The sequence below is a fragment of the Ruegeria conchae genome (genome assembly GCF_000192475.1).
Taxonomy (GTDB): domain Bacteria; phylum Pseudomonadota; class Alphaproteobacteria; order Rhodobacterales; family Rhodobacteraceae; genus Ruegeria; species Ruegeria conchae.
This window is the reverse complement of sequence record NZ_AEYW01000001.1, coordinates 226,597-336,226: the sequence shown is the minus strand read 5'-3', so window position 1 is coordinate 336,226 and position 109,630 is coordinate 226,597. Positions and strand designations below refer to the sequence as shown.

At 58.3% G+C, this 109,630-nt stretch carries 127 protein-coding genes, 1 tRNA gene and 1 riboswitch (2 of these 129 running past the window's edge); of the genes, 74 read left to right on the top strand and 54 right to left on the bottom strand.

What is annotated here, in order from left to right:
* The 3 genes from G7G_RS0101840 to G7G_RS0101830 form a co-directional block, all read left to right on the top strand.
* Positions 1–1,690 carry the 3' portion of an acyl-CoA dehydrogenase family protein gene (locus G7G_RS0101840; protein ID WP_010437708.1) on the top strand. It extends 2 nt beyond the left edge of the window, so only the last 1,690 of its 1,692 coding nucleotides appear in the window; the start codon is cut by the window's left edge — 1 of its three bases falls inside, at position 1; its stop codon occupies positions 1,688–1,690.
* 216 nt (positions 1,691–1,906) lie between these two features.
* Positions 1,907–2,452, top strand: coding sequence for a hypothetical protein (locus tag G7G_RS0101835; RefSeq protein WP_010437707.1), 546 nt, complete (start codon positions 1,907–1,909; stop codon positions 2,450–2,452).
* Between the two features lie 12 nt (positions 2,453–2,464).
* Positions 2,465–2,854 (top strand): META domain-containing protein, encoded by a 390-nt coding sequence (locus tag G7G_RS0101830; RefSeq protein WP_010437706.1) that lies wholly within the window; start codon positions 2,465–2,467, stop codon positions 2,852–2,854.
* Here the strand turns inward: G7G_RS0101830 and recO are convergent.
* Positions 2,838–3,563 (bottom strand): DNA repair protein RecO, encoded by a 726-nt coding sequence (gene recO / locus G7G_RS0101825; RefSeq protein WP_010437705.1) that lies wholly within the window; start codon positions 3,561–3,563, stop codon positions 2,838–2,840. The two genes, G7G_RS0101830 and recO, sit on opposite strands and share 17 nt — an antisense overlap.
* 163 nt (positions 3,564–3,726) lie before the next feature.
* Here recO and G7G_RS0101820 point away from each other — a divergent pair, with 163 nt between their 5' ends.
* On the top strand, positions 3,727–4,116 hold the full coding sequence (locus G7G_RS0101820) for a VOC family protein (protein WP_010437704.1): 390 nt from the start codon (positions 3,727–3,729) through the stop codon (positions 4,114–4,116).
* A gap of 31 nt (positions 4,117–4,147) precedes the next feature.
* On the opposite strand, the gene G7G_RS0101815 is transcribed toward G7G_RS0101820, so the two are convergent.
* The 3 genes from G7G_RS0101815 to era all read right to left on the bottom strand — a co-directional run bounded on the left by G7G_RS0101815 (position 4,148) and on the right by era (position 5,817).
* Positions 4,148–4,471 carry a SemiSWEET transporter gene (locus tag G7G_RS0101815; protein WP_010437703.1) on the bottom strand — a complete coding sequence of 108 codons (324 nt, stop codon included), beginning with the start codon at positions 4,469–4,471 and terminating at the stop codon, positions 4,148–4,150.
* A 111-nt stretch (positions 4,472–4,582) separates the two neighbouring features.
* On the bottom strand, positions 4,583–4,912 hold the full coding sequence (locus G7G_RS0101810; protein ID WP_010437702.1) for a DUF1491 family protein: 330 nt from the start codon (positions 4,910–4,912) through the stop codon (positions 4,583–4,585).
* The gene (era, locus tag G7G_RS0101805) at positions 4,909–5,817 is read right to left on the bottom strand and encodes a GTPase Era (protein ID WP_010437701.1); all 909 of its coding nucleotides are present in this window, start codon (positions 5,815–5,817) and stop codon (positions 4,909–4,911) included. Before era ends, G7G_RS0101810 begins: the two co-directional genes overlap by 4 nt.
* A 158-nt stretch (positions 5,818–5,975) precedes the next feature.
* On the opposite strand from era, the gene G7G_RS0101800 reads away from it, so the two are divergent.
* Positions 5,976–7,352, top strand: coding sequence for a multicopper oxidase family protein (locus G7G_RS0101800; RefSeq protein WP_010437700.1), 1,377 nt, complete (start codon positions 5,976–5,978; stop codon positions 7,350–7,352).
* A gap of 2 nt (positions 7,353–7,354) precedes the next feature.
* Here G7G_RS0101800 and G7G_RS0101795 read toward each other — a convergent pair whose 3' ends face one another.
* The 12 genes from G7G_RS0101795 to folK form a co-directional block, all read right to left on the bottom strand.
* A complete protein-coding gene (locus G7G_RS0101795; protein WP_010437699.1) occupies positions 7,355–7,867 on the bottom strand; it encodes a GNAT family N-acetyltransferase in 513 nt (170 codons plus the stop codon).
* Positions 7,868–7,886: 19 nt separating this feature from the next.
* A complete protein-coding gene (gene rnc / locus G7G_RS0101790; protein ID WP_010437698.1) occupies positions 7,887–8,564 on the bottom strand; it encodes a ribonuclease III in 678 nt (225 codons plus the stop codon).
* Positions 8,561–9,400, bottom strand: coding sequence for a signal peptidase I (lepB, locus tag G7G_RS0101785; RefSeq protein WP_010437695.1), 840 nt, complete (start codon positions 9,398–9,400; stop codon positions 8,561–8,563). Before lepB ends, rnc begins: the two co-directional genes overlap by 4 nt.
* Before the next feature lie 59 nt (positions 9,401–9,459).
* Positions 9,460–9,879, bottom strand: a complete 420-nt coding sequence (acpS, locus tag G7G_RS0101780) for a holo-ACP synthase (protein ID WP_010437693.1) — start codon at positions 9,877–9,879, stop codon at positions 9,460–9,462.
* A 1-nt stretch (position 9,880) separates the two neighbouring features.
* Positions 9,881–10,858 carry an NADPH:quinone reductase gene (locus G7G_RS0101775; RefSeq protein WP_010437692.1) on the bottom strand — a complete coding sequence of 326 codons (978 nt, stop codon included), beginning with the start codon at positions 10,856–10,858 and terminating at the stop codon, positions 9,881–9,883.
* A gap of 16 nt (positions 10,859–10,874) precedes the next feature.
* Positions 10,875–11,201 carry a Dabb family protein gene (locus G7G_RS0101770; protein WP_029621611.1) on the bottom strand — a complete coding sequence of 109 codons (327 nt, stop codon included), beginning with the start codon at positions 11,199–11,201 and terminating at the stop codon, positions 10,875–10,877.
* Positions 11,202–11,217: 16 nt separating this feature from the next.
* Positions 11,218–11,841: a LysE family translocator gene (locus G7G_RS0101765; RefSeq protein WP_010437687.1), complete on the bottom strand. Its 624-nt coding sequence runs from the start codon at positions 11,839–11,841 to the stop codon at positions 11,218–11,220.
* A complete protein-coding gene (locus G7G_RS0101760) occupies positions 11,838–12,584 on the bottom strand; it encodes a pyridoxine 5'-phosphate synthase (protein WP_010437686.1) in 747 nt (248 codons plus the stop codon). Before G7G_RS0101760 ends, G7G_RS0101765 begins: the two co-directional genes overlap by 4 nt.
* Entirely contained in the window at positions 12,577–13,275 is a 699-nt protein-coding gene (locus G7G_RS0101755; protein ID WP_010437684.1) for a DUF2062 domain-containing protein, read from the bottom strand. The genes G7G_RS0101760 and G7G_RS0101755 overlap by 8 nt, the downstream gene beginning before the upstream one ends.
* A gap of 16 nt (positions 13,276–13,291) precedes the next feature.
* A complete protein-coding gene (locus G7G_RS0101750; RefSeq protein ID WP_010437682.1) occupies positions 13,292–15,424 on the bottom strand; it encodes a RelA/SpoT family protein in 2,133 nt (710 codons plus the stop codon).
* A 26-nt stretch (positions 15,425–15,450) separates the two neighbouring features.
* On the bottom strand, positions 15,451–15,804 hold the full coding sequence (rpoZ, locus tag G7G_RS0101745; protein ID WP_010437681.1) for a DNA-directed RNA polymerase subunit omega: 354 nt from the start codon (positions 15,802–15,804) through the stop codon (positions 15,451–15,453).
* A gap of 94 nt (positions 15,805–15,898) precedes the next feature.
* Complete coding sequence (folK, locus tag G7G_RS0101740) at positions 15,899–16,480, bottom strand: 2-amino-4-hydroxy-6-hydroxymethyldihydropteridine diphosphokinase (RefSeq protein ID WP_010437679.1); 582 nt, start codon at positions 16,478–16,480, stop codon at positions 15,899–15,901.
* Positions 16,481–16,605: 125 nt separating this feature from the next.
* Between folK and G7G_RS0101735 the strand changes: the two genes are divergently transcribed.
* The 6 genes from G7G_RS0101735 (at position 16,606) to G7G_RS0101710 (ending at position 20,623) form a co-directional block, all read left to right on the top strand.
* The gene (locus tag G7G_RS0101735) at positions 16,606–17,181 is read left to right on the top strand and encodes a LabA-like NYN domain-containing protein (RefSeq protein ID WP_010437678.1); all 576 of its coding nucleotides are present in this window, start codon (positions 16,606–16,608) and stop codon (positions 17,179–17,181) included.
* A 200-nt stretch (positions 17,182–17,381) separates the two neighbouring features.
* On the top strand, positions 17,382–18,332 hold the full coding sequence (ispH, locus tag G7G_RS0101730; RefSeq protein WP_010437676.1) for a 4-hydroxy-3-methylbut-2-enyl diphosphate reductase: 951 nt from the start codon (positions 17,382–17,384) through the stop codon (positions 18,330–18,332).
* A complete protein-coding gene (locus G7G_RS0101725) occupies positions 18,329–18,919 on the top strand; it encodes a class I SAM-dependent methyltransferase (RefSeq protein ID WP_010437674.1) in 591 nt (196 codons plus the stop codon). The genes ispH and G7G_RS0101725 overlap by 4 nt, the downstream gene beginning before the upstream one ends.
* Positions 18,912–19,379, top strand: coding sequence for a ribonuclease HI (rnhA, locus tag G7G_RS0101720; protein WP_010437672.1), 468 nt, complete (start codon positions 18,912–18,914; stop codon positions 19,377–19,379). The genes G7G_RS0101725 and rnhA overlap by 8 nt, the downstream gene beginning before the upstream one ends.
* A complete protein-coding gene (locus G7G_RS0101715; protein WP_010437671.1) occupies positions 19,376–19,999 on the top strand; it encodes a trimeric intracellular cation channel family protein in 624 nt (207 codons plus the stop codon). The genes rnhA and G7G_RS0101715 overlap by 4 nt, the downstream gene beginning before the upstream one ends.
* Positions 20,000–20,023: 24 nt before the next feature.
* A complete protein-coding gene (locus G7G_RS0101710; RefSeq protein ID WP_010437670.1) occupies positions 20,024–20,623 on the top strand; it encodes a COG3904 family protein in 600 nt (199 codons plus the stop codon).
* Here the strand turns inward: G7G_RS0101710 and speB are convergent.
* The 6 genes from speB to def (G7G_RS0101680) all read right to left on the bottom strand — a co-directional run bounded on the left by speB (position 20,620) and on the right by def (G7G_RS0101680) (position 23,951).
* Complete coding sequence (speB, locus tag G7G_RS0101705; RefSeq protein ID WP_010437669.1) at positions 20,620–21,441, bottom strand: agmatinase; 822 nt, start codon at positions 21,439–21,441, stop codon at positions 20,620–20,622. The genes G7G_RS0101710 and speB overlap by 4 nt on opposite strands.
* A gap of 62 nt (positions 21,442–21,503) precedes the next feature.
* On the bottom strand, positions 21,504–21,740 hold the full coding sequence (locus tag G7G_RS0101700) for a GlsB/YeaQ/YmgE family stress response membrane protein (RefSeq protein WP_010437667.1): 237 nt from the start codon (positions 21,738–21,740) through the stop codon (positions 21,504–21,506).
* Between the two features lies 1 nt (position 21,741).
* Positions 21,742–21,978: a hypothetical protein gene (locus G7G_RS0101695; RefSeq protein ID WP_010437665.1), complete on the bottom strand. Its 237-nt coding sequence runs from the start codon at positions 21,976–21,978 to the stop codon at positions 21,742–21,744.
* Positions 21,979–21,984: 6 nt separating this feature from the next.
* Positions 21,985–22,899: a methionyl-tRNA formyltransferase gene (gene fmt, locus G7G_RS0101690; protein WP_010437663.1), complete on the bottom strand. Its 915-nt coding sequence runs from the start codon at positions 22,897–22,899 to the stop codon at positions 21,985–21,987.
* Positions 22,900–22,941: 42 nt separating this feature from the next.
* The gene (gene def / locus G7G_RS0101685; protein WP_010437661.1) at positions 22,942–23,436 is read right to left on the bottom strand and encodes a peptide deformylase; all 495 of its coding nucleotides are present in this window, start codon (positions 23,434–23,436) and stop codon (positions 22,942–22,944) included.
* Positions 23,433–23,951 (bottom strand): peptide deformylase, encoded by a 519-nt coding sequence (def, locus tag G7G_RS0101680; RefSeq protein WP_010437659.1) that lies wholly within the window; start codon positions 23,949–23,951, stop codon positions 23,433–23,435. The genes def (G7G_RS0101685) and def (G7G_RS0101680) overlap by 4 nt, the downstream gene beginning before the upstream one ends.
* A 94-nt stretch (positions 23,952–24,045) precedes the next feature.
* On the opposite strand from def (G7G_RS0101680), the gene G7G_RS0101675 reads away from it, so the two are divergent.
* Complete coding sequence (locus G7G_RS0101675; RefSeq protein ID WP_010437656.1) at positions 24,046–25,218, top strand: MalY/PatB family protein; 1,173 nt, start codon at positions 24,046–24,048, stop codon at positions 25,216–25,218.
* A gap of 30 nt (positions 25,219–25,248) precedes the next feature.
* Positions 25,249–25,947, top strand: coding sequence for a fumarylacetoacetate hydrolase family protein (locus G7G_RS0101670; protein ID WP_010437654.1), 699 nt, complete (start codon positions 25,249–25,251; stop codon positions 25,945–25,947).
* Between the two features lie 90 nt (positions 25,948–26,037).
* On the opposite strand, the gene G7G_RS0101665 is transcribed toward G7G_RS0101670, so the two are convergent.
* Positions 26,038–26,391, bottom strand: a complete 354-nt coding sequence (locus tag G7G_RS0101665) for a hypothetical protein (RefSeq protein WP_010437652.1) — start codon at positions 26,389–26,391, stop codon at positions 26,038–26,040.
* A gap of 209 nt (positions 26,392–26,600) precedes the next feature.
* Between G7G_RS0101665 and G7G_RS0101660 the strand changes: the two genes are divergently transcribed.
* A complete protein-coding gene (locus G7G_RS0101660; RefSeq protein ID WP_010437650.1) occupies positions 26,601–27,590 on the top strand; it encodes a glutathione S-transferase family protein in 990 nt (329 codons plus the stop codon).
* On the opposite strand, the gene G7G_RS0101655 is transcribed toward G7G_RS0101660, so the two are convergent.
* Positions 27,572–27,934: a response regulator transcription factor gene (locus G7G_RS0101655; protein ID WP_008756687.1), complete on the bottom strand. Its 363-nt coding sequence runs from the start codon at positions 27,932–27,934 to the stop codon at positions 27,572–27,574. The two genes, G7G_RS0101660 and G7G_RS0101655, sit on opposite strands and share 19 nt — an antisense overlap.
* Before the next feature lie 181 nt (positions 27,935–28,115).
* Between G7G_RS0101655 and G7G_RS0101650 the strand changes: the two genes are divergently transcribed.
* The 3 genes from G7G_RS0101650 to G7G_RS0101640 are packed head-to-tail and all read left to right on the top strand — an operon-like array spanning position 28,116 to position 31,174.
* Positions 28,116–29,081 (top strand): threonine-phosphate decarboxylase, encoded by a 966-nt coding sequence (locus G7G_RS0101650; RefSeq protein ID WP_010437647.1) that lies wholly within the window; start codon positions 28,116–28,118, stop codon positions 29,079–29,081.
* Positions 29,078–29,998, top strand: coding sequence for an adenosylcobinamide-phosphate synthase CbiB (gene cbiB / locus G7G_RS0101645; RefSeq protein ID WP_010437646.1), 921 nt, complete (start codon positions 29,078–29,080; stop codon positions 29,996–29,998). Before G7G_RS0101650 ends, cbiB begins: the two co-directional genes overlap by 4 nt.
* Before the next feature lie 12 nt (positions 29,999–30,010).
* On the top strand, positions 30,011–31,174 hold the full coding sequence (locus tag G7G_RS0101640) for a lytic murein transglycosylase (protein ID WP_010437643.1): 1,164 nt from the start codon (positions 30,011–30,013) through the stop codon (positions 31,172–31,174).
* A 10-nt stretch (positions 31,175–31,184) separates the two neighbouring features.
* On the opposite strand, the gene G7G_RS0101635 is transcribed toward G7G_RS0101640, so the two are convergent.
* From G7G_RS0101635 to G7G_RS0101615, 5 genes are all read right to left on the bottom strand, one after another.
* Positions 31,185–31,982, bottom strand: a complete 798-nt coding sequence (locus G7G_RS0101635; RefSeq protein WP_029621607.1) for a class II glutamine amidotransferase — start codon at positions 31,980–31,982, stop codon at positions 31,185–31,187.
* A 131-nt stretch (positions 31,983–32,113) separates the two neighbouring features.
* A complete protein-coding gene (locus G7G_RS0101630) occupies positions 32,114–32,464 on the bottom strand; it encodes a hypothetical protein (RefSeq protein ID WP_010437640.1) in 351 nt (116 codons plus the stop codon).
* A 54-nt stretch (positions 32,465–32,518) separates the two neighbouring features.
* Complete coding sequence (locus G7G_RS0101625) at positions 32,519–35,974, bottom strand: chromosome segregation SMC family protein (protein ID WP_010437638.1); 3,456 nt, start codon at positions 35,972–35,974, stop codon at positions 32,519–32,521.
* Positions 35,975–36,115: 141 nt separating this feature from the next.
* Positions 36,116–36,511 carry a hypothetical protein gene (locus G7G_RS0101620; RefSeq protein ID WP_010437637.1) on the bottom strand — a complete coding sequence of 132 codons (396 nt, stop codon included), beginning with the start codon at positions 36,509–36,511 and terminating at the stop codon, positions 36,116–36,118.
* Positions 36,512–36,555: 44 nt separating this feature from the next.
* Positions 36,556–37,749: an aminotransferase-like domain-containing protein gene (locus G7G_RS0101615; RefSeq protein ID WP_010437635.1), complete on the bottom strand. Its 1,194-nt coding sequence runs from the start codon at positions 37,747–37,749 to the stop codon at positions 36,556–36,558.
* 151 nt (positions 37,750–37,900) lie between these two features.
* On the opposite strand from G7G_RS0101615, the gene G7G_RS0101610 reads away from it, so the two are divergent.
* Positions 37,901–38,671, top strand: a complete 771-nt coding sequence (locus G7G_RS0101610; RefSeq protein WP_010437633.1) for a FadR/GntR family transcriptional regulator — start codon at positions 37,901–37,903, stop codon at positions 38,669–38,671.
* Complete coding sequence (locus G7G_RS0101605) at positions 38,671–39,159, top strand: metal-dependent hydrolase (protein ID WP_010437631.1); 489 nt, start codon at positions 38,671–38,673, stop codon at positions 39,157–39,159. The genes G7G_RS0101610 and G7G_RS0101605 overlap by 1 nt, the downstream gene beginning before the upstream one ends.
* Positions 39,160–39,226: 67 nt before the next feature.
* Here the strand turns inward: G7G_RS0101605 and G7G_RS0101600 are convergent, their stop codons facing one another.
* From G7G_RS0101600 to G7G_RS0101575, 6 genes are all read right to left on the bottom strand, one after another.
* Positions 39,227–39,787 carry a F0F1 ATP synthase subunit B gene (locus G7G_RS0101600; RefSeq protein ID WP_010437629.1) on the bottom strand — a complete coding sequence of 187 codons (561 nt, stop codon included), beginning with the start codon at positions 39,785–39,787 and terminating at the stop codon, positions 39,227–39,229.
* A 5-nt stretch (positions 39,788–39,792) separates the two neighbouring features.
* A complete protein-coding gene (locus G7G_RS0101595; protein ID WP_010437627.1) occupies positions 39,793–40,344 on the bottom strand; it encodes a F0F1 ATP synthase subunit B' in 552 nt (183 codons plus the stop codon).
* An 86-nt stretch (positions 40,345–40,430) separates the two neighbouring features.
* Entirely contained in the window at positions 40,431–40,655 is a 225-nt protein-coding gene (locus G7G_RS0101590; RefSeq protein WP_005981269.1) for a F0F1 ATP synthase subunit C, read from the bottom strand.
* Positions 40,656–40,703: 48 nt separating this feature from the next.
* On the bottom strand, positions 40,704–41,462 hold the full coding sequence (locus tag G7G_RS0101585; protein WP_010437618.1) for a F0F1 ATP synthase subunit A: 759 nt from the start codon (positions 41,460–41,462) through the stop codon (positions 40,704–40,706).
* A 2-nt stretch (positions 41,463–41,464) separates the two neighbouring features.
* Positions 41,465–41,797, bottom strand: a complete 333-nt coding sequence (locus G7G_RS0101580; protein ID WP_010437616.1) for an AtpZ/AtpI family protein — start codon at positions 41,795–41,797, stop codon at positions 41,465–41,467.
* A gap of 184 nt (positions 41,798–41,981) precedes the next feature.
* Positions 41,982–42,893 (bottom strand): DMT family transporter, encoded by a 912-nt coding sequence (locus G7G_RS0101575; protein ID WP_029621605.1) that lies wholly within the window; start codon positions 42,891–42,893, stop codon positions 41,982–41,984.
* Between the two features lie 81 nt (positions 42,894–42,974).
* Here G7G_RS0101575 and G7G_RS0101570 point away from each other — a divergent pair, with 81 nt between their 5' ends.
* The gene (locus G7G_RS0101570) at positions 42,975–43,307 is read left to right on the top strand and encodes an ArsR/SmtB family transcription factor (RefSeq protein WP_010437612.1); all 333 of its coding nucleotides are present in this window, start codon (positions 42,975–42,977) and stop codon (positions 43,305–43,307) included.
* Positions 43,308–43,310: 3 nt separating this feature from the next.
* Here G7G_RS0101570 and G7G_RS0101565 read toward each other — a convergent pair whose 3' ends face one another.
* From G7G_RS0101565 to G7G_RS0101550, 4 genes are all read right to left on the bottom strand, one after another.
* Complete coding sequence (locus G7G_RS0101565; protein WP_029621604.1) at positions 43,311–43,724, bottom strand: universal stress protein; 414 nt, start codon at positions 43,722–43,724, stop codon at positions 43,311–43,313.
* Between the two features lie 84 nt (positions 43,725–43,808).
* The gene (locus tag G7G_RS0101560; protein ID WP_010437608.1) at positions 43,809–44,087 is read right to left on the bottom strand and encodes a hypothetical protein; all 279 of its coding nucleotides are present in this window, start codon (positions 44,085–44,087) and stop codon (positions 43,809–43,811) included.
* A 69-nt stretch (positions 44,088–44,156) separates the two neighbouring features.
* Positions 44,157–45,068, bottom strand: coding sequence for a DMT family transporter (locus tag G7G_RS0101555; RefSeq protein WP_010437606.1), 912 nt, complete (start codon positions 45,066–45,068; stop codon positions 44,157–44,159).
* On the bottom strand, positions 45,065–45,943 hold the full coding sequence (locus tag G7G_RS0101550) for a LysR family transcriptional regulator (protein WP_010437605.1): 879 nt from the start codon (positions 45,941–45,943) through the stop codon (positions 45,065–45,067). The genes G7G_RS0101555 and G7G_RS0101550 overlap by 4 nt, the downstream gene beginning before the upstream one ends.
* Positions 45,944–46,062: 119 nt before the next feature.
* Between G7G_RS0101550 and G7G_RS0101545 the strand changes: the two genes are divergently transcribed.
* Complete coding sequence (locus G7G_RS0101545) at positions 46,063–46,644, top strand: FMN-dependent NADH-azoreductase (RefSeq protein ID WP_010437604.1); 582 nt, start codon at positions 46,063–46,065, stop codon at positions 46,642–46,644.
* A 64-nt stretch (positions 46,645–46,708) separates the two neighbouring features.
* The gene (locus G7G_RS0101540) at positions 46,709–47,449 is read left to right on the top strand and encodes an aspartate/glutamate racemase family protein (RefSeq protein ID WP_010437602.1); all 741 of its coding nucleotides are present in this window, start codon (positions 46,709–46,711) and stop codon (positions 47,447–47,449) included.
* Here the strand turns inward: G7G_RS0101540 and G7G_RS0101535 are convergent, their stop codons facing one another.
* Positions 47,450–47,980: a prolyl-tRNA synthetase associated domain-containing protein gene (locus G7G_RS0101535; protein ID WP_010437600.1), complete on the bottom strand. Its 531-nt coding sequence runs from the start codon at positions 47,978–47,980 to the stop codon at positions 47,450–47,452. It lies immediately after the preceding gene.
* An 89-nt stretch (positions 47,981–48,069) separates the two neighbouring features.
* Between G7G_RS0101535 and G7G_RS0101530 the strand changes: the two genes are divergently transcribed.
* From G7G_RS0101530 to trmD, 12 genes are all read left to right on the top strand, one after another.
* Positions 48,070–48,588: a hypothetical protein gene (locus G7G_RS0101530; protein ID WP_010437597.1), complete on the top strand. Its 519-nt coding sequence runs from the start codon at positions 48,070–48,072 to the stop codon at positions 48,586–48,588.
* A 160-nt stretch (positions 48,589–48,748) separates the two neighbouring features.
* Positions 48,749–50,257 carry a signal recognition particle protein gene (gene ffh, locus G7G_RS0101525; RefSeq protein WP_010437596.1) on the top strand — a complete coding sequence of 503 codons (1,509 nt, stop codon included), beginning with the start codon at positions 48,749–48,751 and terminating at the stop codon, positions 50,255–50,257.
* Between the two features lie 41 nt (positions 50,258–50,298).
* Positions 50,299–50,811 carry a GNAT family N-acetyltransferase gene (locus G7G_RS0101520; protein WP_010437594.1) on the top strand — a complete coding sequence of 171 codons (513 nt, stop codon included), beginning with the start codon at positions 50,299–50,301 and terminating at the stop codon, positions 50,809–50,811.
* Positions 50,808–51,359 carry a GNAT family N-acetyltransferase gene (locus G7G_RS0101515; RefSeq protein WP_010437593.1) on the top strand — a complete coding sequence of 184 codons (552 nt, stop codon included), beginning with the start codon at positions 50,808–50,810 and terminating at the stop codon, positions 51,357–51,359. The genes G7G_RS0101520 and G7G_RS0101515 overlap by 4 nt, the downstream gene beginning before the upstream one ends.
* Complete coding sequence (locus tag G7G_RS0101510) at positions 51,356–51,895, top strand: GNAT family N-acetyltransferase (RefSeq protein ID WP_010437592.1); 540 nt, start codon at positions 51,356–51,358, stop codon at positions 51,893–51,895. Before G7G_RS0101515 ends, G7G_RS0101510 begins: the two co-directional genes overlap by 4 nt.
* Complete coding sequence (locus G7G_RS0101505; RefSeq protein WP_010437591.1) at positions 51,892–52,188, top strand: chorismate mutase; 297 nt, start codon at positions 51,892–51,894, stop codon at positions 52,186–52,188. The genes G7G_RS0101510 and G7G_RS0101505 overlap by 4 nt, the downstream gene beginning before the upstream one ends.
* A gap of 42 nt (positions 52,189–52,230) precedes the next feature.
* Complete coding sequence (rpsP, locus tag G7G_RS0101500; protein ID WP_010437590.1) at positions 52,231–52,620, top strand: 30S ribosomal protein S16; 390 nt, start codon at positions 52,231–52,233, stop codon at positions 52,618–52,620.
* Between the two features lie 12 nt (positions 52,621–52,632).
* Entirely contained in the window at positions 52,633–53,268 is a 636-nt protein-coding gene (gene bluB / locus G7G_RS0101495; RefSeq protein ID WP_010437589.1) for a 5,6-dimethylbenzimidazole synthase, read from the top strand.
* A 2-nt stretch (positions 53,269–53,270) separates the two neighbouring features.
* Positions 53,271–53,417, top strand: coding sequence for a hypothetical protein (locus G7G_RS24495; RefSeq protein ID WP_010437588.1), 147 nt, complete (start codon positions 53,271–53,273; stop codon positions 53,415–53,417).
* Positions 53,410–53,913, top strand: a complete 504-nt coding sequence (rimM, locus tag G7G_RS0101485) for a ribosome maturation factor RimM (protein WP_010437587.1) — start codon at positions 53,410–53,412, stop codon at positions 53,911–53,913. Before G7G_RS24495 ends, rimM begins: the two co-directional genes overlap by 8 nt.
* Entirely contained in the window at positions 53,913–54,728 is an 816-nt protein-coding gene (locus G7G_RS0101480) for a hypothetical protein (RefSeq protein ID WP_010437585.1), read from the top strand. The genes rimM and G7G_RS0101480 overlap by 1 nt, the downstream gene beginning before the upstream one ends.
* Positions 54,725–55,528, top strand: a complete 804-nt coding sequence (trmD, locus tag G7G_RS0101475) for a tRNA (guanosine(37)-N1)-methyltransferase TrmD (RefSeq protein WP_010437583.1) — start codon at positions 54,725–54,727, stop codon at positions 55,526–55,528. Before G7G_RS0101480 ends, trmD begins: the two co-directional genes overlap by 4 nt.
* Positions 55,529–55,530: 2 nt before the next feature.
* On the opposite strand, the gene G7G_RS0101470 is transcribed toward trmD, so the two are convergent.
* Positions 55,531–56,331: a glycoside hydrolase family 25 protein gene (locus tag G7G_RS0101470; protein ID WP_010437581.1), complete on the bottom strand. Its 801-nt coding sequence runs from the start codon at positions 56,329–56,331 to the stop codon at positions 55,531–55,533.
* A 45-nt stretch (positions 56,332–56,376) separates the two neighbouring features.
* Here G7G_RS0101470 and G7G_RS24340 point away from each other — a divergent pair, with 45 nt between their 5' ends.
* The 3 genes from G7G_RS24340 (at position 56,377) to rpmE (ending at position 57,329) form a co-directional block, all read left to right on the top strand.
* The gene (locus G7G_RS24340) at positions 56,377–56,550 is read left to right on the top strand and encodes a hypothetical protein (RefSeq protein ID WP_010437579.1); all 174 of its coding nucleotides are present in this window, start codon (positions 56,377–56,379) and stop codon (positions 56,548–56,550) included.
* Positions 56,551–56,712: 162 nt separating this feature from the next.
* Complete coding sequence (gene rplS, locus G7G_RS0101460) at positions 56,713–57,096, top strand: 50S ribosomal protein L19 (protein ID WP_010437578.1); 384 nt, start codon at positions 56,713–56,715, stop codon at positions 57,094–57,096.
* Positions 57,097–57,107: 11 nt separating this feature from the next.
* Positions 57,108–57,329, top strand: coding sequence for a 50S ribosomal protein L31 (rpmE, locus tag G7G_RS0101455; RefSeq protein ID WP_010437577.1), 222 nt, complete (start codon positions 57,108–57,110; stop codon positions 57,327–57,329).
* Between the two features lie 47 nt (positions 57,330–57,376).
* Here rpmE and G7G_RS0101450 read toward each other — a convergent pair whose 3' ends face one another.
* From G7G_RS0101450 to G7G_RS0101440, 3 genes are all read right to left on the bottom strand, one after another.
* Positions 57,377–59,284: a cellulase family glycosylhydrolase gene (locus tag G7G_RS0101450; protein WP_037320585.1), complete on the bottom strand. Its 1,908-nt coding sequence runs from the start codon at positions 59,282–59,284 to the stop codon at positions 57,377–57,379.
* Positions 59,285–59,559: 275 nt separating this feature from the next.
* Positions 59,560–61,146 (bottom strand): MFS transporter, encoded by a 1,587-nt coding sequence (locus G7G_RS0101445; protein ID WP_010437575.1) that lies wholly within the window; start codon positions 61,144–61,146, stop codon positions 59,560–59,562.
* Between the two features lie 129 nt (positions 61,147–61,275).
* A complete protein-coding gene (locus G7G_RS0101440; RefSeq protein WP_010437572.1) occupies positions 61,276–62,163 on the bottom strand; it encodes an AEC family transporter in 888 nt (295 codons plus the stop codon).
* A 217-nt stretch (positions 62,164–62,380) separates the two neighbouring features.
* Here G7G_RS0101440 and G7G_RS0101435 point away from each other — a divergent pair, with 217 nt between their 5' ends.
* Positions 62,381–63,190 carry a division plane positioning ATPase MipZ gene (locus G7G_RS0101435; RefSeq protein WP_010437571.1) on the top strand — a complete coding sequence of 270 codons (810 nt, stop codon included), beginning with the start codon at positions 62,381–62,383 and terminating at the stop codon, positions 63,188–63,190.
* Here G7G_RS0101435 and G7G_RS0101430 read toward each other — a convergent pair.
* The 3 genes from G7G_RS0101430 to G7G_RS0101420 all read right to left on the bottom strand — a co-directional run bounded on the left by G7G_RS0101430 (position 63,187) and on the right by G7G_RS0101420 (position 65,845).
* A complete protein-coding gene (locus G7G_RS0101430; protein WP_139056584.1) occupies positions 63,187–63,972 on the bottom strand; it encodes a DNA/RNA non-specific endonuclease in 786 nt (261 codons plus the stop codon). The two genes, G7G_RS0101435 and G7G_RS0101430, sit on opposite strands and share 4 nt — an antisense overlap.
* 122 nt (positions 63,973–64,094) lie before the next feature.
* Complete coding sequence (locus G7G_RS0101425) at positions 64,095–65,330, bottom strand: adenylate/guanylate cyclase domain-containing protein (RefSeq protein ID WP_010437566.1); 1,236 nt, start codon at positions 65,328–65,330, stop codon at positions 64,095–64,097.
* A 62-nt stretch (positions 65,331–65,392) separates the two neighbouring features.
* Positions 65,393–65,845: a MarR family winged helix-turn-helix transcriptional regulator gene (locus G7G_RS0101420; RefSeq protein ID WP_010437564.1), complete on the bottom strand. Its 453-nt coding sequence runs from the start codon at positions 65,843–65,845 to the stop codon at positions 65,393–65,395.
* A 58-nt stretch (positions 65,846–65,903) separates the two neighbouring features.
* Between G7G_RS0101420 and hmgA the strand changes: the two genes are divergently transcribed.
* From hmgA to G7G_RS0101375, 9 genes are all read left to right on the top strand, one after another.
* A complete protein-coding gene (hmgA, locus tag G7G_RS0101415; RefSeq protein ID WP_010437563.1) occupies positions 65,904–67,259 on the top strand; it encodes a homogentisate 1,2-dioxygenase in 1,356 nt (451 codons plus the stop codon).
* A gap of 66 nt (positions 67,260–67,325) precedes the next feature.
* Complete coding sequence (gene fahA, locus G7G_RS0101410) at positions 67,326–68,582, top strand: fumarylacetoacetase (protein WP_010437562.1); 1,257 nt, start codon at positions 67,326–67,328, stop codon at positions 68,580–68,582.
* 3 nt (positions 68,583–68,585) lie between these two features.
* Entirely contained in the window at positions 68,586–68,942 is a 357-nt protein-coding gene (locus tag G7G_RS0101405) for a VOC family protein (RefSeq protein WP_010437561.1), read from the top strand.
* 3 nt (positions 68,943–68,945) lie between these two features.
* Positions 68,946–69,896 (top strand): MBL fold metallo-hydrolase, encoded by a 951-nt coding sequence (locus tag G7G_RS0101400; protein WP_010437560.1) that lies wholly within the window; start codon positions 68,946–68,948, stop codon positions 69,894–69,896.
* Positions 69,897–70,030: 134 nt separating this feature from the next.
* Positions 70,031–71,641: an FAD-dependent oxidoreductase gene (locus G7G_RS0101395; RefSeq protein ID WP_010437559.1), complete on the top strand. Its 1,611-nt coding sequence runs from the start codon at positions 70,031–70,033 to the stop codon at positions 71,639–71,641.
* A gap of 5 nt (positions 71,642–71,646) precedes the next feature.
* On the top strand, positions 71,647–71,844 hold the full coding sequence (locus tag G7G_RS0101390) for a DUF2783 domain-containing protein (protein WP_010437558.1): 198 nt from the start codon (positions 71,647–71,649) through the stop codon (positions 71,842–71,844).
* Positions 71,845–71,849: 5 nt separating this feature from the next.
* The gene (locus tag G7G_RS0101385) at positions 71,850–72,392 is read left to right on the top strand and encodes a VOC family protein (protein ID WP_010437557.1); all 543 of its coding nucleotides are present in this window, start codon (positions 71,850–71,852) and stop codon (positions 72,390–72,392) included.
* Between the two features lie 7 nt (positions 72,393–72,399).
* Positions 72,400–73,038 (top strand): maleylacetoacetate isomerase, encoded by a 639-nt coding sequence (maiA, locus tag G7G_RS0101380; protein WP_010437555.1) that lies wholly within the window; start codon positions 72,400–72,402, stop codon positions 73,036–73,038.
* 87 nt (positions 73,039–73,125) lie between these two features.
* Positions 73,126–73,458 (top strand): DOPA 4,5-dioxygenase family protein, encoded by a 333-nt coding sequence (locus G7G_RS0101375; RefSeq protein ID WP_010437553.1) that lies wholly within the window; start codon positions 73,126–73,128, stop codon positions 73,456–73,458.
* On the opposite strand, the gene G7G_RS0101370 is transcribed toward G7G_RS0101375, so the two are convergent.
* Positions 73,455–75,083, bottom strand: coding sequence for an acyl-CoA synthetase (locus G7G_RS0101370; RefSeq protein ID WP_010437551.1), 1,629 nt, complete (start codon positions 75,081–75,083; stop codon positions 73,455–73,457). The two genes, G7G_RS0101375 and G7G_RS0101370, sit on opposite strands and share 4 nt — an antisense overlap.
* A 221-nt stretch (positions 75,084–75,304) precedes the next feature.
* On the opposite strand from G7G_RS0101370, the gene G7G_RS0101365 reads away from it, so the two are divergent.
* From G7G_RS0101365 to cobT, 16 genes are all read left to right on the top strand, one after another.
* Entirely contained in the window at positions 75,305–76,696 is a 1,392-nt protein-coding gene (locus G7G_RS0101365) for an aminotransferase family protein (RefSeq protein ID WP_010437550.1), read from the top strand.
* A 294-nt stretch (positions 76,697–76,990) separates the two neighbouring features.
* A riboswitch (TPP riboswitch) is annotated at positions 76,991–77,111 on the top strand.
* 101 nt (positions 77,112–77,212) lie between these two features.
* Positions 77,213–79,012: a phosphomethylpyrimidine synthase ThiC gene (thiC, locus tag G7G_RS0101360; RefSeq protein WP_010437549.1), complete on the top strand. Its 1,800-nt coding sequence runs from the start codon at positions 77,213–77,215 to the stop codon at positions 79,010–79,012.
* Complete coding sequence (locus tag G7G_RS0101355) at positions 79,009–79,977, top strand: FAD-dependent oxidoreductase (RefSeq protein ID WP_010437547.1); 969 nt, start codon at positions 79,009–79,011, stop codon at positions 79,975–79,977. Before thiC ends, G7G_RS0101355 begins: the two co-directional genes overlap by 4 nt.
* The gene (gene thiS / locus G7G_RS0101350) at positions 79,946–80,143 is read left to right on the top strand and encodes a sulfur carrier protein ThiS (protein ID WP_010437546.1); all 198 of its coding nucleotides are present in this window, start codon (positions 79,946–79,948) and stop codon (positions 80,141–80,143) included. Before G7G_RS0101355 ends, thiS begins: the two co-directional genes overlap by 32 nt.
* Position 80,144: 1 nt before the next feature.
* Complete coding sequence (locus tag G7G_RS0101345) at positions 80,145–80,912, top strand: thiazole synthase (protein WP_010437545.1); 768 nt, start codon at positions 80,145–80,147, stop codon at positions 80,910–80,912.
* Entirely contained in the window at positions 80,912–81,505 is a 594-nt protein-coding gene (locus G7G_RS0101340; RefSeq protein ID WP_010437544.1) for a thiamine phosphate synthase, read from the top strand. Before G7G_RS0101345 ends, G7G_RS0101340 begins: the two co-directional genes overlap by 1 nt.
* On the top strand, positions 81,502–82,467 hold the full coding sequence (locus G7G_RS0101335; RefSeq protein ID WP_029621601.1) for a HesA/MoeB/ThiF family protein: 966 nt from the start codon (positions 81,502–81,504) through the stop codon (positions 82,465–82,467). Before G7G_RS0101340 ends, G7G_RS0101335 begins: the two co-directional genes overlap by 4 nt.
* The gene (gene thiD / locus G7G_RS0101330) at positions 82,464–83,195 is read left to right on the top strand and encodes a bifunctional hydroxymethylpyrimidine kinase/phosphomethylpyrimidine kinase (RefSeq protein WP_010437541.1); all 732 of its coding nucleotides are present in this window, start codon (positions 82,464–82,466) and stop codon (positions 83,193–83,195) included. The genes G7G_RS0101335 and thiD overlap by 4 nt, the downstream gene beginning before the upstream one ends.
* A gap of 229 nt (positions 83,196–83,424) precedes the next feature.
* Positions 83,425–84,240: an ABC transporter substrate-binding protein gene (locus tag G7G_RS0101325; protein WP_010437539.1), complete on the top strand. Its 816-nt coding sequence runs from the start codon at positions 83,425–83,427 to the stop codon at positions 84,238–84,240.
* 1 nt (position 84,241) lies between these two features.
* Entirely contained in the window at positions 84,242–85,075 is an 834-nt protein-coding gene (locus G7G_RS0101320; protein ID WP_010437538.1) for an amino acid ABC transporter permease, read from the top strand.
* The gene (locus G7G_RS0101315) at positions 85,075–85,806 is read left to right on the top strand and encodes an amino acid ABC transporter ATP-binding protein (RefSeq protein WP_010437537.1); all 732 of its coding nucleotides are present in this window, start codon (positions 85,075–85,077) and stop codon (positions 85,804–85,806) included. Before G7G_RS0101320 ends, G7G_RS0101315 begins: the two co-directional genes overlap by 1 nt.
* Before the next feature lie 101 nt (positions 85,807–85,907).
* Positions 85,908–87,383 (top strand): Y-family DNA polymerase, encoded by a 1,476-nt coding sequence (locus tag G7G_RS0101310; protein ID WP_010437536.1) that lies wholly within the window; start codon positions 85,908–85,910, stop codon positions 87,381–87,383.
* On the top strand, positions 87,380–90,727 hold the full coding sequence (locus G7G_RS0101305) for an error-prone DNA polymerase (protein WP_010437535.1): 3,348 nt from the start codon (positions 87,380–87,382) through the stop codon (positions 90,725–90,727). Before G7G_RS0101310 ends, G7G_RS0101305 begins: the two co-directional genes overlap by 4 nt.
* Before the next feature lie 145 nt (positions 90,728–90,872).
* Positions 90,873–91,859 carry a cobaltochelatase subunit CobS gene (gene cobS / locus G7G_RS0101300; protein WP_010437533.1) on the top strand — a complete coding sequence of 329 codons (987 nt, stop codon included), beginning with the start codon at positions 90,873–90,875 and terminating at the stop codon, positions 91,857–91,859.
* Between the two features lie 13 nt (positions 91,860–91,872).
* The gene (locus G7G_RS0101295) at positions 91,873–92,574 is read left to right on the top strand and encodes an aspartate/glutamate racemase family protein (RefSeq protein WP_010437531.1); all 702 of its coding nucleotides are present in this window, start codon (positions 91,873–91,875) and stop codon (positions 92,572–92,574) included.
* Positions 92,571–94,448, top strand: a complete 1,878-nt coding sequence (cobT, locus tag G7G_RS0101290) for a cobaltochelatase subunit CobT (RefSeq protein WP_010437529.1) — start codon at positions 92,571–92,573, stop codon at positions 94,446–94,448. Before G7G_RS0101295 ends, cobT begins: the two co-directional genes overlap by 4 nt.
* On the opposite strand, the gene G7G_RS24335 is transcribed toward cobT, so the two are convergent.
* A complete protein-coding gene (locus G7G_RS24335; RefSeq protein ID WP_010437527.1) occupies positions 94,445–94,606 on the bottom strand; it encodes a hypothetical protein in 162 nt (53 codons plus the stop codon). The genes cobT and G7G_RS24335 overlap by 4 nt on opposite strands.
* A gap of 139 nt (positions 94,607–94,745) precedes the next feature.
* On the opposite strand from G7G_RS24335, the gene G7G_RS0101280 reads away from it, so the two are divergent.
* The 10 genes from G7G_RS0101280 to G7G_RS0101235 all read left to right on the top strand — a co-directional run bounded on the left by G7G_RS0101280 (position 94,746) and on the right by G7G_RS0101235 (position 102,848).
* On the top strand, positions 94,746–95,918 hold the full coding sequence (locus G7G_RS0101280; protein WP_010437525.1) for an alpha/beta hydrolase: 1,173 nt from the start codon (positions 94,746–94,748) through the stop codon (positions 95,916–95,918).
* A 71-nt stretch (positions 95,919–95,989) separates the two neighbouring features.
* Complete coding sequence (locus G7G_RS0101275) at positions 95,990–97,780, top strand: aminopeptidase P family protein (protein WP_010437524.1); 1,791 nt, start codon at positions 95,990–95,992, stop codon at positions 97,778–97,780.
* A 63-nt stretch (positions 97,781–97,843) separates the two neighbouring features.
* A complete protein-coding gene (locus G7G_RS0101270) occupies positions 97,844–98,188 on the top strand; it encodes a DUF427 domain-containing protein (RefSeq protein ID WP_010437523.1) in 345 nt (114 codons plus the stop codon).
* Between the two features lie 292 nt (positions 98,189–98,480).
* Positions 98,481–99,356: a carbon-nitrogen hydrolase family protein gene (locus tag G7G_RS0101265; protein WP_010437522.1), complete on the top strand. Its 876-nt coding sequence runs from the start codon at positions 98,481–98,483 to the stop codon at positions 99,354–99,356.
* A 90-nt stretch (positions 99,357–99,446) separates the two neighbouring features.
* Positions 99,447–99,665 (top strand): translation initiation factor IF-1, encoded by a 219-nt coding sequence (gene infA / locus G7G_RS0101260; RefSeq protein ID WP_005978431.1) that lies wholly within the window; start codon positions 99,447–99,449, stop codon positions 99,663–99,665.
* A 10-nt stretch (positions 99,666–99,675) separates the two neighbouring features.
* Positions 99,676–100,254 (top strand): Maf family protein, encoded by a 579-nt coding sequence (locus G7G_RS0101255; protein WP_010437496.1) that lies wholly within the window; start codon positions 99,676–99,678, stop codon positions 100,252–100,254.
* Positions 100,251–101,273, top strand: coding sequence for a ribonuclease E/G (locus G7G_RS0101250; RefSeq protein ID WP_010437494.1), 1,023 nt, complete (start codon positions 100,251–100,253; stop codon positions 101,271–101,273). Before G7G_RS0101255 ends, G7G_RS0101250 begins: the two co-directional genes overlap by 4 nt.
* The gene (locus G7G_RS0101245) at positions 101,270–101,452 is read left to right on the top strand and encodes a DNA gyrase inhibitor YacG (RefSeq protein WP_010437492.1); all 183 of its coding nucleotides are present in this window, start codon (positions 101,270–101,272) and stop codon (positions 101,450–101,452) included. The genes G7G_RS0101250 and G7G_RS0101245 overlap by 4 nt, the downstream gene beginning before the upstream one ends.
* A 79-nt stretch (positions 101,453–101,531) precedes the next feature.
* A tRNA-Phe gene (locus tag G7G_RS0101240) sits at positions 101,532–101,606 on the top strand.
* 63 nt (positions 101,607–101,669) lie between these two features.
* Complete coding sequence (locus G7G_RS0101235) at positions 101,670–102,848, top strand: DUF6538 domain-containing protein (RefSeq protein ID WP_010437491.1); 1,179 nt, start codon at positions 101,670–101,672, stop codon at positions 102,846–102,848.
* Positions 102,849–103,343: 495 nt separating this feature from the next.
* On the opposite strand, the gene G7G_RS0101230 is transcribed toward G7G_RS0101235, so the two are convergent.
* Both G7G_RS0101230 and G7G_RS0101225 read right to left on the bottom strand, forming a co-directional pair.
* A complete protein-coding gene (locus tag G7G_RS0101230; RefSeq protein ID WP_010437490.1) occupies positions 103,344–104,549 on the bottom strand; it encodes a DNA cytosine methyltransferase in 1,206 nt (401 codons plus the stop codon).
* On the bottom strand, positions 104,549–105,739 hold the full coding sequence (locus G7G_RS0101225; RefSeq protein WP_202945029.1) for an HNH endonuclease: 1,191 nt from the start codon (positions 105,737–105,739) through the stop codon (positions 104,549–104,551). The genes G7G_RS0101230 and G7G_RS0101225 overlap by 1 nt, the downstream gene beginning before the upstream one ends.
* A 538-nt stretch (positions 105,740–106,277) precedes the next feature.
* On the opposite strand from G7G_RS0101225, the gene G7G_RS0101220 reads away from it, so the two are divergent.
* Positions 106,278–106,847, top strand: coding sequence for a hypothetical protein (locus G7G_RS0101220; protein ID WP_139056583.1), 570 nt, complete (start codon positions 106,278–106,280; stop codon positions 106,845–106,847).
* 561 nt (positions 106,848–107,408) lie between these two features.
* Here the strand turns inward: G7G_RS0101220 and G7G_RS0101210 are convergent.
* The 3 genes in view from G7G_RS0101210 to G7G_RS0101200 are tightly spaced (at most 11 nt apart) and all read right to left on the bottom strand, a layout consistent with a single transcriptional unit that may run on beyond the window.
* Positions 107,409–108,188 carry an IclR family transcriptional regulator gene (locus tag G7G_RS0101210; protein WP_010437487.1) on the bottom strand — a complete coding sequence of 260 codons (780 nt, stop codon included), beginning with the start codon at positions 108,186–108,188 and terminating at the stop codon, positions 107,409–107,411.
* Positions 108,189–108,199: 11 nt separating this feature from the next.
* Entirely contained in the window at positions 108,200–109,558 is a 1,359-nt protein-coding gene (locus tag G7G_RS0101205; protein ID WP_010437486.1) for a TRAP transporter large permease, read from the bottom strand.
* On the bottom strand, positions 109,558–109,630 hold the end of the coding sequence (locus G7G_RS0101200) for a TRAP transporter small permease (protein WP_010437484.1). The gene runs 593 nt beyond the window's last position; only the last 73 of its 666 coding nucleotides appear in the window; its start codon lies beyond the right edge, outside the window; its stop codon occupies positions 109,558–109,560. Before G7G_RS0101200 ends, G7G_RS0101205 begins: the two co-directional genes overlap by 1 nt.

Here is a 109,630-nt window from a genome sequence, read left to right as displayed (position 1 = left end):
GGCCCATGATGGACAGGACTTGACGAACATGATGCAGCAAGCGGTATTACCTGATCTTCTGACATTGACTGCAGCGGCCTTACCGGCGGTTGAAACTGTGTTCGACAAGGCCCGTGCATCGGTGCGTGCCATGGTCACTAGCGATGACCGCATCTCGGGCGCGTTGATCGAAGCAAACCAGACAGCCGCTCATGGTTTGGCATGGCTGGCAACTTACCGGCAATCTTTGCAGCAGATGCAACGCTGGGCCGAGGCACTTCAAGCTGAAGGTAAGTTCAGTGAGATGGAGCAGTTGCTGCACCAGATCGCCTTTGGCGAATACCTGCATCAGATCGCGGGTGGCATTCCGATGAATCAGGGTGAGGTAGTGCGTTTGCAGGACCTTGGTCTTGGCTGGGACGCCTTGTCCGGGTTCCAGTGCCGTGAAGTGCAAACCCTGATGGCGCAGGCCAATTCTCAGGCCGCGCGCACCCGTCTGGTTGAGCTTATGCAGGATCAATCCGGTGCGACCATGTTCGGCGCGTCGGGTCTGGATGATGAGCTGGAGATGATCCGTGATCAGTTCCGCCGTTATGCGCAGGAAAAGGTCGAGCCCAACGCCCATGAATGGCACCTGAAAGACGAATTGATCCCAATTGAGATCATCGAAGAACTGGCCGAAATGGGCGTGTTCGGCCTGACCATCCCCGAGGAATACGGCGGCTTCGGTCTGTCCAAAGCGTCGATGTGCGTGGTCTCGGAAGAGCTTTCGCGCGGTTATATCGGCGTGGGCTCATTGGGCACGCGGTCCGAGATAGCGGCTGAACTGATCATCGCTGGCGGCACAGATGAGCAAAAAGCTAACTGGCTGCCGAAACTTGCCAGTGCTGAGATCCTGCCGACCGCCGTTTTCACTGAGCCCAACACAGGATCGGATCTGGGCAGCCTGCGCACGCGTGCCGTAAAAGGTGAAGATGGCAACTATGAGATAACAGGCAATAAAACATGGATCACCCACGCCGCCCGCACGCATGTGATGACTCTACTGGCGCGTACCAACCCTGATAGCTCCGATCACCGTGGTCTGTCCATGTTTCTGGCTGAAAAGACCCCCGGAACCGATGAGAACCCCTTCCCCACACCCGGTATGACAGGCGGCGAGATCGAAGTGCTGGGCTATCGTGGCATGAAAGAATACGAGCTGGGCTTTGACGGCTTTGAAGTGAAGGGGGAGAACCTGTTAGGTGGCGAAGAAGGCAAAGGTTTCAAACAGTTGATGGAGACCTTCGAGAGCGCCCGCATCCAGACCGCCGCCCGCGCCATCGGCGTCGCTCAGAGCGCTTTGGACATCGCCATGCAATACGCACAAGATAGAAAGCAGTTCGGCAAGGCGCTGATCAACTTCCCCCGGGTCTCGGGCAAGCTGGCGATGATGGCGGTTGAGATCATGATCGCACGGCAGCTCACTTATTTCTCTGCATGGGAAAAAGACCACGGCCAGCGCTGTGACCTTGAGGCGGGGATGGCCAAACTGCTGGGGGCCCGGGTTGCCTGGGCTGCGGCGGATAACGGGTTGCAGATTCACGGCGGTAACGGCTTCGCGCTGGAATATAAAATTAGCCGCGTGCTTTGTGACGCGCGCATCCTAAATATCTTTGAAGGCGCCGCAGAAATACAGGCGCAAGTCATCGCGCGTCGGTTGCTGGGCTGACGCCCGGTTCGATGCGGTTTCCCCAACTGAACCCGGCCTTGTGCCGGGTTTTCTTTATCTTCCGTGTTGTACAGGCACCAAGGCGCAAATGTTCCGAGTTGTACTACCTGGCTTTGTGATCGTCTGGGCAAAACTTCCCCCTCGGATCGGGGGCCGGAATCAGTTAAAGGGCGGTGAACGGAACCGGCACCTATGTCGGCCAGAGGAGACTCGAGCGTGAAGATCATCATTGCAATTTTGGCCACCTGCCTGGCCCTTGCCGGGTGCGCCTCGGCCCCGACAACGACGGGCTCGAATGACGTCGACAAACTGACGCTGGCCATTCAGCAGCTTGGTCCCGAGGTTGATCCACGCGAAGCCCGCCGCGCTGCCGAGATATCCTATGCCTATTCCAGCCAATTGAAGCAGGACTGGAAAGTCACCGATCCGGCGATCATCCACAACGCAAAGGTCATAAATGGGTTTCGTGAGAAGGGCCTATGTAATGACTGGGCGCAAGCCATGACCACGCGACTGAAACAAGAAAGTTTCCGTACGCTGGATTTGCACTGGGTTACCTCCCCACCGACGGCGTTTCGGATCATTCATCATTCGGCCCTGATCAGCGCCAAGGGTGCTCCCATGGACGAGGGCATCATCCTGGACCCGTGGCGCAACAGCGGGGTGTTGTTCTGGGCACCCGTGCGTGAGGATACCAAGTACAACTGGCGGCCCCGTCTTGAAGTGCGCGAAGAATTGATCAGCGGCGTGAACCCATACTGATAGGATATTGCGATGTTACGTCTGGCCCTGCTTCTGCCTCTGGCCTTGTTTCAATGCAACGAGGATGAAACCGTTGCCGCCTATGGCGCGGCGGATCAGACATGGGCACTGCAGGAAATTGACGGAGAGCCCTTCGAAGCCAGCGCATTGCTGCGCTTTCCCGAAGAGGGGCGTATCGAAGGCAATGCCCCCTGCAACACTTATTCGGGCAAGCTTAATGCCCCCTACCCTTGGTTCGAGATCGCCGATCTGGCCGCCACCCGCGCAGCCTGTGACGGGCTTGAGGCCGAAGGTTTTTACTTCGCTGCACTGATGGCGATGACACAATCCGAAGTATCCGGCGATGTGCTGATCCTGCGCAACGAGGACGGGCACGAGATGGTATTCAAAGCCGTCGAGTAAACTGCGCCACAAAGCGTGCACGGGCATCAGGCAGCGGCGTATGGCCCAAAGCCGGGGCCAGGTGGTTTTCCAGAAAATGCCCGGTAGTGCGCAGAGCCTGCGCGATCTCCGCATCCGGCGCAGCCCCTTCGCCACGCAGACAGGGGGGCAGTGGCAACAGCTTGTCGGCCCACTCCCCTGCCCCAGCTGCACTGACCGCGCGACCGGTTTTGGGCGAGACATAAATCAGCCCCTCACGCACGCCGGTCACAGCACAGGCCGACAGATCGAGGCCAAAGCCCAGCTCTTCTAGAAGCGCCAGTTCCCAGCGCAGATAAGCAAGTGGCCAAACTTCATCCTGTCCCAACAAATCCATCAACTGTTCGGTTTGCTTATAAATCGAGGGGTGTGGCTCGCGCTCGGGAAGGCAGAAGGACAATAACGCCACCACCGCGTTCAGCCCGGCCAGTGCCAACCGACCTGAAAATGCAGCGGCGGCACGGGAACGCATGGGTTCGACCTGAAAAGTGCCCAGATGCTCTTCAAGCCGCGCACGCCAAAGTACGTCCAACTGCGCGCCCGGTTGCAAGTTCGGCGCGATCTTGCGGCTAGTGCCTCCGCGCACAATACCTGCATGGCGGCCATGAGTTTCGGTAAAAACCTCGATAATGGCCGCCGTCTCACCATGGCGGCGAGAGGTCAGAAGTATGCCGTGATCACGCCAATCCAATTTCGGCCTCGTTAGGTCACCAGATATGCCTGCAGGAAATCTTATGGCCGTTGCAGGTTCAAGGTACAAATAAGTCTGGTCGGAACAGTAGGAAAAACCGGTTGCGTGAGGTGGGTTCAGCGACTAATGTTCGCTATATGTTCTAATTACTGGGATTTGAGAAATGTCTCTGAACTATGTCATGATTGGCTCAAATGATGTTGCCAAAGCACGCAGCTACTACGACGCGGTTGTCCCTCAGTTAGGTGGGAAAGTAATCGCCGAATACATGCCACATGCAGTTTGCTATGAGCTGCGCGGTGGCGGCAGCATGTGGGTCGCAACGCCCTTCGACAAAGAGGTTGCAACTGTCGGAAACGGCAACATGGTTGGCCTGCTATGTCAAAGCGAAGCGGAAGTACGTGAGGTGCACGCCGCCGCTATTGCCAATGGCGGTACTAACGAGGGCGATCCGGGTGAACGCCCGCAATATGGACCGAACTTCTACGGCGCCTATGCCCGCGACCCGGATGGGAACAAAATGAGCTTCGTCTATTTTAGTGAGGCAGACTAATCGAGTTGTCGCCAACTGCATGGCGGGGTTGCTAGAATGTGACCCCGGCATGGATTAGGATGCCGATGACCATCATCAGGTTCAAGATCATGGAAAGGCCGTTGCCCACATAGATGGGCAGCTTGCCGACCACCAGCCCGTAAGAGAACCACAAAAACGACAGCCCCGCATAAAGCGACCACGAGAGCAGCGACTGGCCGGTGGCGTGTTCGGAATGGGTAAAATAAAGCTTGATCAGTTGCGGCAACGTGGCGAAGGGGCCGACCACTCCGATGAAGACCATAAAGCCCTCGAACCGCTGCATCCAATGGCCGAGATTTGACTTTTCCAGTTTCTGGGCAAGTGTTTCAGCCACTCAATTCCCCTCCTGTTCCTGCGGCACCCGATAGGCCGGTCGTTCGTTCAGCCTGTTTCAGAGCAAAATAGTCGCTTTGTGCCGGGCATCCAAGATTAATTGCTGGGCGCGCTAGTCCAAACCTTCTTCACCCAGTAAGTGCCGGCCTTGCCGGTCTTCAACCTCGATTACCCAGAGATCAGGGTCAAAACTGCGTTGGCGGGTGATGGCGTTGTCCACCTCGCCCTCGGGGCCGGAAGAGAGTTCCACCCATTTACGCTCACCGCTCATCAGATCAAAACTGCGCTGAAACGCGGTTGCCTGCCCGTCAAGCGTATTCAGCTTGATCAGCACCGCGCCGGCGGTGTCGTCACCATGGGCCACGACAAAAGCTGGTATTTCCTGAAACCGCAGCCGCGCCAGATAGGCATGCACCCAGAATTCCGCCGTCAGTCGGGTCATCCGTTACCGTCTTTGAAATCCAGACCCATTTCCGAATAACGCTCGGATTCTTCCAGCCAGTTGGGCCGGACCTTCACCTGTAGGAACAGGTGGATCTTTCGGTCGAGGAATTCTTCTAGTTCCGCCCGTGCGGCCTGACTGACAGCCTTGATCGTCTCACCGCGTTTGCCCAGCACAATGCCTTTGTGACCGTCGCGCATGACATAGATGACCTGATCAATCTTGGCCGAGCCGTCCTTACGCTCTTCCCAGTTCTCGGTCTCGACAGTCAGCTGATAGGGCAGTTCCTGATGCAGGCGCAGGGTCAGCTTCTCGCGCGTCATCTCAGCGGCGATCATGCGCAGGGGCAAATCAGCGATCTGGTCTTCGGGGTAGAGCCACGGGCCTTCGGGCAGTTCCGAGGCGAGCCATTTGCGCAGATCGTCAACGCCGTGGCCTTTCTCGGCCGAGATCATGAAGGTCTCGGCAAAGGGATAGCGCGCGTTCAGGTCACTGGTGAGCGCCAACAGCTTCTCGGACGGCACCTTGTCGATCTTGTTGATCGCGAGAGCGATGGTGCGGCCCTGCCCGATCTCTTCCAGCCCTTCGAGGATGCGTTCAACCCCTTCGGTGATACCGCGATGCGCCTCGACCATCAGGACGACCACGTCGGCATCTGCCGCCCCGCCCCAGGCTGCGGCGACCATGGCGCGGTCGAGCCGGCGGCGGGGCTTGAAAAGGCCCGGTGTGTCCACAAAGACCAGTTGCGCATCACCCTCCATCGCCACGCCGCGAATGCGTGCGCGGGTGGTCTGCACCTTATGCGTCACTATCGAGACCTTGGCCCCGACCATGCGGTTCAGAAGGGTGGATTTGCCTGCGTTGGGCTCTCCGATCAGGGCGATAAATCCGGCGCGTGTGGTCATGTGTGTTGCGATCCTGTTTGCAAGTGCGCACCCCTATAGCAGAATGGGCGGGCGGGCCAGAGGGATTTGTCGCATTGCGGTCATGCGTCTGGGGTGGCAGCAATGCGCTGTGCCAAGCCGCATCCAGCCAGGCGTTCATTCTTTCAGTGAGGCGAGATATGAGACGTCGCGAGTTTCTTTTGGGCAGCGGGGCTGCTGCAGGTGCGTTGGGACTGGGTGGGTTCGCGTTGGCGTCAAACCCGCAAGAGTTGGTGATCCAACCCGCAAGTTTTGCGCTACGTGATCAGGTGACGGACGGGATGGTCAGCCTGTCGCCGGACGCGCCTCCCCCCGTTCTGTATGGAAATCAGGGTGAGGTGATGCGGCTGCCGGTGCGCAACACGCTGCCCGACTATACGGCGATGCATTGGCATGGCTTGCGTATTCCCAACGGGATGGACGGGGTGCCTTATCTGACGCAGATGCCAATGGGCGAAGGTGATCAATTCGACTATGAATTCATACCCCCGGACGCGGGCACCTATTGGTACCACCCTCATTGTATGACGATGGAGCAAATGGCGCACGGGTTGACTGGGGTCATGGTGATCGCCGAGGCCGAGGACCCGGGGTTTGACAGCGAGCAGGTGATCAACCTGCGCGATTTCCGGCTGGATGAGGTGGGCGCGTTTCTGCCCGCTTATACGCCGCGCGGAGCGGCTCGGGCGGGGACATTTGGCAATGTGCATACTGCAAATTGGTTGCAGGCGCCGGTTTATGATCACCCCGCCGGAGGTCTGGTTCGGTTGCGCGTGGTCAACACCGATACGACCCGGATTTACAAACTGAACCTCGACCATGCCGAGGCCCGGATTATCGCATGGGACGGGCATCCGGTGGACATTGACGTGCCTCTGCCCAGCGTTGCGGAGCCGTTACTGCTTGGCCCCGGCCAGCGTGTCGATTTCGCGGTGAAGATGCCCGAGGTTGAAGGGAAGACCGTGAACCTGATCGCGAAGCTGCCCGGTCAGCCGCTGCGGTCCATGGTCGGGTTGCAGGCGGTAGGCGCGTCTGTGGCGCGGGATATGCGAGAGCTTAAACCTCTGGCCAAAAACCCTGTTGCACGGCCCGATCTGAACAAGGCCGAGCTGCACGAGTTTGTCTTTGGTTGGACGCCAGAAGGCGGAGAACCCAATAACGGCTTTTGTGGCTCGCTGGGGTACAATTTCTGGTCGATCAATCGTAAGCCTTGGCCGGGAGATGCCGCGCAAGATGTGGGGCCTCTGGCCACTTTGCAGATGGGCAAAAGCTATGTTCTGCGGCTGCGCAATGAATCCCCCAACCTGCATCCGATTCATTTGCACGGGTTGGTCTTCGCGCCTTTAAAATCAAACTTGCGCAAACTGCCTCCGCTGATGACCGACACGATGTTGCTGCTGAAAGATGAGGTGGTCGAGATTGCGCTGGTCGCGGATAATCCGGGTGATTGGGCGTTTCATTGCCATGTGATCGAGCATCAGAAAACCGGACTGACCGGGTTCGTTCGCGTGGTTTGATCTTACGGCGAAGTGTTCAATACCAGTACATGGTTCGGGTAGGCTTGGTCCCCGATCCGGAAATCTGTGACACCGACTTGTTCAAACCCTTTGGCTAGATAGAAATCGATTGCGGTCGTGTTCTCAGAATTGGTCGTCAGCCAAATCGACTGACGCCCTTTTTCACGGGTGTAGTCGATCGCTATGTTCAGCAGCGCTGAGCCGACGCCTTTTCCTTGATGGCGGGGCTGGACGTAAAACGTCACTATCTCAAGGTCGGACAGCCCGTCCACAGGTGCGATGCGATCTTCCGCCAGCCGAATGTATCCGTCGATCCCCTCTTCATTTTCAGAGACCATCAAAAGGTCTTGGCCGTCCTGCAACAAGGCTTCGAACCGCGCGGTCGTGAACTCGGACAGTGCGAATTCGGCAAAGAAGGAATTCACGCCGCGCTTTAGGTAGGTTCCGACCCAGACCTCAATCGACAGGGCCGCGAGGCTGGCGGCATCGGCTTTCTGGGCGGGTCTGATCTTCATGATCTGGCCGCGCAGAGGATCAAGACAATTGTTCCAACAGAGCCTTTGCCGCTGCCTGTTCTGCCTGACGTTTGGAGCCAGCGGTAGCTTGTGCCTCGGTCCCGTCCTGCAGTCGCGCGGCGATGGTGAAGATCGGGGCGTGATCGGGGCCAGTGCGTTTGACTTCGACGTAAGCTGGCGGCTTCTGACCGCGGGCCTGCGCCCATTCCTGCAACGAGGTTTTGGCGTCGCGCGCGTCAGCCTCGACCTTGTGGATGCGTTCGCCCCAGAGGGCGAGGATCACGTCGCGCGCGGCCTCGAAACCTGCGTCACGATAGACGGCGGCGATGACCGCCTCCATTGCGTCTCCCAGCAGGGCCTGTTTGCGGCGGCCCCCGGACAACATCTCGGACCGGCCCAGCTTTAACACCGCACCCAGATCGATCTGACGGGCGACATCTGCGCAGGCCTCTTTGCGCACGAGCGCATTGAACCGGGGAGCCAGCTGGCCTTCGGAGGCTTTCTTGTCAGCTTCAAGCAATGCGGTGGCCATGACGAGACCCAGCACCCGGTCGCCCAGAAATTCCAGCCTTTGGTTGTCGGGGCGCGTGGCAGAAGACACCGAGCCGTGGGTCAGCGCGCGCACCAGCAGTTCGGGGTCGGAGAATTCATACCCCAAGCGCTGCTGGAACGCTTTTATCTCGGCCGATAGCTTCAATTGACCGCCTTGAAGAAGCGATCACCGCGCCAAGTCCAGAAGAACAGCATCGAGCGGCCGGCGGAGGAGAACATGATCCGGTCGGCGCGTCCGATCAGGTTTTCGAAAGGCACAAAACCTACGCCGCCTGCGGATTGCGGCAGGCGGCTGTCGGCCGAGTTGTCGCGGTTGTCGCCCATGAAGAAATAGTGGCCTTCAGGCACGGTGTAGATGCCCGTGTTGTCCGAACCCTGATTACCGATATTCAGCACATCATAGGAGACGCCGTTCGGCAGGGTTTCGATCAGGCGAGACTTTTCGCACAAACCACCAATACCCACGGGGCCGTTTTCACAGCGCGGGCGCAGACCTTGCGGGCCCTGCGGTTCGGCGATCTCGGTGAATACGCCGTCAGGTTGCTGAGGCACCGGCGTGTCATTCAGAATGATCTGGCCCTGGCGAATTTGGATGCGGTCGCCCGGCAAGCCGATCAGGCGTTTGATATAGTCACGGCCAGTGATGGGATGGCGGAAGACGATTACATCACCCCGCTCAGGCTCACCGCCCAGAATGCGAGTGTTTTCATCGCCCTGCATCCAGCCACAGATATCTTCGGCATCGATGTTCAGACCGACGCTGGGGATGATCAGGCTGGGACAGGAAGCGTAGGAGTATCCGTAAGCCATCTTGTTGACGAAGAGGAAGTCTCCGATCAGCAACGTCTGCTTCATCGAACCGGAGGGAATCCAGAACGGTTGAAAGAACAGGGTGCGGAAAACGCCCGCGATCAGCAGGGCGTAGACGATGGTTTTGATCGTCTCCCAAACGGCGTTTCCGGATTTGGCTTCCTCGGCCATACTGCTCTCTCCAGTCTATGCGTGGTTGGGGTGCTACATGCGTGTCAGGTGGGGGCAAGTCAAGGCTGCGCGGGCGCTTCTTGAAGCGGTCGGGCCTCTATCACCACAAAGGCCTGCGCCCAGGGGTGATCATCGGTCAGGGTGACGTGGATGATGGCCTCATGCCCTTCGGGTGTCAGTTCTTTCAGGCGCTCGGCGGCCCAGCCGGTGACATGCATAACGGGTTGGCCTGTGCGCAGGTTGGTCACGGCCATATCCTTCCACGCGATCCCCATCCGTAGACCGGTGCCTAGGGCTTTTGAACAAGCCTCTTTCGCGGCCCAGCGTTTGGCGTAGGTGCCTGCGGTATCGTGGCGGCGTTCGGCCTTGCTTTGCTCGGTCTCGGTAAAGACGCGGATGCGGAACCGGTCACCGAACCGGTCGAGCGTGCCTTGAATGCGTTCGATATTGGCGAGGTCGGTGCCGATGCCGAGGATCATGTCAGACCTCCAACACCACGGTGCCCAGCTTTTGTCCGGCCTCGACCATCTGGTGGGCGGTGGCCGCATCGCTGAGGTTTCCACCGGGAACAACGGCGTGAGACAATGCGTCCTGTTCCAGCCACTCAACCAACTGCGCCTCGCCGCGACGGCGGGCCGCGGCGTCGAGCTGGTAGACGATCAGCATATGCAGGCGGATGTTCTTGAACATGAAGCCGTAGAAATCCAGTTCGGGCGTCATTTGTGAGGCCGAGGCATAGCTAGCGATGGTCCCGCCGGGGCGGATCATCGAAAGGGAAGCGGGTTGGTTGGCGGCGAAATCGACCTCGACGATGAGGTCAACGCCTGCGCCGTTGGTCATGTCCATCACCGCCTCGGCCACGTCTTGCGTGCGGTAGTTGACCCAATCTGTCGCACCAGAATGGGCGGCTTTTTCGTCTGAACTGACGGTGGTGATAACGCGCGCGCCGCCCAGCGCTGCCATCTGGCAGGCGTAGCGCCCGACCGTGCCAGCTCCGCCGGTGACAAGCACGGTTTTGTCAGTGATGGGGCCGTCGCAATAGAGCCCGTACCAAGCAGTCATAGCGGGGATACCGAAACAGGCGCCTTCGGCAAAGCTGGTGGTGTCGGGCAGAAACACAGCCTGATCGGAAGGCAGCGCGATGTATTGGGCCCCTGTGCCAAAGGCGCGTTGCCATTGGCCGTTCCAGATCCAGACACGTTCGCCGACGCGTGCGGGGTCGACCCCTTCGCCTACGGCCTCAATCACGCCGGCCCCGTCCGAATGGGGGACAATCATTGGGTATTGCATCACCGCACCCGGACGCGCGCCGCTGCGCAGCTTGACATCTGAGGGGTTGATGCCGCTGGCGTGGACACGGACCAAAACGTCGCCTGCGCCGGGCTCAGGCGTGGGCAGCTCGACCAACTCAAGGACATCCGCCGCCGCGCCGAATCTGCGATAGGTGATTGCTTTCATGACAGTCCCTCGTCTCCTATTGGTCAACCGTGTCAGGCATTTCCAGATCGAACACCAAGACACCCTCGGCCCCGTCCACGCACAGCGCGACAAGCCGTGCGCCAAGTAGCTGGTGAGTTTCGTCACTGGCATAACGCCGCAGGTCGACCTCAGCCGCGAAATCCAGCGTGAAGCCGTAGGGATAGCCCGGGGATTTTGCCTCAAAGTCGCGATTTGGGCCGTGGATGAAGCCACCGCAGCCCGGCAAGCGGTTTGCAGCCGTGCTCAGCCCGTCCATCACAGCGGCAAGCTCTACCGCGTCATGATCGGGCCTGAGGCGCAGCATCACGCAATGTCGGATCATCCTTGCACCCCAGAGGTCATGACAAGCGCACCGTGAGGATCTTGTAGCTGGCGACGCCAAAGAAGCCCGCGAAGGCGAAATCAAACCAGCGGCGGGCACTTCGATAGGCGTTGACCATCCGAGCAGACGAAAACAGAAAGGCGTAGCCGATGAAGATCAGCAGCGACCCTGCATAGAGCATGGCGAAATAGCCCAGCAGCATAGCAAGGCTGGCATCATTGGGCGCGACGATGGCGTAGATCGAGCCCCAGCTGAGGATCGCCTTGGGGTTGGTCAGGTGGATAGCCGCCCCTTTGGCGAAGATGGTGGACAGAGTGCCGGTGACCGGGTTGCCCAAAGCAACCTCATCCGAGGACAGCGCGCGGCGCAGGGCCTTCAACGCCAGCCAGCCCAGATAAGCGACACCGATATAGCGGATCACCTCAAACACCCAGACATTGGCCAGCATGATCGCCGACAGACCCAAAGCGGCAGCTATGCCCCATGCCGCGGAGCCCGCGCAGATGCCCAGCGCGAACGCGAGCCCGGCGGTGCGGCCTTCGTTCATCGCAGTACCCGCGATGCCCATGGTGGCAGGGCCCGGCGAGCCCCCGGCCATCAGCCAGGCAATCCAGATCGCCACAAAACCAGGGGTGATCATGCCCGCGCCTCGTCCATCAGGCGGCGCATTTCGTGGACCGCTGGTGTAAGGCCGCGGAAGATGGCCTCGCCGATCAGGAAGTGGCCGATATTCAGCTCGCGCACTTCGGGGAAGGCGGCGACGGGTTGCACAGTGTCGTAGGTCAGGCCATGACCCGCGTGGACCTCAAGGCCTAGTGAATGGGCATAGGCGGACATTTCGCGCAGGGCTTCGAGCTCGCGCGCGGATTCGTCCGGTTTGCCCTCGGCATGGAAATCGCAATAGGCGCCGGTGTGCAGCTCGATCACCTCGGCCCCGATGCGATGGGCGGCGTCGATCTGGCGCTGATCTGCGGCGATGAAAATCGACACGCGGCAACCGGCGTCGCGCAAGGGCGCAATGAAATGGGCCAGCTTGTTTTCTTCGCGCGCGACTTCGAGCCCGCCTTCGGTTGTACGTTCCTCGCGCTTTTCGGGAACGATGCAGACAGCGTGTGGCTTATGGCGCAGGGCGATTTTCTGCATCTCGTCCGTCGCGGCCATCTCGAAGTTTAGCGGTACCGACAAGATGTCCATCAACCCGTCGATATCGGCATCCGAGATGTGGCGGCGATCTTCTCGCAGATGTGCTGTGATGCCATCGGCCCCGGCCTCTTCCGCGATCCGGGCGGCGCGTAGTGGGTCGGGATAGGCCCCGCCGCGCGCATTCCGCACGGTGGCTACGTGGTCAATATTCACGCCCAGACGCAAACGGTTGTCAGACATCTTTCGAATCCTTCATTGTCCCTGAAGACGAGCCTAGTGGGTTTGTCACTGAAACGTCAGCCTCTGCCTGTGCCAAACGCTTGATTTGTTCAAACTTTGCTTTGATCCTGGAGCGGCGGCGCTGCTGGTATGTGCGGATCAGCGGCAGGCTGAGATAGCCGCAGACAACACCGGCCACAATGCCCGGAATGACACCGCCAACCATGTAAGGAAAGAACACATCGTCATAGAAGCGGCTGAGCCCATGCCAGTCAGCTTCGCGACCGGTGAACATCGCAATGCAATTGTCTTTGAGATCACCCATCGCATCGGCGAATTTCCCCATCAACCCGTGCGTGTCGTGCTCACGATATCGGGTACCCAACAGGAAATGCCCGGTTTGCAAGCTCACCACCCCGATCGGCACATAGGTCAGAGGATTGCCGAAGAATGTTCCGCTGAGGGCAGCCAATATGTTGCCATTGAGCAATCGAGCCAGCACGGCGGCGACGAGAAAATGCAAACCATAAAATGGTGTAAACGAGGCAAACACCCCTGCCCCGATGCCACGCGCGATGCGTTCAGGGGTGTCAGGCAGGCGGCGCACCCGATGTTTGACATAGTGAAAGGCACGGGTCCAACCGCCGCGCGGATAGACAAACTCTGACGCAACTTGGACAGGCGAGCGGCGATCTCGGCGCTTGAAAACCACTCGTGATCACCCCTTCTCAGCCAGCCGCGACGGCAGTTTTTTTGCTTTCCCGATACCGTTCGACTGCGGCAACATCGCTTTCTGCCTCAAGCATAAGCATCAGCGAATGCAGTTGTTCAAGATCGCGCAGTTCGACGTTGATCATCAGACGGTAAAAATCCGGTTTTCGGTCGACAAATTCGAGGTTCGAGATATTGGCCTTTTTCTCGCCGATCAATGTGCAAATACGCCCCAGGACCCCGGCATCGTTACCGATAGTCAGATCAAGCGTCGCTCCATAGACAGCTGGGTGCGTGCCCGCATGCCAGTGCAGATCGACCCAGCGCTCGGGTTCATCTTCGAACTCGGTCAGACGGTCGCAGTCGATGGCGTGCACCTCAACGCCCCTGCCGCGATATGTGATGCCAACGATGCGTTCACCCGGCAATGGCTGACAACAAGGCGCACGGTCGAATTTCTGGCCGGGCTCAAGCCCGATCACAGCGCGGCGGGGCGAAATCGCGTCGCCATCGTCCTTGGTGAGCTCGGGATATACAGCCTCGACCACCTCATGGGCGGTCAGTTCGGCGCTGCCCAGACGGGCCAACAATTCGTGTCGGTCTTTCAACCTCAGGTGTTTTGCAGCGGTATCCAATGCCTTGTCGGTGGCCTTACGCCCGACATTTTCGAACCCCGCACGTGCCAGTTCCTTGCCCAGCTTGATGAAACGTTCCCGGTCAACCTCACGCAAGGCGCGGCGGATCGAGGTGCGGGCTTTGCCGGTGACTGCGATCTCAAGCCACGTGACCTGTGGGCTCTGGCCATCGGCGGTGATGATATCCACCGACTGTCCGTTCTTGAGCCGGGTCCAAAGTGGTACACGAATTCCGTCCACCTTGGCGCCAACACAGGCATGCCCGATACGGGTGTGGATCGCATAAGCAAAATCGATCGGTGTTGCCCCGCGCGGCAGTTTCACCACGTCGCCCTTAGGGGTGAAACAGAACACCTGGTCCGAATACATTTCGAGCTTGACCGCTTCGAGGAAGTCTTCGTGATCATCTTCGCTGTCGAACTGTTCCGTCAGGTTTGCGATCCATTTGGCCGGGTCCACGGCAAAAGGGTTTTCGGACCGGACACCATCGCGATAGGACCAGTGTGCCGCCACGCCGGTTTCGGCCACGTCGTGCATCTGACGGGTGCGGATCTGAACCTCGACCCGTTTACCGTCGCGCCCGGACACAGTCGTGTGGATCGAGCGGTAACCGTTCGATTTCGGCTGGCTGATATAGTCCTTGAACCGACCCGGCACCGCGCGCCAGCGCTGGTGGATCGCGCCGAGGGTGCGATAGCAGTCTTCCTCGGACCCGGTAATGATACGGAACCCATAGATGTCGGACAGGCGCGAGAAGCCTTGGTCTTTCTCCTGCATCTTGCGCCAGATCGAATAGGGTTTCTTGGCACGGCCAAAGACTTCGGCCTCGATCCCGGCTTTTTCCAGCTCGTGCCGCATGTCGCCGGTGATGCGGTGGATCACGTCGCCGGTTTCACGCTGCAAGGTGATGAAGCGGCGGATGATCGACTGGCGGCCTTCGGGATTCAGGACACGAAAGGCGAGATCTTCCAGTTCCTCGCGCATCCATTGCATCCCCATGCGACCTGCAAGCGGTGCGTAGATGTCCATCGTCTCGCGCGCTTTTTGCACCTGCTTTTCGGGGCGCATCGCCTTGATGGTGCGCATATTGTGCAGACGGTCGGCGAGCTTGACCAGAATGACCCTCAGGTCCTTGGACATGGCCATGAACAGTTTGCGGAAGTTTTCGGCCTGCTTGGTCTCGCGGCTGGAAAGCTGCAGGTTGGTCAGCTTGGTGACGCCATCGACCAGCTTGGCGACCTCATCGCCGAACAGTTCGGAAACCTTGCCATAGCTGGCCTTGGTGTCTTCGATCGTGTCGTGCAGCAGGGCCGTTATGATGGTCGCATCATCCAGACGCTGTTCGGTCAGGATGGCGGCAACGGCAACAGGGTGCGAGAAATAGGGCTCGCCAGAGTGGCGGAACTGCCCTTCATGCATCTGAAGGCCAAATTCATAGGCCCGTTCGATGCGCTCGGCATTTGTCTTGGGATTGTAATTGCGGACCAGCGCAATCAGGTCTTCTGCTGAAATCATCCGGTCCGCACCTTTGTCGTTGGGGCTTACCCCTGGCCCTGAGCCTCCATCAGCGCGCGCAGGAGCTTTTCTTCCGACATGTCGTCATCCGCAGGCTTGTCGGATTCCGCACCCATCAGCAGCGCCATCTGATCTTCTTCGGGCTCATCAACCTCGATCTGGGTCTGGTTGGCCTCGATCAGACGCTCGCGCAGTTCATCAGCGCTTTGAGTTTCATCGGCGATTTCGCGCAGCGAGACAACGGGGTTCTTGTCGTTGTCGCGATCAACAGTGATCGGGCCACCGGCGGAAATCTCGCGCGCCCGGTGGGCTGCAAGCATCACCAGTTCGAACCGGTTCGGGACCTTGTCTACACAATCTTCGACCGTAACGCGGGCCATGGGGCGCTCTCCGTAAATGAATCCGTGGCAGGAAGGGGTTTATCTAAGCGCGAATCCCCGCCTTGACAAGCAGGAAATGCCGCGAATGCGAGGATCACAGAGGCTTAACCTCTACCACATCCTCGCGTGGCAGTGCGGCAACCATCTGCGTGACTGTCTTGTCCAGTACTGGATGGCGCCAATCGGGGGTAACATCTGCCATCGGCACCAACACAAATGCGCGGTCCTGCAGACGTGGATGCGGCAGGATCAAGTGTTCCGGAGCGGATATGGCCTGTTTTTCATGCGGAAGGGTTAGCCAGCGGTGATATTCCACATCATCCGGTAGCACCAAATCGTCCCAACAGACCAGATCAAGGTCCAGCGTGCGCATCCCCCAACGTTGTTCGCGGGCGCGCTCGAAATCATGTTCGATACGGTGCAGCAGCGCTAGGACCTCGTGCGGGCTCTGATCCGTTTCAATCGAAACCGCCGCATTAACGTAGTCTGGCCCGGCCCCCGCAGGAAAGCAGGGCGTGGCAAAAAACCGACTTTTTGCGCGAATCACCAAGCCTGCCTCGGCCATTGCGACCAATGATTGCTCAAGTGTCACCTTGGGCCCATTACCTCTCAGACTGAGATTTGCACCAAGGGCAATGACCGCTTTTGACAAAGATTTGTCCACTTCGAACCCCATATTCGGAACAGAGAATGCTTGCGATGTAGGCAAAAAGGCCTATTTTAGAGGCACCATTGCACTGACCAATTCATTTTCACTCACGGAGCTCACGGTGCGGTGGCTTATACCGGAAGGACCATTTTATGTTTTACAAGGACGAACGGCTAGCGCTGTTCATCGACGGCTCGAATCTTTATGCAGCCGCCAAAGCACTGGGGTTTGACATCGACTACAAGTTGCTGCGCCAAGAATTCATGCGCAGAGGCAAACTGCTTAGAGCTTTCTACTACACAGCGCTACTGGAAAATGACGAGTATTCGCCGATTAGACCTTTGGTGGACTGGCTGCATTACAACGGCTTCACCATGGTCACCAAGCCGGCCAAAGAATACACCGACAGCATGGGGCGTCGGAAAGTCAAAGGAAACATGGACATCGAGTTGACCGTTGATGCCATGGAACTGGCACCACGTGTAGATCATATCGTGCTGTTCTCGGGCGATGGGGATTTCCGCCCGCTGATTGCCAGCCTGCAGCGTCAGGGCGTGCGCGTTTCGGTTGTCTCGACCATTCGCAGCCAGCCACCGATGATTTCGGACGAGCTGCGCCGTCAGGCCGACAACTTTATCGAGCTGGAGGACCTGCGCGACGTGATCGGAAGACCTCCACGCGAGATGCCGCTTGAACCGCGCAGCGTCGCCGCTGCAGGCGGTCAGTAACACCAAGCCCGATTACCCACTCACGATGTGGGGCGATGAAATGTACGGCCAGGGCTAAAAGCCCTGGCCGCGCTACTTTTAAAGGGATAGGTGCTAAAAACATTCCTTTTCTAACAGCGATTCATGTCAGGTAAATGACGTGCTGCTGTCTGGACCATGGCAATGAAAAGACCTAGGTGTCTCGGGCAAGGAGACCGCCCATGACCAAGCCACCACTTATATTGTATCTTGCCGCCCCACGCGGGTTTTGCGCCGGAGTGGATCGGGCCATCAAGATCGTTGAAATGGCTCTGCAGAAATGGGGCGCGCCGGTCTATGTGCGTCACGAGATCGTGCATAACAAATTCGTTGTAGATGGGCTGCGCGCCAAGGGTGCGGTGTTCGTCGAAGAACTGGACGAATGCCCAAACGACCGCCCAGTGATATTTTCCGCCCACGGTGTACCAAAATCCGTACCTGCCACTGCCGCCCGGCGCGAGATGATCTATGTCGACGCCACCTGTCCGCTAGTGTCTAAGGTGCATGTCGAGGCGCAGCGCCACGCCGATGCCGGGCTGCAGATGATCATGATCGGTCACAAAGGCCATCCCGAAACCATCGGCACCATGGGACAACTGCCTGAAGGTGAGGTGCTGCTAGTCGAAACGGTTGAGGATGTGTCGCAGGTTGCTGTGCGGGATCCCGATAAACTGGCTTTTGTCACCCAAACCACTCTGTCGGTGGATGACACAAAGGATATCATTGCAGCGCTGGAGGCCCGGTTCCCCGCCATCGTTGGGCCGCATAAAGAAGACATCTGCTATGCAACCACCAACCGGCAGGAAGCGGTAAAAGCGGTTGCGCCGAAATCCGACGCGCTGCTGGTGGTCGGAGCGCCGAATTCGTCAAACTCACGCCGTCTGGTCGAGGTCGCCTCACGTGCGGGCTGCAACTATGCACAGCTTGTCCAACGCGCGACTGAGATCGATTGGCGGGCGCTGGAGGGTATCGCGAGCGTTGCGGTTACTGCAGGGGCCTCTGCCCCCGAAGTATTGGTGAACGAGGTTATCGAAGCCTTCCGCGACCATTATGACGTGACCGTCGAGCTGGTCGAAACCGCGACAGAAAACGTAGAGTTCAAAGTGCCGCGTGTTTTGAGGGAACCTGCATGACTCAGGACAAACGCACGATTGACGCCTACACTGCCCGGGTCGCCGATTATCTGAAAATCCCCCTGCCCCCCGAACAGCTTGAGGCCCGGCAGGCCTTTGCGGATGCGGTCGAGGCGGGCGGATATGTTTTGGATCTGGGCTCGGGGCCCGGATCGGACAGCGCGTTTTTGATGCGCCAAGGGCTAAAGGTGCGGGCGCTGGATGCCACGCCGGCCTTTGTCGAACACGCACGCGACAATGGCGTCGATGCCTATCTAGGCACTTTCGATGACGTCACCGAGGCCGAGGAATACGACGGCGTTTATGCCAGCTTTTCGCTACTGCATGCGCCCCGATCCGATTTCCCGCGTCATCTAAGCGCAATCCACACGGCACTGAAATCCGGCGGTCAGTTGTTTTTGGGCATGAAGCTTGGAACGGGTGAGCATCGCGACGATATTAACCGCTATTATACCTATTATACTCAGCCCGAGATAGAAGAGACTCTGACCACGGCCGGGTTCACCATCGACCGCACCGTGCAGGGGATCGGCAAAGGTCTCGCCGGGTCTTATGACGGGTTCATTCTGGTGTTTGCCCATGCCTGATTTGTTTGCCTATACCGATGGCGCCTGTTCCGGCAATCCCGGTCCCGGTGGCTGGGGCGTGCTGCTACGCGCGATGGATGGTGATACCGTTCTGAAAGAGCGCGAATTGAATGGCGGAGAGGCCGAGACCACCAACAACCGGATGGAACTGTTGGCTGCGATCAGCGCGCTGGAAACGCTAGAGCGAGCATCTGTGATCACCATCGTCACCGACAGCGCCTATGTAAAAAACGGCGTCACCGGCTGGATTTTCGGTTGGAAGCGAAATGGCTGGAAGACCTCGAACAAGAAGCCGGTCAAGAATGTTGATCTGTGGCAGCGGCTGGATGAGGCGCAAGAGCGGCATCAGGTGACTTGGGAATGGGTCAAGGGTCACGCAGGCCACCCCGAGAATGAGCGCGCGGATGAACTAGCGCGTGCGGGCATGGCACCGTTTAAGCCCAAAAAGGAGCAGGCGTGAGCGGGCTTGCCCTGCTGGATTATGCCTCGGTTCTGGTCTTTGCGCTGACCGGGGCCTTGGTCGCCAGCCGGGCGCAGCTGGATCTGGTGGGGTTTGCCTTCATCGCCTGCCTGACAGCGGTGGGCGGCGGCACGGTGCGCGACCTGCTGCTGGATCGACATCCCGTGTTTTGGGTCGGGCAACCCGACTATATCCTGATTGCCTGTGGCGCGGCAGTGCTGGTGTTCTTCACCGCGCATCTGGTGGAAAGCAGGTATAATTGGCTGGTTTGGCTGGACAGCTTTGCCCTGTCCATCGCCGTGGCTGCAGGAACGGGTGCGGCCCTTTCGCTGGGACAGACCGGCGTCATTGTGGTGCTGATGGGTGTGACCACCGGTTGCCTCGGCGGGCTGATGCGCGATGTGGTCTGCAACGAGGTGCCGCTGGTGCTGAAACAGGGTCAGCTTTATGTTTCCTGCGCCTTTGCCGGTGCCCTGACAGCGGTATTGGCGGCTCAGCTTGGGTTAACCGGCCTGCCTGCATTGGGGCTATGCGCCTTGGTCTGCTGGTCGCTGCGGGCCGGATCGCTGCTGTTCGGTTGGCAGTTGCCGGTTTACAAGGCCCGACCGCCTCGGCAATAGGGTACAAACAGACACGAGAACGCTATGACCCCCCAACTTTCATTTCTTGCGGCAACGCTGCTGCTGGCGGCTTGTGCAGATCACTACACCCCGGTCACATTCAGGACCGAAGGGGATCAGATCGTGGCGTCTGGTACGATCGACCACACAACGCTCAGCGCGTTTGAAGAGGTGATGGACGAAAACCCAGGGACCAAGACACTGGTACTGCAAAATATCGAAGGCTCGGTGGATGATGACTCGAATGTGGTCTTCAGCCGCGTAGTGCGCGAGGAAGGGTTCAATACGGTCGTACCATCAAACGGTTTGGTCGCCTCTGGCGGAACTGACCTGTTTCTGGCCGGTAACCGGCGGGTGCTGGAACCCGGCGCCTGTGTGGGGGTTCACAGTTGGGGTGGTGGAGGTTACGTGGCCGCGGAACTGCCCGAAGGTCATCCTGAACATGACCGGTATCTTGATTATTTCGCAGATATCGGCATCGACCCGGACTTCTACTGGTTCACGCTGGATGCCGCATCCGAGGATGAAATGCACTGGATGACCGCATCCGAGGCGAACCGATACGACATGACAACGAGCGCGGCCCCAAGACTTGGGACCGCCGCAATCTGCGATGAGCGCTAGCGCGTCAGCAGCCGTGCGCCGATCTCTTTGACGAATTTCGCCGCCACCATGGCGGTCATTCCATAGGGGTCGCGGTGTGGGTTTAATTCGACAATATCCGCGCCGACCAGTTGACCCTTGAACCGATGGATCAGGTCGATCACCTCACGCGTGCTAAGACCGCCGGGTTCGTGATGCGAAACGCCCGGAGCAAAGGCCGGGTCCAGCGCGTCGAGGTCCAATGACAAGTAAACCGGCCCGTCAAAACTGATCTCCAGATCTGCGCGCCAGTTGCGCATGTCGATCACCTCGACCCCGAATTTGTCGGCCTGTTCCTGCTGATGCGCGTTCATGGTGCGGATGCCGATCTGTACGAGGCGCTTGATCTTGCCGGTCTCCATCACCCGGGCAAACGGGCAGCCATGGCCCAGCGGACCGATCTGCTGGCTGTCATAGAGGTCAGGGTGGCTGTCGATATGCAGGATATTCAACCCCTCATACCGATCCGCATGCGCCTTGATCAGCGGGTACGCAACCGAATGATCGCCGCCCAGTGACAACAACCGCGCGCCGGTTTCGATCCGGGTAGCCGCGCCTGCTTCGATACGATCAATGGGCTCTTGCCCCATCATCTCGAACACATCCAGATCGCCGGTATCTTTGAAGCGCTCGGTTGCGCCCAGATCGGTGCCATCTTCGGCGGTCAGATTGGCCGCGCCGGAATGCAGCGCCTCGCGGATGCGGCCCGGCGCAAAGGCGGGGCCTTGCAGGAACGAGGAATGCAGGTCCAGAGGCACCCCCATCAGGGCGACGTCACCTTTGGTCAGATCATGCGACATGAGAGGCCTTTCAACAAAAAATTGCCCGGACATTGGTCGCAGATCACGGTCGGGTCAAGCGCTCAGCGCCGTATGTATGTCTGCCAGATCCAGATCACCAAAAGCGCCCCCAGAACGGCCCCGACAAACCCTGAGAGCCATCCCATCACGGTGATGAGCGTGCGCAGGACCAAGCCGCCCACCAAAGCGCCGACGATGCCGATCAGCATGGTGGTTGGAATGTCGGCCTCGATCCGCATCAGGCGGGTGGCGAGGAACCCTGCGGCGGCTCCGACGATGATCAGGGCGATGATCGGCATGTCATTTCCTCCAATGGGTGGGCACGATGATCAACGCACCGATCGATGACAACACCGCGTCCAGCCCCGGCGGGCCAAAGCTGATGCCGAACATGATGCGAACGAAATAGAACAGGAAGGCACCACCCACGCAGATGATGATCGATTGCAGATAGCCGTTATGGGTAAAGCCGGTCTGTTCAGACAGATAGCCAACAATCCCGGCAATCACGACCGTGCCCATCATGATCATGAACATTTAGGCTTACTCCGATGACAGGCGGGTGCCGACCGGGATGGGCCAGCCCCGCAGAAAAGTTTCCCTATCCTGCGCGCCCTTGCCTGCCCTTTGCAAGCGCAGCAGCTCAACCGCGCCTTCGCCACAGGCCACGCACAGGTGGTCATCCAGCACCTCGCCGGGCGTGCCCTGCCCTTCGGCCAGCCGCGAGGCCAGCAGCTTGATCCGGTCGCCCTCGACTTCGGTCCATGCGCCGGGAAATGGGGAGAGACCACGGATTTTTCGATCTACTTCGGGTGCGGGGGCCGACCAGTCGATCCGCGCCTCGGCTTTGTCGATCTTGGCGGCGTAGGTCACGCCGTCCTCGGGCTGCGGGTCCGGTGTAAGGCCGTGCAGTTCGGCCAGAGCCTCAACGATCAGAGCCGCTCCCATGTCCGACAGGCGGTCATGGAGTTGCGCGGTGGTTTCCTCGATGCCGATCTCGGTGGCCTCGCGCAGCAGAACGGGGCCGGTGTCCAGCCCGGCCTCCATCTGCATGATGCAGATGCCGGTCTGCGCATCGCCCGCCATGATTGCGCGATGGATCGGGGCGGCCCCGCGCCAGCGCGGCAGCAGGCTGGCGTGGATGTTCAAGCAGCCGTGGGTGGGTACATCAAGGATCGGCTGTGGCAGGATCAGGCCATAAGCCACGACTACCGCCACATCAGCGTTCAACGTTGCAAATCTATCCTGTTCTTCGGGCGTTTTCAGCGAGGTCGGATGGCGCACCTCCAGTCCCAGCGCCTCGCCCCTTGCGTGGACCGGAGGCGGGCGGTCTTTCTTACCGCGACCAGCGGGGCGTGGCGGTTGGCAATAGACGGCGACGATTTCGTGTCCTGCCTTGACGAGTGCGTTTAGAACGGGGACCGAGAAATCGGGGGTTCCCATGAAGATTATGCGCATCGTCGGCTCCGAAGGTGTTGGGGTGCCGGGCTGAAGCCCAGCCTACGTGGATTTGCGCGCCTTGCGCAGCAGCATGTCGCGTTTGACCTTGCTGAGCCGGTCGAAATACATCCGCCCGTTCAGGTGGTCGATCTGGTGCTGTACGCTGGTGGCTTCGATGCCGACGAAATCGCGGCGGTCGATCTGGCCCTGTTCGTTAAGAAATTTCACTGTCACTGCGCGCGGGCGTTTTACCTTGGCGGACACGCCGGGCAAGTTCGGGCTGGCCTCGTTATGTTCACGCAGCTCAACCGAGCTGCGCAGAATCTCGGGGTTGGCCAGTCGCACAGCTTTGCCCCGCTGGGTCGAGCCATCCACGACAGCCAGCCGCAGCATCACTCCGATCTGCGGCGCAGCGAGGCCAACACCCGGCATAGCCTCCATCGTATCGATCATGTCATCCCAGATGGTGCGGATGTCGTCGGTGATCTCGGGGACGTCCTCGGCCTTGGTGCGCAGACGTTTATCGGGCCACGGCAGGCAGGTCCGCACCGTCATGTGCGGGCCTTTTCGCGCTTGAGCTTCTGCATCTTACGCGTGATCATCTGACGCTTGAGCGGTTTGAGATAGTCGATGAACAGCTTACCGTTCAGATGGTCGATCTCGTGCTGCACACAAGTCGCCCAGAGATCATCAAAGGTTTCCTGCTGCAGATTACCGTCACGGTCCAGCCAGGTGACATCAACCGTCTTCGGGCGCGTGACTTCGGCATATTGCTCAGGGATCGACAGGCAGCCTTCTTCGTAGACGTTGGTCTCGTCCGAGGAGGCGATGACCTCGGGGTTGAACATCACCAGTGGACGCGGGGCCTCACCTTCTTCTTTGACACAGTCCACCACGATCAGCCGGTCGAGCACACCGATCTGCGGCGCAGCAAGGCCAATGCCGGGCGCGTCATACATCGTCTCCAGCATGTCATCGGCCAGTTTGCGCAGGTCGTCGGTGATGTCGGCCACCGGCTCGCAGACCTTTTTCAGGCGGGGATCGGGATGGATCAGGATATTGCGTTTCATGGGGCTGATTTAGGCCATCGTGCCCGCCTCCGCAACGCCCCCCTTGCACCTGATGGATTTGTGGTTAGCTTTCGCCTCGACAGATGGAGATGACATGACTTTCAACGACCTGATCGACCGCCGGGGCACCAATTCTTCGAAATGGGACAAGATGGAGCAGCTCTATGGTGTCTCGCCCGAGGATGGGCTGGCCATGTGGACGGCTGATTCCGACTATGCCACCGCCCCTTGCGTGATCGAAGCAGTGCGCAAGGCCGCCGGTCATGGCGCGTTTGGCTATTCTTGGACGCACCCGGATTATCTGAACGCGATTCAGTGGTGGATGAAGACCCGCCACAATTGGGAGATCGATACCGATTGGGTGCTGACCTCACAGGGTCTGGGCAATGCGATTGCCCTGTGTCTGGATGTCTGGAGCGAGCCGGGTGATGGCGTCGTTATATTCACGCCCGTTTACCATGAATTTGCCCATAAGGTGAACAAATCGGGCCGTCGCGTGGTGGAATGCCCTCTGGTACGTGACGGCGACAGCTATGCGCTTGATCTGGACGATGCGCAGTCTCGGCTGGACGGTTCGGAAAAGCTGCTGTTGTGGTGCTCACCGCAGAACCCTTCGGGTCGGGTTTGGACACCGGATGAGCTGCGTGCGGTAGCAGCTTTTGCAGAACGTAACGGACTGATCCTGGTTTCGGATGAGATTCACCACGATCTGGTTTATCCAGGCAATACCTTCGTGCCGATGGATGTGGCTGCTCCGGATGCGCGCCCATGGACCGTGACGCTGACCGCCGCATCAAAGACTTTCAACATCGCCGGTCAGCGCACCGGCAACATGATCATTCCCGACGCTAAGCTGCGGGCCGAGATGCGGCACCGGATCACAACGCTGGACTATGACCCCAGCGCACTGGGGGTGGCGATGATTACCGCCGCCTATTCGCCGGAAGGTGCAAAATGGGTCGATGAACAGGTCGCTCATCTGGATGCCAACCGGAAGCTCTTTGATACGGCCATCGCCGAGATTCCGGGCCTGTGGTCGATGCCGCTACAGGCGACCTATCTGGCCTGGGTCGATTTCTCTGGCACCGGGATGAGCCATGATGAATTTGTCCTCCGCCTGCGCGACGATGCGCGGATCGCGACATCTTCAGGTCCCGGCTTCGGCACCGGAGGAGAAACCTTCGAGCGGTTCAATCTGGCCACGCAACGCGCGCGGGTGGAAGAGGCTTGCGCCCGCCTCAAACGCGCCTTTGGCGATTTGCAATAATCCCCGTCCGAGAACGAACGGAGCCACATCATGCCCAACCAACTTTTTGCGCTTCCGGACATCCCGAGCATCCCGGTACAGGGGGAGCAGGCGACCTATCCGATCGGGCGGATTTTCTGCGTGGGTCGCAATTATGCCGCCCACGCCGCCGAAATGGGGCATGAGGTGGATCGTCAGGCGCCATTCTATTTCACCAAATCCGCGCCCAACGCGGTTTTGACAGGTGCACATGTGGCTTATCCTGCGGGAACCGAGAATTATCATCACGAAATGGAACTGGCCGTTGCAATCGGCAAACCGGTCTTCCAGGCCACGGCTGCACAGGCCCACGCGGCGATCTTTGGCTACGGGTGCGCTTTGGACATGACGCGCCGCGACCTGCAGATCCGAGAGCGCAACAAACAGCGTCCCTGGGATCTGGGCAAGGATGTGGAAAGCGGCGCGGTCTTCGCCCCGCTGACCCGCGCCGATCATTGGAGCCCATCGGATGACAAGCGCATCTATCTCAGCGTCAATGGGCAGGTGAAACAGGACGCCACTTTGTCCGAGCTGGTTTGGAAGATTGATGAACTGATCTGCCATCTCTCGGGTTTCTATCATTTGCGCCCCGGCGATCTGATCCTGACCGGCACACCCGCTGGGGTCGGGCCCGTGGTCGCCGGAGACCGAATCGAAGGCGGTATCGATGGTCTGTTCCCGGTGCACCTGACCCTGACGGCCCACGACTAATCGTCCGGCCCGATACCTGAAAATCTTGTGGCACCATTACCGCCCGAGCGTCGACTGCGCGTCGGTGCCACAGGTCAATCGGTGAGCGTGTCAGTCGCGGTTTTCAAGCAGTGCGATAGGTGCATCCGGCGCGCGGTAGAAATCCAGCGGGGCCTTGTCGGCTGCCACAGTGCTGCGCTTGAACTCATAGCGCATCTCTCCCACCGCTTCTTCATCTGCGATGATCAGGCACTGATACATGTGATTGGCACCGTCATAGATATCGACGAGCCCACGCAGGCGTGGCGTGGTTTCGGCCTCGACGGTGAAACCATCCTTCCACAATGTGAGAATCTTGAAGCTATTGTCGCCAAACTCCACCCGCAAACGGCTGGATTTCTTCAATGTAGCGATTCGGGCGGCATCCAATTCAGCGCGAATTTCCTTAGAAACATATGTACTCATAATAAACTTCCCCCAGAACTTTCTTTATTGTGGACCAGCTTGTGTAAAAATCCAGTGAACTGTCTCACTTGGACCCGAGATTTACGATCTGTTGCGCAGGTGTCCCGATGACACTGTGCGCGGATGCAGGTCAGTTGCGCGCGCGGTGAAATAGGAACCTGAGCCGCAACAGCCTATCTTTGTCTCAATCGCAATGCGGAGGAATGACGATGGGCCTGCTTGTCGACGGCGTTTGGCATGACACCTGGTATGATACCAAATCCACTGGCGGGGCGTTCAAACGTTCGGCCGCACAGTTTCGCAACTGGATCACCGCCAATGGGGCACCTGGCCCCTCGGGGCGTGGCTGTTTTGAGGCGGAGAGCGGGCGATATCATCTGTATGTCTCTCACGCCTGCCCCTGGGCGCATCGCACGCTGATCTTTCGCGAGTTGAAGGGGTTGCGAGAACACATCTCAGTCTCGGTGGTACATCCGGATATGCTGGATAAAGGCTGGACCTTTGAGACAGACGACCATGGAGCGACAGGAGACAAACTGTTCGGACATGACTTTGCCCATCAGATCTATACCCGTGCCGACCCCAACTATTCAGGCCGCGTGACGGTGCCGATCCTGTGGGACAAAGTGGAAAAGACCATCGTCTCGAACGAAAGCTCGGAAATCATCCGCATGTTCAATTCGGCTTTCAACGGGATCACCGGCAACACCGACGACTACTGGCCCGAGGCGATGCGGGACGAGATCGAAGAGGTCAACGCGCGCATCTATTCCGATGTTAATAACGGGGTATACAAATGCGGCTTCGCCACCTCGCAAGAGGCGTATGACGCGGCCATTGGCCCTCTGTTCGACACGCTGGACTGGCTTGAGGATCGTCTGTCACGCAACCGCTATCTGATGGGTGACCGCGTGACCGAGGCCGACTGGCGCTTGTTCACCACTCTGATCCGGTTCGACCCGGTTTATCACCTGCATTTCAAATGCAACAAACGGCGGCTGGTGGATTACCCGAACCTCTGGGCCTTTACCCGAGAGCTGTATCAGTGGCCCTGCGTGGCCGAGACGGTGAACATGAACCACATTGTGCGCCACTATCACTACAGCCACGATAGCATCAATCCGCATCGGATCACTCCGGTGAACCCAGAGCTGGATTATTCAGAACCCCATGGACGGGATCAGCGCCCGGCGGCGTAGTGCTCGACCATTGCTGCCAGATCCTCGGGCGGGGTGGAGCTTTGCACATAGGCGCATGCATTCGCACTATGGGCAAAGATGGACCCGTCCGAGAAGAATGTGGTGTTGGTGACAAAGATCACCCGCGCCTCGGGCCTGCGATAGCTTGCAAAATCGGCAACCGCCAAGGCGCTGCCGGTTTCCAGAACCAGATCCAACACGATGATATCGAAGGCTGTGCCATAGAGCGCCAATATTGCAGCCTCTTGCGTCTCAACCAAAGTGACCTCGGCCTCCTGCCTTTGCAGATGCCGTTGCCAGACCCGACCTAGATCGGGGTTACTCTCAACAATTAGTACTTTCATTTGCAACAACCTCGGCACGTGATATGGGTGAGTGGTGCCGACCCCTGTTGTCCGTGATCACGCGATTTCCTTAACAAAGTGTTAACAGCGCCAGCACAGGGCCGTGAACTGGCGGATTCGCTTGTATGAGCGGCAAAAATCCGCTTGAAGCATGAGAAATAGGCGATTCCGGCTGGGGCTGATGGTTGGACAGGATGACAGATTGAACCCTCGGGCCGCGCGCGATCATGGCGGTGGTCTGGATGGCGCGATGGCACGGTCCGGAGGCCTTCGCACAGACTGGATCGATCTGTCCACCGGGATCAATCCGCACGCGTATCAGGTCTCGGGCCTGCAGCCGTCGGACTGGATGGAACTGCCCGATCATGGCGCGTTCGAACGCCTGTCGGACGCGGCGCGGGTGTTTTGGAATGTGCCGGGCGGGGCCGAGATTCTGCCCTCGCCCGGCGCTTCAGCAGTGATTGCCCGCTTGCCCGCGCTGGCCAAAGCGGGCCGCGTGCAGATCACAATGCCCACCTATAACGAACATGCCGCCGCGTTCACCGCGCAGGGCTGGACGGTGCACGAGACTGGCCCCGCTCAGGCGCGGGTCATCGTGCACCCCAACAATCCCGACGGGCGCATCTGGCAGGACGCGGATGCCAATGCACCGCTGACGGTGATCGATGAAAGCTTTTGCGACGTCACCCCCTGCGCCTCGCTGATCCATCTGGCGGGGCGGCCCGGCGTCGTGGTGTTGAAGAGTTTTGGCAAGTTTTGGGGGCTGGCCGGGTTGCGGCTGGGTTTTGCGATCGGCCATCCCGATCTGATCGCGCGGTTGAACGACCTGACCGGACCCTGGGCGGTTTCCGGCCCGGCGCTGCGGATCGGTACGCAAGCGCTGCACGATACGGATTGGGCGGAAGATACCCGCATGCGTCTGGCAAATGACGCAACCCGGCTGGATCAGCTTGTAACGGCCCAAGGTGCGCGGTTGATCGGTGGGACCAGCCTGTTCCGCCTCTATGACGTAGACGATGCCACCGCATGGCAGAACCGGCTGGCACGGGCGCATATCTGGAGCCGTATATTCCCCTATTCCAGAACCTACCTGCGCCTTGGATTACCGCCAGCAGACGGCTGGGCCCGTTTGGAAGCAGCGCTGTGAGCACCGCGTTTCTATTGGTCTGCGCCATGTGTCTGGACGCAGCACTGGGTGAGCCGGATTGGCTGTGGTCGCGGATTCGCCACCCTGCCGTATTGATGGGCAACGCGATTGGCTGGCTAGACAACCGGCTGAACCATGAGGCGTATCGCCGCCTCAAAGGGGTTGCGACGGTACTCATCCTGGTTGTGGCGGCACTCATCCTTGGCCGGTTGCTGGCACTGCTTGGTCCGATCGTCGAGATCGTGGTCTGCGCCATCCTTCTGGCACAGAAATCCCTGATCACCCATGTTCGCGCAGTTGGCGAAGGCCTGTTGACCTCGCTTGCCGAAGGGCGCGCTCAGGTCGCCATGATCGTCTCGCGCGATACGCGGGACATGACCGAGGCGCAGGTGGCGCGCTCGGCCATCGAAAGCGCAGCCGAAAACCTGAGCGACGGGGTGATTGCCCCAGCCTTCTGGTTTCTAGTCGGGGGTCTGCCGGGGCTGCTGGTCTACAAGGTCGTCAACACCGCCGACAGTATGATCGGCTATCGCAACGACAAGTACCGCGCCTTCGGTTGGGCAGCGGCGCGGCTGGACGATCTGCTGAACCTTGTCCCGGCACGCCTGACGTTTGTATTGATCGTGGCGCTGTCCGGCCAATGGTCGCGCTGGGGAGAAATGGTAGAGGATGCAAGCCGCCATATCTCACCCAACGCAGGCTGGCCCGAGGCCGCGATGGCGCGCGCGCTGGATATCGCGCTGGCCGGGCCGCGCAGCTATGACGGGCAGATGCGGGGTCTCGCCTGGGTGAACGGGAATGCCCGGCAAGATATCGACGCGGCAGAGGTTTTTCGCGCATCCAACATGCTCTGGCAGGTTTGGGGGCTTGCGCTTGGGCTCGTGTCGGTGTGGGTTGGGTTCAACTTCATATTCTGACGGATCAGACCCATGCGTTTCCTTTCCGGCCTTATTGCCGCCGCCTTCTTCGCCTCACCCGCCCTTGCCCAGTGCGGCGGTGGGTTCAATACCTTCGTCAAAGGGCTGAAAGCCGAAGCCATTCAGCAGGGTTTCGACAAGTCCACCGTTGACAGCTTCTTCAACGGCGCGCAGCAGGACGGAGCCGTTCTGAAAGCTGACCGCGCGCAGGGCGTATTCCAAAAACCCTTCATCGACTTTTCGCGCCGACTGATCTCGCAAAACCGGATCGACCGGGGTAAGGCCATGTCAGGGAAGTACGATGCCGTATTTGACCGGATTGAGCGTGAATACGGCATTTCGCGAGGTGTGTTGCTGGCGTTCTGGGCTTTCGAGACCGACTACGGCGCGTTTCAGGGTGATTTCAACACCCGAAACGCGCTGGTGACGCTTGCCCATGATTGCCGCCGCCCCGAGCTGTTCCGGCCGCAAATCTTCGCTGCCATCGAGCTGTATCAACAAGGCAATTTCGACCCGACCCGCACCACCGGCGCATGGGCGGGCGAGATTGGCATGGTGCAGATGCTGCCGCGCGACATTTTGGAAAACGGCGTGGATGGGGACGGAGACGGCAAGGTTTCGCTAAAAACCTCGGTGCCGGATGCACTGATGTCCGGGGCCAAAATGCTGTCGCATCTGGGTTGGCAACCGGGTCAGCCATGGCTGCAGGAGGTCACAGTGCCCGCGCAGATGGACTGGTCACTATCAGGCCCCGGCAAGCCCCGCCCGGTGTCCGAGTGGCAGGCGATGGGCGTACAGGCGCGCAGTGGGTCTTTGAGCGACCTGCCCGCCTCGCTTATCCTGCCACAAGGGCACAAGGGCCCCGCCTTTCTGGCTTACCCGAATTTCGATGTTTATTTCGAATGGAACCAGAGCTTCGTTTACGTCCTGACGGCCGCCTATTTCGGCACACGGCTGGAAGGCGCGCAGATCTACGACGCAGGCAACCCAACGCCGGGGCTGACCGGCGCTCAGATGAAGCAGTTGCAGACAAAATTGCAGGCGCGGGGGCACGACGTGGGCAAGATCGACGGCATACTTGGGGCCGGAACACGCGCAGCGGTGCAGGCCGAACAGGTACAACTAGGTCTACCGGCCGATGCCTGGCCAACGACACAGCTGTTGAACCAGCTATAAGGATCAGCGCCTAGGCGACCTTTGCCGGTTCACGTTTCACTGACGGATCAAACGCATGGATCGATACCACCGAGCCTTCTGTAACGATGGCGGTATTGGGTTGTACTTCAACCCAGCCGTCACTGTCTGCATCAAGCGGTTCGGACGATATCACTATACCGTCGTCGGAGGTCCGGTAATGCAGACTGGGTGCATAACGATCAGACGCATAGCGCGCCGCAAATACACGCTTGCCATCTGACCAGCACGCCGCAAACCGCATATAGGGTAACGACCCGCATTGTCGGGACAGCGCTTCCACCCGCCCCACGGCCCGTGCCATTGAGCCGATCGGGTTTGAATCCAGACCTTCACCATGAGCAATCAGAAAGATCGCCTCGCTTTCCGTGGCACCCATTCGGTGCCCGTACAAATGTGCCGGGATCATTGAGTCGAGCTCTTGCCGGATTTGGTCATGCCCACCAGCCTGGCCATTATGCATGAAGCTCCATTTTCCAACACCGAACGGGTGGCAATTGTTACGCGAAGTCGCAGTGCCAGTCGACGCTCGCACATGGGCCAGAAACAGTCGTGATCGTGTGTGATGTGCCAGTTGCTTGAGATTTGCATCGGACCACGCGGGATGAGTGTCCTTGTAGAAACAAGGCGTTTCGCGGTCAGAATACCAAGCCAGTCCAAACCCATCGGCATTGATCGGTGTCTTCCCTATCAATGCGTTGCGGCTTTGAATGACCAGCGATTGCTCCTGCTCTTGAACCAACTCATCCAGATATCGCTGTTCCCCAACCCAAGCTAAAAAACGGCACATATTGTGAACCCCATAAAATCTATTGATCTGGAGCATTCTACAACTTCAACAGCTAAAAATTATCCCGTTCTTCACCCTATGCGATCATAATTTCTATCGATATGTCGCTTTGGCTGGAAAAAATAGATCATTTACTCGCTCTTGATCGGATAGCGGTCACCTTTCTCGTCGATCAGGATCAACCGTTCCCCACTGCGAACATACAGATCGCAACGGCTGAATCCGTTGCGATAGGCGATGCAGACGCTGCCATCCTGGGCGATGGAATACGTGCCAAAGGCGGAATCTCCGCTGGCGTAGGTGTAGGAATAGGCCCCTCCGGCCGAAAATTTGGATTGGCCGTCGTCGTAGAAGGTTAATGTGCGACCTGCCAGCGCCTCAAGTTCCTGAGGCGACAATGGGATGTCGCCGGGCTTGGTGGGCCAGTCGGCAGCCCAGAGGGGATTGGCCGCCAGCAGTGCGAGAATGAAGTATCGGATCATGATGCCAGCCTAACTTGATATGCGGGCCATGGCTCATAACGTTGCAGTGATCGTTCAGGCGACCATCTGCTCGGCCTTCTTGAGGTCGACCGAGACCAGTTGGCTAACGCCCTGTTCCTGCATCGTCACACCAAACAGACGATCCATCCGCGCCATAGTCACCGCGTGGTGGGTGATGATCAGGAAGCGGGTGTCGGTCTGGCGGCACATCTCGTCCAGCAGGTCGCAAAAGCGGGTGACGTTGGCGTCATCGAGCGGCGCGTCGACCTCGTCGAGCACACAGATCGGGGCCGGGTTAGCGAGGAAGACGCCAAAAATCAGCGCAGTCGCCGTCAGGGTCTGCTCCCCACCTGACAGCAGGCTGAGGGTCGACAGCTTCTTGCCCGGCGGTTGGCACATGATCTCAAGGCCCGCATCCAGCGGGTCGTCGCTTTCAACCATGACCAGATTTGCCTCACCGCCGCCGAAAAGGTGCTTGAACAGCATCGCGAAGTTCGAGTTCACCTGTTCAAATGCGGTCAACAGACGTTCGCGCCCTTCGCGGTTGAGGCTGGCGATACCGCTGCGCAAGGCCTTGATCGCCTCTTCCAGATCACCCTTTTCCCCATTCAGCGTGTCGAATTCTTCCTGAACTTCCTTGCTGTCCTCTTCGGCACGCAGATTCACCGCCCCCATCGCGTCGCGCTGGCGCTTGTGGCGGTTCACTTCGGCCTCCAGCGCGTCGGCGGCGGGCATCTGATCGGGGTTGGTGTCGAGCTGGTTCAGCAACTGGTTTGGCGTCAGTTGCTGGTCCTCGGCAATCCGTTCCGCCGCCGCGACCACGCTTTCCCTGGCCGCGTCACAACGCGCCTCAGCCGCCGCGCGGCTTTCGCGCGCTTCCGAGGCCAGACGTTCGGCTTCGCGTTCGGCCAGCACGATCTCGCGCTGCTGGGTCTCGGCTTCGGCCAGCTTGTCGGCGGCTTCGGCGCGGCGGGCCTCGGCGGTTTCGATCAGCTCGTTCAGCTCTTCCCGCGCCTCGGCGATTTCGCTGGGGGCGGCCATGGCCTCGGTCAGTTCCTCTTCCGAACTTTCCTTGCGTTCGGCCAGTTCCGATATCCGCTTTTCCGCCGTTTCCAGACGGTGCCGCCAACCGCTAAGGTCCTTGGTCACCTCCTGCGTGCGTCGGGTGCGGGCCTCGCCCTCGCGGCGCAGTTCGTCATGGGTCGAGCGGTGGGTCAGCATGGTGATCCGCGCCGCCTCGACCGTCTGTTTGATGTCCTCGACCTGCGCGCGGGCGCTGTCGAGGTCGCCCAGTCCGGTCAGCGCGCCCTCAGCCTCGCGCAGTTGCGCGCGGGCAGACATTGCATCTTCCTTATGGCGGTCAACAGCCAGTGTTAGTGTTTCCAGCTTGCCCTGTGCCAGATTGCGATCGGCCTCGGCCCGGCTGAGCATCCGCGCCGTTTCCGCCATGCGCTGGTCGGCAGCGCGACGAGCCTCGCGGGCGCGACGGTCGGCTTCGGTGACGTCGGCCAGTTGCTGGGACAGCGCCTCATGCGCGGCGCGTGCACCGTCGGCTTGTGCCTCGGTGCGGGTCAGTTCCTGTTTCAGCGCTTCCAGCTTGTTCAGCTGTTCCAGCCGCAGAGCGGCGGCGCTTGGCGCGTCTTCGGCCCAAGCGCGGAACCCGTCCCAGCGCCACAGGTCGCCCGAGCGCGAGACCAGCCGTTGCCCAGGTTTCAGCGACGCCTGCAACCGTGCCCCCTGATCCGCATCGACCAGACCAATTTGCGCGATCCGGCGGCTGAGCCGGTCGGGACCGGACACATGCAAGGCCAGAGGCTCGGCCCCATCTGGCAAGGGTTGATCGCTGTCATAGCCCACGACCTGCACCCAGCCCGAAGGACCGTCGCCCTCGACCAGCGGCGCGCGTAGGTCATCGGCCAGCGCGGCGCCCAGTGCCTTTTCATGGCCCGACGCCACGCGCAACAGGTCGAGCACCTGCCCACCCTCAGCCGTATCGCGTTCGACCAGTTTCGCTAGTGCGGAGGTTTCGGCCCGGATCGCACCCAACTCGCCTTCCGCCTCGGAGCGCTTGGCGCGGGCCTCTGCCTCACGCGCCTGCGTGTCGTTGCGCAGCTCATCGGCAGCGGCGAGCGCTTCTTCGGCGGACTCAGCAGCTTCACGGGCCTCTTCTTCGCCCTCCTGCGCGGTCTCGAACGCCTCGCTGGCGCGGGACAGAGCATTGCGCGCCTCGTCCACGGCGGCCCGGGCCTTTTCCTCTTCGCCTTCGGAGCGGGTCAGTGTCTTGCGGCTGTCTTCAACCAATCGCTGCGCCGATTGGTGTCGCGCCACCAGGCGCGCCATGTCTTCGGTTTCCTGCGACAGGTGATCTTCGCGATCTTGCAAAACCGAAGCGGCTTCGCGGGCAACTTCCGCAGCTTCGGCGACCTTTTCGTCATAGCCCTCGGCGGCTTTGGCCAGCTCGCGCGCCTCCCATTCCAGCCGTTCGATCATCTCACCCGCATCGCGGTTCAGGCCGGATTCGCGTTCGATGTCGTTGCCCAGTTGCTGGATCCGGTTGGTCAGCGTCTCGATCGTCTGGCGCGCACGGGTTTCCTGATCCGAGAGTTGATCGCGTTGCACCTGCTGTCGCTGCAGGACGGCGGCAGCAATAGCCTCTTCCTCGCGCAGGGGTGGCAGGGTTTCCTCGATCTCGGCGCGTTTGGCTGCGGATTCGCGGGCGGATGCCTCGGCGCGGGAGGCTTCGGTGATCCGGTCTCGCAGCTTTTCTTCTGCCGCTTGGCGAGCCATGTCAGCCTCTTTCCAGCGACGATAGAGCAGCATGCCCTCGGCTTGACGCAGCTGTTCACCAATCTCGCGGTAACGCGCGGCCTGACGGGCCTGACGGGCGAGTTGCGCCAACTGGCCGCCCAACTGTTCCAGCACGTCATCGACGCGGGTCAGGTTGGCCTCGGTGCCCTTCAGCTTCAGCTCGGCCTCGTGGCGGCGTTGATAGAGGCCCGAAATACCCGCAGCCTCTTCCAGAATGCGTCGGCGCGCGCGGGGCTTGGCGTTGATCAATTCGGCAATGCGGTTTTGCCCCACCAGCGCAGGTGAGTGCGCCCCGGTCGAGGCATCGGCAAACAGCATCTGCACGTCGCGGGCGCGGACATCCTTGCCGTTGGTCTTATAGGCGCTGCCCACGTCGCGGGTGATGCGGCGGACAATCTCCAACTGGTCACTGTCATTGAAGCCGGATGGCGCCAGACGTTCCGAGTTATCCATGGTCAGGACCACCTCGGCAAAGTTCCTTGCGGGCCGGGTCGCCGCGCCCGCAAAGATCACATCCTCCATCGCCCCGCCGCGCATGGATTTGGGGCGGTTTTCGCCCATCACCCAGCGCAGAGCTTCCAGAAGGTTGGATTTGCCACAGCCATTGGGACCGACGACTCCGGTCAACCCGTCCGCGATGATCAGATCGGTCGGGTCAACAAAGCTTTTGAAGCCGGTCAGTTTGAGTTTGCTAAAGCGCAATGGCTGCTCTTGGTGTGATTCCTATGGTTAGGAAGTCTGCGCAACGGATGGGGGAGGTGTCAACGTGATTGCGCAGGATATGGGATGATTGGCCGAGTTATCCACAATATCTTGGCAAAACTACGCAGGGTTTCGCGTATCTTAATACGGCGAACATTCGAAGGCCTGATATCCATAGTCTTCGTAATAGCCATAATCGACGCATTCATAAGGGCGGCGTAGGAGCGCTCCGAAAATCAGCTTTTCCCCCAGTTCCTTGTCGCAGCCCAGCACGCCTACAGTTACGGCCGCGTCGCCCAGAACGTCCAGAAGCGGACAGCCCGAGACCTGTGCCATCGCCAGCGCGGCGCGGTCGCGGATCGGACCAAGGCGCGGCGCGTATTGCGGGTTTATGCGGACGGCTTCGGCCAGTTCGTTGCGGACGCGGACGTCAAACACGCTGCCATTTACCGCAACACGTGTTGCGGGCTGGTCGCGGAAATAGGGCATGCCACCAGAGCAGGCGGTGAGTAACAGGAAGGCAAGCAGACGGATCATACCGCCGTTCTTGCGGCAATATGGTTAATGAATCCTTTCTCAGATCAGGCGCGCAGCACCTCTCCCAATCGGCGAATACCTTCGCGGATCGTATCCTCATCGGAATTGGAAAAGCTCAGCCGGATCGTGTTGGCCCCGGTGTCATCAGGGAAGAACGCCTGACCCGGGACAAAGGCCAACTTGACGGTTTCAAGCGCCCGGGCCAGCAGATCGGCCCCGTTCACCCCTTTGGGCAACGTGACCCAAATGAACATACCGCCTTCGGGTCGGGTCCATTCCACACCATCGGGCATATGCTGGGCCAACGCCTCCAACATCGCATCGCGGCGGGCGGCATAGGTGCGGCGCAACATCGGAACGTGGTTTTCGAAACAATCCCGCGCCACCTGATACACAGCCATCTGGTTGATAGTCGAGGAATGCAGGTCTGCGGCCTGCTTGAGCAGCACCATTTGCGAGATTACAGGTTTCGCACCTACCACCCAGCCAACACGCAGACCGGGTGACAGGGTTTTCGAGAAACTACCACAATAGATCGTGCGGCAGTTTTCGATTGATCCCTTGCGGGCCTGTTCCAGCGCCATGATTGGGGGGATCGGGTCGCCATCATAGCGCAGCGCCTGATAGGCCCCATCCTCGATCACAGCACAGTCCAATTCCTCGGCCAGATCCAACAGCGCTTCCCTGCCCCGCAGGTCGACGGTCTCACCCGTCGGGTTGGCGAAATCAGCGGAGAGATAAGCGAACTTGATCGGACTGCCATCCGCCGCTTCTCGGTACTCAGCCGCGCCACGATTGCCGTTGACACTGAGCTGATCGAAGCGCGGCTCATAAGCGTCAAAGGCATTCAGCGCGCCCAGATAGGTGGGCCAGCCGACCAGCGCGGTATCGCCCGGCGATAGAAACAGCTTACCCAGATAATCCAGCGCCTGCTGAGAACCGGAGGTGATCAGGATGTTGTCGATGTCGCACTCCACACCTATCCCGCGCATGTAGCCAACCAGCCAATGGCGCAAGGGCGCATAGCCCTCGCTGACAGAGTATTGCAAGGCCTGAGCCTGTTGATCCGGGCCTAGCGCGTTCTGGAACGCCTCGGCAAAGGCCTCAGCCGGGAACAGGTTCGGGTCAGGGATACCACCTGCGAACGAAATGATACCGGGCTCGCCCAGAAGCTTCAGCAATTCGCGGATTTCGGATGCTTTCATTCGGGATGCGCGGGTGGCGTATAGCTGATCCATCGTTGCGGGCCTCCTCCGCCCTTAGGTCGCAGACTAGGCAATGCACCTCTTATGTCAATAATACTGACCTAATGTTTCAACCTCTGTGAGCGGCTTGAACGCGCCTCGCAATCGTGGTCAAGTGAGTTGACCAATTTCAGATGTTAGCCGGATGCCTTTTCAAAAAGTTCAGACCGAAAAACTATCTCTGGCCGTGGTGCGCCAGATTGAGTTGTTGATCTTGCGCGGCATCCTGCGCCCCGGCGAACGCCTACCCTCGGAAAGGGAACTGGCCGAGCGGATGGGCGTGTCGCGCCCCTCGCTGCGCGAGGCGATCGCTGATCTGCAGGATCAGGGATTGCTGACCGCCAAGGCCGGGTCAGGCATCTATGTGGCCGAGGTTCTGGGCTCGGCCTTCTCGCCCGCTTTGATCCGGTTGTTCGGCAATCACGACGAGGCGGTGTTCGACTATATCTCGTTCCGGCGCGATATGGAGGGGCTGGCCGCCGAGCGCGCCGCGCGGATGGGATCGGACAGCGATCTGAAAGTGGTGCAGACCATACTGGACAAGATGGAAACCGCCCACGCGCGTAACGCTGCCGAGGAAGAGGCACATCTGGACGCCCAATTCCACATGGCCATCATCGAGGCCAGCCACAATGTTGTGATGCTGCATATGATGCGGTCGATGTTCGATCTGCTGCGGCAGGGCGTGTTCTACAACCGCCGGATCATGTTTCAGCAGCGCACCACCCGTGACGCTATTCTGGACCAGCACCGTGCCATCAACGCGGCCCTGCAGGACCGCGACCCAAAAGGCGCGCGGCGGGCGGTCGAAGATCACCTGAACTTTGTCAAAAGCTGCATGGCCGATCAGCAGAAGGCCCTGCGCAACGAAGAGATCGCGCAGCAGCGGTTGAAGCACGAAACCGGCGAGAACTGATGTTCATAGGACACCTGCCGGGCGCCTATCTGGTCTTTCGAACCGCCGCACCGAATCTCGGGAAACTTGCCTTTACGGCGGCGATGTTGGGAGCCGTTGCCCCCGATATCGATATGCTCTGGTTCTATCTTGTCGATGACCGGGGGCATCATCACCACTCTTACCTGACCCACCGCCCGGTCATCTGGGCAGGGATTCTACTTGCCGGGATTATGATACGTATCTGGGCCTCAAGAACCGGCACCATCCTGACCTTCTTTGGCGCCGGTGGGTTGGTTCATATGCTGCTGGATTCAATCACCGGGGAGGTTGCGTGGTTCTGGCCGTTCTCCGACGCAACGCATCCGTTGGTCATTGTGCTAGCGACGCACCTTCATTGGATATTGTCTTTTCTCAACCATTGGACTTTCAAGGTTGAGATCCTGATTACCGTGATCGCTCTAATTGTTTTTGTCGTGACCTGGCGCAGATCAAAGCGCAGTCCCTAGCAACAAAACAAAAAAAACCCGAGCGCTACGCGGCCCTCGGGTTTTTCAATTCATATGATCCGGGCGATCAGTGGAGCTTTTCAGCGACATCCGCGATGGATGCGTCGATCAGCTTGTTCGCCTGCGTGGCGGTCATTTGCTTGGCTAGAACGGCTTTCGCTGCGGAAACCGCAACGGTGACGGCCTGATCGCGAACTTCCTTGACTGCTGAGGCCTCAGCCGATGCGATCTGATCCTGTGCAGCCGCTAGACGGCGTGCAATGGATTTCTCCAAATCGACCTTGGCTTGCTCAGCGGCCAATGCCGCGTCCTGCTTCGCCGCTTCGACGATGGCGTCGGCCTGTGTCTGCACCTCGCGTTGCTTGCGCTCATACGAGGCTAGCAGGCTACGCGCTTCTTCATGCAGGGCACGTGCTTCGTCCAGTTCGGACTGGATGCCTTCGGCACGTTTGTCCAATGCACCACCGATCATGCCGGGGACCTTGAAGTAGAACAGGACCGCGATGAAAACGATGAAGCCCAGCAGGACCACAAAGTCGGTGTTACCAAGCGAAAAGAACGGTCCGCTTGCGGCCAGCGCGGGGCTGGCGGCACCGACGGTCAGGATAAGGGCAAGAGTGTTCCGCATGTCACTTATCCTTTCGTCTGTGCGTCTACTGCACCGTTGATGGCTTTGGCATCCGCCTCGCCGCCCAGTGCGGTGACCAGTTCAGCCGCTGTATCCTTGGCAACCACTTGAATGCTTTCCAGCGCACCGGCACGGATTTCGGCAATCGCCTTTTCCGATTCAGCCGCCTTTGCAGCGATTTCCGCGTCTGCCTTGGCAATCGCATCATCCAGACCAGACTGGATTTCCGCGCGCGCTTCCGCTGCGATACGCTGTGCCTCAGAACGGGCATCGGCCAGCGCCTTGTTATAGGCCTCTTCGGCCTCGACCGCCTTGGCCTTCAGATCTTCGGCCGCAGCCAGGTCATTTGTAATGGTCCCCTGACGTTCCGCCAGGATTGCCGCGATGCGCGGCAGCGCCACGCGGGACAGGACCAGAAAGATGACGACCAGCGTAATGACCAGCCAGAAAATCTGGTTGGGGAACCAATCGAAGCAGAGCTGCGGCATCCCGATGGCAGAGCCATAGGAGTCGACGCACGAGCCGGCTACTTCTTCAGCAATAGGTTCTGTCGCCATGATATCCTCCGTCGGAACGTAGTCTTTACAACAGATGGGCCGCTATGGCTTGGGCCCATCTGCGCGTAAGGATCAGGTTCCGCAGATTATACGGCGAACATCAGCAGCAGCGAGACCAGGAATGCGAAGATCCCCAGGGCTTCTGCGAACGCGATACCGATGAACAGGGTTGCGGTCTGCGATGCAGCCGCCGAAGGGTTGCGCAGGGCGCCGGCCAGGAAGTTGCCTGCAACGTTGCCCACCCCGATTGCGGCTGCGCCGGAACCGATTGCTGCCAGGCCTGCGCCGATGTGTGCGAGATCGCCTTCCATGATGTGTCTCCTTACGAATTGGAAGTTTCGATGTTGGGTGTTCGGACCTTAGTGCGACGGATGCAGTGCATCTTTCAGATAAACACAGGTCAGAATGGTGAATACGTAGGCCTGAATGAAGGCCACCAGGACCTCAAGACCATACATTGCGGTGATCGCCAGCACCGACACGGGCGAGATCACGGCAATCGCAGCGAAGCCCGCGAAAACCTTGATAACCGCGTGGCCAGCCATGACGTTACCAGCAAGACGAATAGAGTGGCTGACAGGGCGTACAAAGTACGAAATCAGCTCGATGATCGCCAGGATCGGGCGCAGCGCCAAAGGCGCGCTGGAGACCCAGAACAGACCCAGGAAGCCTGCACCGTTCTTGACGAAACCCAGAATGGTCACGGTCAGGAACACGGCCAAAGCCAGCGGGATGGTGACTGCAAAATGCGATGTGGTGGTGAACGAGGTCGGGATCAGGCCCAAGAAGTTCGCGGTTACGATGAACATGAACAAGGTCATGACATAGGGGAAGAACTTGACGCCTTCCTTGCCGCAAATGTCTTCAAGCATCTTGTAGATGAAGCCATAGGCCAGTTCTGCAATCGACTGCATGCGGCTTGGGACGATCGCGCGCTTGGACGTTGGCAGAACCAACAGAGCCACCACGGCCAATACGGCAAAGAACAGCCACAGAGTCACATTGGTGACCGTGAACATGCCAACCGCACCGTCGCCGAACAACGGCTTGACGATGAACTGGTCCATCGGGTGGAATACCAGGCTGCTGCCTTCTGCTGCGGTGGTCTCGGTCGCCACGTTCAGTCCCTCTCGTCCTTCTCGGCCGCATTTGCAGCCGTTTGTTTCTCTTGAACCTCTTTCGCGCTTCGGAGCATAACCTTCACGCCCGCGACAAGGCCCAGCAATGTAAATAGCACCAGAAAGATCGGGATCGTCCCGAGCAGGCTATCCAGCCCGTATCCGATGCCAAATCCGATCCCCAGACCGGATACCATTTCGATGACCATCCTCCAGGCAAGCTCACCCCCGGACACGTCAGCATCTGCGCGAGGCCTAGGCGCTTTGGCCTTTTTTGCCGCGTCGATCTTGGCCTCCAGCTGCGCCATACGCTGCTTTTGGTCATCATCGGTCACGGGCGTTTCCCTCGCACAGTCTTGGGTAGGGTGCTAAGGGTCTGAGGGCGCAGAGTCAACGCTGTTAACCGCCCGCCCAGAACATCGGTAACCAATTGATTTATATAATATTAATCTAACTTCACCCAAATCATCCCATTCGTTAGAATAGGCCAAACGGGCGAATTGGGCGAATTCTGCATATTCAACCTTTCGGTTGATCTTTTCCAACTGCATCCCGCTGCCTGCGCCTGACGATCCGCCCGTCGATAAGCAAAAGCCCGACAAGAATTGCCCCCATGCCCAACAGGTGCTCGGGCCGAAGCGTCTCATTCAGCACCCATGTTCCCAGCACCAGCGCAGAGACCGGAGCGATCAGGGTGACCGTCGATATATTCGTTGGTCCCACTTTGGGAAGAAGCCAGTAGAATGCGATAAAGGCTGCGGAGGTTAGTACAAAGCCGATCATGGCCAGCGAAGCCCAGGTTTCGATCCGGGTGATATGGGGCACGCCTTCGCGCCACAAGGCTAGCGGAGCTATTGCCAGTGTCGCGCCCGTCAGGGCCAGCGCGACCAGAACAACCGGCGGCATTTCCCGGAAGGCGCGCGCGATGTTGACCGAAAAGGCATAGCAGACAGGGGCGCACAAGGTGAGAAGAATTGCCCAGAACTCGGATTTTGCGCCTGAGTTTAGCACCGGCAACGACAATACTACGATACCCGCAAAACCACAGACCACGCCCAGGGATTTCAATAGCGTCGCCCGCTCTCCTCTGGGCCAGAAATGTGATACAACAACCGCAAAGGCGGGCGTCGTGGCATTCACGATCCCTGCGACGCCAGCACCTATATGCTGCTGACCCAAGGCATAAAAGGCAAACGGAGCAGCATAGCTGAGCACGCCAAATCCCAGCAACCCGGCTGCGCGACCGAAGGTCAGATTGACTTGCAAACGGGCGCCCAACACATAGACCCAGCACCCCAACGCACCAAAACCCACACGCCCCATCGATACCGACAGTGGCCCAAGCTCGCGCAGCAGAATGGCATTGAACATGAATGACATGCCCCAGCCGATGCCAAGTATGCAAATCACCAACCAGTATTTCAGTGCCATACCCAAACCTTTTTTGTTTGCTGGCACCTTGTCGTTGCAGCGAAAATTGTCAAACCGGTTCTTGCGCTTTAGGAATGAGCCATGTCCAATGACCTCGACACTGTTTTTGCGGCCCTCGGCGACCCCACCCGCCGCACCATCCTTGCGATGTTGCTGGAGGACGATATGGCCGTGACCGACGTGGCTGAGCCGTTCGACATGTCATTGGCTGCGATCTCGAAACACTTGGTGATCCTGACCAAGGCCGGGCTGATTTCTCAGGAAAAACGAGGGCGGGTTAAGTGGTGCAAGCTAGAGCCTGACGCCCTGCGTGCGGCGTCGGTCTGGATGCAGGGTTTCGGACAGTTCGAACCGGTCAATCTGGATGCGTTCGAGCGGTTCCTCGAGGTCGAACTGCCCTCGGACGAGGCCTGAGTTTCAACGCACCACAAAAACTGACATGCTGGCGTGTTTGGCCAGATAACCGGCATGACTGGAAAAGATATAGTCTGTGATCCTTGGGGCGTGAGTCCCGACCACAATCAGATCAGCACCAATATCTTCTGCCGCGCGGGTCAGATCGCCATCGACTTCGGCAGCGACATCGACCGAGTGTATGTTGCGTGTGGCAACCGGAGCGCCGCTTTGTTCTGCAATCTCGCCAGCGCAGTCCTTCAGCTTTTGCTCAATTGCGTCTTTCGACAGATTAACATCCCCGAGCTGGGTGCCCGTGACACTTACGACGGTCACTTTGGCACCTTGCCAATTGGCCAATTGTGCAGCAACTTCAGTCGCCTTCTTGACCTCGGGTGGCAGGTGCAGGTCGACTGGGACCATAATATGTTTGAACATTGCATTTTCCTCCTCGCCAAAAAGCATAGAGAAATTCGCATATAACCACTTTGACCTACCTCAAAGGCGCTGGGAGCTGTTAGCCTAACCTTCTCGGCTGTATTCGACCCCGGTCACGACGCCGGTCGCATCGGCCCGGCAAAGCCATGGCGCCTCTGCCCCTGCCACGAAAACACTGGTGACCGAGCCAGTCGGTCCGGATTGCGTCGAGATTGCTTTGACACCACTTGGCCCGGTCCCGGTTTCAGCACCTACCAGAGCCTCGCAGCTTGCCTGCAGGTCAGCCTGCGCGGCGTCGTTCACTCCTCCGGTTGCACAAGCGGACAAGGCAAACAGCACAGGAACAAGGAGGGTTGATTTCATAGCGAAACTCCGCACTCAAATAGCTCTTAGTACCGGCCAACTTGCCAGACCCGATTCAGAAGGCAAGATTCAATCCAGTGTCAGAACAGGTTTGGAAGAAGTGTCTTCTCCTTTCAGCAGCATCAGCAACGCAATGGCTGTCAAAGCCGCCCCAACCAATACCAAGGCCGTTGGTGCAGGACGCCCGAGCCCGATCTCCCACAAGATGACCCAGCTGGGAATCAGATACGTATAAGCCATGACCTTGGCTGCAGGCAGACACAGCGCCGCAAACTGAACAAGTACAAAGCTGGCCGCCGTCGCGAATAGCGAAATGTAGAGCAGCGTTACCCAGACAATCCTGGGTAGGTTCGCCCAATCGGTCGCGCGGATATCGGACCAGCCCCACAGCGTCAGGATAAGGCACCCGGCCACCAGTGTTCCGAAGGTAAACACTACCGCAGGCTCTCCCCGGTTCAGGCGACGCACCATCGGGGTATAGACGGCGTGGGCAGCGCATCCCCAGAAATAGATGATCTCTCCGCCTCCGATTTCGAAGGTTTGAAAGGCCTGCCAATCAGCCCGGAAGATTACCCAAAGCGCGCCGACCGCGCCAACGGTCAGGGCCAGCGCCATGCGCGCGGTAGTGATCTGACGCAGCAGCACCCAGCCAGCCAGAGCCGAAATGACCGGCGTCAAGGTAAATACCGCAGCCGCACTGACGGGTGGCGCGGTTTTGAGGCCGTAGAACATCAAGACGAAATACGACCCAAACAACCCGCCCAGTACCAGATAGCGCCAGGGCGCTTGGGCAGCGCTGCGCGATATGCCTGTTGTGGCAAGGGCGGCGATGCCGATCACCACTGCCGCAATGGCAAAGCGCGCTGCAGTGATCGCCGACGGTGCGATCTCGTTTGCCACCATTGAGCCAAGCGAGAAGCTGCCCGCCACTAAGGCCGAGAATGTCAGCATGGCCAGATGGCCGTGTGCTTGTGGTGTCACGGCAGCCAGCCTTTGGATTGATCTTTCAGGAATGACAGAAACGCCTGCACCTTGGTCGTCCGGTGCAGATCCACATGGGTCACCAGCCACAGCTTGCCGGACCACTCGGGTAGAGGCTCCATAACCTCAACCAGATCGGGATCGCGCGCGGCCTCCCAACGGGCCATAAAGCCGATGCCAGCCCCGGCCAGAACCGCCTCGCGCATGCAGAAATTGTTGGTGCAGCGGAAGGTGATTGCCGGTTCCGGTGCATTGGCACGCAGCCAGCGGGAAAACGGCGCGCGGCTGTTTTCGTCATCATTGCCGACGAAGTGGTGATTGGCGAAATCCTCGACGCTCGAAGGTTTACCGTGGCGTGCGATATAGCCTTTGCTCGCGAACAGCCCGACTTCTTGCGCAATGAAAGGCTGCACCACATTGTCCGGCTGATCCGGCGCGGCCCCTGCGCGAATAGCCACATGCGCTTCGCCATATTCCAGTCGAAACAGGCGGTCGCCGGTCAGATAGCGCACAATCAGACCCGGATGGGTTTGCTGAAATTCGCTCAAGGTCGGCACGATCAAAGGCGCAAGCGAGGCCAGCGAGGTCACCACCAGTTCGCCCGCGACATCATCTCCGCGCCCCTTCATGCGGCCAACCAACTGGTTGAACTGATCTTCGGTCGCCTGCGCTACACGCAACAGATCCTTACCTGCTTCGGTCGGGGTATAGCCGCGCGCATGACGCTGAAACAATTTGACGCCCAGCCGTGCCTCGATCGCGTCGATATGGCGGATCACGGTGGCGTGGTGTACGCCCAATACATCCGCCGCGCCGCTGACCGTTCCCATGCGCGCCACCTGATAGGCGGTTCTTACTTCATCCCAATTGTCCATTGCATCTGTTCCACTGTGCAAATTCTAACAATGCTTGTTGATATATCCGAGTTTTGTTCACATTCGCAACAGCCATATTGGGGCGGCAAAAGCTAATTCCACAGTTTAGGACCTCCGAAATGACCCAAACCATCCTGCACATCGACGCCTCAGCCCGCCGCACCGGTTCAGCCACCCGCGATCTGTCCGAACGCGTGGTTCGCCACCTGAACGCCGGGCGTATTATCCGCCGCGATCTCGCCTCTCCCCTGCCCCTTATCACCGAAGACTGGATCGCTGCCAATTTCACCCCCGCCGATCAGCGCGACGTTGTCCAGCAGGACGTTCTGTCCTTGTCGGACGAGCTGGTGTCGGAACTGCAAAAGGCGGATACCATCGTCATCGGCCTGCCGATCTACAACTTCTCGGTCCCGGCAGCCTTCAAAGCCTGGATTGATCTGGTCGCCCGCGCGGGTCTGACATTCGCCTATTCCGAGGAAGGTCCGAAAGGCCTGCTGGATGGCAAACGCGCCATCCTCGCCGTAGCCTCGGGTGGTACCGCTGTCGGGTCCGAGATTGACTTTGCCACCACCTATGCGCGCCATGTTCTGGGCTTCATCGGCATCCATGATGTGGAGGTCATCGCCGCTGATCGCATGGCACTGGACCCCGAAACAACCCTGTCCAATGCGCAGAAAGCTGTCACTGAACTGGCGGCCTGATTGACCTGACCCCCTTGAACCGTCCAGTCTGCGCCAAGGCAAATCGGCAGACTGGGCGTTTCACATGAAGAAGATTGGAATATTGGGCGGTGTTGGCTGGGCCTCAACTGTCGACTACTACCGGGCGATCGCTGAAGGCGCGGGTCGGTATTTTGCTGAACGCGGCCACGGATCGCCGCTGCCCATCCCACCCATGACCATCGAATCCGTCACCCAAGCCAAAACCCGCGCCTTGCGCGGCGTGGCCGGTGACGAAGACAGCTGGGCCGCTTTCGACGCAGTGTTCCGCGAAGCGCTGCTGACTTTGGAACACGCAGGCTGCGATTTCGGCATCATCGCCTCCAATACGCCACACGCGCGGCTTCACGCGATCCGCGAAGGCGTCTCCATGCCTATTCTCAGCATTTTTGACGCAACCGCCGACGCGACCACCTCGACCGGCGCCACCAATGCTTTGGTCCTTGGAACCGCAGTCACCATGCAGGCCACAAACTATGCCGACCGGTTGGCCGCCGAGGGTATCACGGCAAACACACGCCTGCCCGAGCCCGAGATCGCCGAGATGCAGGCGATGATCGACAGTGATTTCTACGGCGGCGCATCCGACACCGCACATGCGCGCCTGCTGGCCTTCTGCAACAAACACGCCGCACCCGGAACGGCGATCTTGCTGGCCTGTACCGAGTTGCCCCTGGCCTTCCCCGATCATCTGGACGATCCGGTGTTCGAGGCGGATGGTCACCTGTTCATCAACCCCTCTGCCGCCCATGTCGCTGCCGCATTGAACGAAGCGCTTGAAGGGTGATCACGGCAGCCAGGTCACCTCGCACCCGATCTTATCAAAGAACGCCATCAGGTCTTCACGCACCAAAACAACGGTTCGGTCGTTGACCAAAGGATGCATGTTGATGACATCGGCCTGTTGTGCGGCTTCGTCCATGAAGAATTTAACGTTGTTCTCAACCCCGTTTATCATCGCCAGCGGGCTGACCGCGCCGGGGCGAATGCCCAGATTCTGAAACAACCGATCCGCCGAGCCGAAGGACAGGTTACCAATCCCCAACTCCGCGCCCAGCGCCTTAAGGTCGATCTCGCGGCTTTGTTCCAGCGTCACCAGATAGTTCCGCTTTTTCTTGTCGCGCAGATACAGGTTCTTAAGCCGCAGCGTGTTTTCGCCCGGCACCATGAACTGGCCTTCGACCCCTTTGGCATCTTCAACAGTGCGCAGCGGGATATGAGTGTGCAACCGATAGGACAGCCCCCATTCATCCAGCTGCGCCAAAAGCGCATCCGAGCTGAGCGGTAATGTATCCTGAAATGCGGATGATGCGTCCATGGAAACCTCCTCGTATGACGCGCTCATCGCTCAACCGACAGGTAAATTCAAGCCACGACAGGCACGGTATTCGGTGCTAGCGTGCCGCCATGAAAGTCACTCGCAACACTCCGAACCAGTTGATCCTGTCCAATACCCCATGGTTCATCGGCATCACGCTGGTTCTCTTCATTCTGGCCTTTGTCGGCGCGGGCGTCTTCATGGCCAGTGAAGGCGGCGAGGGTATCTTCTTCGGCATTTTCTTCGCACTATTCGGTGGAGGCATGGGCTTTGGTGCATTTTGCGCCTTTGTCCGGCGCGTGCAGGTCATTCTGGACCGCGATAAGAACAGCATCACTATTCGCAGGCAGTCGGTCTTTGGGTACGAACAAGTGGAACACGTTCTTTCAAACCTTTCGCACGCGGAAACCGAAAGCACGACCTCACGTAGCGACAATGGCACATCGACCCTTTATCGCCCTGTCCTGATACTGGATGAAGGCATGAGCGCCGGACGCCATCCCATTGTTGAGGCCTATTCCAGCGGGCGCGGTGCGCATCGGTTGGTGGATGCGGTCAATGACTGGCTTCCGGCACACAAGGTTGACTCTGCCAGCCAATCGGCCTAAATCGCCGCCAACATCCGGAAGCGTTTGATCTTCCGGTCCCTTGAGTCGTTCAGGGATCGCCCCCCACCAGCGAGTTTCGCCCGTGGGGGCGTTTGTGCATTTAACCGACGCGTCCTATCTAGGGCACGCCACCAGATAACCGGCTAAGGAGGCCGAAGGCATGTTTGAAAATCTATCCGAACGCCTCTCTGGCGTCTTTGACCGGCTGACCAAACAGGGTGCCCTGTCTGAAGAAGACGTGAAAACCGCCCTGCGCGAAGTCCGCGTTGCCCTGCTTGAGGCCGACGTCTCGCTGCCGGTGGCGCGCGAGTTCGTCAAGAAAGTGCAGGAACAGGCGACCGGTCAAGCTGTCACTAAATCGATCACGCCCGGCCAGCAGGTCGTCAAGATCGTGCACGACGCGTTGGTAGATACACTGCGTGGCGAAGAAGACCCCGGCGCGCTGAAGATCGACAACCCGCCTGCCCCGATCCTGATGGTCGGCCTGCAGGGTTCCGGTAAGACAACCACCACCGGTAAGCTGGCGAAACGCCTGAAAGAGAAAGAGGGCAAGAAGGTCCTGATGGCCTCGCTCGACGTCTATCGCCCAGCGGCGATGGATCAGCTTGCGGTTCTGGGCACGCAGGTTGGTGTAGATACGCTGCCGATCGTACCCGGTCAGACGCCGGTTGATATCGCCAAGCGCGCCAAGCAACAGGCGACGCTGGGCGGCTACGACGTCTATATGCTCGACACCGCGGGCCGTCTGCATATCGACGAAGTCCTGATGGACGAGGTCGAGCAGGTCCGCAACGCGGTTGACCCGCGCGAGACCCTGCTGGTGGTTGACGGCCTGACCGGTCAGGTCGCCGTCGAGGTAGCCGAGGAATTCGACGCTAAGGTCGGCATCTCAGGCGTGGTCTTGACCCGGATGGACGGCGACGGGCGCGGCGGTGCGGCGCTGTCTATGCGCGCGGTCACCGGCAAGCCCATTCGCTTTGTCGGTCTGGGCGAGAAGATGGACGCGCTCGAAACCTTCGAGCCGGACCGGATCGCCGGTCGTATTCTGGGCATGGGCGACATCGTTGCTCTGGTCGAAAAAGCCCAGGAAACGATGGAGATGGAACAGACCGAGCGCATGATGAAGCGCATGGTCAAAGGTCAGTTCAACATGAACGACCTGAAAATGCAGCTTGAACAGATGATCCAGATGGGCGGCATGCAAGGCATGATGGGCATGATGCCGGGCATGAACAAGATGGCCAAGCAGATGGATCAGGCGGGTCTGGACGACAAGATCCTGCGCCAGCAGATCGCCATGATCCAATCCATGACCAAACGCGAACGCGCCAACCCGCAGCTGTTGCAGGCGAGCCGCAAGAAACGCATCGCCGCCGGTTCGGGGATGGAGGTCAGCGACCTCAACAAACTGCTCAAGATGCACCGGCAGATGTCGGACATGATGAAGAAGATGGGCAAAATGGGCAAAGGCAAGATGCTGAAACAAGCCATGAAAGGCATGTTCGGCAAAGGCGGCCCCAGCCCCGAGGAAATGGCCGCCGGCATGGACCCCAAGGCTCTGGAGCAAGCCGCCAAAGCGATGGGCGGCAAGATGCCCGGCGGTCTGCCCGGACTGGGCGGCGGCATGGGCCTGCCCCCGGGTCTGAGCGGGTTCGGAAAGAAAAAGTGACGTCAGCACGCTGCACCCAGCCCCCGTCCGGAAAGGCGGCGATGGCAGCAGCGCAGTATCGCGCAGCCCTGCCGGTCATTCGGACCCGGCGGCTGGTTCTGCGCGCGCCTACTCTGGACGACCTGCCGGTATGGACGTCGATCTGCAAGGAGAGCTTTGGCGATACCGAACAGGACGCCTGGACTGAGTTTTCCTACTACACATCGGGCTGGCTTTTGCATGGGCATGGCCTGTTCACGGTCTCGCTAAAGGACGACGATCAGGTCATTGGCTTCGTCATTCTGGGCCTCGAATGGGACGACCACGAGCCCGAGCTTGGCTATATGTTCGGAAGCAAGTTCCGCATGCAAGGTTACGCGACAGAAGCGTGCAGCGCTGTTCGCGATTTTGGCTTCGATCTGCTGGGGACGGGCCGGTTCGTAAGCTATGTTTCGCAGTCCAACACACGTTCGAACGCATTGGCGCAGCGTCTGGGTGCGACTCGCGACGCTGTTGCCGAAAGCGCCATTGGTCCAACACAGCATGTCTGGCGGTACGGCGAGGTGCAGGCATGAATTTCGCTCTGCCGATCCCGACGCTCGAAACCGAACGCCTGATCATGCGCGCACCGTCCGAGGCTGACCTGGACGCGGATACGGCGTTCTTTGCCACCGACGCCGCGCGGTTCGTCGGCGGACCTTTGCGCCGGGATGAAGTGTGGCGGGTGTTCGCCTCGCTTCTGGGCCATTGGGCCGTGCGCGGCTATGGCTATTGGAGCGTCGATGAAAAAGACACCGGTACCTATGTTGGCCGTATCGGACTGTGGTTCCCCGAAGGCTGGCCCGAGCCCGAGGTCGGCTGGACCCTGCTGAACCACGCCACCGGCAAAGGATATGCGACCGAGGCCGCTTTGACCGCCCGATCCTATGCCTATGATGTTCTGGGGTGGGCGACCGCGATCTCTCTGATCGATCTGGACAATACCGCCAGCAAGGCCGTGGCCAAGCGGATGGGTGCACAGTTCGAATTTCATTATGAGCACGCTAAATACGGTACTTCGGAAATCTGGCGGCATCCTTCGCCAGGTGATCTGGTCAATGGCGGCGTGGAGGCATACGCATGACCACGTTTACCATCCCCACCGTCGAGACCGAACGACTGATCCTGCGCGCGCCGCATCTGGACGATCTGCCTGCGATGTCCGAATTCTTCGCAACCGAGCGCAGCCATATGGTCGGTGGTCCCAAGGACGCGCTGGAAAGCTGGAGTTCTCTGTCGAACCGGTTGGGTCATTGGGCGCTACGTGGTTATGGCTTATGGCATCTGACCGAAAAGGCCAGCAGCGCATTTGTCGGCTGGGCCGGCATGATCTACGTCCCCGGCTGGGCCGAGCCCGAGCTGGGTTGGACGCTGATGGCAGAGGCAGAAGGCAAAGGTCTGGGCTTTGAGGCCGCAGCCGCTGCACGCGACTACGCCGCCCGGCATCAAGGCCTGAACGGTGTGATTTCCTACATCGCCCATGCCAATGACCGCTCGCGCGCTTTAGCCGAACGGCTGGGCGCAACGCTGGAAATTGAGAGAGCCGAGCTTTTGGGCAAGCACGCCCAGGTCTGGCGCCATCCGCAGATTGATTTGACCACCGAGAGGACCGGCCAATGAACAACCCCGTGACACAGGCTGCCGCGCTGTTGAAGGATCACCGCGAAAGCATCGACCGGCTGGATGCGATCCTTGTCTACACGCTGGGTGAGCGGTTCAAGCACACGCAGGCTGTGGGCAAGCTCAAGGCCACACACGACCTTCCCCCGTCCGATCCTTCGCGCGAGGCTGCGCAGATCGCACGGTTAGAAGACCTGGCGAAAGAGGCCGATCTGGACCCCGATTTCGCCAAGGCTTTCCTGAATTTCATCATTCAGGAAGTCATCCGACACCACAAGAAACATCAGAACTAACCGGCACCTACGCCGGATACGCCATTCAAAGGAGATACCACCATGGCAATGAAAATTCGTCTCGCCCGCGGCGGCTCGAAAAAGCGTCCCTTCTATCGCATTGTTGCGGCTGACAGCCGTATGCCGCGCGATGGCCGTTTCATTGAGAAACTGGGCACCTACAACCCGCTGCTGCCGAAAGACAGCGAAGAGCGCGTGAAAATGAACATGGAGCGCATCCAGTACTGGCTGGATCAGGGCGCACAGCCCACCGACCGGATCGCACGTATGCTGGAAGCTGCTGGCGCACGCGACAAGGCCGAGCGCAACAACCCCAACAAGGGTACTCCGGGCAAGAAAGCTCAGGAACGCGCAGAAGAAAAAGCGGCCAAAGCTGCTGAGGCCGCTGAAGCTGCTGCTGCACCGGCTGAAGAAGCTGCGGCAGAAGAATAAGCAGGCGGGCGCGTGCGGGATCAGGCTTTTACCAACGATTTTCGCACGCAGTTCGATCTGTTGATGCGGCTCCGGCGCGATGTGCGCCGGTTCCGCATGGACGCGGTAGACGAGGCAGTGCTTATGCGCTGCCTCGACGCGTTTCGACTGGCCCCTTCAGTGGGGCTGAGCGAACCCTGGCGTGTGATCCGCGTCGAAACTCAGGCTGCGCGTGACGCGGCGCTGAAGAATTTCCAAGCCGCAAACGAACAGGCGCTGGCCGGGTATTCCGGCGAAAAGGCGCTGCTTTATAGCCAGTTGAAACTGTCCGGGATGAGAGAAGCCCCGGTGCAGCTGGCCGTGTTTTGCGACGATGCCACCGACAAAGGCCAAGGTCTGGGCGCGGGCACTATGCCCGAGATGCGGCGCTATTCTGTGGTCTCAGCCGTCACCCTGTTCTGGCTTGCCTTGCGGGCAGAGGGGTTGGGGCTGGGTTGGGTGTCAATTCTCGATCCCGACCAGATGGCGCGCGATCTGGATGTGTCTGAGGACTGGCGGTTGATCGGTTATTTTTGTGTAGGCCTGCCCGAAAGTTTTTCGGATACGCCTGAATTGGAGCAGGTCGGCTGGGAAGACCGCAATGACACTTTGCCCATCGGGGTACGCTAGACATGTTCGGATTGTTACGGCTTCCCATCCTGCTGGCGATCGCCTTTATTGTGGGCGTATTCTTCGAACGCTCGAACCAGCGCGAGGCGTGCGAGGTGATCGGGCAATGGCGGGACGGGCTATGTGTGACGGATGGTCAAAATGAGTGATCTGATCTGCGTGGGCAGCATTGCGGGCTCGTACGGTGTGCGCGGCGAGGTGCGGCTGAAAAGCTTCTGCGCCGTCCCCGAAGATATCGAGGGCTATTCGCCGCTGACCGACGAGACCGGCAAAGACCGCTATCCCGTGGTCCTGACCCGCGCGATCAAGAACGGTTTTGCCGCCCGGTTGGGTGGGGTTGAGACCAAGGAAGAAGCGGATGCGCTGAATGGCCTGCGCCTTTATGCGCGGCGCGATCAATTGCCCTCGCTACCGGATGATGAGTTTTACCACACCGATCTGATCGGGCTTGAGGTTTATGATACCGGCGGCACCCTGCTGGGCCGGGTGAAATCGGTTCAAAATCACGGCGCGGCGGATCTGTTGGAACTACACGGGCCGGGCTTAAAGGCCACCGTGCTGCTGCCGTTTACACTCGAATCCGTTCCGACCGTTGATCTCGACAAGGGCCGCATCATCGCCGATCCGCCTGAGGGCCTGCTGTAATGCGCCGCGTGTTGCTGCATCTGGGTCTGCACAAGACCGGGACAACGGCGGCACAGTCCTTTCTGTTCGAAAACCGGTCACTGATCTGGCCGCACCATGCGTTGGTCCTGCCCTATCGGACCCGCAAAACCGGCCTGTCCGAAGCAGCCACACGCTATTCCGTCTACGGCACCCCCGGCGCGATGAGCGATTTCAAGGATCAGATGCGGCACTTCCTGAATTCACTGGAATTCGGCCAGAAGCGCGGACTGGTTCTGAGCGAAGAGAATTTCTCTGGCCTGCGCCCCAGCCGCAATGTCGCGGTGGGATATGAAGCCGCGCCCGAGCTTGCCTCTTGTCTGGTTGGCCTGATCCGGGATCGGTTTGCGGGGGAAGAGGTGCATATCAACCTCTACTACTCGCTGCGACAACGCGGCAGTTGGCTACGCAGCCTGTGGGCGCATGATCTGCAACGCTCGCGCCTGATTCAGGATTTTGAAACCTTCCGCGCGCGGCTTGTACCCGTGCCCTCACCCCAGATCGCGGCAGAGGCGGTGCGGGATCGCCTGCCCTCGGTATCCGTCCGAACCGAATGGCTGGAAGACCTGCAGGGCCTGCGCTATGGACCCGGAAATACATTTGCCGAATTCCTTGACCTGCCCCCGGACAAGGCTGGCGAACTGGTTGGCCCGACGCGTTCGAACCCACGTCTACCTGAAGATATCTTGCAGCAAATGTTGGAGATAAACAGATCCGATCTGGACGACGCTGCGTTGATCGAACAAAAGGCTGCTCTGGTTCAACGCGTCCAAAATGACCTGATCGGCTCAAAATGACAGAGAAACCCGGAAAGTCCCATGGCCGTAAAGCCATCCGCCCGACGCTGAAGCCGCGCGAGTTGATGACGCCGACGCCCGATCTGCATGGGGTGTGGAAGGCCAAGATCATCACCCTTTTCCCTTCGGCCTTTCCCGGAGTGCTGGGCGAAAGCCTGACCGGCAAGGCTCTGCAGGAAGGGCTGTGGCAATTGGAAACCGTCGATCTGCGCCAGTTCGGGGTTGGCAAGCATCGCAATGTGGATGACACCCCTGCAGGTGGCGGTGCGGGCATGGTCCTGCGTGCCGATGTGCTGGGCGAGGCCATCGAGCACACGATGGCGGGCATCCGGGGCAACTGGCCACTGATCTACCTAAGCCCACGCGGGCGACGGATGGACCAGCAGATGATGCAGAGTCTGGCGCGCTGCGATGGCATGACCTTGCTTTGTGGTCGGTTCGAGGGCGTCGATGAGCGGGTGCTTGAGCATTACGGCGTGCAAGAAGTTTCCTTGGGCGATTTCGTCATGACCGGAGGTGAGATCGCGGCGCAAGCCCTGATCGACGCTACGGTGAGGCTGATCCCTGGCGTTTTGGGTAATCAGGCTTCGGCTAAGGAGGAAAGCTTCTCCTCCGGCCTGCTGGAGCATCCGCAATACACCCGCCCCGCAGACTGGAAAGGCCGTCCGATCCCGGACATTCTGATGTCGGGCCACCACGGTCGCATCGCGGACTGGCGTCATGAGATGTCGGAAGAGATCACCCGCGAACGACGGCCCGATCTTTGGGGCGCATATCAGAAATCCAAGGACAACGACTAAGGCTAGCGGGTCGCTTTCCAGAGCGCCCAAGTCTCAGGCGTACCATTAAAGGTGTTGATGTCGACCTTGCCCTGAACCCCCGGCACCAGTCCTGTGCCGGTATATTGCCAGAAACGCCAGATCGCGCTTGGATAAACATTGCGAGGATGTCCGGCGACCGAACGCAGCCAGAACTCGGTCTTGGGCAGCCGGCCAATGTCGGTGTCGCGGTAAAAGTCGACCGTTGTATAGACAATCGGGCGGCGCCCATAATGGCGTTCCAGAATATCCAGGAATTTTTTTGCCTCGGCCCGGACGGTTCGCCCATCTGGGCGCAGGGTGCAGGTTTTGGAATGCGGCGTCCATTCCATGTCCAGCACATGCGGCAGATCGGCCCCTTTGGGCACGTTCTGGATGAACCAACGGGCCTGCTCATGAGCCGGGCGGCAGAAATAGTAATAGTGGTAAGCGCCCCAGGGCACCCCGGCACCCTGCGCACCGCGCCGGTGTTCGTCAAACATCGGGTCGGTGAAATCTCCGCCCTCGGTGGCTTTGATGAATGCGAAACTGACACCGGATTTCTGGGCGGTACGCCAGTCAATCGGTCCCTGCCAGCGCGATACATCAAGCCCGTGCACCGGGTAATGGCCGGGATGGCGGCCCTCCCATTCATGCGGGTCGGCGTCACCAAACGCGGGATAGATGATCGAAGGCGGGGTCGTGTCCGCAAAGGCCTGTGGTTCAACCGCCTGAGGCTGGGGGCCGCGGCGGCCACATGAGACGAGTGCAAGCGCTATGACGGCCAGCAGGAGTGCTTTGCGCATCTTTTGGTCCTGTATCAAATTTCTGCTCTGATAATTGAACCCAGAATGCCTGATCTGGCCGCCAAGGCAACGATGTATTTGACCGATGGCGAAAACACACCGGCGTCCGCAGCGAATCGTGTCAGTTTAGGCTTGATCCCTGCACACAAAGCCCTTAAAGCAGCGCAATCCGGTGCCGCGTTACGCGACTCCGGTGTTTTGGTTTGCATCCTGACGTGACGCCCGGCTTTCTTCGGCCCCGGCGCGACAGGGCGGACCGGACCAAAAGGAACATTCGATCTGACCTCTGGCGGGCTGTACGCAGGACCCGGTGAAGACCAAGAGCTCTCAGCCCGTGCCCAAACTTCGTGGACCAACCACGAGCAGATAGGAGTAACTGCGATGGACCTAATCGCACAGCTTGAGGCGGAACAGATTGCCGCCCTGGGGAAAGACATCCCCGATTTCAAAGCCGGTGACACCATCCGTGTCGGCTTTAAAGTGACCGAAGGGTCACGTACCCGTGTGCAGAACTACGAAGGCGTCTGCATCGCACGTAAAGGTGGCAACGGCATCGCCGGTTCGTTCACCGTTCGCAAAATCTCGTTTGGCGAAGGTGTGGAGCGTGTGTTCCCGCTGCATTCGACCAACATCGACAGCATCACCGTTGTCCGCCGTGGCCGCGTCCGTCGCGCCAAACTGTACTACCTGCGCTCGCGCCGTGGTAAATCCGCGCGTATCGCAGAGGTCACCAACTACAAGCCCAAGGCTGGCGCCGAAGCGTAAGGAGCGGAAAGATGAAAAAAGACATCCATCCCGATTATCACGTCATCGACGTCAAAATGACCGATGGCACCGTGGTTCAGATGAAATCCACCTGGGGTGCCGAAGGCGACCAGCTGGCCTTGGAAATCGACCCCTCCGTGCACCCGGCATGGACTGGTGGCTCGTCGCGCCTGTTGGACGCTGGCGGCCGCGTGTCGAAGTTCAAGAAGAAATACGAAGGTCTGGGCTTCTAATCCCAAACCGCTCGAATTCAAAAGACCGTCCCTTGGGGCGGTCTTTTTTATTGCAACAGATCAAGATAAAGCCAGCGCGCACCATTAAGCTCTGTCAGGTCAACTATGTGCCTGCCATTTTCATATTGATGCGCCTTTGGAGGAAGAGCCCGACCCGGATCAACGGACCTCAGTTTGAGGTCAGCGGAGGCGGTAATCTGCAAAATGCCCGTAACCGGTTCGACCCGGAAGGCAGCTGATTGAGGTTCGACAGGAACACTTCGCCCTGAAATCGAGATCAAAATCTGACGCGATTGTGCAATGTCATTGCCATCCAGACTTTGAACTGCCACCGCCGCCATGGGTGTCGTGATGTCGAATACAACATTTCTGGTCGTAATTACCTCGTCATGGAAAAGGCCTGCCACAATCTGACTCTTTACCGTGTCCACCGTGAACCGGGCATTGCCAAAGTCGCGCTGAAACTCGCCCGTATCTGCGGCAACAACGGTGGCATCCTCTGCCAGATATGATCTGTCGAGATCAAGCGGGCCGTATTCGTCGCGGTTCAATTTGGTCGCCGCGAGCCACGGCAATGCACGAGTCTCGGGCATACATGTTACCAACCTGCTTTGTTCAAACACTGTCCGTATGGCAACTGATGTTTCCGGAGACACAGGACGGCCAAAGAACGTGTCCTCATCCAAGCAAATCGCGTACGTATTCTCGGCTTGCTTGACATGGCCTTCCCGGAACAGAAGGGCTGCGGCGGGCATCATCCATATCATCCCGGGATCTTCGGCCATACTCCAATTGTTTGGCGACGTTGATCGGTTCAGAGATTGCTGTGAGTAGCCATAGATCATCATGGCATCCCAGCCTTGATGCGCTGCGCTCGTCGCAACACGGAGCGGCGTGATGAACCTATCTTCTGCGGGAAACTCCCCAATGTTCCACTCTGAAACGCTAAGCGGCATACCTTCGACCTGCGCGATCGCGATCCATTCCAAAAAACCACTCTGTTGGCGCGGGTCAAAACCGATTTCACCAACTGCTCCATAACTATGCGCGTCGATTATGGACCCAACGGTCAGCGATGGCAGACCCGCGATTGTCATCCCGCCCCAAAGGCTCGTTGTCGAGATCAGACCTTCAAATCCGGTGTCGCGAACAACGGGGATCAGTTGTTCGTTGAAACGGCGTTCAAGATCGTTCAGAAAAATCTTCGAGTCGCCGTGCTCCCATGTCCGCCAGGTTTCATCGGGATCAAGCCCGTTGCCGCGCGCAAATTCATCTGCCATAGCCATGAATAGTTCACTATGCATAGGTACATTCTTATTCGGGAGGAGAGCATTGCCGAAGTGATGCGTAAGGTCGTTTTCGTTCGTCAACATCACGGCGACAACTGCCGGGTCCTCGGCATACGTAAGACCCGTCAAAGAATTTTCGTGGCGCAAATAGGCGTTCTGGAATTCGATCATTCGCGCCTCAATACTGGGCGAGATGTAGTTAAAGCCTCTGACATCGGCAATATCGTCATCCCCAGCAATCTCATCGAACCCGGAAATTCCGTCCTGCTGCGTAAACCTTCGACCTACATGGAGATCAAGCCATACGTAAATTCCTTGCCGCTTGAGCGCTGCAATCCAAGCGTCAAGCTTTTGCATCGACGCTGGGTCGAGGTTAAGCGTATCAGAGGGATCTGACCCGAAGACGTTAGGACCCACCCAATGAGAATCGTGGTGGTGAATTCTGACAAGGTTAATCCCCAACCGCGCCATCCTTTGGGCATGCAGTTCGACTGAATTCAGGTTGGTATGAAATAACGCATATGCCTGTAGATTAACGCCCCAAAAACGGACTGGCGTCCCATCCTCAAACACCAATGCACCGTCTTGCGCTAGAATTTTTCCGTGAAACCCGGCAGGTTTATGATTGAGCCAACTCAGATCAGGTGTCGGTGCATAGGACAGCACCCTATCTATTGGCCATTTGCCCGAAGCCGAGGAATCTTGTGCCAAAGTGCATACGGGCAAGGTACACAGTGATAAGAGGACATACAGAAACCGTTTCGTGATACCAAATAGACTCATTAACTTTTCCAATACCAGTACATCCACATCATAACCTCAGTTCCGGTAGCCGCTATTCACAAAAGTTGTGCTTCCGGACGTACCAGTTGTGTTTTCGCGATGCTCAACTCAGAGCATGAAGTAAGCCCCAAACCCAGAATCGCACTTGAAACCGTGCGCTATCGGGTCAGGTTTACCGCGCTATGCACAGGCGGAACGGGCCCTCTGAGCAGCAACAATGCCAGCAGCATCCCAACCAGTGCGACACCGGCAGCGATCAGCATCACACTGTCAAAAGCATCATCCTGAAGATCACGCAGAGCACGTGCCAGTGTTGCGCCAGTATCCGGATCAAGCCCAGCGATAAGCTGCTGTACCTGACTGGCTGTACCATGGGTCAACGCATGAGCCAGATCGGCCCGTTGCTCTGATCCAGCGGGTAATGCGGCGATCACTTCGGACAGACCCCGACGGGTGGTGATCGCCTCGGCCAGCCCACCGACCACGGCACCAAGGGTCGCACCAAAATAGAGGAACGCGTTCACCACACCCGAGCCCTGCCCCATGTGCTCTTCTGGCAACAAGCGCAACCCGAGACGAGGCAGCAATGAAAACCCGATGCCAAGCCCGGTGCCGATGATCAGCAGCTTCCACCAGATCCCGCCCATGCCGGTCGTGTTCGTCGTCGTGGTCAACAGCAGAAAACCACAGGCCATGAAACCCATGCCAAGTATCACGGGCCATTGGAAGCTATAGGGTGCCAGAAAGCGCGGCGCGATCACGGACACAACGAACATGCTGAGGCTCAACGGCAGGATCGCCACACCTGCGCCGACGGCCGATAAGCCAAATGCATCAGGCGACTGCACAAACACGTTGAAATAGACAAAGAAGCTAAACAGCGCGAAGCCGGTGATGAACATCCCCGCCGCTGCCATGAAATAGCGGGGATGACGGAAATAACGTAGCTCGATCAGAGGGTCTGCGCTTCGGCGCGAGGTGATAATCAACGCAATCACCGCAATCGCTGAAACGCAGAGCGGGATAAGTGTCGAACTGGAGGTCCAGCCCTGGCTTTCGCCATTGCTAAGAGCGAAGGACAGCGGACCGAGCAGAAGGACCAAAGCAACGGCACCAGCCATATCAAACTTCGCACCAGCAAGGCGCGTGTCAGGTACATAATGTTCCTTGCTCACCCGTAACCCGACCAGAAATGCAACCAGCAGCAGCGCGAGATCGGTGGCAAACACGCCCCGCCAACTGAGGTAATGCGCGAACGCGCCGCCCAAGATCGGACCCACACCGATCGCCAACCCAACGATCGCACCCCAGGCGCCGGTTACGCTGGCCCGCTGATCTTCTGGCGTCGCCGCCGTCAACAATGACAGAGAGGTGCCAAACAACGCCGCAGCTCCTGCGCCCTGAGCCCCTCGGCCTATCAACAACATGGCAGCATCCTGCGAAAGCAGCACCAGGGCAGAGCCAAGGGCAAACACAATCATCCCGGCAAAGAATACGCCGACCTTGCCGGTAATATCACCCAGCCGGCTAACGATGGTAACAAGTGTGGCGCTCACCACCGTATAGATTGCCATCACCCATTGCAGGCTGGATGGTGACAGATCAAATTCGGTTTTCAGGTTGGGCAGGATCGTCGCAACGGCGGTCGAATTGAACCCAACTACCATCATGCACAGCGCCGTCATTATGAGAACCAGACGCCCCCCACCCGAGCCTGAATTGTCATCAGTGACGCTTGCTGGCATCTGTGTACTCCTCGTTCAGGAATAGCCTGCTGGCCTTCGTGGCGCATAGCTTAGCGCTGTGTTGTTCCTATTATTAAACGATTTTTCGTTGGTGCGTATAGCTTTTCCGCTAGGCGAGCTTTGCCCACTTCAGACCCAGTAGGACAGTGCCACCGGCAACACCAAAATCGTGGTCAGGGTTGAAACCAGAATGAAGCCGGCCACGTCGGGCCCGTATTCCGGTACATGTTGATCAATGAATAGATAGGTTGCGACGGAAGACGGCATCAGGCAGCACAAGATCACCGCCCCCCGCTCGGCCCCTGTGAAGCCGAAAGACCAGACCAGCGCGCTTGCAATCACCATGGCCATCACCAGGTGCAACGCGGTCAGCAATACAGCGCGCCCAAGGCTTATGATCCGCAGCGTTGCAAGCGTGTGCCCCAACGTCAGCAGCATCAACGGAATCGAGAGACCACCCAGTATGTCAAAGGATTTGGCAACCGGTTGTGGAAGGCTATAGCCCGTGGCCATCAGCACCAGAGACAGCGCTACCGCGTAGATGATCGGAGATGTAGCAAGTTTTCTGGGTGAGAACTCCCCAGCCGGAATCCACATACCGATCGTGAAAATACTGATCAGCACAACAACCACAAATCCCATCGTATAAGCCATGCCGGCATCCCCCAACGCCAGTAAGGTTATGGGAAGACCGATATTGCCGACATTGCCGTGCATAAGCGGCGTTAAAAACGCCCGCGCTGGCAACCGCATCAGTTTGAGCGCGACAAACCCCAACACTCCAAATCCTGCGATCGCCAAAGCGGCTGCTGTCATCACGTCAAGAAACGTGCCGACCGCGATTTTGGTGGTCGACAAGTGCGAGATGATCAAGGTTGGATACCCGACCCTCGATACGATTCCACCAATGACCTTATTGTCGAACGGAGCACGGATTAGTGCCAGACAATAACCGATTCCAGCACAAATCAGGACGGGCAGAACCACGTTCAGGACGTTCAAAAACAGATGGTCCAATTGCTGTCCTTAATCACAATTCCTCGATCCCGACAGTGAAATACGGGCGTCTGATTGGCAAGGATTTACACTAAACCCTACCCATCACGCGTTTTTCCAAAATAGAGCCTGATAAAGCTACTCGGGACGGCCCGAGGTTCTTCCCTTCCACGCTCACACAACATATAGTGGCTGCCACAACGTGTAGATAAACACGGCGGGACTTGGGAATACAGGCATGGCACATATCATCGTGGTCGGGAACGAAAAAGGCGGCGCAGGTAAATCGACCGTGTCAATGCATGTTGCCACTGCCCTGGCTCGACTGGGGCATAAGGTCAGCACGCTTGATCTCGACTTGCGGCAGCGCAGTCTGGGCCGGTATTTCGAGAATCGCCTGAACTTCCTCAACGGCTCGGACCTGTCTCTGCCCAGTCCGCGCCATCACGACCTGCCCGAGATTGACGCCAGCGCGCTGAAACCCGGCGAGAATATATATGACCACCGCCTGTCGGCTGCCGTTGCAGAGCTGGAAAGTGACAGCGATTTTATCCTGATCGATTGCCCCGGATCGCATACGCGACTCAGCCAGGTGGCCCATTCACTGGCCGATACGCTGGTTACGCCGCTGAACGACAGTTTCATCGATTTCGACTTGCTGGCGCGGATCGATTCCAAGGGTGAGAAAATCCTTGGTCCGTCGGTCTATTCCGAAATGGTTTGGAACGCCCGCCAATTGCGTGCTCAGGCCGGCTTGAAACCGATCGACTGGGTGGTGGTGCGTAACCGGGTCGGGACGCAGCGCATGGTCAATAAGGAAAAGATGCAACGCGCCATCGAGATGCTGTCGCAGCGCATCGGTTTCCGGGTGGCTTCTGGTTTCTCTGAACGGGTTATCTTCCGCGAACTTTTCCCGCGCGGGCTGACCCTGCTGGACCTCAAGGATATTGGCGTCAAACAGCTCAATATCTCGAACATCGCCGCGCGGCAGGAATTGCGCGACATGATGAAAGAATTGAACCTGCCGGGGGTTGAGATCGATTTTTAGAGGCTCAACGGTGGTGGAGCCTTTAAAGGTCTAGGGTAGTTCTTGTTGGGCGGGGCTGATTGAGCTTTGCCCGTGCTCGCTTCAACGTACTCTGTCTTAATCTTGTAGGTGATTTTCTCTGGGAGTTTTCTTAACTTTCTTTTTACTCTATCAGAACAATTGCTGAACCAGGGTGACATATTGCCTTCGGCTTTGATTTTCAGCTCAACACGAACATAGTGTTTACTAGCCGACATTTTCTCAGCGTTTTTTGCGGCTTTGAAAAAATTGTATAAAGAGGTTTCAAACTTCTCCATAACAGCATTTTTGTTGCGATCCAGCGGCACCAAGTTTTCGGATTTTCCAGACCCACCCAGTTTTTGCGCTAATAAGTGGCCACGAACCCACCGCTGCGAGTTCAGTTCCGCGTAATCCGCAAGTTCAAGTATACCCGTGAGCTTGAGCTCTTTGAGTATGGAATCGACCGATCGCATTCGTTCGATCTTTTTGACATCAAGGCTGGAAACAGCGGCGTTAACATCTGAAATCTTGATGAAGTCGCGCACATTCCAGTTTGTATTGAATTCATCAACGATCACACAATCGCTTTTGCTTGCACTCTGCCCTCGATTTAGGCAGGTCGATGTAAGAGTAGCGGTCGCGGCTCTGCCACCATAAACCTTATCGCTCGGGGCATAATCCACTGAGAATTTTGGAATTTTTAGTGCCATCACTCGTACAGGTTCCCAACTGATCAATACCAAAACTAAAGAGTTGCATTTTTCTAAATTGCGATAGTTCAATGTTGTATCAAGAACTGAAGAAAAGCTCCGTTCCGGTACAATGATAGATTTTCGGTCGCCTCTACGTCAACCAACTCCGCATCGGAAGCCTACACCCGGGATATTTTATCGCCTATCACGATCTAGTTCGCTGCATGGTAGACCGTAAACAGCTCTTTCGGCTCTGCCACACCTCGCAGCATATAGCGCCCAACTGAGATCAGTTCCTGATCGCAAGGCTGAGCCGCACGGGCCACATCATCCGAGATCAATATTCGTTGCCCCAACGAACGATGCATCCCGGCGATACGGGATGTCTGGTTCACGGTCGGGCCGATGACGGTAAAATCAAGACGGCTGTCGGCACCGATATTGCCATATAGAATCTCGCCCGCATGCAGGGCTAACGTATAGTTCGAAACCGGCTGCCCACGCTCTTTGCGCAGGCTATTCAGCTCGGCCATACGCTCCTGAAGCATTGTCGCGGCAGCCAGAGCGGCACGGGCGTCGGCATCAATTTCGCCCACATCAAACATCGCCATAACCCCGTCGCCCATAAATTTCAGAATATTTCCATCACATTGATGAACCACATCCACCACAGCAGCGAGGTAGTCATTCAACATGTCAATGACTTCAATCCCGGGAAGTTCTTCCGACAGGCTGGTGAAACCTTCGAGATCGAAATTCCAGATCACCGCATCGATTTGCTGCAAAGACCCCCGGCGGATTTCGCCGGACAGGACCCTCCGCCCGGCATCACGTCCCAGGTAAACCCGCATCAAGTCCTTAGACACCCGCGCATTCGAGGCCGACTTCAAGGCCAAACCCAAGTGTGGCAGCGCAGTTTCGATCACTTCCAGATCATCGTCGCCGAACCCTTCGGGCGCGTTGCTGGCCCAGGACATCAGCACGCCATCAATTGACATTTTTGCATCGTGCGGGTTGGTTTGGCTGGGCACGTCAAAGCTAATACCAGTCGCGTAATAGTCCGTGGCACCGTTTTCCCGCAATTCATTCAGCAATGGAAATCGGCTGGGTTCATTCTGATCGACAAGACGTTCGCGGATCGCGTCGACGTCCTCGTTCAGAATTACATAGAGCGGGCTTTTGGTCCAAACCTCGCTGGGCTCCTCGGAGTATTCGAAAGTTTGGAAATCACCGCCGCGATCCTGATACCAGCTGTATCCAGTGCCACCGTAGACCGGATGCAATGCCGGTTGCGCTGCGTGGAACCGCATCAAAGGCACGCCAAGATCGACCAGACGGTTGCAGTAACCGTCCAGCAGCTCTTCTTTGTCAGCCCCTTCCAAACCTCGGGCAACAAGCCAATCGATCAGATTATGGGATTTTGCCGTTGGGGACTCCGGCTTGGTCATTTCACAGTCCTGTGTTTGTTATGGCGTTGATCTGGGGATCATTGCCCCAGATTACCAGAGTGCTATTCCATTCCAGCTAGGCGTCGCAGCATCATGCGCAGCAATGCGGCTTCGCCGGTCGTAAAATGGGCTGCAAGCTTAGCGTCATAATCGCGCGCAATTCCGCGTAGCTCACGATACACACTCTGGCCAGAGGTTGTCAGCGTCAGTCTTTCAACTCTGCGGTCGTTTTCGTCCCGCGTCCGTTTCAGATATCGGCGCTGTTCAAGCTTGCGCACAGCGCGGCTGACTTTGGTCTTATGTATCTTCGCGCGCAAGCCGATTTCCTTGGCCGTCAGCTCACCATAATTCCCAAGGTGAAACAGCACCCGCCATTCGGTACGCAACATCCCATATCGATTCTTGTAGACGCGCTGAAATTCGAGCGAGCTTTCCTCGGCCGCCTGATTCAACAGGAATGGCAGGAAATTTCGCAAATCAAACTCATCTTTTTCGTCATTATTCTGTTGTGTCATCCTTGTTAGTTACAAAATCAACTATTATCCGACAAGCAGCAACTTGAAGGAGCGCCCGATGAATCGCCCCACCGATCCGCATAAGATGACCCAGGCCAGCACCCCTGTTGGGACCCATCCCGGCTATATGCCCGGCTTTGGCAATGACTTTGAGACCGAGGCCCTGCCCGGCGCGCTGCCGCAGGGCATGAACAGCCCGCAGAAATGTAACTATGGGTTATATGGTGAACAACTGAGCGGCACCGCCTTCACTGCCAACCCGCCCGAACGCACGTGGTGCTATCGCATCCGGCCTTCGGTGAAGCATTCGCATCGATATGTGAAAATCGACCTGCCTTTCTGGAAATCAGCGCCCTGCGTTGATCCGGACGTGATCTCTCTGGGCCAATACCGCTGGGATCCAGTGCCACATTCGGATGAAGGCCTGACCTGGCTGACCGGCATGCGCACCATGACCACGGCCGGGGACGTGAATACCCAAGTCGGAATGGCGAGCCACATATATCTGGTCACAGAATCGATGGTGGACGAGTACTTTTTTTCGGCAGATTCAGAATTGCTAGTCGTCCCGCAGGAGGGTCGGCTTCGATTTGCCACCGAAATGGGTATCATCGATCTAGAGCCGAAGGAGATCGCGATTATCCCACGTGGGCTGCTCTATCGCGTCGAAGTGCTGGAAGGCCCCGCGCGCGGTTTCGTTTGCGAGAATTACGGACAGAAGTTCGAACTACCCGGGCGCGGACCGATCGGGGCCAACTGCATGGCGAACCCACGCGACTTCAAAGCTCCGGTGGCAGCGTTCGAGGATCGCGAAGTGCCTTCGACCGTGACGATCAAATGGTGCGGGCAGTTCCACATCACCAAGATCGGTCACAGCCCGCTGGATGTGGTTGCATGGCATGGCAATTACACGCCTTACAAATACGATCTGAACACCTATTGCCCGGTCGGCGCGATCCTGTTCGACCATCCCGATCCGTCGATCTTTACCGTCCTCACCGCACCCTCAGGTCAGCCGGGCACGGCCAATATCGACTTTGTTCTGTTCCGCGAGCGCTGGATGGTTATGGAAGACACGTTCCGCCCACCCTGGTATCATAAAAACATCATGTCCGAACTGATGGGCAACATCTACGGTCAGTACGACGCCAAACCGCAAGGGTTCATCCCGGGCGGCATGAGCCTGCATAACATGATGATCCCACACGGGCCCGACAAGGAAGCTTTTGAAAAGGCGTCGAATTCGAACCTCGGCCCGGATAAGTTGGAAAACACCATGTCTTTCATGTTCGAAACCCGCTTCCCACAGCACCTGACCGGTTTTGCCGCAACCGAGGCCCCGCTGCAGGACGATTACATCGATTGCTGGAGCGACATCGAAAAGAAATTCGACGGGACGCCGGGCAAGAAGTAAGTACCGCTCAAGACCTAAGATTTTTCGTCGAAAAATCTTGGCCGCGAACAAAGGTTTGGAGACAAGATGCCTTTAGTTAAATCCTGGGTCTCATCGGCCAATTCCGCCGATCACCCATTTCCACTGAACAACCTGCCCTATGGCGTGTTCTCGACAGAAAGTACCGAGCCCCGCTGTGGGGTGGCTATCGGTGATATGATCTTCGACGTCACCGCCGCCGAGGTCGATGGGCTGATCGCACTCTCGGACGAGCCGCTCTTTGATCTGCCGTTTTGGAATCCGCTGATGGAGGAAGGCCCTGCCGTATGGGCCGCCTTGCGCGACCGCCTGATCGCTCTGCTGGCCGAAGGCTCAGACGCGCAGCACAAGATCGAAGGCCTGCTGATCCCGCAGGACGAGGCCGAGATGCATATGCCCTTTGCCGTCAGTGAATACACCGATTTCTACGCGGGACGCCATCACGCCCAGAACGTTGGCACCATGTTCCGCGGCGCTGAAAATGCGCTGCCACCGAACTGGCTGCACATCCCCATCGGCTATAACGGGCGCGCCTCGTCGGTGGTTGTTTCGGGCACCGATATCCGCCGCCCTTGGGGTCAACTGAAATCCCCCGATCAGGACCTGCCCGCCTTCCTGCCCTGCCGCCGCTTTGATATCGAGCTTGAGATGGGCGCTATCGTCGGCACACCGTCTGACGGCCCGATTTCTGTGCAGCAAGCCGATGACAACATCTTTGGATACGTCCTGCTGAATGACTGGTCCGCGCGCGATATTCAGGCGTGGGAATACCAACCGCTGGGGCCGTTTCAGGCCAAGGCGACAGCGACCTCAATCAGCCCGTGGATCGTGACCAAAGCGGCGCTGGAGCCATTTCGCTGCGACACGCCAGATCGTGAGTTCGCCCTGTTGGATCACCTGAAAGATTGCGGACCGATGCTGTATGACATTGATCTGGCCGTGACCATGGCGCCCGAAGGCAAAGACGCCACGACCATCGCACGGACCAATTACCGCGAGATGTACTACTCGGCGGCACAGCAGTTGGCGCATCACTCGACGTCTGGCTGCCCTATGAACACAGGCGACCTGCTGGGATCCGGTACTATCTCGGGCCCGACCAAACCGGAACGCGGCTCATTGCTGGAACTCAGCTGGGGTGGAAAAGAACCGTTGACGCTGGATACCGGCGAGACCCGCAGCTTCATCGAGGACGGGGACACCCTGACCCTGACCGGCGCGGCCAAAGGCGACGGCTATTCCATCGGGTTCGGTGATTGCACCGGCACAGTGCTGCCAGCGTTAAGCGACCCTTATGCGCGCTGATTGATGTTTGAGCTCGACCATATCCAGATCGCGCTTCCCGAAGGTGGCGAATCCACTGCCCGGTTATTCTGGTGCGATGCTCTGGGGTTGAGCGAACTGCAAAAGCCCGAAGCCCTGCGCGCGCGTGGTGGCCTCTGGCTGGCGCTGGGTCAGTGCGAACTTCACTTGGGTGTCGAGAAAGACTTCTCACCAGCCCGCAAAGCCCATCCGGGTTTCGCCGTCGATGATCTGGATGCGATCGCCGCTCAGATCGAAAGTTACGGTCAGAAATTGCGCTGGGACACAACACTAAATGACCGCCGCCGGTTTTTCACCGAAGACCCTTTCGGAAACCGGCTCGAGTTTTTGCAAAAGGATTGAGAGATGGCCAAGGCATTCGCGTCCCAGGGGGACATGTCGGAAAAGAAAATCAGTTTCACCGAGGTGGGCGAAGGGCTTTACGCCTTCACCGCCGAAGGCGACCCAAACTCGGGAGTGATCATCGGCGATGACAGCGTGATGATTGTCGAGGCGCAGGCCACCCCGCGTCTGGCCGACAAGGTGATCGAATGCGTGCGCTCGGTCACGGACAAGCCGATCACCCATGTGGCGCTAACGCATTACCACGCAGTTCGTGTGCTCGGCGCCAGCGCTTTTGGCGCGCAGCAAATCCTGATGTCGGACATGGCCCGCGCCATGGTAGTTGAACGGGGTCAGGAGGATTGGGACAGCGAATTCCAACGCTTCCCCCGCTTATTCGAAGGGCATGAGAGCATCCCGGGCCTCACGTGGCCCACCACCACCTTCAGCGACACCATGACCGTTTATCTAGGCAACCGCCGGATCGACCTGATGCATCTGGGTCGCGCCCATACGGCAGGCGATATCGTGATCCATGTGCCCGATCAGAATGTCATGTTCACCGGTGATATCGTCGAATACCACTCGGCCTGCTATTGCGGCGACGGGCATTTCAGCGACTGGGGCGATACGCTGGATGAGATCAAGTGGTTTGACGTCGACGCCATTGCTCCGGGTCGCGGCGACGCTCTGGTCGGTAAGGACATGGTCAATGCGGCCATCGAAAACACCCGCAATTTCGTCGAAAGCACCTATCGCCCGGCGGCCAAGGTCGCGGCGCGTGGTGGCAGCCTGAAAGAAGCATGGGACGCGGTTCGCGCCGAATGCGATCCCAAATTCGCCGACTACGCGATCTACGAACACTGCCTACCCTTCAATGTCGCCCGCGCCTATGACGAGGCCCGCGGCATCGACACACCCCGTATCTGGACCGCCCAGCGCGATCTGGAGATGTGGGAGGCCCTGCAGGGCTAAGATTTCCGGGCCGAATTTGATCCAGATCGTGGCGGCCCGGATTTGACGGTGAAACTCTAACGCGAGACCTCCGGCGCAACTGTGCAGGAGAACAGACGAGGTGCGCCCGATGCGCCAGAAATGGGAGAGAGAGAGTGAACAAGATCTTTGAAGTTCCACTTTATGCTTACGAGGCCAGCCCGGACCAATCCGCGCCCGCGCCCGTGCGCCACAAGGTCATCGTTGTCGGTGCCGGTCCGGTGGGTCTGGCTGCCGCCATTGATCTGGCTCAGCAAGGGGTCGAGGTGCTGGTGCTGGATGACAACGATAAGGTCAGCTTTGGCAGCCGCGCCATCTGTTTTGCCAAACGCCCGCTGGAAATCCTCGACCGTCTGGGTTGCGGGCAGCCGATGGTGGACAAGGGTGTTCTTTGGAACAAGGGCAAGGTGTTCTTCGACGAGCGTCAGGTCTACGAGTTCGACCTGCAGCCCGACAGCGGCGATCAGCGCCCCGCCTTCATCAACCTGCAGCAATACTATTTCGAGCAGTTTCTGGTCGACCGCGTGCGCGAATTGCAGGCGCAGGGCGCTCCGATCGAAATCCGCGGCCGCAACAAGGTTGAAGCAGTCGGAACCCACCCTGATCACGTCAAGCTTGAGGTCGAAACGCCCGAGGGTTCGTACACCATCGAGGCGGATTGGGTGATCGCCTGCGACGGCGCGGGCTCACCTATGCGCGCCATGATGGGCAAGGATTTCGTGGGCCGCGTGTTCGAGGACAATTTCCTGATCGCCGATGTGATCATGGAGGCCGATTTCCCCTCGGAACGCTGGTTCTGGTTCGATCCACCCTTCAACAAAGGCCAATCGGCGCTGCTGCACAAGCAACCCGATGGCGTCTGGCGCATCGACCTGCAGCTGGGCTGGGACATCGACAAGGAACGCGAAAAACGCCCGGAGAACGTGATCCCACGCCTCAAGGCCATGCTGGGCGAGGATGTAAATTTCGAACTGGAATGGGTCAGCATCTACACCTTCCAGTGCCGCCGGATGGAGCAATTCCGCCACGGCCGCGTGATCTTTGCAGGCGACAGCGCGCATCAGGTCAGCCCGTTTGGGGCACGGGGTGCAAACTCTGGCGTTCAGGACACCGACAACCTGTGCTGGAAGCTGAAACTGGTGATTGACGGCAAAGCGCCAGAGTCGCTGCTGGACAGCTACGATCAGGAACGCATTCACGGTGCGGACGAAAACATCCTGAACTCGACCCGCTCGACCGATTTCATCACCCCGAAATCGCAGATGTCCCGCATCCTGCGCGATGCGGTATTGGACCTGAGTGAACATTATGATTTTGCCCGACCGATGGTGAATTCAGGTCGGCTCAGCGTGCCTTGCGTCTATGATGGCTCGCCACTGAATTCGGCGGATGCGCTGAACGGACCATCGCAGACGCGCCCCGGAGCGTCCTGTCCCGATGCGCCTTTGGGTGATGACTTTCTGCTGCCGAAACTGGCCGGACGGTTCACGCTGTTGACCATCGACGCCGATGCACCGGATGAGATCGAGGTCGACGGGATCACCGTCAAACGCCTGGCACTCTCGGTCAAAGACGACCCGACCCTGACGCTAAAGCGCCGCTATCTGGGCGATGCTACCGGAGCGGTCTATCTGATCCGACCCGATCAGCACGTGGCCGCCCGCCGCGACACTTACGAAGAAAACGCATTCCGGCACGCGGTGCGCCGCGCCACAGGCAAGGAGTAAGCGACATGGCCGAACTGATCCTCTCACCCAACCTGACCCAGGCCGACGATTTCTATGCCGATCTGGTGGCGGCCCATGAAGGGCTTGAGAAATCCGAAAGCGATGCGTTCAACGCACGCCTCGTGCTGGTACTGGCGAACCACATTGGCGACAATGCAATCTTGAAGCAGGCGCTTGAGGCCGCAGCGCTAAAACAGGAGTAAGCCTCATGAAAATCGATCAAATTCACCACGTCGCCTATCGCTGCAAGGATGCGAAAGAGACGGTGGAATGGTACGGCAAGATGCTGAACATGGACTTCATTCTGGCGATTGCCGAAGACCATGTGCCCTCGACCCACGAGCCCGATCCTTACATGCACCTGTTTCTGGATGCTGGAAACGGCAACGTGCTGGCGTTTTTTGAACTGCCCACCAAGCCGGAGATGGGGCGCGATCCAAACACGCCAATTTGGGTGCAACACATCGCGTTCAAGGTGAAGGACCGCGATGAGCTGATCGCGTTCAAGGACCATCTCGAAGCCAACGGGGTCGAGGTTCTGGGTGTCACGGATCATTCGATCTTCCATTCGATCTATTTCTTCGATCCGAACGGTCACCGGGTGGAACTGGCTTGCCCCGACCCCGAGGAAGAGGCCATGCTAGCCCGGCTGGATTCGGTGAAGTGGGATATGCTCGAAGAATGGTCGCGCACCAAACGGGCTCCTCAGCATGCCGACTGGCTGCATGCCAAGGAACTAAGCAAAGGCTGACCATCATATGTCCGAAGTGGTTCTGTTTGACTACTGGCGCTCGTCCGCCAGTTACCGGGTGCGGATTGCGCTCAATTTAGCCGGGATCACCTATCGCCCGGTCATCGTTGATCTGGTGAACGGGGCGCATCGCGCCCCGGATCATTTGGAACGCAACCCGCAGGGTCTGGTCCCGGTGCTGGATATCGATGGGGTTCGATTAACCCAATCGCTGGCGATCATCGATTATCTGGATGAGACCCGCGATCTGGGCCTGCTGCCAACCGATCCGGCCAAGCGAGCAGCCGCGCGGGCATTGGCACACAGTATCGCGGTGGATATCCATCCGGTCTGCAACCTGTCGGTTGCCAAACATGCCACCGCGCTTAGCAATGGTGCAGGCGACATGCCCGGCGACTGGATGCGTCACTTCATCCGGCCGGGTCTGCTCGCGTTTGAATCGCTGCTAGGCGGCTTTGATCAAAGCCCGTTCTGTACCGGTGACACCCCCGGTCTGGCCGATATCTGCCTGATCCCGCAGCTTTATAACGCGCACCGCTGGGAGGTTGACCTTACGGATATGCCCCGCCTGCTGGCGGTCGAAGCTGTGTGCGCTGAGCATTCTGCCTTTGCCGCAGCCCATCCCGACCTTCACGCTCCGCTCTGATCCGGCGCACAGGGTCTGTGTGGCGATGCGGTTGCACAAGCGCTCGGGTCGCCATTAGGTTCTCCGCAACGACAGACGGAGACCCCCATGCCCGAGATCACCGGTTACCACGCCCATGTCTATTTCGATGCCGACACGCAGGACACTGCACAGCAGGTCTGTGAAGAGGCAGCGCGTCTGTTTCCCACCGTGCAGATGGGCCGCATGCATGCGCGTAACGTTGGCCCACACCCACGTTGGAGTTGCCAGCTGGGCTTTCCCTCTGAGGTCTTTGAGCAGGTCTTTCCCTGGCTGATCCTGAACCGGCAAGGGCTGACCATCTTTACGCATCCAGAAACCGGCGATCACTTGGCCGATCACCGGGATCGCGCGATCTGGATGGGCGAGATGCTGGCGCTTGACCTGTCGATCTTCGACTAACCCAGCTCACGCGCGCGATCGCGCAAGATGAACTTCTGTATCTTCCCTGTCGACGTTTTCGGCAGCGCCCCGAAGACAACCGTTTTGGGGGCTTTGAAATGGGCCATGTGATCCCGGCAGAAGGCGATAATCTCAGCTTCATTCGCCTCTGCCTGCGGCTTCAATTCAACAAAGGCACAGGGCGTTTCGCCCCATTTCTCATCCGGGCGGGCCACCACGGCTGCCTCCATCACGGCCGGATGTTTATAAAGCGTGTCTTCGACCTCAACCGACGAGATATTCTCACCGCCCGAGATGATGATGTCCTTGGATCGATCCTTCAGCGCGATATAGCCATCCGGATGCATCACCCCCAGATCGCCCGAGGCAAACCACCCGCCTTTGAAGGCTTTGTCCGTCGCCTCGGCGTTCTTGAGATAGCCCTTCATGACAATGTTGCCCTGCATGAATATCTCACCCATGGTTTCGCCGTCTGACGGAACAGGCTCCATCGTCTCGGGGTCGGCGACCATCAGGCCAGACAGCGCAACATATTTCACCCCCTGACGCACCTTCAGCGCGGCGCGGTCTTCCGCGCCCTTCTCGTTCCATTCGTCCTTCCATGCGCAGACGACAGATGGGCCATAAGTCTCGGTCAACCCATAGACATGGGTAACCTCGACCCCCATCCCTTCCATCGCTTCGATCACCTTGGCAGGTGGCGGCGCGCCAGCAGTCATCGCCTTGATCTGCTGCGTGAAATCCCTGAGATGATCGGGCGCGTTGGCCAGCATATTCAGCACAATCGGAGCACCGCAGAAATGGGTTACGCCCTCTTCCCGGAACGCGCGATAGATCGGCTCGTCCCGCACAGCACGCAGACAAACGGACGTGCCCGCGTTGGCCGCCATCGTCCAGGGAAAGCACCAGCCGTTGCAGTGGAACATCGGCAAGGTCCACAGATAAACCGAGTGCTGCGGCATCCCCCATGTCAGGATGTTCGAGGTCGCGTTCAGTGCCGCGCCCCGGTGGTGATAAACCACACCTTTGGGGTTGCCGGTGGTGCCCGAGGTATAGTTCAGCGTGATCGCATCCCATTCGTCTGCGGGCAAAGACCATTCGAACTCCGGATCACCCTCGGCCAGCAGACTCTCATAGGTCAGATCGCCCAGCCGCTCGCCACCGTCAAAGCTGTCATCTTCGATATCAATCACTAGCAGGTCATGATCCACCTGCTCCAGCGCCAGTTTCACGACGCCCGAGAATTCAGGATCAACCAGCAGAACCTTGGCTTCGGCATGGTTCAGAATGAAGGCGATGATCGGCGCATCCAGCCGTGTATTGATCGCATTCAGCACCGCGCCGGCCATGGGCACGCCAAAATGGGCCTCGTAAAGCTCGGGAATATTGGCCGCGATGATCGAGACTGTATCGCCCACGCCTACGCCACGCATAGTCAGCGCGCTGGCCAGACGTCGGCTCCGCGCATAGGTTTCTGCCCAGCTATACCGGCGTTCACCATACACAACGGATGGGTAATCCGGATACACTGCTGCCGTTCGCTCAAGATAGCTGAGCGGAGACAACGGCGTGAAATTCGCCGGGGTTTTATCCAGATGTTGCTGGTAGATAGGTGTGGCTGTCATCCGGCGATCCTCCCAAACTCGTCAGATTGTCGTATTGAGCACAAAGTTTACGTCATAACAAACCCGTATTAATACGCGTTTGAGCTACACTGGAGATATCCTATGGGCTAATCTGGCCCTACTTCACGCGCACCATTCGCGTTGATCTGCAGTATCACGTCACTTTGCGCCCGCTAGGAGTTACTGATTCCCCGCGCGCCTCACTTTTGAAAGGACATGTCATGGACGGCACGTTCAACGAAAACGATCTTTCCCGCGTCGTCGAAGCCGACCGCGCCCACATCTGGCATCACCTGATCCAGCACAAGCCGTTTGAGACCAATGACCCCCGTATCATTGTCGAAGGCAAAGGCATGCGCGTGTGGGACCAGAAGGGCAAAGAGCATCTGGATGCTGTCTCTGGCGGGGTCTGGACGGTGAATGTGGGCTATGGCCGCGAATCCATCTGTAAGGCGGTTTATGACCAGCTGATGAAGCTGTGCTACTTCGCCAATACCGCAGGTTCGATCCCCGGTTCGAATTTCGCGGAAATGCTGATCGACAAGATGCCGGGCATGAGCCGCGTGTACTACACCAACTCGGGCTCTGAGGCGAACGAGAAGGCGTTCAAAATGATCCGCCAGATCGCGCACAAGAAGTACGGCGGCAAGAAGACCAAAATCCTGTATCGCGACCGCGACTACCACGGCTCGACCCTGGCGACGATGTCGGCAGGCGGTCAAGACGAGCGCACCGCGCAATACGGCCCCTTTGCACCCGATTTTGTGCGCGTTCCGCATTGCATGGAATACCGCAAGCACGAGTTGGATGGCGCGCCGGAAGAGAACTTTGGTGAATGGGCTGCCAACCAGATCGAAGAGGTCATCCTGCGCGAAGGCCCCGACACCGTTGGCGCCCTGTGCCTTGAGCCGGTGACCGCAGGCGGTGGCGTTATCGAAGCGCCCGAAGGCTATTGGCCCCGCGTGCAGGAAATCTGCAAGAAATACGACGTGCTGCTGCACATTGACGAGGTTGTCTGCGGCGTTGGCCGGACCGGCACCTGGTTCGGATACCAGCAATACGGCATCAAGCCTGACTTCGTGACCATGGCCAAAGGCGTTGCCTCGGGCTATGCCGCGATTGCCTGCATGGTGACCACCGAGGAAGTCTTTGACATGTTCAAGGACGACGCGTCAGACCCGATGAGCTATTTCCGCGATATCTCGACCTTTGGCGGCTGCACCGCCGGTCCGGCAGCGGCGGTTGAGAACATGCGCATCATTCAGGATGAAAACCTGCTGCAGAACTGCGTCGACATGGGTGATCGCATGATGGGCAACCTGCAGGCGCTGATGGAAAAGCACAAGGTTATCGGCGACGTGCGTGGCAAAGGCTTGTTCCTGGGTGCCGAACTGGTCGCGGATCGCGGTTCCAAAGAGCCGGTGGACGAAAAGCAGGCACAGGCCGTCGTGGCTGACTGTATGGCACAGGGCGTTATCATCGGTGTTACCAACCGTTCGATCCCCAGCCGCAACAACACGCTGTGCTTCTCGCCAGCGCTGATCGCAACAGCGGACGATATCGACCAGATCACCGACGCTGTAGACGGCGCGTTGGGGCGTGTCTTCGGCTGATCCTACAATACAGGCTATCCACTAGAGCACCGAAACCCGCCAAATTTTGGCGGGTTTCTTTTTCGGACATCTCCGTGGGTAAACGCCGTTCGGGTCGGTGTAGAGCATCGACACTATTCTCGATTTAGCCAATACGGTTTCCGGTAGTACTGATTGAGCGCTTCAATCCCAACTGAAACTGTCGTCAGACCAACCCGCCTGATTGCCCGCTATGCGGACAAAGTGTGCATTCACCGCGATTGCGCGAAAGGTTGTTTCTTGAGACTTTACAAACCGGCTGTTCCATCCTATCGCAAACCTACGCAGGGGAGTCCCGCCCAAGGGACTGAGAGGCTGATTGGGTGAGAACCCGGTGATGCGACCCTTTGAACCTGACCCAGTTGACACTGGCGTAGGAAGCTAAGGTCGCACAGCCCATTCTGGCTTGCGCAACCGGAACACAAGGCACGTTTTGCCTTTGCCTCCTCCCAAACTCTTCTGGTGTCTTTTTGAGACCTGAGCTTGAGGAGCGCCAAAGTGAACGTACCAAACCCAAATATTACCACCGATGAATTGCCGGCATCGCGCAAAATCTATGTCGCTGGCGAGTTGCATTCCGACATCCGCGTGCCTATGCGCGAAATTTCGACACATCCGACAGCCGGTGAAGCTCCGCTACCTGTCTATGACAGTTCAGGCCCTTACACCGATCCGAAAGTGCTGACGGACATTAGGCAGGGTCTGGCACCAGTGCGCGCCGAATGGATCAAGGCACGCGGTGATGTCGAAACCTATGAGGGACGCGAGATCACTGATGCCGATAACGGGTTTGTTCACGGGGACAAGCTGACACCTGAATTTCCAATCAAGCCACGACCGCTGCGTGGTAAGGATGGGTTGGCTCCAACACAGTTGGCCTACGCACGGGCCGGGATCGTCACCCCGGAAATGGAGTTTGCAGCGATCCGCGAAAACCAGCTGCGCGAAACGTCACCTTGCCATCGGGACGGGAACGACTTTGGGGCCAATATCCCCGACTATGTGACGCCGGAATTTGTCCGCTCTGAAATTGCCGCAGGGCGTGCGATCATCCCGGCCAACATCAACCACCCAGAAAGCGAACCGATGATCATCGGTCGAAACTTTCTGGTAAAGGTGAATGCCAATATGGGAACCTCCGCCGTGACCTCCAGCATGGAGGAAGAGGTCGACAAGATGATCTGGGCCATCCGTTGGGGTGCTGACACGGTTATGGATCTCTCAACCGGGCGCAACATCCATAACACCCGCGAATGGATCATTCGCAATTCCCCAGTGCCGATCGGGACTGTCCCGATGTATCAGGCGCTGGAAAAGGTGAACGGTATTGCCGAGGATCTGACCTGGGAAGTCTTTCGCGATACTCTGATCGAACAGGCCGAACAGGGCGTGGACTATTTCACCATCCACGCGGGTGTACGCCTGCATATGGTGCCCATGACGGTCAACCGTGTGACTGGCATTGTCTCGCGCGGCGGCTCGATCATGGCCAAGTGGTGCCTGCATCACCACAAGGAGTCGCTTCTTTATGAACACTTCGAAGAGATTTGCGACATCTGCCGTCGTTATGATGTGGCCTTCAGCTTGGGTGACGGGTTGCGCCCTGGTTCAATCGCCGACGCCAATGATGAGGCGCAATTTGCTGAGCTAGCGACCTTGGGTGAGCTGACGAAAATCGCCTGGGCCAAAGACTGCCAGGTGATGATCGAAGGGCCGGGCCATGTGGCCATGCACAAGATCAAGGAAAACATGGATAAGCAGTTGGAATGCTGCCACGAAGCGCCTTTCTATACGCTTGGGCCGCTTACCACCGATATCGCGCCGGGTTATGATCACATCACGAGCGGTATTGGCGCAGCGATGATCGGTTGGTTCGGTTGCGCCATGCTTTGCTACGTCACGCCCAAAGAGCATCTGGGCCTACCAGACCGCGATGACGTCAAAACTGGAGTGATCACATACAAAATTGCCGCGCATGCTGCCGATCTGGCCAAAGGGCTGCCTGGCGCACAGCGACGCGATGATGCGCTAAGCCGGGCGCGGTTCGAATTCCGCTGGGAGGACCAGTTCAACCTGTCGCTTGATCCTGACACTGCACGCGATTTTCATGACCAGACCTTGCCCAAACAGGCCCATAAAGTAGCGCATTTCTGCTCCATGTGCGGGCCAAAATTCTGCTCGATGCGGATTTCCCATGACATCCGTGCCGAAGCGCAGAAAGAGGGGATGGAGGCCATGGCTGCTAAATACCGCGAGGGGGGCGATCTTTATATGCCCGTCGAGGAATCGAGCGAATGATTACCATCGCGGGGGCCGGTCTCGCCGGCCTCACCTCAGCCTTGGAGCTTGCGCGGGCGGGGGTCCGGGTACGCGTGTACGAAGCCGGCACCGAGATCGGAGATGGGAGCGTTTCTCGGTTCGCCGGTGGCATGTTGGCTCCGTGGTGCGAACGTGAAAATGCCGAGGAAGAAGTAATCACTCTTGGTGAGGGGGCGGCTGAATGGTGGGCGGACATCACAGCCGTCACCCGTCTTGGTACGTTGGTGGTCGCCCCGGCCCGCGACAGGGCAGAGTTGACGCGCTTTGCCCGGCGCACCTTCGGGTATCGTGAGATGGACGTCGCTGACATCAGCGCCTTGGAACCGTCTTTAGCAGGCCGGTTTTCGCGCGGGTTGTTTTATGAATTCGAGGCCCACCTCGATCCGCAACGCGCACTGCGGGACCTGGCCAAGGCAGCGCAGGCTCTGGGTGTTGAGATCCTTCTTGGAACCAAAGCACAGGGGCATGTCGATCTGGATTGCACAGGTATTCAAGCCGCTCTGACCAATCTGCGCCCTGTGCGCGGTGAGATGGCGATACTGCATTGCCCGGAGGTCACGATCAGCCGAACCATCCGCCTATTGCATCCGCGCATTCCGCTCTACCTCGTCCCGCGTAGAGACAACCACTATATGATCGGCGGCACAATGATCGAAAGCTCGTCCGAGCGTCCGGTAACCCTGCGTTCGCTTTCCGAACTACTTGCTGCGGCATTTGCCATCCACCCTGGTTTCGCCGAAGCCAGCGTCATAGAGACCGGTAGCGGGTTACGCCCGGCCTTTCCCGACAACCTTCCTCGCCTTGTTCAGCGTGGCGACACTCTGCATCTGAACGGTCTTTATCGTCACGGCTTCCTTCTGGCCCCGGCAATGGCGGCCAGGGTGGTCCAACATCTCATTCCGGAGACGAAACATGCACATCACAGTGAATGCCAAAGCGCATGAAGTATCTGCCGAAACGCTTGACGCGGCGCTTGTCGAGCTTGGCTTTATCAGTCCCGCCATCGCAACGGCGCTAAATGGCCAGTTTGTACCGGCGTCTGCGCGCAGCGTAACCGTGTTGAATATAGGCGACCGGCTGGAAGTTCTGGCCCCGATGCAAGGGGGCTGACATGAAAATCTACGATGTCGATATTTCGGTGCCTATGTTTCTAGGCACTGCGCAATATCCATCTCCCGCAATTCTGCACCAAGCGATCCGCGCCAGTGATTGCGAGGTGGTCACTGTCAGCCTGCGTCGCGAAACAGCGGATGGGACAGGTGCAGGGTTCTGGGACATGCTACGCGCAACGGGTGCCCACATCCTGCCCAACACTGCCGGGTGCCATTCGGTCCAAGAGGCTGTGACAACCGCACAAATGGCTCGTGAGCTTTTTGCAACCGATTGGATCAAGCTGGAGGTGATTGGCCACGCGGATAACCTGCAGCCGGATGTCTTCGCCTTGGTCGAAGCCGCACGTATTCTGACGACCGATGGTTTCAAAGTTTTCCCGTACATGACGGATGACCTGATTGTGGGTGAGAAGCTGCTGGAAGCGGGATGCGAAGTCCTAATGCCTTGGGGAGCGCCCATCGGTTCAGGCCAAGGGTTGCGCACGCCTGATGCTTTGCGGACGATGCGTGCGCATTTTCCGGATGTTCCTCTGATCGTCGATGCCGGAATCGGACGGCCCTCTGATGCGATACAGGCCATGGAACTGGGTATGGATGCGATCCTGCTCAATACCGCGGTGGCCAAGGCGGGCGATCCCGTCGGCATGGCACGAGCCATGGCCCTGGCGGTCGAGGCCGGGCGTGCGGGTTTTATCTCTGATCCAATTGATCGGAGAGATGTGGCGGTGCCTTCCACTCCCGTACTCGGCCTCGCGGAGTTGATGTGATGGAACGGTTCTATCTGATCACCGGCCATGTGGGGCGGTTGGAACTGTTGGTGCCTCAGGGTGTGAAGCTTGTGCAATTGCGTATCAAGGATATGCCAGAGCCCGAAGTTCGTCGTCAGATCGCCCGAGCCCGCGACATCTGCGCTGTCCATCGAGCCCAACTTGTGGTGAATGACTACTGGCAGGTGGCGTTGGATCTCAATTGTAACTTTGTCCATCTAGGGCAGGAGGATATGGACACTGCCGATTTTGCAGCCCTTCGTCGTGCGGGCGTGCGTATTGGCCTCTCAACTCATGACGAAGCCGAACTTGACCGTGCCTTATCCTCTGATCCGGCCTATGTGGCGCTTGGCCCGGTCTATTCGACCCTACTGAAAAAAATGAAATGGAAGCCGCAGGGATTGGACCGTGTGACCCGATGGAAAACAAGGGCCGGAACCGTCCCGTTAGTCGCAATTGGCGGTCTGACCCCAGAGCGTGCGCCCGGTGTTTTTGCCGCCGGTGCGGATAGTGCCGCCGTGGTGACAGACATTCAACAGTCCGCCGACCCCGAATCCCGCACGCGCGAATGGTTGCGGGTGTGCAACACATGAGCAGGTATGCCCGCCAGATGCAGTTGCCTGAAATCGGCGAGGCCGGTCAGTCCAGATTGGGCAAAGCCCATGTCGCGGTCGTCGGGGCCGGCGGGTTAGGCTGCCCTGTCCTGCAATACCTGGTGGGCGCAGGCATTGGGAATATCTCGATCTTTGATCCGGATGAGGTCGAGGAAAGCAACCTGCACCGCCAACCTCTTTATGGCATGCCGGATATCGGCAAGCCTAAAGCACTTGCCGCGCGCGATGCTCTGCGCGCGCTCAATCCACAGGTGGAAGTTTCAGCAAATGTAGAGTCGATCGGCCCAACTAGAGCACCAGAGATCGCAGCCAAGGCGGATCTGGTGATCGACGCGGCGGACAGTTTCGCGGCCTCATATATCTTGTCAGATGCCTGTCTGGCTGAAGATTCGCCGCTCGTCTCAGCAAGCGTTCTGGGGCAAACCGGATATATCGGCGGGTTTTGCGGGGGCGCACCGTCTCTACGTGCCGTGTTCCCTGAATTGCCCGCAACCGGAGCGACTTGCGCAACTGCAGGTGTGCTGGGGCCCGTGGTAGGCGTCATCGGCGCATTGCAGGCACAGATCGCGATCAAAGTCCTTTTGGGTGCACAGCCAGCATTAGGGCAGATGATAACAGCAGATCTTTCTGGAATGCATTTTGGCGGGTTCAGCTTTCTGGGCAACCCAGAACCCGAAACCGCAATCCCTTTCATCGCAGAAACGATGTTGCAATGCTCTGACCTGATCATTGAACTGAGGAGCCATCACGAAGCACCTAAGAAAATCCGCCCAGAAGCTGAGCGCATTTCCGAAGCCGAGTTGCGCGATCAGTTTCTGTTTTCAAGGCAAAGGGTAGTCTTGTGCTGCCTAAGCGGATTACGAGCTTGGCGGGCGGCAAAGGGCTTGCAGGCGCAGGGTGAAACCAACCTCGCTTTGTTGGCTGCGAGGGCCTGTAAATGAAGCCGATCATGATAATCGGCGGAACCGACAGTAGCGGGGGCGCAGGCCTGATCCGAGATGCCTGGGTGGCCCAAAAACTTGGATGTCAGGTCCTTCCCATTGTCACGGCGGTGACCGCTCAATCAGATGATATGGTATTCAATACCCAACTCATATCGACGGAAATGCTCGCCAGCCAGATCAAAGCCGCATTGGCCACAACCGCTCCTGCTGCCATCAAAATCGGCATGCTTGGTAATGAAGAAATTGCTAATGCGGTTGGCAACGCCATCCATAGGCAATCGTGCCCCATTGTCCTGGACCCGGTGCTAAAAGCCAGCTCGGGACGTCAACTCATGTCAGGGCAGTTTCCCAGAACGTTGCTGTCGCAGGCCCAGCTAGTCACCCCGAACCTACTCGAAGCGGCAGCACTTTCAGGATATCCTGTGGCGGAGACCGACGACCAGATCGCGGCGCAGGCAGATTGGTTTTTGTCCCAAGGAGCGCAGGCCGTGTTGATCAAGGGAGGCCATGCATCGGGTGAAACCTCCGACGATCATCTGTACACACTTACAGAGCAGAATATACTGACGGCACCGAGGCTAGAAGTAGCAACGATGCGCGGCACAGGCTGCGCAATGGCCACGGCGATCGCGTGCGGCCTGATCCAGTGGAACGATCTTATTTTAGCATGCAAGAGGGCAAAATCTTTCGTCCATAACTACCTCCGCGAGGCAATCAACATCTGATATCGTCGATACCGGTTTTGCCAAAACTGACATTCGGCGTCGACACTGCACCAGTCACTTTGGAGCTCATTCCCGAATTTTGTTGCTGCTATTTAGGCGGGCTTTCGATCATCTGAAATAAGATAGAAATCGAATCCAGTCGAAGCCCAATAGCTACGCATCTGCTGGACAGGCCCGACCGGCAGAACTACCGTAGCGGCAAAATGATCCAACAGGAGGATTCACTCGGATGTCCAAGACACTCACGATCGCGGCAAGTACGGTTCTGTTTCTCTCGACGGCAGCATATGCGCAGGACCAATGCGCCGCTGGCAAGACACTGACAGACGGCAAATTCACCATCGCAACAGGTAACCCTGCCTATTACCCTTGGGTACTTGATGACGCGCCCGAAAGCGGCGAAGGGTTCGAGGCCGCAGTGGCCTATGCGGTCGCCGAAGAGATGGGGTTCGCGGCTGATGATGTCGTCTGGGTCCGATCTTCATTCGACGAGGCGATCCAACCCGGCGCCAAGGAATTTGACGTCAATATGCAGCAATACTCGATCACGCCTGAGCGCGATCAGGTGATTGATTTCTCTACCCCCTACTACACCGCTCCGATGGCGGTTCTGGTGAGCCCTAACTCAACCGAGACAGCCCCAACGCTTGAAGCGTTGAAAGGCCTGCAATGGGGGGCCGTTGGCTCGACCACTGCGGTGCCGAAACTGGCCAGCATCATCCAACCCGACAGCGATCCGCTGCTTTATGGCGACAATGCGGACGTCAACGCCGCCATGTCGGCCAACCAGATCGATGCGGCCCTATTCGATCTGCCCACTGCCCTGTTCCTGAGCGCGGTGATGATCGAAGGCTCAAAAGTCATCGGCCAGTTCCCGGCGGATGAAAATGACAATCCCGATCATTTCGGCATGCTGATGGAAGAAGGCAACCCGCTGAAGGCATGCGTGGACGAGGCGCTGGCAGCGCTGATGGCGAACGGCAAATTGGCCGACATCGAGGCCAAATGGCTGCAGGACACCACCGGTGTCCCTCTGATCAAGTAACATGGCAGATCACAAGGCGGCGGGGATGACCCGCCGCGAACGGTACGAGGCGCACCAACGACGACGCTCGTTGGTGATCGCCACAATAAGCACGGTCACTGTTGTGGCCGCGATTTACTTTCTGGTGCCGCTCGCTCCGGGTTGGTCGAAGGTTCAGCAGAGCTTTTTCAACGGCGAGACACTAGTCAAAACCTTCCCGAAATTGCTTGAGGCGTTTCGGATCAACGTGATGATCTTTTTATGGTCCGCACCGGCGATCGCCGTGCTTGGCCTGTTGATTGCCTTGGCGCGGGATGCCAAATCACCTGCCCTGTTTCCGCTGCGCATCTTTGGCGCGGCGTTCACCGACATTTTTCGCGGCGTGCCAGTGATCCTGACGGTCTATCTGATCGGCTTCGGTATTCCGGGGCTGGGCCTGCCGCGTCCATGGAATTCGCCTTACATCTGGGGTTCTCTGGCGCTGATCCTGACCTATTCGGCCTATGTGGCCGAGATCTTCCGTTCCGGTATCGACAGCGTTCACCACAGCCAGCGCGCCGCCGCCCTGTCGCTGGGTCTGTCGGAACGGCAGGTGATGCGCGACGTGGTGTTGCCGCAGGCCATCCGCAACGTGGTGCCATCACAGATGAACATGCTGATTGCACTGCAAAAGGACGTCTCGCTGCTCAGCTTCATCGGTCCGGTCGAAATCTTCCGTCAGGCCGGGGTGTTCAAATCACTGCTGGCGAATTTCACCCCTTATGTGGGGGCCGCGATTATCTTCCTGATCGTCACCATTCCGGCCACCCGCTATGCCGATCACCTGATGGCCCGCCAAATGCGAGAGAGGCGCTGATGCCCAAATTGGAACTTCAGGGCGTAGTGAAACGCTTTGGCGACCGCACGGTCTGTGACGGGATCAACCTGACCGTTGATGAGGGCCAAATGGTCTGCCTGATCGGCGCATCCGGGTCGGGCAAGTCCACCCTGCTGCGCTGCATCAACCTGCTGGAACCCATCGAAGACGGTGCGATCTTTCTGGATGGCGAGGATATCTCGATCCCCGGTCTCAACCCGCAATCGGTTCGCGCCCGCATCGGGATCGTTTTTCAAAGCTTCAACCTGTTTCCGCATATGACCGCGCTTGAGAATGTCATGCTCGCCCCCCGCCGGGTGCGTGGGCTGACCCGCGCCGAACTGCAGCCCGAGGTCGAGGCTCTGTTCGCCCGGTTCGGACTGGCCGACCGGATGCATAATTATCCCGACCAGTTGTCGGGCGGTCAGCAGCAACGCGTCGCCATCGTGCGCGCCTTGGCCATGCAGCCCGAGGTCATGCTGTTTGATGAAATCACCTCGGCCCTCGATCCCCAACTGGTGGGCGAGGTGCTGGATGTTCTGCTGATGCTCAAGAAACAGGGCATGACGATGGTGATGGCCACGCATGAAATGGGCTTTGCCCGCGAGGCCGCCGACAAGATCTGTTTCCTCGACAGCGGACGGATCATTGAAGAAGGCCCGCCCGAGGCGGTGTTTGACCACCCTTCGCACCAGACCACGCAGGCCTTTCTGGCGCGGGCGTTGAAGTAAGCGCCCGGGCTCTGAATCCCTGACGATCTGACCCTCAAGGACTCGACTCTTTGAGGGTCAAGAACATATAAGAACAAATATAGAACATTTGGGGGTTTTATATGTTCGGCGGGATGCAGCGCCGCATCGTTTCACTCTGGTTTCCCCGGCTGGCAAGCGACCGGGCTTTGCGCCTGCGCCCGGTCGATGGGCCGTTTGTTCTGACGCTGAAACAGAATAATGCAAACCGAGTGTATTGCCTGAACACGCAGGCCCAGCGGCAAGGCCTGCATTGCGGTATGCCCTATTCCGATGCCCGCGCCTTTTGCCCCGATTTGCAAAGCCATCCTGCCGACCCGCAAGGAGATCAGCGGTTTCTGCACGCCCTGCGCCGCTGGGCCACACGCTATTGCCCCTGGGTCGGGCTCGAGGGTGAGGATGGGCTGGTTCTGGACATCACCGGATCGGCTCATCTGGCTGGCGGGGAAGAGATGATGCTGACCGATATGCGCAGGCGTCTGGCCCGCGCCGGTCTGGCGGTGCAGATCGGTCTGGCCCCGACACGCGGCGCGGCCTGGGCCCTGGCGCATTATGGCGAAGGGGTTGCGACCCAGGATACGCTGAAGGCCATCCGCGCCCTACCGGTGGCGGCGCTGCGGCTGGATGAGGATACCTCGGTCGCGCTGCAACGGCTGGGCCTGCGTCGGATTAGTGAGCTGGCACAAACCCCGCGCGCGCCATTGACGCGCCGGTTTGGCCCCGAGGTTCTGATGCGGCTGGATCAGGCCTTGGGGGATCAGCCCGAACAGATCACCCCGCTGGCCGACCCGCCCCATTACGGCGTGCGCATGACCCTGCCCGAGCCCATTGGGCTACTGTCCGATATGATGGCCGGGGCCGAACGGCTGCTGGAACGGCTCTGCGACAAGCTGAAAGCGCAGGAGATGGGCGCGCGCAAGCTATGCATCACCTTGCGCCGGGTGGATCAGGATCACCAGCAGGTCGAACTGCGGCTGGCCCGCCCTCTGCGTGATCCATATCGCATCCTGCCCCTGTTCGAGCGTGGATTGACCGAGGTGGATGCAGGCTTTGGCGTCGATCAGCTGCGGCTGGAGGCCACGCTGGTGGAACCCCTGCCGGTGCGCCAGATCAGCCGCGCCGCAAGCCGGGGCAAAGACCAACTGGATGACCTGATCACCCGCATCGGTACCCGGATCGGGTTGGATCAGATCCACCGCTTGCTGCCCGCGCAAAGCCATATCCCCGAACGCAGCTTCATCATCTCGCCCGCCGCCTATTCCGATCCTGCAGGCGGTTGGGTCGCCCTGCGCCCCCGCCCCCTGCAACTGTTTCCGCCGGAACCTATCGCCGGATCAGGCCCGCACCCGCCGCGCCGCTTTCGCTGGCGACGCATGTCGCTGACCACAGGCCGCTCAACCGGCCCCGAACGCATCTGCCCCGAATGGTGGCTGGAAGATGAGAACTGGCGCACGGGTTTGCGCGATTACTGGCAGGTTGAAACCCGGCAGGGGCGACGGTTGTGGCTGTATTACACGCCGCAAAATCCGGGATGGTTCGTGCATGGGGAATTCGCATGACCAAACCGAACCCGCCCAGCTCACACGCGCAGGAACCCGGCTATGCCGAGCTGGGCGTAACCACCAATTTCACCTTCCTGACCGGAGCCTCACACCCAGAAGAGCTGGTGACCCGCGCGGCAGAGCTGGGCCTGAAGGCCATCGCGATCACCGACCGGAACTCTCTGGCCGGGGTGGTCCGGGGCTGGAGCACATTGAAAGAGCTGCGGCGCGAGGCGGAAGGCGCGGTTCAAATCCGCTCGCAACACCGGCTCGATTCCTCATCCCGGCAAGAGGTCGGGCATGTGCAGCCGATCGACAAACCGGACGTACCCGCCCTGCCCAAGCTGATCGTCGGCTGCCGTCTGGTTCTGCGCGACAGCGCGGTGCACTGGCTGGCCCTGCCCCGCGACCGCGCCGCCTATCAGCGACTGACCCGCCTGCTGACGCGGGGCAAACGACGGGCCGAGAAAGGCGACTGCCATCTGGACCTGAAAGACATGCTGGCGTCCTGTCAGGGGATGATCCTGATCGCACTGCCTCAGGCAGGGTTGAAACAGGCCATCCCCGACATTCAGACCGTCCGGCGGCAATTCCCCAATGCGGTCTTTCTGGGCGCTGTGCCGCGCTATGACGGCAGTGACCGGGCTTATCTAGCGGCCTGTGCGCAGGCGGCGCTGCGGGCCTCGGCCCCCATGGTGGCGGTAGGCGATGTGCTGATGCACCGTGGCAACCGCCGCCAACTGGCCGATGTGCTGACCTGCATGCGCGAACACATCACCATTGACCAGATCGGCACCCGCGCCCTGCCCAATGCCGAGCGGCGGCTGAAAGGCTATGCGGATATGGCCCGGCTGTTTCAGGATCACCCCGGCGCGCTGCGCCGCACGTTGGAAATCGCCGACCGCTGCAGCTTTGACCTGAGCGAGCTGTCTTACGAATACCCAGACGAGATCGCCAGCACCGAGACCCCGCTGGCGCGACTGGAACGTCTGGCGCGCGAGGGGTTGAAACGGCGCTATCCCGATGGCCCGACCGAGAAGGCCATCAGTCTGATGAAAAAGGAACTGGCCCTGGTCGCCGATCTGGATTTCCCGGCCTATTTCCTGACCGTGCATGACATTGTGCAATTCGCCCGCTCGCAGGGCATTCTGTGCCAGGGGCGCGGATCTGCCGCCAATTCGATCCTGTGTTATCTGCTGGGCATCACCGATGTCAGCCCCGACATGATCGCCATGGTGTTCGAGCGTTTTGTCTCGAAGTACCGGGGTGAGCCGCCGGATATCGATGTGGATTTCGAACACGAGCGGCGCGAAGAGGTGATCCAGTGGATTTACGAGAAATATGGCCGCCACCGCGCGGGCCTCTGTGCCACGGTCATCCATTTCCGATCCCGCGCGGCAATCCGCGAGGTGGGCAAGGTGATGGGCCTGTCTCAGGACGTCACCGCAGGTCTGTCCGGCCAGATCTGGGGGATGAGCAATGGCGGCGTTGACGCCGAGAGGCTGCAGGAACTCGGCCTCGACCTCAAAGACCGGCGCCTGATGCAGACGGTTCGACTGATTGGCGAGATCATCGGCTTCCCCCGCCATCTGTCGCAGCATGTAGGCGGGTTTGTCATCACCAAAGGGCGGCTGGATGAGCTGTGCCCGATTGAAAACGCCGCGATGGAAGATCGCACCGTGATCGAGTGGGACAAGGACGACATCGATGCGCTTGGCATTCTGAAGGTGGATATATTGGGGCTGGGGATGCTCAGCTGTATCCGCAAGGCGTTTGACCTGATGCAGCAACACAACAGCGAAACCCTCAGCATCGCCACCGTCCCGCAAGAGGACACGGCGACCTATGACATGCTGTGCGCCGCCGATGCGGTGGGCGTGTTTCAGGTCGAAAGCCGGGCACAGATGAATTTCCTGCCCCGGATGAGGCCGCGTGAGTTCTACGATCTGGTGATCGAGGTCGCCATCGTCCGCCCCGGCCCCATTCAGGGCGATATGGTGCAGCCCTATATCCGGCGGCGCAACGGGCTGGAAAAGTCCGAACCCTTCGGCCCCGCTTTGGAAGAGGTGACACGGCGCACGCTGGGCGTGCCGCTGTTTCAGGAACAGGCCCTGCAAATCGCCGTGGTTGGTGCAGGGTTTTCGGCGGAAGAGGCCGACCACCTGCGCCGCTCGCTGGCCTCGTTCCGGCGCATGGGGACCATTGGCACTTATCGCGACAAGTTCATCGCGGGGATGCTGAACAATGGCTATACGCCCGAGGTCGCCGACCGCTGCTTTGGCCAGATCGAAGGCTTTGCCGATTACGGCTTTCCCGAAAGCCATGCGGCGGCTTTTGCGATGCTCGCCTATGTCTCGGCCTGGATGAAATGCCACCACCCGGCGATCTTTGCCTGCGCGCTGTTGAATTCGCAACCCATGGGGTTTTACGCCCCGGCCCAGATCGCGCGGGACGCGCGCGAGCATGGGGTCGAGATCCGCCCGGTCTGCGTTAACACCTCGACCTGGGACAATCTGCTGGAACGCCGCGCCGACGGGGCGCTGGCCCTGCGGCTGGGTTTTCGCCAGATCAAAGGGTTCAAGCAGGAGGATGCGGATTGGATCGTGGCCGCGCGGGGTAATGGGTATCCGGACCCCGAAACGCTGTGGCTGCGCGCAGGACTGCGCCCGGATGTACTGACCCGTCTGGCCGAGGCGGATGCGTTTTCCGGTATGGATCTGACCCGGCGCGACGCCCTGTGGCATGTCAAAGCCATCCGCAGCCGAACCGCCCTGCCACTGTTCAATGACCCGATCGATGGGGAAAGCATTAACGAACCACAGGTGAACCTGCCGGTGATGCATCTGGGCGAGGAAGTGGTCGAAGACTACGTCTCGACCCGCCTGACCCTACGTTCACACCCGATGGAGCTGTTGCGCCCGTCCATCCCCGGCCTTGTGCCCCATGCCACGCTGCAGGACATCCCGCTGGGCCGCTACAGCGTGTGCGGGCTGGTGATCACACGCCAACGGCCGGGAACCGCCTCGGGCGTGATCTTTCTAACGCTCGAGGATGAAACCGGGGTCAGCAATGTGGTTGTCTGGCCTAAGGTCTATGAACGGTTTCGCCGCATCGTGATGGGCGGGCGGTTGTTGCAGGTCCGCGGGTATCTGCAGCGCGAGGGGATCGTCGTGCACCTGATCGCGCAGGAGATCACTGATATGTCGCACAAACTGTCCGAGCTTGGGCACCCGCTGGATGAGGCCATCGGCATCACCCAACCGCAAGCTGATGACACCCCGCGTCCCCGACAGAACGGCCCAAGCGCCCGTCATCCGCGCGAACAGGCCAAGCGGCTGTTCCCGAGCCGGGATTTTCACTAGAACCCGCGCCATCATAAGGCCAGTTTCAAAGAAACATCCGGCTAGCGTGATCCGGTCACCTCTTTCCCTTGCCCTTGCCCGCAATATGTTGCACCACACACGGGTTCAAACCCGGTGAACGGGCCAAAGGATAAGGACAAGGCGCATGGCTGACGGATCGATCGACATCAACGCAAAACCCACCGAGGACATTTCGGTTCGCGAGGTGTTTGGCATTGACAGCGATATGGCAGTCAAAGGCTTTGCCGAGCGCAGCGACCGCGTGCCGGTCATCGACCCGACCTACAAGTTCGACCCCGAAACCACATTGGCGATTCTTGCCGGCTTTACCCATAACCGCCGGGTGATGATTCAGGGCTATCACGGCACTGGGAAATCGACCCATATCGAACAGGTCGCTGCCCGTCTGAACTGGCCCGCCGTGCGTGTGAACCTCGACAGCCACATCAGCCGGATCGACCTGATCGGTAAGGATGCGATCAAGCTGCGCGACGGCAAGCAGGTCACCGAGTTCCACGAAGGCATCCTGCCCTGGGCCCTGCGTAACCCCGTTGCCATCGTGTTCGACGAATACGACGCGGGCCGTGCGGATGTGATGTTCGTAATCCAGCGCGTGCTGGAGCATGACGGCAAGCTGACCTTGCTGGACCAGAATGAAATCATCACGCCGAACCCGAACTTCCGCCTGTTTGCGACTGCAAACACCGTGGGTCTGGGCGACACCACCGGCCTCTATCATGGCACGCAACAGATCAACCAGGCGCAGATGGACCGCTGGTCGCTGGTTTCGACACTGAACTACCTCAGCCACGATGCCGAGACGATGATCGTGCTGTCCAAAGCCCCCCATTACAACACTGCCGAAGGCCGCAAGACCGTCAGCCAGATGGTCACCGTTGCCGACCTGACCCGGACCGCCTTCATGAACGGCGACCTGTCCACCGTCATGAGCCCCCGGACCGTGATCAACTGGGCCCAAAACGCCGAGATTTTCCGCAACATCGGCTATGCCTTCCGCCTGTCCTTCCTGAACAAATGCGACGAACTGGAACGCCAGACCGTAGCTGAGTTCTATCAGCGTTGTTTTGATGAGGAACTGCCGGAAAGCGCGGCGAGCGCCAGCCTGGGGTGACAGGGGGACCGCCATGCATATCGGATTGATTGGCGGGATCGGTGTTGCTGCAACGGTGGTTTATTATCAGCGGCTGAGTGCGGCGATGGCGGCGCGTGGAAAGCTGATGGAACTGACCATCGTGCATGCGGATGTGCAGGAATTGATCCGCAACAATCTGGCGGACAAACGGGATGCACAAGCGCAGGTCTACGCAGGGCTCATTGATCGCCTGAAGGCGGCAGGCGTGGATTGTGTGGCAATCACGTCGCTGGGTGGGCATTTCTGCTATGATGAAACCGTGCCGTTGTCTCCGCTGCCGCTTATTTCGGCCGTAAAGCCTCTGGATGCGTATTTCGCCTCGCAGAGGTTTGGCACTGTCGGGTTGCTTGGAACGCGTGTTGTGATGCAGACCAAACTTTATGGTCAGCTTGGGCAAACCCGGGCGGTTGCTTTGGAAGATGAGATCGAAATGCTGGGACAAACTTACCAGGATATGGCCGTTGCCGGGGTTTGCTCCGATCAGGATCGCGCACTGTTTCTGGACGCGGGTCGCCGTATGGTGGATGATTTGAATGCTGATGCCGTCGTTTTGGCTGGGACCGACCTGAACCTTGCCTTTGACGGGCGAGATCCCGGATATAAGGTTGTTGATGCGCTGGATGTGCATGTGGATATGCTGGCGCGTCTGGCAAGTGATGAAATGACGCTTGAAGAAGCAGGGGCGGACAGATGAGTAAACCAAACGACAACCCTGCTGATCCTTTTAAAAAGGCGCTGGCCGAAGCCACCAAGGTCATGGCCGATGACCCTGAGCTTTCGGTAAGCTATACGGTCGACCCCTCAGGTCTGTCGGGCGAGTCCATGCGGCTGCCGCAGGTCTCACGCCGGATGACGCGCGAAGAGGTGTTGTTGGCGCGCGGCACGGCAGATGCTCTGGCCCTGCAGCGCAAGTACCATGACGACGCGACGCACGCGCGCTATGCGCCTCCAGGAGATATGGCGCGGGATCTTTATGAGGCGATGGAAACGGCCCGCTGCGAGGCGATGGGCGCACGGGACATGCCCGGAACCGCGTCAAATATCGACGTCAAGATCGGGCATGAGGCGATCCGGCGTGGCTATGACCAATGCAAGCAGCCTGCGGATGCGCCTTTGGCTGTGGCGGCGGGCTATCTGATCCGACATCTGGCGACGGGGCGCGACATGCCGCCTGCGGCTGAGAATGTCATGAACCTGTGGCGCGGATTTATCGAGGAACAGGCCGGCGGCGTGCTGGAAAACCTTGATGAGGCGCTCTCGGATCAGGCCGAATTTGCCAAGTTTGCCCGCCAGATGATCAAGGATCTGGGCTATGGCGACCAGCTGGGCGAGGACCCTGATGAGCTGGACGACGAGCAGGAAGATCAGGCCGAAGAAGAGGCCGAAGAACAGCCCGATCCCGATAGCACCGGTCAGGATGATAAGGACGAACAGGACGCCGACGCGACGCCTGAGCAAACTCAGGAAGAGCAGCAGGACCAATCTCAGGCTCAGGTCTCAATGGACGAGATGGCCGAGGATGAGATGGGCGATGAGGCGGAAATGCCCGAGGGTGAAGCTCCGCTGGAACCTCCGGCCCCGCCGCCCGCGTCCGAGGCCGATCCTGACTACAAGGTCTATCTGAACACCCATGATGAAGAAATCGCGGCTGAAGATTTGGCGGAACCCGCCGAACTGGAACGGTTGCGCGCCTATCTGGACCAGCAACTGGAACCGCTGAAGGGCGCGGTGAGCCGTCTGGCCAACAAGTTGCAGCGTCGCTTGCAAGCACAGCAGAACCGGTCCTGGGAGTTCGACCGCGAGGAAGGCATTCTGGATGCCGGACGTCTGGCGCGTGTCGTGGCCAACCCGACCACGCCGCTAAGCTTCAAGGTCGAAAAAGACACCGAATTCCGCGACACGGTGGTGACGCTGTTGCTGGACAATTCCGGCTCGATGCGCGGGCGTCCGATTTCAATTGCCGCCATCTGCGCTGATGTTCTGGCGCGGACGCTGGAGCGTTGCAACGTGAAGGTCGAGATTCTGGGCTTTACCACCCGCGCGTGGAAAGGTGGTCAGGCGCGTGAGGCATGGCTGAACGATGGCCGCCCGCAGCAACCGGGGCGACTGAATGACCTGCGCCACATCATCTACAAGGGTGCCGATGCCCCGTGGCGGCGCGCGCGACCCAATTTGGGTCTGATGATGAAAGAGGGATTGCTGAAAGAAAACATCGACGGTGAGGCGCTGGAATGGGCGCATCGCCGGATGTTGGCCCGACGCGAGGCGCGCAAGATTTTGATGGTGATTTCGGACGGCGCTCCGGTCGATGATTCAACACTCAGCGTGAATCCGGCGAACTATCTGGAAAAGCACCTGCGCGACGTGATCGCCATGGTCGAAAAACGCAAGATGGTAGAATTGTTGGCTATCGGGATCGGTCACGACGTAACCCGGTATTACGACCGCGCGGTGACGATCACCGATGTGGAGCAACTGGCCGGGGCAATGACCGAGCAATTGGCGGCGCTGTTCGACAGCGATCCGAGGGCGCGGGCGCGGGTCATGGGGATGAAGCGGGCCAGCTAAGCCCGCCCGCCCTGCGCCGTCAAACGAAGCACCAGAATTACCAGCCAATTGGGCATGGTTATCGCCCTGCCCAAGGGTTCAGCGCGCGGGCGGGGTAGGCTTGGCCGGTGGCGGGCAGCCAGGTGGCGCAACAACGCGGTGTCAAAGGGAAGCATCATCTTGATCTCCTGTCTGTTGCTTCCAATGTGGTCACTATGCCGCGCGCCTGCTTGAAGGCGATCCTGAGAAACCCCCGAGAATTCCTTGGGATAATCATCGAAACTTGAGGCCTGCGCCGAAACAGAGTGTATTCAGCCCATGCGATATGAGTTTGCAGACTGTGTTCTTGATGTGGACCGCCACGTTTTGCTGCGGGGCGGCGAGACCGTACCGGTAGAACCGCAGGTCTTTGATCTGCTGGAATTGCTGGCTGAAAGCCCCGGTAAACTGGTTGTCCGAGAGGAGATCATCGATCGGGTCTGGAACGGCCGGTTTGTCTCGGATTCAACGATCAGTGCACGCATTGCAGCGGCCCGTCGGGCTGTTGGTGATGATGGCAAGTCACAACGGATCATTCGAACAATCGTCCGACGCGGATTGCAGATGACGGCCGAGGTCAAAAGCGACGCTGGTTCAAACTCGGACGAGAACAGCCGGACCCAGAAACTGCGTTATGCCCAAGGCAGCGATGGCCGGCCAATCCCCTATTCGCTATCGGGCAGTGGTAACCCCGTTCTTCGCATCGGCTCGGTCATTCATGATCTGGAAGCCGAATGGCGCTTGTCTTCTGAACGCACCCGGTTGATGGATATGGCCAAGCAATTCCGCCTGCTGCGCTACAACAAGGATCACGGAGTAAGCTCCAACTCGGACCATCAAGCCGTTTTTGACCTCAGGATCCAGGAAATTCTGGCCGTGACCAATGCCGCCGGGTTCGAGCGTTTCTCGATCATCGGCGAGTTTGGGGGAACCTTCCCAGCCCTGCATTTCGCAGCGCGGCATCCGGATCGAGTTGATAAGCTGGTGATCGCTGGCGGCTGGGCCGAAGGGCGAGACCACCGGGGTGATACGAAACAACCCGATTCGATCCGAACACTCATTGCAGAAGGTTGGCAAACACCGGGCGGCGGATACGCGATGGGCTCAACGCTCAGCTACTTTCCCGATGGTCCACTCGATGATGTCCGGTACATGGTGCAAGAGATGCAGGCGCTTTATTCGCGTGAGCAAAAGCTTTTGTATCGAGACATCGGAAACAGCACCTCCGCCCTGCATTTGCTATCCGAAATCACTTGCCCAACCCTGATCCTGCACGGACGCCACACCGAAGTTCACCCTCTGACCGAGGCACGAAAACTGGCTGCAGGCATTCCAAATGCCTCGCTTGTTATCCTTGAAACCGCCAATCAAATTCCGCTGCCCGGAAACCCCGCCTACGAGATCTACATGCAAAGCCTCATCGAATTTCTTGGAGCGCCCTCGGACAGCTGAACTGGCGCTGGACATTCTTTGGCGCAGCCCTCAGGTTTCACCGCATCCAAATCCACCCGAAGAGGCCGCCCATGTTCCAGAGTTTCGAAGTGACCGCACGCCCCGAGCAAGGCCCACCACGACTGGCCGCATTGCGGGATGAGCTGGCACGCGAAGGCCTGCAGGGTTTCCTGATCCCGCGCGCGGATGCGCATCAGGGGGAATATGTGGCCCCACGAGATGAAAGGCTGGCCTGGCTTACCGGCTTCACGGGGTCTGCGGGCTTTTGCGCGGCACTCACGGATATTGCGGGGGTCTTCATTGATGGGCGCTATCGCACGCAGGTGAAGGCGCAGGTCGCTGAAGACTACACGCCGGTGCCGTGGCCCGATGTCAGCCTGAGCACGTGGTTGAAAGAACAGCTACCAAATGGTGGCAAGGTGGGATTTGATCCGTGGCTCCACGCGGCAGGGCAGATTACTGCTGCGCAGAAAGACCTTGAAGGCAGCGGGATCGAACTGGTGCGTTGTGATAACCTTGTTGATCGGATTTGGGCGGATCAACCCGACCCTCCGATGAATCCGGTCAGAGTGCATCCGATTGAATTTGCCGGCGAAAGCGCCGAGAGCAAGATCCATCACCTCGCCGATGAGCTAAAAACAGCGGATCGCACGGCTGCAGTGATCACTCTGCCGGATTCGATCATGTGGCTGCTGAACATTCGCGGCTCGGACATCGCATACAACCCCGTGGCCCATGGCTTTGCCATCCTGCACGCCGATGGTCGCGTCGATCTGTTCATGGCCGCTGCCAAGCTGACCGGGCTTGAGGACCATTTGGGCGACAAGGTTACCCAGCACGAGCCCGACACATTCCTGACTGCAGTCGAGGCGCTAGAAGGCAAGGTGCAGGTTGATCCAAATACGGTTCCGCAATTCGTGGCGGATACGTTGGGGGACCGTTTGGTAGACGGCGGCGATCCCTGCGCCTTGCCCAAAGCCCGCAAGAATCCGGCCGAAATCGCTGGCACCGCCGAGGCGCATCTGCGCGATGCTGCAGCGGTGGTGGAACTGCTATGCTGGCTGGATGGACAGACCCCGGGCAGCCTGACCGAGACTCAGGTGGTGACGCGGCTGGAAGAAAGCCGCCGCCGAGACAACGCCCTGCAGGATATCTCGTTCGACACCATCGCGGGCACCGGCCCGAACGGGGCCATCATGCATTACCGCGTGACCGAGGAAACTGACAGCACGCTGGAAAACGGTCACCTGCTGGTGCTGGATAGCGGCGGGCAATATCTGGACGGCACCACCGACATCACCCGCACGATAGCGGTCGGCGATGTTGGGGATGAGGAAAAGGCCTGCTTCACCCGCGTTCTCAAAGGCATGATCGCCATGTCGATGCTGCGCTGGCCTGTTGGTCTGGCCGGGCGTGATATCGAGTGCGTCGCACGGCTGCCTCTGTGGCTGGCCGGGCAGGATTTCAATCACGGGGTTGGACACGGGGTCGGCACCTATCTTAGCGTACACGAGGGCCCTCAACGCCTGTCACGGGTCAGCCACGTCCCACTTGAGCCGGGAATGATCCTGTCGAACGAGCCGGGATATTACCGCGAGGGCGCCTTTGGCATTCGTCTGGAAAACCTTGTCGTCGTGGAGGATGCCCCCGCCCTGCCCGGTGGCGATGACGAACGGGCCATGCTGAACTGGCGGACGCTGACATTTGTACCGATCGACCGGCGTCTGATCCTGGTCGACATGCTGACACGCGAGGAACGCGCCTGGCTGAACGCCTATCACGGCGAAGTCGTAGAAAAAGTCCGGCCAAGGCTGGGCGACGCCGCTCAACTGTGGTTGGATGCCGCAACTGCGCCGGTTTGACACCAGCATGTTACATAGATTGGGCAGAGGAGAAGCCCCGAACCGACAAGGGAAGGAACAGGAATGACAGACACCATCACAATTCGCAAAGCGCCGGGTAAATGGAGCGTGCGTTCAGGCGGCGCGATTCTAGGTGAAACCACAGCAGCGCTGGAATTGCTTGAAGGTGACAAAGACCCGGTCATCTATTTCCCGCGCGCGGATATCGCAATGGCTTTTTTGGATCGCACCGACAAAGTGACCCAATGCGAAGGCAAGGGGGAGGCCACGCATTTCTCGATCGTGAACAAATCATCAGTCACTAAAAACGCGGCGTGGAGCTATGAGAACCCACTCGATACCATCGCCGAAGTTAAGAACCATCTGGCGTTTTATCCCGAAGACTCGGTCAAAGTTGAACGAATTTAGGTTCAAAATTTGCCTCTACTTTACAATTGATGTGTTCGATGCCCACCAAAGCTGACTGCCCGCTCTATCTTGGTGCCAAGACGGGGCGTACTCGAAGAAAAGTAGAGCATCGATATTCCAGTTCGTGGGATGTTGGCGGCCGGTTCTACGATCTATTAGGGAATGCTTCGGTCCGGGTCTGGCCTCGTGGCTACTGAGGTTTGATGATCCGTAACGAGCAACATAATGCTTGTATTGGTCCGCCGTAATTTGCGGCCCAGAGATCCGACACGCTGCAAAACGGGGAAAATGAATGAAAATCGCAACTGCTGCTTACAACCTGAATTGGCTAGACAGTTGGGCGCAATATGAAGACAAAGTTGAGGCGTGGGTTTCCGAAGCCGTAAGTCATGGTTCCAACCTTCTCGTGTTCCCCGAGTATGGTGCGATGGAGTTGTCGACACTCGATGGTCCCAAGGTGGCAGGTAATCTTGAACGTTCTATCCACGCCGTTTCCGACTGGATGGAAGATGTACAAGACATACATTCCCGCCTGGCGATGACGTACAATGCATACATTTTGGGTGCGTCAGCCCCGGTGATCGACGGATCAGGCCGTCCAGTGAACCGCGCAGTCCTCTACGCGCCTGATGGTCGCCGCGACCATCAGGACAAGCAGATCATGACACGGTTTGAACGCGAGGTCTGGGACATCGCCCCAAGTGGTCCGTTGAAACTGTTCGATACCGCTTTGGGTAAAATCGGCGTTCTGATCTGCTATGACAGTGAGTTCCCGCTCTTGGGTCGCGCGCTGAGCGAGGCCGATCTGATCCTCGTTCCATCCTGTACCGAAGCCCTGTCCGGTTATTGGCGCGTACGGATCGGCGCCATGTCCCGCGCTCTTGAGAATCAATGCGTTACGGTAATGTCATCATTGGTTGGCGGCAATGAATGGTCTGAAGCGGTAGATATGAATACCGGTATGGGCGGCGTGTTTGGCCCGCCCGATATCGGGTTCCCTCCGACGGGTGTGCTTGCCGAGGGCACTCTGAATACATCCGGCTGGACCTATGCCGAGGTCGACCTGTCCGCAATCGCAAACGTCCGTGCAGACGGGCGCGTGTTGAACCGCACCCATTGGGCCGAGCAAGATGCCCGAGTCGATTCAGTCACAATATCACCTCTTTAGGTGACTTCGCCCTTGAAATAAGGCCGGAATAGGCTCATTTAAGCGCACGAACTGCAGATTCTGCAGGTGCAACGTAATGATGGAGACAACATGGCCAAGGAAGATACGCTCGAATTTCCCGGTGTCGTGAAGGAACTCCTGCCTAATGCGACGTTTCGGGTCGAGCTGGAAAACGGCCATGAGATCATCGCACATACGGCAGGCAAGATGCGTAAGAATCGCATCCGTGTTCTGGCCGGCGACAAAGTTCAGGTCGAAATGACCCCTTATGATCTGACTAAGGGTCGGATCAACTACCGCTTCAAGTAACGCCCGACACATGGCGTTTATCCTCGGATCGGGCAGCCCAAGGCGGCTGGACCTGCTGGCGCAGCTTGGCGTTCAGCCCGATGCGATCCGTGCGCCGGATATCGATGAAACGCCGCTGAAAGGCGAACTGCCAGCCCCCTATTGCAGCCGCATCACACGGCAGAAAGTGCATTCTATTCAGGCAGATAGCGATGATATCACCCTATGCGCCGACACAACGGTCGCACTGGGCCGCCGAATTCTTGGCAAACCCGAAGGCGCTGGCCAAGCTGCCGAATTTCTGCACGCTCTGTCCGGCCGACGCCATCGGGTGATCACCTCGGTTGCGGTGCGGCGCGGCGACAAAATTCTCCAGCGCGACGTGGTTTCTCAGGTCAAGGTGAAGCGGCTGTCAGATTCCGAAATCTATGCCTATCTTGCGACGGAAGACTGGGAGGGCAAGGCCGGAGCCTATGCAATTCAAGGCCCTGCTGGTGCTTTCATCCCATGGATTTCAGGCTCGTTCACCGGTATCGTCGGCCTGCCCTTGTCCGAAACTGCCGCACTGCTGCAAGGCATCGGCTATCCCCTATATCGCGAGGCATCATGAAGGGCCGTACCATCATTCTGGATCACATTCAGGGACGCGAAGCTGCAGCCCTGATGGTGGACGGCGTCCTCGACGATTTTCTGATCGCCGCAGATGCCCCGGCACCCGGCACGATCTACCGCGCCCGTGCGGATCGCCCGGTCAAAGGTCAAGGCGGCATGTTTCTGACCACCCCTGAGGGTCCCGCGTTTCTGAGACAGGTCAAAGGTTTGGCCCCCGGCGCGCTGCTTTTGGTGCAGGTGATTGGGTATCCCGAACCCGGCAAAGCCATCCCCGTCACAAACCGCATCCTGTTCAAAAGCCGCTATGCAATCGTGACACCCGACGCTCCCGGTTTGAACATCTCGCGCCGTATTCGGGATGAAGATGTGCGCGACCAACTGCTCGAAATTGCTCATGAACAGATGGGCGACTGCCCGCATGGCCTAATATTACGTTCCTGCTGCCAAGGAGCCGAGGCCGAAGAGATCGCCGAGGATATCTCGGCCATGCTTGCGCTGGCCGAGCAGGTGCTAAATGACTCAGGCACAGAACCCGAATTGCTCAGTGAGGGCGATGGCCCTCATATCCTGGCCTGGCGCGATTGGACGGATCCGGCCGAGGTCGTGACCGCATCTGGTGGTTTCGAAGACCACGGCGTGCTGGACGCGCTTGACACCGCACAGGGTATTTCCGAAGCGCTGCCCGGTGGGGGACACCTCTATATCCAACCGACCCGCGCCCTGGTTGCGGTTGATGTAAACACCGGCGCCGACACGTCTCTGGCCGCTGGGACCAAGACCAACTTCGCCTGCGCCAAAACCCTGCCGCGCGCCCTGCGCGTGCGCGGATTGGGAGGTCAAATCACCCTGGACCTGGCACCGATGCCCAAGAAAGACCGAAGAGGTTTCGAATCTGCCTTACGGTCGGCGTTCAAATCTGATCCTGACGAGACAATCCTGGCCGGTTGGACACCGCTGGGACATTTCGAACTTCAGCGCAAACGTGGTCGTATCCCTTTGACGGAGATCCTGAAATGAGCTGCCCGATCTGCGGAGAATACACTCAGCAGGCCTTTCGCCCATTCTGCTCGAAACGCTGCGCGGATATCGATTTGGCAAAGTGGCTGAACGGTTCATATGCGGTGCCATCGCAACGTGAAGAAGACGCCGAGTCGACTTCGGAACCAACCGAAAGCCCCACGCCCCGACCGCATTGAAAAAATGTCAAAAAGCCTCTGGACACTGCCTGTGGCAAGTCATAGAAGGCCTCCACCCAATGGCAAACGCCATTCCCGTGCCCGGGTAGCTCAGGGGTAGAGCAGTGGATTGAAAATCCTCGTGTCGGTGGTTCGATTCCGCCCCCGGGCACCATTCCCAACAGGTAAGCTACTGTTTCCCTTCAGCTTTAACTGGAGCTGACCAAGGGCGTAGTACATGCTGGAGAACAAAACCGTTCCCTTCTCATTTGTAAAAGCAGGGGTCTTCTACTTCACACGACGGGTCCCGAGGGACCTCGATCACCACTATACCACCGGAAAAATATCGTTCTCGCTGCGGACAAGATCAGCAGCGGTTGCAAAGTCCCGAGCGCAAAGAGCTGCTCAGCAACTGGATGAACACTGGTACCATCTACGCATCCAAGACGTAGACCTACCGGGCAAGCATCTTCTGCGGATGGGAGCTGCCGCCGAGTTTGGGTCTTCGACGTCATGCACCGGTCAAGCCAGCGTTGACGCTGTAAAGCTCTCAGAAGCCGTGTCAGTCTATCTGCAGCTGAAGGGGCAAGGACGTCCAATCACCTTCCACAGGGCTGCTGAGCGGTCGTGTGGCTATGTCTTGGATGTCTGCGGGGACAAAGACATCAGAAGCTATACCAAAGCGGATGCCAATGCGTTTCGCGACGAGCTGGTGAAGCGAGAATTAGCGGGTAGCAGTATCACCCGCATCTTTGGGACCGTCAGATCAGTCATCAATTTTGCTGCTTCTGAAGCCGGTATCACACTGACCAACCCGTTCGCTGGTGTGTACTACGACAGGAGTGCCGGCGTCGAAGATCGTGAACCTATGCCAATCGAAGCGATCCGCTCTCTACAATCCAAATGCCAATCGCTTGATGACGACTTGCGATGGCTGGTTGCTCTGGTTTCGGATACGGGGATGCGGCTTGCAGAAGCTGCGGGTTTGCTCAAAGAGGATTTCGAACTTAATGGCCCAGTGCCTCACGTTGTTGTCCAAGAGCATCCTTGGCGTCGGCTGAAGACATCAGGTAGCAACCGAAAGGTGCCTCTGGTCGGGGCGTCACTATGGGCCGCCAAGCGCTTGCTCTATGAGAACACTGACAGCCAGTTCGCTTTTCCCCGGTACAACAAATCGAAAACCACTAACGCTAATTCTGCCAGTGCCGCGCTGAACAAATGGATGAAGCCATATGTACCGAGCCGTTGCACCATGCACAGTTTTCGTCATTCGATGCGTGACAGACTTCGCGCTGTCGAGTGTCCGTCCGACATCGTCGACCAGATAGGTGGCTGGCAAACCGAAGGCGTAGGGCATGGATATGGCAAGGGCTATCCGCTTGAAGTGCTGAGCAAATGGCTGGAAGCAACGGCATAGCTCCAGCATGTACTACGCCCTTGGTCAGCTCCAGTTAAAGCTGAAGGGAAACAGTAGCTTACCTGTTGGGAATGGTGCCCGGGGGCTGTGTTCTATTCCCGTTACAGGCACTCTGAACAGGTCTCCCGTCAACAAAACAAGACGTATCCCGATAGCTAAGCAAAGGTCAACGGGCGCGTTGTGTACTACGGTTTGTACTACATTGACCGGACCGAGGGTTGTATGTTGATGCCATATGACGAAAGCGCTTCGTGTTGTGCTTTTGCTTCTCCAAGCTCTTCGCTACAGCTATGAGCTGCGGTGAAGGCAAGGGGGGAAACGTAAGCGCCCCGCCATACAGTAGGACGCTCAGATTTTTTGAGCTCAAAAATCCAAGACGTAGCTGGCATCTTCGTCCGGACGGAAAAATAGGGGTTTCACTAATGCGTTGCGGCGAGTCCCTTTGTCTCCGGTGACGTTGCCAACTGTACGGCCAACGCACAATCACTTTGGTCGCTAAAAGAAAGCGTACACGATCTGCGTTGCAAGCGTCGCGGCCAAAACTGGCGGAACTGCGTTTCCAACCTGCGTAAATTGACGGGCATTAGGACCGAGAAATGTATACTTGTCAGGAAATGTCTGCAGTCTGGCACACTCTCGTACACTTAGAGTTCTTGGTATTTCTGGGTGCAAATGGGATCGCCCGCCACCGTTTGTGCCGCCTGCAATTACAGTCTTTGAGGGGCGTGTAGGTGTTAGTCGGTCTACACGTCCGAGTTGGTCACGTTTTCCATAGTCCAGAACTCGGTATCTCGCTATCGAACCAACCGCGTGTCTCCTCGTCTCGTGGTTTTTGACAGTGGGACCGGGGGAAGTTGCTAAGACGCTGCCACAGCCAACGTGATCTCGCTTCTTTGGCATTTTGAAACGACCTTCATTGAGCGAACCAAATACAAACATACGCTGTCGGTATTGCGGGATACCATAATCGGCTGCTTCCCAAACCTCGGGTTCTTCCACGTTGTACCCTGCAGACTTCAACGTGCGGATAGCTTCACCAAGTTGCTGCCCGCCATCCAAGTCCCTCAGGCCCGGGACGTTCTCAATGACAAAAACTCTGGGTTTGAAGTGAACAACAATATCAACAAAATCGAACAACAAGTTCCCGTTTTTTTCATGAGCAAAACCAACCCGTTTGAAGTTCTCACCAGATTTCGAGAAGCGCTGATTGGCGGCGATAGAAAACGGCTGACATGGTGGTCCGCCAACAAATACACCTTCAAACGGCGACGAAATCAACGGTGTTAGCTGGTCAATCACTTCGTCTTTTTTGGAAACATCGCCATTGTGGTTCGGAGGACCAAATACCTGCCATTTCGGCCTATTGGCTCGTAATGTTTTGCAAAACACCTCGTTAAATTCAAACGCGGCTTTGTGCTGGAAACCTACTTTCTCAAAGCCTAAGTCCATTCCGCCAGCACCGGTAAAGAACGAGACGACGGGTATTCCTTGGGCGATTGACTTGAATTGGTTGAGACTGGCTGCTTTAGGTCCGTCCCACGACAACAGACGGCTTTTCGCGTAGACAAGGTCATCAATATTTTGCCCAACGCCTTCCAAAACCGAAAGGATATCGTCTCTTTCTGCTGCGTTCGCAATAAGCTCGCTTTGGAGTCGAAATTGCTCCTCCGGGGAGGTGGAAGATGGGTTCGTCATCAACATCAAGAAAGCGCCCTGTATTCGTTTTTTGCCCTTTGGTAGACCATTTTTGCTTGGTCTGCGTCAAGAAAGTCTTTCTGCCCAGCCTCTTTAAGCCAACGGTCATAGTATCTATGAACTCCGCGATGGCACGTTGGACAAACGGCGACGAGGTCTTCCAAAATTGTCCCAGTCTTTGACGTTCTTGCCCCAGAACAAAGCGGCAACAAATGGTGTACGTCAAGGATGCGTGGCGTCCACGGGTAAGACTTTCGGGTATCTGTAGCACAGAAATCACAAACAGCAGTTGGGTTCGCTTTGAAGAACTCCGCGCGGATTTTACCATTTCGTTCAATTACAACGTGCGTCTTTCGGGTCTTCGACCCTTCAGAAAAGGTAGTCAGAGCGGAGAAGCCTGCCTCCTCAATATCGCTGACCGCAGTAGACGCATATTCAAGCTCAAGTTGGTCAACGGCAGCGGTATACAGTTCTGTAATACGAAACACTTCCTCAGCCCCGTTGGGTTTTGGCGTACCTGCTATTGGTGCCAATTGCTCAAAGAGATTGCTGGCGTCGTCAAGCGTCAGAGACACGGTTACATTCCGCCGGTCCAGCGAGAGATACGAAATCTGAGAAATAACTTGGATGCTTTCAGCTGCTTGCCGATTTACACTCTTCGTATCATGACCAACGGAAATCAGGTTGATGAAATCCGACTGGTTCTCATTACCCACAAAGCCAGAGGCGCCGTAAGCGGCCACGACCTCCGAGATTCCTGTTGTGTCTTGCCCCGTAGCAGCACGAGCCAAAATGTATTTCAGAGCGAACAACAAAGGGTATCGTCTAATTGCATTGCTGTCCCATCCTTGAAGAACAGGAGATGGGTCGGTCGTTGCCTCGCAAAGAAAGTGAAAATACTCGTCTGTTGTCGTAACGCCATCGGCAGCCAGCGCTTGAGCCACCTTGGTTGGAAGCGATCCGGTGCCATTCTTGGCGCAAATCAGAGACAAACCAAAAACTCGACTATAGTTCCTCCAAGGCGGATATTGGTCGTTGTCTGGTAGGAACGGCAATCCAGTTGCTGACACCAACGACTTACGATTAGTCAATCTGAGATCATGTTGGAGCGCATACCTTGCGATCTTCTTCAGATTGTCGAACTGAAAGTAATCCAAACGTCCTTGGTCCCAACTCCACATATCGCTATATCTCACCGAATCAGACACATCTTATAGTAGAAAGTCTGCAACAATTGCGCTCTCCACACCATGATTCGTCCATGTCGAACAAGCGCTGCAGCCTGTTTTTGAAGAGATCAAACCGGACCAATTAGGCCGGCAATATTGATTTACCGACCTTTGGAAACCGGGCGCTTTGCAACGCCACACCCGATTTGAGTTCCCCCATTGCAGAATTAGGAACCGTCGTTGCGCAAGATCGGCCCCATGCTGTTTCGCTGCGTCTTCTGACGTTGTTTCTGCTTGCCCCCCAACCCAATCATTCAAGGACCAAATCATGGCTCAAACATATGCGTCGACTGCTGCGTCAATCTGCTCACCACAACACGCGCCAAATCCGGTGGTACAATTTCCCTTAAGGTCTCTTTATAGAGGACGTACCAGTTGTAAGATCAGCGCCCTCGCTGAAGCGACGACCACATCGTTATTGGACCTACTTGATCAGCGTAGAGACAGTCCGACGCCAGAACCTGAGGCGACAGCTCTCGCTGCACTAATAGCGACAATGGTCGATATGGCTGAAGGGACAGCCCCGTCCAGTTTCTACCTCTCCAGTTTGGATCCCGGTGTTGGAAAAACCACGTCGTTGTCACATTTCGTCAGACATCTCTTAGGGTCTGAACATCACAGCGATGTGGCTGTCCTGCTTTGCTTCTCACAGCTGGACGAGATTGAACATCTGGTCGAAGAAATGGAGCTGGACCAAGCTGACTTCGCTGTTTTTACCAGTAAAGACGAGGTCAACGGTCTGAGTTCAACGCCACGCGGCGAGGCCCGTATTCTGTTTACTACGCAAGCGATGGTTAGGCGGCGTTGTCGTGATGGCAGTTTCAACGATGCGGAGGTCTTCCACTTTCAATGCAAACCCCGTGCCGTCAGGGTTTGGGACGAAACAATGCTTCCGGGAGAGGTGGTCTCCATCACAACGGACCAACTTGCTTCGCTGCGCGGTCCCCTTAGAAAATCCCACCCTGCATTGGCGGAACTGATAGAGCATCTGGAAGCTGCGTCCGCCCATTTCTTCATATGTGTTGTGCTAGTTGAGTTGCTTGAATTGATAAAGGCGACTAACGCACTGATGTAGAGTTCTCGTCGGAAGTCTTCGTTTGTTTTTTTCATACAGTATCTAAAGTAGCATTTTGTCTCGAATTTGTCTCACTCTCCGCCTGCTAACCTGTTGATAACTCAAGCATCTGTTTTGGGGGGTATAAATGGGGGTATCCACGAGGATGTTTTCTCCACGTGTCGGCAACATCTCAGAAATTATCGTTTAGATTCAACGCAGTGAGTCTGACTTGAAAATCCTCGTGTCGGTGGTTCGATTCCGCCCCCGGCACCATTTATACCTCTAACCCATTGTTCACTCACAGTTTACTTGTGGAAACAGTGAGGGCGTAGTTCTTGGTATAGAACAAATCGGTGTATTTTTCGTTCACCAAGAACAGCATCTATTATTTTGTCGCGGGCTTGTTTTTGCGTAGATCGTGTTGTGCAGGAATTTAACTTTTCAAGCTGAGCAAACGTCCACACTGGATTTTGATCACGCACGCATCGGCTTTCGATCAAAATTCCCCGAAACCAGCCGATAATTGAAGTTTTTGCTGCTCAGAATTGGTCGCGATTTAGGTACCATCTCAGACCCTAATCACTCATTCAATAGCGCTGAAAGTTCATCCGCCCCTTTTTGCAGAATTCCAAGAAACGACATTAGGCTGTTGACGTCATGACGTTGGGTTGGAGCGTGAACTGAGAGTGTGCCAACCAACCTGCCCTGCCCGTCCAGAACGGGCACAGCAAGTGCCGTCATTCCGGCCATAAATTCCTCATCATCCGTCGAAAAACGATTCACGGCGATGTTTTGGATCTCTGCTCGCAAGACTTTGGGATCAGTCAGAGAACGTTCAGTATTTGGTTGCAGGTTTCCTGCTGAAAGGACACCATCCAACGTTTTCTGCCGCAGTGTGGACAGGTACATCTTGCCACTTGCGGTACAGTGAAAAGGTACTTGTGTACCGACAGGCAGCTGAATTCTTAGCGGCCACTTCGTTTCCACCCGGTCTAGATAGATCATACCTTCTCGGTCAGGGATGGCGAGATTGCAGGTCTCACCAACTTCTTCTGCAACGCTGCGTAAGATTGCCAATCGGGCCGTACGCAGGTGCTCAGAAGACATGGTATTGACCGAAAGCAGTCGTAACCGGCGCCCTGGGCCATAAGAACGCCCATCAAGATCGCGTTGCAGGAAGCCTTCGGTCTCTGCGGTATGCAGGAGGCGGTGGACGGTCGGCTTGGCCAGACCAAGTGCCTCAACCAAGTCTGAGGGTTTGACCGCAACACCACGCCGCGCCACCTCCTCGAGGATCAGAAGGAGGCGCAGGTTGGTCGGGATTTGAGTTTCTTTGTCTTGTGTTTCCGTCTCAGCCATCCCGCAACAGTCTAGCTATTTGGCAGCAGGATCAAGGCCAGATCGGGCACAAGCGACACTAGTATCCAGACCGAAAGAAGCGCTACCAGATAGGGCACTGTATACCGAAGCAACCGGAAATAGGGCACTCCTGTCACTCCCGAAGCCACATAGAGGTTCAGCCCATAGGGTGGCGTGATGAACCCGATGGATGCCCCCACAAGGAATATCACTGAGAAATGGATTGGATCGATCCCAACAGAGGCCGCAATCGGCGCAAGGATCGGAGCCAGGATTATCGTGACAGGCAGGCTTTCCAGCACCATGCCCGAGAAGAATACGATCACCATCGATGTGAACAACACCGCGTAGTACCCGCCCATCGAGGTTACAAAATCCCCGATGGTTTGCTGTGCCCCTAGCAGAGACAGGATCTGCTGCATCACCACCGAAATGGCGATCAATGGCGCGAGGATGCCGGTGATCTGGGCCGAGCGGATCACGATGGAGGGTATTTCAGGTATCGTAAAACCTTCGACGACGAACATCTCGGCAAAGCTCTTTTCGGTTGGCGGTATGTCGTTCCGCGCGCCCATAATCCGGTTGATCGGATAGCTGACCAAACCTGCTATCACGCAAAAGCCGACCGTCACGCCTGCTGCCTCGGTCGGGGAGAACTTGCCGGTGTAGATGCCCCACAGAACCAAGCCGATGGCGAAAAATCCAAGCCAAGCTCCAAATGCGGTCTTCAGCACCCGGTTCAATTGCAGCGGTATCAGATGACCCCAACCGTTCAAGCGGCAGATGATCCAGCACGCAAATTGCATACCAAAGACCATCAGCGCGCCCGGAAGGATACCCGCGACGAACAGCTCGGAAATCGGCAGGTTCATCAGGAAGCCATAGACGATGAAGATAATCGACGGAGGGATGATAATCCCCACCGTTCCGCCCGCGGCAGCGGTCGCCGCGCTGAAGCGTTCGTCATAACCACCTTTGACCATCTCGGGATGAAGCATCGACCCGATGGTTGCAGTCGTTGCGGAGTTTGAACCAGAGATTGCGGCGAAAAGTCCACAAGCGCCCAGAGATGCCATGGCCAACCCCCCGCGTATCCAGCCCAAACAGGCATAGGCGAAATCGCTGAGCCTCCGGGCAATGCCGGACTTGTTGATCAGATCTCCGGTCAGGATAAAGAGCGGCATAGCCAGTAGGGCAAAGCCTTTGTTGAACACATTCAACAGTTCGGCACCCATGTTATCCAGCGTCAAACCAAGGACGAACGAGCAACCAATCACCCAATATCCGATGACCAAAAAAACAGGTACGCCCAGCATGAACAGAAAGGTGACCGCAAGAGAGATCAGTGTGACCATAGTTCCGTCTGTCATCAGTCTGCTCCGATCACGGCCTGCTTGATCAGCGGCTCGCCTGTTTTCCAGTTGTTCAGATCATCGGCAAGG

Excerpts from the sequence above, each read along its gene's own strand:
- G7G_RS0101320 (WP_010437538.1), top strand. The coding sequence starts at position 84,242 with ATGGCAGATCACAAGGCGGCGGGGATGACCCGCCGCGAACGGTACGAG.
- G7G_RS0101345 (WP_010437545.1), top strand. The coding sequence starts at position 80,145 with ATGAAAATCTACGATGTCGATATTTCGGTGCCTATGTTTCTAGGCACT.
- G7G_RS0101830 (WP_010437706.1), top strand. The coding sequence starts at position 2,465 with ATGTTACGTCTGGCCCTGCTTCTGCCTCTGGCCTTGTTTCAATGCAAC.
- trmD (WP_010437583.1), top strand. The coding sequence starts at position 54,725 with ATGACAGAGAAACCCGGAAAGTCCCATGGCCGTAAAGCCATCCGCCCG.
- G7G_RS0101245 (WP_010437492.1), top strand. The coding sequence starts at position 101,270 with ATGAGCTGCCCGATCTGCGGAGAATACACTCAGCAGGCCTTTCGCCCA.
- G7G_RS0101535 (WP_010437600.1), bottom strand. The coding sequence starts at position 47,980 with ATGGACGCATCATCCGCATTTCAGGATACATTACCGCTCAGCTCGGAT.
- G7G_RS0101665 (WP_010437652.1), bottom strand. The coding sequence starts at position 26,391 with ATGAGTACATATGTTTCTAAGGAAATTCGCGCTGAATTGGATGCCGCC.
- G7G_RS0101365 (WP_010437550.1), top strand. The coding sequence starts at position 75,305 with ATGGACGGCACGTTCAACGAAAACGATCTTTCCCGCGTCGTCGAAGCC.
- G7G_RS0101600 (WP_010437629.1), bottom strand. The coding sequence starts at position 39,787 with ATGCGGAACACTCTTGCCCTTATCCTGACCGTCGGTGCCGCCAGCCCC.
- G7G_RS0101595 (WP_010437627.1), bottom strand. The coding sequence starts at position 40,344 with ATGGCGACAGAACCTATTGCTGAAGAAGTAGCCGGCTCGTGCGTCGAC.
- G7G_RS0101435 (WP_010437571.1), top strand. The coding sequence starts at position 62,381 with ATGGCACATATCATCGTGGTCGGGAACGAAAAAGGCGGCGCAGGTAAA.
- G7G_RS0101570 (WP_010437612.1), top strand. The coding sequence starts at position 42,975 with ATGTCCAATGACCTCGACACTGTTTTTGCGGCCCTCGGCGACCCCACC.
- G7G_RS0101795 (WP_010437699.1), bottom strand. The coding sequence starts at position 7,867 with ATGAAGATCAGACCCGCCCAGAAAGCCGATGCCGCCAGCCTCGCGGCC.
- G7G_RS0101675 (WP_010437656.1), top strand. The coding sequence starts at position 24,046 with ATGACTTTCAACGACCTGATCGACCGCCGGGGCACCAATTCTTCGAAA.
- G7G_RS0101615 (WP_010437635.1), bottom strand. The coding sequence starts at position 37,749 with ATGGATCAGCTATACGCCACCCGCGCATCCCGAATGAAAGCATCCGAA.
- G7G_RS0101480 (WP_010437585.1), top strand. The coding sequence starts at position 53,913 with ATGCGCCGCGTGTTGCTGCATCTGGGTCTGCACAAGACCGGGACAACG.
- G7G_RS0101335 (WP_029621601.1), top strand. The coding sequence starts at position 81,502 with ATGAGCAGGTATGCCCGCCAGATGCAGTTGCCTGAAATCGGCGAGGCC.
- era (WP_010437701.1), bottom strand. The coding sequence starts at position 5,817 with ATGACCACACGCGCCGGATTTATCGCCCTGATCGGAGAGCCCAACGCA.
- G7G_RS0101220 (WP_139056583.1), top strand. The coding sequence starts at position 106,278 with ATGGCTGAAGGGACAGCCCCGTCCAGTTTCTACCTCTCCAGTTTGGAT.
- G7G_RS0101770 (WP_029621611.1), bottom strand. The coding sequence starts at position 11,201 with ATGATCCGACATTGCGTGATGCTGCGCCTCAGGCCCGATCATGACGCG.
- G7G_RS0101205 (WP_010437486.1), bottom strand. The coding sequence starts at position 109,558 with ATGACAGACGGAACTATGGTCACACTGATCTCTCTTGCGGTCACCTTT.
- G7G_RS0101405 (WP_010437561.1), top strand. The coding sequence starts at position 68,586 with ATGTTTGAGCTCGACCATATCCAGATCGCGCTTCCCGAAGGTGGCGAA.
- G7G_RS0101735 (WP_010437678.1), top strand. The coding sequence starts at position 16,606 with ATGTTTTACAAGGACGAACGGCTAGCGCTGTTCATCGACGGCTCGAAT.
- G7G_RS0101340 (WP_010437544.1), top strand. The coding sequence starts at position 80,912 with ATGGAACGGTTCTATCTGATCACCGGCCATGTGGGGCGGTTGGAACTG.
- G7G_RS0101540 (WP_010437602.1), top strand. The coding sequence starts at position 46,709 with ATGAAGAAGATTGGAATATTGGGCGGTGTTGGCTGGGCCTCAACTGTC.
- rpoZ (WP_010437681.1), bottom strand. The coding sequence starts at position 15,804 with ATGGCCCGCGTTACGGTCGAAGATTGTGTAGACAAGGTCCCGAACCGG.
- G7G_RS0101315 (WP_010437537.1), top strand. The coding sequence starts at position 85,075 with ATGCCCAAATTGGAACTTCAGGGCGTAGTGAAACGCTTTGGCGACCGC.
- G7G_RS0101385 (WP_010437557.1), top strand. The coding sequence starts at position 71,850 with ATGAAAATCGATCAAATTCACCACGTCGCCTATCGCTGCAAGGATGCG.
- acpS (WP_010437693.1), bottom strand. The coding sequence starts at position 9,879 with ATGATCCTCGGCATCGGCACCGACCTCGCCAATATCGAACGCATTCAA.
- G7G_RS0101510 (WP_010437592.1), top strand. The coding sequence starts at position 51,356 with ATGACCACGTTTACCATCCCCACCGTCGAGACCGAACGACTGATCCTG.
- infA (WP_005978431.1), top strand. The coding sequence starts at position 99,447 with ATGGCCAAGGAAGATACGCTCGAATTTCCCGGTGTCGTGAAGGAACTC.
- rplS (WP_010437578.1), top strand. The coding sequence starts at position 56,713 with ATGGACCTAATCGCACAGCTTGAGGCGGAACAGATTGCCGCCCTGGGG.
- G7G_RS0101560 (WP_010437608.1), bottom strand. The coding sequence starts at position 44,087 with ATGAAATCAACCCTCCTTGTTCCTGTGCTGTTTGCCTTGTCCGCTTGT.
- G7G_RS0101230 (WP_010437490.1), bottom strand. The coding sequence starts at position 104,549 with ATGTTGATGACGAACCCATCTTCCACCTCCCCGGAGGAGCAATTTCGA.
- thiS (WP_010437546.1), top strand. The coding sequence starts at position 79,946 with ATGCACATCACAGTGAATGCCAAAGCGCATGAAGTATCTGCCGAAACG.
- speB (WP_010437669.1), bottom strand. The coding sequence starts at position 21,441 with ATGTCGCATGATCTGACCAAAGGTGACGTCGCCCTGATGGGGGTGCCT.
- G7G_RS0101420 (WP_010437564.1), bottom strand. The coding sequence starts at position 65,845 with ATGACACAACAGAATAATGACGAAAAAGATGAGTTTGATTTGCGAAAT.
- G7G_RS0101235 (WP_010437491.1), top strand. The coding sequence starts at position 101,670 with ATGCTGGAGAACAAAACCGTTCCCTTCTCATTTGTAAAAGCAGGGGTC.
- G7G_RS0101325 (WP_010437539.1), top strand. The coding sequence starts at position 83,425 with ATGTCCAAGACACTCACGATCGCGGCAAGTACGGTTCTGTTTCTCTCG.
- lepB (WP_010437695.1), bottom strand. The coding sequence starts at position 9,400 with ATGGCCGAGGAAGCCAAATCCGGAAACGCCGTTTGGGAGACGATCAAA.
- G7G_RS0101520 (WP_010437594.1), top strand. The coding sequence starts at position 50,299 with ATGGCAGCAGCGCAGTATCGCGCAGCCCTGCCGGTCATTCGGACCCGG.
- G7G_RS0101610 (WP_010437633.1), top strand. The coding sequence starts at position 37,901 with ATGCCTTTTCAAAAAGTTCAGACCGAAAAACTATCTCTGGCCGTGGTG.
- fmt (WP_010437663.1), bottom strand. The coding sequence starts at position 22,899 with ATGCGCATAATCTTCATGGGAACCCCCGATTTCTCGGTCCCCGTTCTA.
- cobS (WP_010437533.1), top strand. The coding sequence starts at position 90,873 with ATGGCTGACGGATCGATCGACATCAACGCAAAACCCACCGAGGACATT.
- ispH (WP_010437676.1), top strand. The coding sequence starts at position 17,382 with ATGACCAAGCCACCACTTATATTGTATCTTGCCGCCCCACGCGGGTTT.
- G7G_RS0101355 (WP_010437547.1), top strand. The coding sequence starts at position 79,009 with ATGATTACCATCGCGGGGGCCGGTCTCGCCGGCCTCACCTCAGCCTTG.
- G7G_RS24495 (WP_010437588.1), top strand. The coding sequence starts at position 53,271 with ATGTTCGGATTGTTACGGCTTCCCATCCTGCTGGCGATCGCCTTTATT.
- G7G_RS0101265 (WP_010437522.1), top strand. The coding sequence starts at position 98,481 with ATGAAAATCGCAACTGCTGCTTACAACCTGAATTGGCTAGACAGTTGG.
- G7G_RS0101640 (WP_010437643.1), top strand. The coding sequence starts at position 30,011 with ATGCGTTTCCTTTCCGGCCTTATTGCCGCCGCCTTCTTCGCCTCACCC.
- G7G_RS0101370 (WP_010437551.1), bottom strand. The coding sequence starts at position 75,083 with ATGACAGCCACACCTATCTACCAGCAACATCTGGATAAAACCCCGGCG.
- G7G_RS0101375 (WP_010437553.1), top strand. The coding sequence starts at position 73,126 with ATGCCCGAGATCACCGGTTACCACGCCCATGTCTATTTCGATGCCGAC.
- rpmE (WP_010437577.1), top strand. The coding sequence starts at position 57,108 with ATGAAAAAAGACATCCATCCCGATTATCACGTCATCGACGTCAAAATG.
- G7G_RS0101725 (WP_010437674.1), top strand. The coding sequence starts at position 18,329 with ATGACTCAGGACAAACGCACGATTGACGCCTACACTGCCCGGGTCGCC.
- G7G_RS0101530 (WP_010437597.1), top strand. The coding sequence starts at position 48,070 with ATGAAAGTCACTCGCAACACTCCGAACCAGTTGATCCTGTCCAATACC.
- G7G_RS0101765 (WP_010437687.1), bottom strand. The coding sequence starts at position 11,841 with ATGATCACCCCTGGTTTTGTGGCGATCTGGATTGCCTGGCTGATGGCC.
- fahA (WP_010437562.1), top strand. The coding sequence starts at position 67,326 with ATGCCTTTAGTTAAATCCTGGGTCTCATCGGCCAATTCCGCCGATCAC.
- hmgA (WP_010437563.1), top strand. The coding sequence starts at position 65,904 with ATGAATCGCCCCACCGATCCGCATAAGATGACCCAGGCCAGCACCCCT.
- G7G_RS0101810 (WP_010437702.1), bottom strand. The coding sequence starts at position 4,912 with ATGACCCGACTGACGGCGGAATTCTGGGTGCATGCCTATCTGGCGCGG.
- G7G_RS0101575 (WP_029621605.1), bottom strand. The coding sequence starts at position 42,893 with ATGGCACTGAAATACTGGTTGGTGATTTGCATACTTGGCATCGGCTGG.
- G7G_RS0101605 (WP_010437631.1), top strand. The coding sequence starts at position 38,671 with ATGTTCATAGGACACCTGCCGGGCGCCTATCTGGTCTTTCGAACCGCC.
- G7G_RS0101710 (WP_010437670.1), top strand. The coding sequence starts at position 20,024 with ATGACCCCCCAACTTTCATTTCTTGCGGCAACGCTGCTGCTGGCGGCT.
- G7G_RS0101590 (WP_005981269.1), bottom strand. The coding sequence starts at position 40,655 with ATGGAAGGCGATCTCGCACACATCGGCGCAGGCCTGGCAGCAATCGGT.
- G7G_RS0101305 (WP_010437535.1), top strand. The coding sequence starts at position 87,380 with ATGACCAAACCGAACCCGCCCAGCTCACACGCGCAGGAACCCGGCTAT.
- rimM (WP_010437587.1), top strand. The coding sequence starts at position 53,410 with ATGAGTGATCTGATCTGCGTGGGCAGCATTGCGGGCTCGTACGGTGTG.
- G7G_RS0101390 (WP_010437558.1), top strand. The coding sequence starts at position 71,647 with ATGGCCGAACTGATCCTCTCACCCAACCTGACCCAGGCCGACGATTTC.
- G7G_RS0101635 (WP_029621607.1), bottom strand. The coding sequence starts at position 31,982 with ATGTGCCGTTTTTTAGCTTGGGTTGGGGAACAGCGATATCTGGATGAG.
- G7G_RS0101650 (WP_010437647.1), top strand. The coding sequence starts at position 28,116 with ATGGTTGGACAGGATGACAGATTGAACCCTCGGGCCGCGCGCGATCAT.
- G7G_RS0101660 (WP_010437650.1), top strand. The coding sequence starts at position 26,601 with ATGGGCCTGCTTGTCGACGGCGTTTGGCATGACACCTGGTATGATACC.
- G7G_RS0101255 (WP_010437496.1), top strand. The coding sequence starts at position 99,676 with ATGGCGTTTATCCTCGGATCGGGCAGCCCAAGGCGGCTGGACCTGCTG.
- G7G_RS0101310 (WP_010437536.1), top strand. The coding sequence starts at position 85,908 with ATGTTCGGCGGGATGCAGCGCCGCATCGTTTCACTCTGGTTTCCCCGG.
- G7G_RS0101630 (WP_010437640.1), bottom strand. The coding sequence starts at position 32,464 with ATGATCCGATACTTCATTCTCGCACTGCTGGCGGCCAATCCCCTCTGG.
- G7G_RS0101250 (WP_010437494.1), top strand. The coding sequence starts at position 100,251 with ATGAAGGGCCGTACCATCATTCTGGATCACATTCAGGGACGCGAAGCT.
- rpsP (WP_010437590.1), top strand. The coding sequence starts at position 52,231 with ATGGCAATGAAAATTCGTCTCGCCCGCGGCGGCTCGAAAAAGCGTCCC.
- G7G_RS0101655 (WP_008756687.1), bottom strand. The coding sequence starts at position 27,934 with ATGAAAGTACTAATTGTTGAGAGTAACCCCGATCTAGGTCGGGTCTGG.
- G7G_RS0101445 (WP_010437575.1), bottom strand. The coding sequence starts at position 61,146 with ATGCCAGCAAGCGTCACTGATGACAATTCAGGCTCGGGTGGGGGGCGT.
- folK (WP_010437679.1), bottom strand. The coding sequence starts at position 16,480 with ATGGGGTTCGAAGTGGACAAATCTTTGTCAAAAGCGGTCATTGCCCTT.
- G7G_RS0101470 (WP_010437581.1), bottom strand. The coding sequence starts at position 56,331 with ATGCGCAAAGCACTCCTGCTGGCCGTCATAGCGCTTGCACTCGTCTCA.
- G7G_RS0101775 (WP_010437692.1), bottom strand. The coding sequence starts at position 10,858 with ATGAAAGCAATCACCTATCGCAGATTCGGCGCGGCGGCGGATGTCCTT.
- G7G_RS0101275 (WP_010437524.1), top strand. The coding sequence starts at position 95,990 with ATGTTCCAGAGTTTCGAAGTGACCGCACGCCCCGAGCAAGGCCCACCA.
- G7G_RS0101760 (WP_010437686.1), bottom strand. The coding sequence starts at position 12,584 with ATGTCTGACAACCGTTTGCGTCTGGGCGTGAATATTGACCACGTAGCC.
- G7G_RS0101550 (WP_010437605.1), bottom strand. The coding sequence starts at position 45,943 with ATGGACAATTGGGATGAAGTAAGAACCGCCTATCAGGTGGCGCGCATG.
- G7G_RS0101425 (WP_010437566.1), bottom strand. The coding sequence starts at position 65,330 with ATGACCAAGCCGGAGTCCCCAACGGCAAAATCCCATAATCTGATCGAT.
- ffh (WP_010437596.1), top strand. The coding sequence starts at position 48,749 with ATGTTTGAAAATCTATCCGAACGCCTCTCTGGCGTCTTTGACCGGCTG.
- G7G_RS24340 (WP_010437579.1), top strand. The coding sequence starts at position 56,377 with ATGCCTGATCTGGCCGCCAAGGCAACGATGTATTTGACCGATGGCGAA.
- G7G_RS0101295 (WP_010437531.1), top strand. The coding sequence starts at position 91,873 with ATGCATATCGGATTGATTGGCGGGATCGGTGTTGCTGCAACGGTGGTT.
- G7G_RS0101505 (WP_010437591.1), top strand. The coding sequence starts at position 51,892 with ATGAACAACCCCGTGACACAGGCTGCCGCGCTGTTGAAGGATCACCGC.
- G7G_RS0101695 (WP_010437665.1), bottom strand. The coding sequence starts at position 21,978 with ATGTTCATGATCATGATGGGCACGGTCGTGATTGCCGGGATTGTTGGC.
- thiD (WP_010437541.1), top strand. The coding sequence starts at position 82,464 with ATGAAGCCGATCATGATAATCGGCGGAACCGACAGTAGCGGGGGCGCA.
- def (WP_010437661.1), bottom strand. The coding sequence starts at position 23,436 with ATGACGGTGCGGACCTGCCTGCCGTGGCCCGATAAACGTCTGCGCACC.
- def (WP_010437659.1), bottom strand. The coding sequence starts at position 23,951 with ATGAAACGCAATATCCTGATCCATCCCGATCCCCGCCTGAAAAAGGTC.
- G7G_RS0101750 (WP_010437682.1), bottom strand. The coding sequence starts at position 15,424 with ATGATTTCAGCAGAAGACCTGATTGCGCTGGTCCGCAATTACAATCCC.
- rnhA (WP_010437672.1), top strand. The coding sequence starts at position 18,912 with ATGCCTGATTTGTTTGCCTATACCGATGGCGCCTGTTCCGGCAATCCC.
- G7G_RS0101670 (WP_010437654.1), top strand. The coding sequence starts at position 25,249 with ATGCCCAACCAACTTTTTGCGCTTCCGGACATCCCGAGCATCCCGGTA.
- G7G_RS0101620 (WP_010437637.1), bottom strand. The coding sequence starts at position 36,511 with ATGATCCGTCTGCTTGCCTTCCTGTTACTCACCGCCTGCTCTGGTGGC.
- G7G_RS0101700 (WP_010437667.1), bottom strand. The coding sequence starts at position 21,740 with ATGCCGATCATCGCCCTGATCATCGTCGGAGCCGCCGCAGGGTTCCTC.
- cobT (WP_010437529.1), top strand. The coding sequence starts at position 92,571 with ATGAGTAAACCAAACGACAACCCTGCTGATCCTTTTAAAAAGGCGCTG.
- G7G_RS0101820 (WP_010437704.1), top strand. The coding sequence starts at position 3,727 with ATGTCTCTGAACTATGTCATGATTGGCTCAAATGATGTTGCCAAAGCA.
- G7G_RS0101210 (WP_010437487.1), bottom strand. The coding sequence starts at position 108,188 with ATGGCTGAGACGGAAACACAAGACAAAGAAACTCAAATCCCGACCAAC.
- G7G_RS0101280 (WP_010437525.1), top strand. The coding sequence starts at position 94,746 with ATGCGATATGAGTTTGCAGACTGTGTTCTTGATGTGGACCGCCACGTT.
- G7G_RS0101565 (WP_029621604.1), bottom strand. The coding sequence starts at position 43,724 with ATGTTCAAACATATTATGGTCCCAGTCGACCTGCACCTGCCACCCGAG.
- G7G_RS24335 (WP_010437527.1), bottom strand. The coding sequence starts at position 94,606 with ATGATGCTTCCCTTTGACACCGCGTTGTTGCGCCACCTGGCTGCCCGC.
- G7G_RS0101800 (WP_010437700.1), top strand. The coding sequence starts at position 5,976 with ATGAGACGTCGCGAGTTTCTTTTGGGCAGCGGGGCTGCTGCAGGTGCG.
- G7G_RS0101400 (WP_010437560.1), top strand. The coding sequence starts at position 68,946 with ATGGCCAAGGCATTCGCGTCCCAGGGGGACATGTCGGAAAAGAAAATC.
- G7G_RS0101270 (WP_010437523.1), top strand. The coding sequence starts at position 97,844 with ATGACAGACACCATCACAATTCGCAAAGCGCCGGGTAAATGGAGCGTG.
- maiA (WP_010437555.1), top strand. The coding sequence starts at position 72,400 with ATGTCCGAAGTGGTTCTGTTTGACTACTGGCGCTCGTCCGCCAGTTAC.
- G7G_RS0101545 (WP_010437604.1), top strand. The coding sequence starts at position 46,063 with ATGACCCAAACCATCCTGCACATCGACGCCTCAGCCCGCCGCACCGGT.
- G7G_RS0101515 (WP_010437593.1), top strand. The coding sequence starts at position 50,808 with ATGAATTTCGCTCTGCCGATCCCGACGCTCGAAACCGAACGCCTGATC.